This is a genomic window from Bartonella rhinolophi (genome assembly GCF_036576165.1).
In the GTDB taxonomy this organism is placed as follows: Bacteria; Pseudomonadota; Alphaproteobacteria; order Rhizobiales; family Rhizobiaceae; genus Bartonella.
Genome location: NZ_JBAFWY010000005.1, coordinates 27,501 through 112,500 on the forward strand (window position 1 = coordinate 27,501; position 85,000 = coordinate 112,500).

The following is an 85,000-nucleotide window of genomic DNA, read 5'->3' on the forward strand; positions in this document are numbered from 1 at the left end:
AAACAGTTATAAACCGTTATAAATCACAAAAAAAAACCACACACCTAAAAGCGTAAATCCTAGACATAACCTATAATAATCGCAATGTATATGGTAAATTCTTACTGTATAAACAAGAACATAAAACCCCTACCGCAAGCAGAAACCGCTCTCGTTACAACGCTATATAGAACCCTTTTTCACAAAGAGTCAACAAATTTTTACAGAAAAAATAAAAAATAATTCCAGTACCTTATTTTGCAATCTAAACGTGTGAGAATAAAAATTTCTATCAAAATAGTACAGGTCTTAAAAAACGTAATATCCTTACATGTAAAGCAAACATTCTATAATCACCATTGCACAAACATCTTGTACACTTTATGCTTTCTCATGCAATGAATAAGGAAGGTGCAAATGCCATCTAAACTTACACGTAACCAGATGCTGGTTCTGAATATTTTAAAGAGCGCACAAAAACCTTTAAGTGCTTATGCGATTCTTGATCGCTTGCGCGATGAGGGATTACGTGCGCCCTTACAAATCTATCGTGCATTAGAAAAACTTGTAGAATTAAAATGTATTCATCGCCTTGAAAGTGTAAGCGCTTTTATGGCTTGTTTACATCCTGAAAATTGTCAACACGAATTCACAATTTTTACAATTTGTGATAAATGTAGCAAAGTAAATGAAATACAAAACCAAGCTATAGTATACAACGTTAAACAAATGGTTCAAGAAGTGGATTTTCAAGCGCACAAAAGTACCATAGAAGTACGAGGAATTTGCAAAAAATGCGCAACTATATAATATTTGATGTTAAAAAATTTGCATATTAAGCATTATATGTTATCGTTCCCCTTTATTTTAAAATTTTTATTGCCTCTGCTACACATATCATTCTCTCCTGTAGTAATAGTTTGCCCATTATATACATTGAATTGAAAGTATAAAATCCATGCCAAAACCTGAAACTGTTGTTTCAAAAAACAAGCACTTTAATAAAATAAAACAGAATAAAATAATTAATGTTTTTCTTATTATTTTTGCCCTTTGTATATTGTGGTTTGGCTATAAGTGGATGACACACTGGCGATATATGATTGTAACCGATGATGCTTATGTACAGGGAGATATTGCTACTATTGCCCCTAAATTAGCTGGATATATTGAAGAAGTTTCTGTTCAAGCAAACCAAACTGTTAAAAAAGGTGATATTCTATTCCGTTTGGAAAATGGTGATTACCAAATTGCTTTAGATCAAACAAAAGCACGCCTCGATACACAGGAAAAAACTCTTGTGCGCATTCATGCACAGATTTTAGCAGCGCGCAGTGCTTTAGATGATGCTCAAGCGCAAAAAGCTGCGGCATCAGCTATAGCAACCAATGCACAGCTTACCTTACAACGGAACACAGAACTTCAAGCTGATCGTTATGTTTCCCAATCCGATGTTGATAGGGCAAAATCAGCGTATGAACAAGCTATTGCTAATGTCACGCGGTCAGATGCACAAATAGCTGCAGCACGCGCTAATATTCAAGTGCTAGAAGCGCAACTTCATGAAACAGAAAGCCAAACGAAAAGTCTTGAGCTTATGCACGATAAAGCAAAACGTGACCTTGATTCGACTACCCTACGGGCTCCTTTCGATGGAATTATCGGAAATTTAACAGCAAAGACTGGCGATTTTGTTGTTAATGGTCAGCATCTGGCAGCATTGGTTCCCATTCACGCACTTTATATTGAAGCAAATTATAAAGAAACGCAGTTGCAAAATATTTACAGTGGGCAAACAGCTTATATTTCTATTGATGCTTTCAAAAAAAATGTTGTCCAAGGCGTAGTGCTTTCTGTTTCTCCTGCAACAGGAGCTGTGTTTTCTCTCCTACCTCCACAAAACGCTACAGGAAACTTTACCAAAATTACCCAACGTGTTCCTGTGCGGATTTCTATTCCTGAAGAAACATTAAAAAGCGGGCGAATCAAAGCTGGACTAAGTGTTTCAGTAGAAATTGATACGCGTAAAAAGCCGCAATAAAAGTCTCTTATAATAAGTTTATAATAAAAATTGCGTAATCCCAATATGGAAGAAACTATGCCTGCGTCTTCTCATCCCCAAGAGCATATAGGAATACAAAAGATTGTCGTTTTTATTGCTATGGCTTTTGGTATGTTCATGGCTATTTTAGATATCCAAATCGTTTCCTCATCTTTAGCTGAAATCCAAGCTGGTTTATCAGCCAGTTCTAATGAAATTTCATGGGTTCAAACTTCTTACCTCATTGCCGAGGTTATCATGTTACCCCTTTCCGGCTTTTTGGGTCGTTTGCTTTCAACGCGAGTTTTTTTTAGCCTATCGGCTGCTGGTTTTACTATCACATCTATCCTTTGTGCAACCGCAACATCTATTGAGCAAATGATTGTGTACCGCGCACTCCAAGGGTTTATCGGTGGCGGCATTATTCCCAGTGTTTTTGTTGCCTGCTATACACTTTTTCCTCCTTCTAAACGACCAATTGTTTCACCCATCATTGGATTGATCGCAACATTGGCACCAACCATCGGTCCAACAGTGGGAGGCTATATCAGTCATGTCTTATCATGGCATTGGCTCTTTTTCATCAATGTGCCCTTTGGAGCTATTATCTCAATTATCACTTGGAAACTGATCGATTTTGATAAAGCTGATCCGTCTTTAATGGCTAAGTTTGATTGGCTTGGCCTTATCTCTATGGCAGTCTTTTTGGGGTCTTTAGAATATATTCTAGAGGAAGGTGCACGTCATGATTGGTTACAGGATAATGTAATTTTTAGTTTTTTCATTATCATGGTTCTATCTGCAAGCGTATTTTTCTGGCGTGTTTTTACTGCAAAAGAACCCATTGTTAATCTCTCTGCTTTTGTCGATAGCAATTTTTTAATCGCATCCATTTTTTCTTTCATGCTTGGAATAGGTCTTTATGGTCTTACTTACCTTTATCCTGTTTATTTAAGTCAAGTTCGCCACTATGACGCCCTCATGATTGGAGAAACGCTCTTTATTTCAGGTTTAGCCATGGCTTTTACCGCTCCCCTTGCTGGATTTCTTTCAGCAAAAATCGATGCACGTCTTATGATGGCATTAGGGCTTGCTTGCTTTGCGTGGGGAACATGGTTGGCCACCGCTATTACAGATAATTGGGATTTCTGGGAACTCTTTTGGCCCCAAATTTTTCGCGGCGTTTCTATTATGTTGTGTATGGTTCCCATCAATAATATTGCCCTCGGATCTTTACCGCCAGAACAGCTGCAAAATGCCTCTGGACTTTTTAATCTCACACGTAACCTTGGGGGTGCAGTAGGGCTTGCTATTATCAGCACTTTTATGATGCAACGAACAGATTTTCATTATGGACAAATAGCTGAAACAGTCCACTGGGGAAATAAGCAAGCAACTGAAATACTTTCAAAGCTCACCATGTATTTTAACACTATCACTTTTGACCCACATGCCCTCGCCTTATCGCAACTTTTTAACATGGTTCGCATGCAAGCAATAGTTATGACTTTTAGTGATATTTTCTTTATGATGACTGTTCTTTTTGGCATCTTAACTTGCTTATCTATTTTTCTCAAGAAAATACCACCATCCACCGATACCTCTCCCAATCACTAAGCAAAATATGATGAATTTTGGACAGAGTTCTTTTTGAATCACTTTATGCGTACCGCATCATCTATTTATTTGTTAGCTGACTCAATAAGTTATCCTCCTTTAATGTGACCAATGTCAGCATTCTTCATCACGTTCAAAATTCTAATGTTTTAAGATAAGAATTATTCTTTTCGTGTGCCTTAAATTTATTGCATTATTTAATTTTTAAGATACATAACATGATGAAATTAAACGCGAAAAAAAACTAATAAAAATCATGTGTGGTAAATTAAAGAGATTCTCAAGTTTTGCTAAATGTTGAACTGAACTTTTCTGATATCAGTGATTTTCACTGAAGGCATATTCTCGTTGATACAATATATTCAAATAACATAGATTATTAATTTTTGTAAAAGCAATTAAAAAAAATTGTAGTTACACAATAAAAAAAATCAAAATACCTTCAGTTTTTACCACTTACAAATAAAGAATTGGCGCATCTAAAACCAGCTAAAAAATTTACCTACTTCTATTTTTGAATACGTTATCAAAACCTAGTGAGTATAATTTCAAGAAAACTTAATATCACTAAAAGTTTGAGTATTCCAAAAAACTTTGTAAATGCTCAACTGTTAACAACAAAACTGCTATTTTTCATTTAAATAAATTATGCAGCATTAATTTTCATATTTATTTTTGTATCACTATTGCAATAATGATTAATAACTAAGATGATATTGAATAGAATTTTCTTTAATAAGATATTTTGAGACTAAAACAACTCTTTATAAAAATATAAAAAATTACTAAGAAAATAAATTTACAGCAAAACAGAGATCATGCTACGCAATAAAGCTATCATCACTGACAAATTAAAACCAGACAACAAATTCTTTTAAGCAACTTTATGGTGCTGGAAAGAATCCCATCTTTGTCGCTTGCCACTCGGCACCAAAATGCCATGACATGAAGAAAGATAGTGAGGAATCAATTCTAATGCCTGAAAACGGTGTTTTTCATAAGGACCAGGCATTGCTAAATTTTTTGTGAGGCTGCTTGAAAAGCCAAAACGCTGATAAAATTCAGAATCACCTACAAGAAAAATAGCGCCGTAGCCTGATTTTTTTGCTATTTCAATTGCGTGCCGCATAAGAACTGATCCTATTCCCATACCAGAGCATTCTGTGGCAACAGCCAAGGGACCCAAAAGCAGAGCATGCTGTGTTCCATTTTGTCCTTTACGAAACCGAACATGCCAAAGACGCACACTGCCTACAAGCTCTCCAAACATATTTTTGACGACAAAAGAAAGCCCGCATGCAGCCAACCTGCCACGACGCAAAGCCTCTGATGATTTACGCTTACGCCCCTTACCCAAAGTCAAATCAAGCAAACGTTCCCGAGGAAGTTTATCAGCTTCTTGTTCAGATGTGAGTGTAAAAAATTTACCATCTTTTGTTTGAAAATTAATTATATCCATCTTTGTCACACACCCCACTACACCTTTGCCGCTACAAAAGAAAAACTCAAATCACATAAGATCGCAAAGGCTCAAAGCCATTAAATGCAACAGATGCGTAAGTCACTGTATAAGCACCAGTTCCATGAATTAACAACTCATCCCCAACTGTGAGGGATAAAGGTAACAAATAAGGTGTTTTTTCATAAAGAACATCCACCGAATCGCATGTTGGACCTGCTAAAATACAAGGCTCCATTTCCTTATCGTCATGAGGTGTCTCAATAGGATAGCGAATAGCCTCATCTATGGTTTCGGTAAGGCCATTAAATTTTCCAACATCAAGATAAACCCATCGAATATTATCATTGTCCGCTTTTTTAGATATAAGAACAACTTCTGTGCGAATAACACCAGCGTTTCCAACCATCCCACGCCCTGGTTCAATGATTGTTTCAGGAAGACGATTGCCAAAATACTTTTTTAATGAATCAAAAACAGCCGTACCATAAGTCTGCTCAGTAGGAACATCTTTCAAATAACGCGTTGGAAAACCACCCCCCATATTAACCAATTTCAACGCAATTCCTTCTTGTTCCAAGCACTTAAAAACTGTTGCTGCATCCAACAAAGCACGATCCCATGCACCAAGATCTGTCTGCTGAGACCCTACATGAAAGGAAACACCATACGCTTGTAAGCCTAATTGATGTGCACGACGCAGCACATCAACTGCCATAGCAGGAACACAACCAAATTTACGTGACAATGGCCACTCTGCACCTTTTCCATCGGTAAGAACACGACAAAAAACACGAGCTTTTGGAGCAGCACGAGCAATTTTTTCCACTTCTTCAACGCAATCAACCGCATAAAGCGAAATGCCAAGTGCATGCGCACGCGCAATATCACGCTCTTTTTTTATAGTATTCCCAAAAGAGACACGCTCAGGCGTTGCACCTGCCTTTAAAGCCATTTCAATTTCTGATACAGAAGCTGCATCAAAAGAAGATCCTAAAGAAGCCAGCAAACTTAAAATCTCAGGTGCTGGATTCGCCTTCATGGCGTAGAAAATACGGGATTGCGGAAATGCTTTTTTAAAATTTAAATAATTTTTATGAACAACATCAAGGTCAACAACTAAGTACGAACCTTCAAAACGATGTGTTGCGAGAAAATCACGAATACGTTGCGTTGCCATCTGCCAATTCTCCCAAGGGAATAAGCTTCCCCATTCTGTACGTGGACAGCACAGAGCTGCCAATAGCCAAAAGACAAAACACACACAATCCATTTTTCATCCCAATATTATTAGGAAATCAGCATTGTATGCAGTGAAAAAACAGCGCGAAAACGCGCTTGTTCTACTTTGTCTGCCTTTTTGATTGGAATTGAGAAAACTACTTCCGCACTGAAGGCAATGAGGTGTGCCTCTATAGTTATCCCAGCATTTGGACAGCTGGGAGACACCAGAAAGGCCCGACCGTCGTTGCTTCAAGATGTCCTCATTCTTTCGATTGGTCGTAAGAATGACTGGAGCGGTTAGTTCCAGGTACCGTACCGGATAATCTCACCATTTGAGAACCAGCGGACACCCACAGGCACGCGCGACTTTGGGCAAGAGTACTTATAAGATCAATTCCCCCTCATTTCAATCATTTTTTTGAACTTCAGAGATTCTTTACTTTTAAAACACAACATGATGCAAAAAAGCGACACTGCTTTCAAACAGATAAGCACCCTCACCTTCTCGTGCACAAAACAAGAAACTGAGAAGTCACTCCCTAACTTTATTAAAACACTAAAGCACCTTTTCTTTTTCAACAAAAAAGAAAAATCTGTAAACTCTAAGGCGCAACACTCTTATTGCCCTTGATGAGAGTGAGCTGCACGCAATTTTAATAATTGGAATTGCCTATGGCGTTCTCGAAAGCGCTGCCTATCGCTTTCACTGCGCGTATTATAACAAGCATCACACGAAACACCTTCCTCATAATGAGGCGACAATTTACTGTCAGCATTAAGAGGACTGCGACAACCACAACATAATTCGCGTCCACACTCTTCAAGACCATGTCCAACAGAAACACGTTCATCAAAAACAAAGCATTCACCCTGCCACAGACTCTCTTCTTTTGAAACTGTTTCCAAATATTTAAGAATACCACCTTTTAAATGATAAACTTGTTCATAACCAAGTTCACGCACATAAGCCGTTGATTTTTCACACCGAATACCACCTGTGCAAAACATAGCAATTTTCTTTTTCTTTTTTAAATCAGCTTCATGTTTTGCTACCCATGCAGGAAATTCACGAAATGTTTTAATATGAGGATCAATTGCTCCTTGAAAACTTCCAATCGCATATTCATAATCATTACGTGTATCAATTAAAAGTGTCTCTTCATCTTGGATAAGAGCATTCCAATCTTCAGGTGCCACATAGGTTCCAACAATCTTTAATGGGTCAATGCCTTCGACCCCCATTGTCACAATCTCTTTTTTCAACCGCACTTTCATACGATGAAAAGGCATTTTGGACGCCCATGAATATTTAATCTCTGGCATTTGAAATGCAGGTTCAGCATTAATAAAATTTACTAATGTCTCAATCGCAGTGCAAGAACCAGCGACAGTTCCATTAATGCCTTCTTTTGCTAAAAGCAGAGTGCCTTTAATGCCCTCTGCTTGACATAAATCCAGCAAAGGCTTCTGTAATTGACGATAATGTTTTAAATCCGCGAAGCAATAAACAGCAACAACTCTAAAATTCTTTTCCATATTCCTGCCATAACGTGCGTTTCATTCAATTTCAAGACTTATTCATTTATTCTTTACAAATTGTGCTCAACCAAACTATACTGATAACATCATTTTCTTGAAGAAAGAACATTCTTTGCCTCAAAAAAGATTACCTTTTTCATTTTTCTAAAAACAAACCAGCCACATTTATTTTTTCATTGATGATCTGTAAAGTAGCGTGCATTTAGCACACGCATCTCGTCAAAAAATTAAAAATAATTGAGACCATATAGGATATCACTTTAGTGTAAATCGCAAATACCTTCAATAAAATGAAAGCAATGACCAAAGTCCCTCATCGTTGATGCAGAAACAATTTTATAATATAGGCTAATAAATTTGGCGCACAAAAGCAAAATTCATCAAAGATACTCAAGTTATCAAAAAAATTTATCAGCCATATAAACAACCGCAAAATCACCCTTTTTTTCATGCTGTAACGCCAAAGGAATAACAGCTGTGAAAAATATTTATACCTTAAATTCCTCTCTTAAAAAATCTAGTGGCATTGCTTTTATAACTTGCCTTAGTGGCTTTCCTTCTTTCAAATCCATTTCTGTCTTATGGATGGTACTCTATAAGACAACACTGCGCATTAGTTTCAACTATCCAATATATTCCATATGAGCAATTCTTGGATAATTCCTAAATAACTTATTTAAACAAGAGCTCAAGTGTCATGGGCATATGCATTACCACAACTGTTCTTTTACCCAACAAAAGCACGTTCCACAACATAAGTAGCTGGTGCATTGTTAGCACCTTCGACAAGACCAAAAGCTTCACACATCCTTGCACAATCTTTCAGCATCGCCATGGAACCACAAATCATCACCCGATCTTCATCAGAATGAATTGTCGGCAAACCAGTCATCTCAAAAAAAGTGCCATTCTCCATAACAGTAGTAATGCGCCCCATATGTTCGGAAGGCTCACGGGTGGTCATGGGGTAAAATTTCAACTGTTGTGCATATTCACCAATTAGCGGATCTTGCTGTAAAGAGGCAACAAGATCTTTTGCATAGGTAAGCTCATCTCGTTCACGAGTTGTTTGAATAAGTATCACTTCTGAAAATTTTTCATAAGTTTCAGGATCACGGATAAGACTTGCAAAGGGAGCAACACCTGTTCCCGTTGAGAGAAGATAAAGGCGTTTTCCAGGAATAAGTGCATCAAGAACCAGTGTTCCTGTAGATTTTTTACGCATTAAAACTGTATCACCAATTTTGATTTTTTGCAGATGCTCAGTTAACGGCCCTCCTGAAACTTTGATCGAGAAAAACTCAAGCTGTTCGTCCCAAAATGGGCTTGCAATAGAATAAGCACGATAAATTGGCTTTTCTGCATTCGGCAAACCGATCATGACAAATTCGCCAGAACGAAAACGAAAGCTTTCTGGACGATTCAGACGAAATTTAAACAAATGATCTGTATAATGACGAACTTCCTGAACAGTCAATGCAAACACATTTTCAGGAATTGGAAAGTTTGATACAACGTCGCTAATATTTGACTGAACTGTAGTGGCAGACGTATTCATAAACTTTTCCTTATATTTTTATCTAAACTGAAGCTCACATCTTTAAAATGATATAATACTCATAAAACTATCTGCCAATATTTCTCCTAAAATATCAACCTCTCAATTAACATTTTTGTATCAAAATTCACCATAATAGAAAAACTGAAATAAAAGGGTATCATGTAAAATAATAGAAATGATTGCCTTATTTATTAAAGGATGACCTCGTTATTCCTCAAAAATATATACCACTCTACAGTTTTTCAGAATATTCTAAAATATGCTTCTCATAATATCCGAATAAGACAGAAAATCTCCAACAAAACCCAGAAAAACTATGCACATAACACCAATCGTACCATGCATTGTTAGTAAAGATGGGGAAAACACAACATAAGCATTTTGAAAAATTAAAACATGAAACATTTAAGTATGAATAATTTGGTAGCGTTTATTTTTATAAAAAGAGGAGATGAAATTTCGTGATAAGTTTTTGATAATAGAAATGGCTTAACTTATAATATCACTAAAACGATACAAACAAAGAGTAAGGTGTCTACTGACTATATTTGAAAGCAAGTATTTTACATTAAAGAATTGCTTCCATGATGCATAATTGCGTATAAACTGCTAATAATGTTGAAAATAAAAAGCAATATTCGCATCCCTTCCGCATATCGTAGAAACGCGTAGCAATAACCAAAGGGAACTTGGTGTCTTATCGACACAGATAGGGTTTTAAAATGAACAAATCCGCTCATAATGAAACAAGTGCGTCATTTCCTTATGCAGCTGTAGCAACCATTGATGTTGGTGCTCTTGTCGCTAATTATACAACCCTCGCCCAACATGTTGCTCCCACAGAATGTTCAGCAGTTGTAAAAGCAAATGCCTATGGGCTTGGTGCTGACCAAATTGCTCCCGCACTTTATCAAGCTGGTTGCCGTACTTTTTTTGTAGCGCAAATTGCAGAAGCATTCCAATTAAAAACTATTTTACCATCAGATGCTACAATTGCTCTTCTGAACGGACTTCCTCACATGGCAGAAGAATTTGTAGCGCACTCTGGTATTGTCCCTGTTTTGAATTCTTGGAATGCAATTGAAAGTTGGCAAACTCTTTGTCAAAAAAAGGATAAAAAATTTCCCGCAATTGTTCAAATCGATACCAATATGAACCGATTAGGACTCGATAAAAAAGAATTACAACAGCTTATCAAACAACCTACCCTTTTTGAAAAAGCAGAAATAAAGTACATTATCAGTCACCTCGCTAATGCAGATAATAACACACATTCATCCAATTATGCTCAATTGGCATCTTTCAAAACCGCACTTACACAACTGCCCATCTGCAAAGCTTCATTTGCCAATTCTGGAGGCATTTTTCTTGGTTCAGATTTTTATTTTGACCTTGTTCGCCCAGGGATCGCACTTTATGGAATCAATCCCCATGGAAACCACCCAACGCTCCTTAAACCTGTTTTAAAACTTGAAGCTCAAGTCATTCAAAGTCGTGAAAGTGATGCAGGAGTCCCCGTTGGTTATGGAGGAAGTTTTATTACTCGCAGGCCAAGCACTCTTACGATCATTTCTGTTGGCTATGCCGATGGCTGGCTACGTGCTCTTTCTAATAAAGGTGCCGTTTATTTCAACGGACACAAACTCCCCATTGTTGGCAACATTTCCATGGATTCCATCATTGTTGATTCTACCGATCTTGAATGCAAAAAGCCTCAAAGAGGTGATTGGATCGAACTCATCGGAACAAATCAAACTGTCGAACAAGTGTCTGAAAATGCCAATACTATTCCTTATGAGATTCTCACTTCTCTAGGTTCTCGCTATAAACGCATTTACATTTAGAAGCACCAAAAAATGAAACGATGAAAATCATCATCTTGAAAAGTAGCATAATAAATTTTTTCGCAAAATATTTTGCGACAATCAACGGCAACTCTTGCTCATACCCCTTCTTCAATATTTTATTCATCAGTGTTTTTCATGAAAACACTTCACAGAACAATAGAAATGGAAATCATCAATTTGCTTTAAGAGTATTACCAAAAAAACAACAACCCATAGAGGGTAATATCACCAAATTTATATGAAGAAGAAAAAAAGCCCACACAAAATGTGTGAGCTTTTTTCAGTACAAATAATAAATTTTAATACGTATTTCCCAATGGCGGACAAGAACAAATAAGCATTCTATCCCCCGCAACATTATCAATACGAGAAACAGGAGGCCAATATTTATTCGCTGGATCAAGAGAGCGATTAGGAAAAGCAGCCTCTTGTCGCGAATAAGAATGCGCCCAAGCATCATCTAGAGTATCTATCAATGTATGTGGTGCATTTACCAATGGATTATCTTCTTTTGACCAAACCCCCGCACCGACTTTTTTAGCTTCTTCAGCAATCGATAGCAAAGCATCACAGAAACGATCAATCTCTGCCTTTGGCTCTGATTCAGTTGGCTCAATCATCAAAGTTCCAGGAACTGGAAACGACATCGTTGGCGCATGAAATCCATAATCAATCAAACGTTTTGCGATGTCATCAACACTAATCCCATATTGGTCTTTCAACACGCGTGTATCGACAATACATTCGTGAGCAACACGCCCATGTTTGCCCCGATAAAGAATAGAATAAGCTTGTGCAAGACGCGCCGCAATATAATTAGCATTTAAAATTGCTATTTGCGTTGCGTATTTTAAGCCATCCGCTCCCATCATCCGAATATACATCCATGTAATAACAAGAATGGATGCACTTCCATAAGGAGCTGCCGAAACCGCATGCGTCGTCCCATCTTGTGCATGACCTGGTAAAAATGGCTTGAGATGTGCTGCAACTCCAATCGGACCAACACCAGGACCACCGCCTCCATGGGGAATTGCAAATGTTTTATGCAAATTCATATGGCAAACATCTGCGCCAATATCTGCCGGACGTGCAAGCCCCACAAGTGCATTGAGGTTTGCACCATCAAAATAAACTTGTCCGCCATTTTCATGAATAATAGAGCAAATATCTTTAATACTTTCCTCATAAACACCGTGTGTTGAGGGATAGGTAATCATTAAAGCTGCCAGATGATCTTTATGCAATTGCGCTTTCATTTTGAGATCATCAATATCAACATCACCATCGCTTAAGCATTTCACCACAACGACTTTCATTCCTGCCATATGAGCTGAAGCTGGATTGGTACCGTGTGCTGACGCAGGAATAAGACAAACTGTACGTTGATGTTCCCCACGCGATTGATAATATCGGCGTATTGCCAAAAGCCCAGCATACTCGCCTTGAGCACCAGAATTTGGCTGAAAAGATACTTGCGAAAATCCTGTGATTTCACACAACCATGCATTCAACTGACTCATCATTTCTTGATAACCTACCGCATCCTCTTTAGGAACAAAGGGATGCATATGAGCAACTGTAGACCAGCTCATAGGTATTAATTCAGCTGCTGCGTTCAACTTCATCGTACAAGAACCAAGCGGAATCATTGCTCGATCCAATGCTAAATCCTTATCCGATAAACGACGCAAAAAGCGCATCATATCTGTCTCTGAATGAACCGCATGAAAAAATGGCTGCGAAAGAAAAGCAGCATCACGTTCTTTTCCCCAAAACCGTGGAGAAACCTGATCAACTAATTGTGCACCAAAAAGCTCAGCTAAAGCGCAAGCATCCTCTTTTGTTGACAATTCATCAAAATTGATCACAACCGTATCATCATCAAGAATCCGGATAAGACGCCCACCCATTTTTGCTTGAGCAGCAATCTCTTGAGCTTTTCCCTTCACAACAATGCTTACACAATCAAAGAAATATTCTCCTTCACAAGAAATCCCTGCTGCCTCTAAACCACCAACAAAGCAGCATGTTAAATGATGAACCCGTTGCGCAATTGCCCGTAAGCCTTGCGGTCCATGCCAAACAGCGTAAGCTGTTGCCATATTTGCCAGCAAAGCCTGTGCTGTACAAATATTCGACGTCGCTTTATCGCGTCGAATATGTTGTTCACGTGTTTGCAGCGCTAAACGAAAAGCAACGCGTCCCTTTGTATCCACTGATTGACCAACAATCCGCCCTGGGATTAAGCGCGTTAAAGCATCACTGACTGCAAGGTAGCCAGCATGAGGACCACCAAACCCCATTGGAACCCCATAACGCTGCATAGAGCCGACAACAATATCAGCACCCCATTGAGCAGGCGGTTCCATAAGAGTAAGCGCCAAAGGATCTGCAACAACGATTACCAGCGCTCCTTTTGCTTTTGCCTCTTTAATGACGTTTGTGTAATCGTTAAAAGTGCCTTTGGTATCTGGCCAAGATAACACAATCGCAGCTGTCTCAGAACAAATCTCACTCTTTTCATTTATCTGAATGCCCTGTGTTTGGGCACGTGTTTGCGCAACACTCAAAATTTGAGGATGCAAAAGACTTTGAAGTGAAATTTTTGTTTTTTTCTCACGCGCAAAACGCACAGCTATGGCATTAGCTTCAGCTAAAGCGGTTGCCTCATCAAGAAGTGAAGCTGCTGCAACAGGCAAACCAGTTAATTCACTAACCAATGTCTGAAAATAAAACAAAAGCTCTAAACGACCTTGGCTAATTTCTGCTTGATAAGGTGTATATGCAGTATACCAAGCTGGATTTTCAAAAAGATTCCGCAAAATAACGGGAGGCACATATGTTCCATGATACCCCTGCCCGATAAAACTTTTATACAGATGATTTTGTCCCATAATCTTGGATAGCTCTTCTAAAGCTTGTCCTTCACTGGCTGCTTTTGGCAGATTCAGTGGACGCCCTAAATGAATAGACTGAGGAACCGCTTGAGAAATTAATGTATCAATGGAATCAAGCGCTAAAACATCAAGCATGTTTTGTATTTCATCAAAGCGAATTCCAGTATGTCGAGAAAAAAAACAACGTTCCTGCATAGCACTCATCCAATCAGTGCTTTATAAGCAGTCTCATCCAGCAACCCTTCAAGCTGCGTTTCATCCTGTAATTTCATTTTCCATAACCAACCATCTTGTTCGGCTTTCTGATTTACCAGTTCAGGGGTATTTACCAATGTCTCGTTAATTTCAACCACTTCACCATCAAGAGGAGCATAAACATCTGAAGCCGCTTTAACCGATTCTACAACAGCAGCAGAATCTCCCTTGGAAAGTTGTGTTCCAGTTTGCGGCAAATCAACAAAAACTAAATCACCCAACTGCTCCTGAGCATAATGCGTGATACCAATCGTGACTACTTCCCCTTCAACGTTGAGCCATTCATGATCTTGTGTAAAATAAATTTTAGCCATAAAAATTATCCTTTAAAATAACGTTGTTCAACAAAAGGAAGTGCATGAACAGATAGCGCAATCTTTTTGCCACGTAACTGAGTAAACACTTGCGTTCCTACACTTTTCCAATCAACAGGAACATAGCCCATCGCTACAGGACCATCAAAAGATGGACCAAAACCACCTGATGTGACTATTCCAATTTGATTTCCCTCATCATCTAAAAGTACCGCACCTGCACGAATCGGTTGGCGCGTTTGCGGCTTTAAACCAACACGACAGCGAGAGGGGCCTTTTTGGAGAGCTTCAAGAAAAGCTTTCGCTCCATAAAATTGTGCTTTTTCTCGAACATTTTTGGGAACCGCCCATGTTAATGCAGCATCAATGGGTGTCATATCAGGTGTAATATCGTTACCATGCAAGCACAATCCCGCTTCTAACCGAAGACTGTCGCGCGCGGCAAGACCAATCCACGCAACACGAGAATCACTGAGCAATTTTTCTACCAATGCATGCGCTTGATCTTCTGGAAGAGCAATTTCAAAACCATCTTCTCCTGTATAACCAGAACGCGTCATAAACCAATCTTGTTGTGGCTCAAACCCTTGCATAAACAACAATTCATTACCAGACAAACCTGCATCAGCTATAACAGCTGCAGCTTCTGGACCTTGAAGAGCAAGCAACACCCTTTCAAGGGCAATCACTCGACATTCAAAGCCAATAGCACGTCTCTCAAGTTCAGCAAGATCAGCTTGTGCATTCCCAGCATTTGCTACCAACATAAAACGATATTCTGCCAAACGCGTAAGAATAAGATCATCAAGAATGCCAGCTTGCTCATTAAGTAAATAGCTATATCGTGATTGACCTATCTTAAACAATGCTGCATCAACAGGCAAAGCATAGGATAAAAATTCAGCAGCTTGTGCTCCCTCAACGGTAATAAGTTTCATATGAGAAATATCAAAAAGGCCTGCATGAGCACGCGTATGAAGATGTTCTTTCAAAACACCAAGAGGATAAGTTAGAGGCATTTGCCAACCAGCAAAAGCACCAAATTTTGCCCCAGCTTTTTCATGCATTTCGTGTAAGGGAAGTCTTTTTAAAGAAGATGTTTCAAATTGTTGTGACGTGCCCATAATATCTCCAAAGTTGCGTACACTTCCACACGGTTGTGGTTGATCTCTGCACCCCTCTGTCACAAACCTGAGAGACTCGCGAAAAGAACTTTCGCTTACACCTTCGGTGCGGGCTTTCCGACTTTCCAGATATGCCTTTCTTCTTTTACGGTCCTTAAAGCCTGAGAGATTATGGGCTGTTTTCCCCTTCGGCGGCAGGTGCGAAAGCTTGCAGTCTGCACTCTCCCGCAAAAGAATAAAAGAAGCAATAATGCTCTTTTCGACATGTTTTTGTCTATAAACTATCTTTTTTATACTGTCATCAGCAAAATGAAGAGAGCACTTTAATTTTTATACTTGCATAGATTATTTTAAAGAGCTTATAATATTATTTATGCGCATGATAAAAACTGTAGGTAGCAACGCTTCGGTAAACAAGGAATTGCAGAAGCTGCAAATAAAAACACTGTTTAAGAACAATGCAAAATTTCGCAGATTAAAAGGATCAAATAAGGAGTATCTTCTCTTTTGCATGATCCAACCGTAACTACAGAATTTGTATCTTTTAGCAGTAAATACTTAAAGGTAGGTATGGTCTTCGCGCGCAATAGGTTGGTTTTTCTTATCGCGAACAGTGTCATAAACTGTGGTTATTTATGTGCCAAACCTCATCAAATAAAGGTTACATAACACTCATGAAAGCTGGCAATATCTATTATAATTGCGAAAACGATCTACCAAAACAAATTGCTCTTTTCCCTTTAGAAGGTGCACTTTTACTTCCAGGCGGTTTTTTATCGCTCAACATTTTTGAACCAGAAGCTCTCAAACTAGTTGAAGATGTTATGGTATCTAATCGTCTATTAGGTATCATTCAACCACTTTCATCAAATACAGACTGTCTCCCCACACAACTTTATAAAACAGGCTGTATAGGCCGTATCACAAACTACAATGAAACAGGGAATGGGCGGCTTCTCATTATATTACAGGGGATTTGTCGCTTCACCTTAGAACAAGAATTGATGCAGACAAAGCCCTATCGCGTTGCTCTTATTAAATCAAATATAAACGATCTACAAGAACCAGACATTCCAGAAGGCATTAATCGAGAAAACCTGTTAAATATTGTTGAGAAATATCTTACCACACATGAAATAGAATATAATTGGAGCAGTATCATACAAACGCCTACGCCCATATTGGTTAATGCTTTCTCAACTCTGATCCCTTTTACACCAGCAGAAAAACAAGCCTTACTGGAAGCTCCAGATATTGAGGTTCGCGCCCAAACTCTTCTTGCTTTAACTGAACGCTCACTCATGAAACAAACAGGCGCATATTGCTATCTCAATTAATGGATTTTAAAATATGAAAAAAACAGTCACTGATCCTAAAATGCTCGAACTGCTCGTCTGTCCAATGACAGGGGGAACACTTTCTTTAAACCAAAAAACACAGGAGTTAATTTCACTTAAAGCAAAACTTGCTTATCCTATTCGCAATGGTGTTCCCATCATGCTTGCCTCAGAAGCACGTCCTTTGCGGCATAATGAAAAAGAAGCGTATAAAAAATAAACAATTTTCATGAGATTTTTCTTTTGTAAAAAGCTGTTATCGATGAGCTGTACGCAATAAATATTCGTTGTTCATCTCATTTTGTTAGCACTTCTCACTTTCAGAAAAGAAATGCAGAAAAGTTATAGCATTTTTGCAATTTAACTTAAAAAATTTCTTTTCCCAGCAAAAATGTCAAAATTGAAACTAGGACAAAAATATTGCAAACTTATTCCTCATACTCCCTATGTTAAATAAAAATCTCCATTTTGGTTTTTCATATAAAAACCGATATTGAAAACGCAAAACGCAATCATTGCAAAATTCAAATTTCCTAAGAAGAACAATTGACAAAAGATAAGCAGTTTACTAGATTGAAGCACTGTTAAGGAGGTATTCATACCACTTGGCATCAATATTCAAGCTTTCTCAACTCTAAAAAAATAAAAGGATGGTGCATTCAAAATGTACCTCCTTTTTGGAGATATGAGTTATAATGAATGTGCATAAAATTAAATCTATGAAAACCAACAATATAATTTAGTATTCCTTTGCAAACTCGCCCTCTCTTGAGTATAGCTTGGGGAAGACAAGAGGAGAGACAGGAGTGAAAAGGAATGAGTTTTAAAGTTGCAGTTGTCGGCGCAACTGGAAATGTTGGTCGTGAAATGCTCACAATTCTAGAAGAACGTGGTTTCCCTGCTCATGAAATCGTTCCTTTGGCATCACGGCGTTCATTAGGACAGAGTGTGTCTTATGGTGATAAAACTTTAAAAGTAAGAGCACTTGATACGTACGATTTTTCCGACACAGACCTCTGCCTTATGTCTGCGGGAGGGGACATTTCTAAACAATATGCTCCCAAGATTGGCTCTGCTGGCTGTGTAGTGATCGACAACTCGTCTACTTGGCGTTATGATACAAGTGTCCCGTTAATTGTGCCTGAAGTGAATGCTCAAGCTATTGGTGGATTTTCTAAGCGCAATATTATAGCCAACCCCAATTGTTCAACAATTCAGCTTGTCTTAGCTTTAAAACCTCTCCATGATGCAGCTAGCATTAAACGCGTTGTTGTATCCACTTATCAATCGGTTTCTGGAGCTGGAAAGCAAGGAATGGATGAATTATTTGAACAATCACGAGCAGTTTTTGTTGCCGATCCAATCGCATCGAAAAAGTTCACCAAACGTATTGCCTTTAACGTCATTCCTCATATCGACGTCTTCATGGAAGATGGTTATACAAAAGAAGAATGGAAAATGGTGGTTGAAACGAAAAAAATTCTTGATCCTAAGATCAAATTAACAGCTACTGCCGTGCGAGTGCCTGTCTTCATCGGTCATGCTGAAGCCGTTCATGTTGAGTTTGAAACACCACTAAGCGCCAATGAAGCACAAACACTTCTGCGCAACGCACCTGGCTGCCAGCTTATTGATAAACATGAAGATGGCGGCTATATCACTCCCTATGAATGCACAGGAGAAGATGATACCTTTATTAGTCGTGTTCGTGAAGATATTACCGTCGAAAATGGTCTCGCTTTCTGGATTGCTGCAGACAATTTAAGAAAGGGAGCAGCATTGAATGCAATTCAAATTGCTGAATTACTCATTGCTCATAATTTAATAACCCCAAAGTCGGCGCCTTAAACAAAAAAGCAGCGTGAAGCAACAATGTCTCCCGCTGCCGTTTTTTCCCTAGCTCAACAATAGTGTGTTCTTTATCTTGATGGAGCAGGATAAGTTATAACACGGTAACGTGTTTCATTGCGTTCAAAATTTTTAAAATTAACATTGTCAGGGAACAACGGGTTATAAGCGGTCACGTGTTCCACAGATATACCATGTGCTTTGGGTGACGGATTCAAAATTGTCCGCTCATCCCTTTTCTTTACACCTGTAGCATCAACAACCACATCTACTCTGTATTGTTGCACTTGTTTGCGCATTTTTTTAGGCATTGTGGTTGTTTTTAAAAGGGGAACGATCTGATTTACTTTTTCCTTTTGTATTTTTATCATAGCGTTTGGTTGCACGCGCATAGGTACGAAAGAAATCGTAGGAACATTGTTGACATTTAAATAACGTGCAAATGCCCAGCCATCTCTCCCATTATGATGAATTGAACACCAAGTTTTATTGGATAAACAGCCATTAATTTTTACTTTTGCTCCAGTTGGAACTGTTGCTATAGCTTTGTAAGTTGTGGCTGGACCTGTGCGTAAAACTACATGACCTGATTCTATATAGGCAACGGTTCCAGCAACCGCATGAGATGTAGACATTCCAAGTCCTGACCCGACCAAAAACAACGAAATCATTGTGGTTGATAAAAAACTCTTGTTTAACATTCTCTTTTCTTCCTCTCCATAATGTGAGGGACAAAATATTTGCCTTTGCAAAGATTTGCCGCATTGCAATAGAGTGGGAATCAATTCTTGATTTTCTTGAAGCCCCACCACATTTTGAGCACAACTCTCTTACTCTTTCCCCTACCGCTTTATCTGATGCGGTCTATTTTTCTTGATTGCAGTGTTCCCTTTATGAATTTACTGCTTTCAACAACGTAATCTGATCGTCTGTTTATTCAGACAATCATCATGTAAAGAAGTTTTGAAATTGCCATTGGTTCCCCAAAAAAATTATTGCAACACAAAAATTTATTGTCTGAATTTGGAAAAATAGTCTCTGACTGATATATTGCTGTATATAAAGAGTGCGCGCAAAATTTAAGAGAAAATAATATTTTGAGAATAAAAATGATTGAATATTTTATGAAGCTTTTATACTCTTGTACCTCTCCAAAATCGTACAGAATATATTGAATCTTCTCTTAAAAAAAATCCCTTAGAGAAAAAGACAAACACACATGACATTAAAAAAGTTATTCCAGAGTGCTACTATCGGGTTACTCCTTTCCCTTTTAGCACTTTTCTTGTCTGCTGCCCTTTCCATGGCAAAGGACAAATCAAACATCAAACTCGGTGTTATGGAAGGAGAGGAAGCTGTCATTTGGAAAGTTGCCGTTCAGCAAGCAAAAGAAAATGGTTTAAACATTGAACTTATTTATTTTTCTGATTACACCGTACCAAATGATGCCGTCCATGCAGGAGATATTGATGCAAATGCCTTTCAGCACACGCCTTATCTTAACAATCAAATTGAACAGCATGGCTACAAACTTTCAATTGCAGGGTACACATTTGTTACCCCAATGGGTATCTATTCGCACAAAATCAAAGAGATAAAAGAACTACAAAATGATGCAAATATTGGCATTCCTAATGATCCGTCCAATGGTGGAAGAGCTTTACTTCTTCTTCATTCTCTAGGTCTTATTCAATTAAAAGATCCTCATAATATTCTCGCATCTCCACTTGATATCATTGAAAATCCTAAAAATTTGAGAATTCGTGAATTAGATGCTGGCATTTTAGGGCGTGCAATTGACGATTTCGATATCGTGATTGTAAATACAAACTGGGCTTTGACAACTGGATTAGACTTACAAAAAGATGCCATTGCATGGGAAAAAGCAGAAAATAACCCTTATAATAACATTATCGTCGTACGTACTGCTGACAAAGATAAGCCATGGGTTCAAAAATTGGTTGCTGCCTACAATAGTGAACTTGTCCGTGCAAAAATAAAAGAAATTTTTGGCATAGCAGCCCAAACATCTTGGTAATTGCAAATGGAAAATCCTGCTCTTATTTCTTTAAAAAACGTTAGCTGCCGTTTTAAAAAAACAGCGGACACTCCAGCAATAAATCGTTTATCTCTCGATATTCATGCAGGTGAAATTCTTGGTGTTATTGGACGCAGTGGTGCAGGAAAATCCACACTCATGCGCTGTTTAAATGGATTAAAACGCATTAATGAAGGATCTATTTTTTTTGAAGGTATTGATATTTCAAATCTCTCAGAAACAGAATGGGCACCTTATCGTCAACGTATTGGTATGATTTTTCAACATTTTAATCTTTTGTCGTCGCAAAAGGTTATTGATAATATTGAATTGCCGTTGAAACTGGCAGGTGTCAGTAAACAACAACGTCGTAAACGTGCTTTTGAACTCATTGAATTGGTAGGACTGTGTGGCAAAGAAAACTGTTATCCTGCAGAACTTTCAGGAGGGCAAAAGCAGCGCGTTGGTATTGCGCGCGCTCTAGCAGCAGACCCTAAAATATTGTTGTCAGATGAAGCAACTTCTGCTCTTGATCCTGAAACGACACAATCTATTTTGAAGCTTCTTGCCGATATTAACAGCCGTCTCAATCTTACTATTGTGCTCATTACCCATGAAATGGAAGTTGTACGCGCCATCGCGCACCGTGTTATTGTTCTCAATCAAGGACGCATTGTCGAAGAAGGGTGTGTGAAAGATATTTTTACGTCACCGCAAGAAGAAACAACTATTTCTATGCTCAGACTTGTTACACCACAGCTTCCTGAAAAATTTGCTAAAAACCTTAAATCAACAGGGAAAGAGGCAGTCATTGAGATTAATATTGCAGGTGAAATTGCTCAGCAACCCTTTCTCAATCTTCTTGAAGATGAAATTGGTTTAAGAGCACGTATTCTGCATGGCAACATTGACACAATCCAAGGTGAAACCATTGGGCGCCTCTTTCTTGGTCTTCCCAGACAAAATGAAGAAACCTTGCAAAAAGCTGTCAAATGGTTAACCGAAAAAGGTCGGTATTGCGAGGTGTTAGGCTATGTTTAATGTTCTCTCTCATGAGCTCCCCAGTGCTATCTTTGATACATTGTTGATGACGATGAGCGCTTCTTTGATAGCACTTATTATAGGGCTTCCGCTTGGACTACTGCTCTATATAACCGCACGCGGAGGACTTTTTGCATCGCGCCTTATCAACTGCCCCTTAAGCATCATTATCGATAGTATTCGTGCCATCCCCTTTATTATTCTTGCATTCTACCTGCTGCCTCTCACCCGTATAGCCGTGGGAAGTGGGATAGGAATGCCTGCAGTGATTTTTGTTCTCACTATCTCTGCTATTCCTTTTTATGCACGAATGGCAGAACTTTCTTTTAAAACCGTTGAAAATGGTTTGATTGAAGCTGTTCGCTCCATGGGGGCGAGCCGTCTTCAAATTGTTAAGTATGTTCTTATTCCTGAAGCGCTCCCTCACCTGATCACTGGGTTCACAGTCATGGTTATTTCTCTTATCGGAGCCACTTCACTTGCTGGATATCTTGGCGGAGGTGGTTTGGGCGATATGGCAATCCGTTATGGCTATCAACGTTACAATACTTCTATCATGACAATCGTCATCATCCTTTTGATCATTCTGAATGTTATTGTACAATGGTCTTCTGATAAAATTGTGCAGAAATTTGATAAAACAAAACATTAAGACATTTTAGGAGTCTAATTTTTTTCCCCAATCATAGTAATGATAATCCAATGAGCAATAAGAGCTGGCTTTTTCAAATTTTCGATTTCTACCGTCACTTCATAATGAAAAATAACCCGACCAGAGGGACGAATCTCAGCATCCTTTAAAACAAAACGTGCACGCACCCGCGCACCTGTCTTTACAGGACTCATAAAACGCACTTTATCAAAACCATAATTAATCCCCATCGTTGTACCTTCCAACTCTGGAAGTGCCTCATAAGCCAGCGTAGACAAAAGCGATAAGGTCAAAAAACCATGAGCAATCGTGCCACCAAAAGGTGTTTCTTTTGCTTTTTCTTCATCTACATGAATCCATTGATGATCGTCTGTTGCGCACGCAAATTGATTAATCATATCTTGTGTAACAAGACGCCACTGCGACAACCCTACCTCTTTCCCAATAAAGCCCGCTATATCTTGTACCGCCATTTTTCGCTGCATAATACCATTCCTATATCATTCCTGTTTTATTTGACAAAAGCGCACTCACCCTCTTGCTTTTATAAAACCCATTGATTAGAGCATCAATAATAAAAGATTAACAATCTCATGAGCAAACATATTCTATAAATTGAGGAAAGTATCTTTTTAGCAGCGTAAAATTTTTAAATAGGAAAAAATAATGGCAAGCAATGTGAGCCTAACCGGTTTAGCGCGTGATTTGAAGCAACGTGCAGAAAACCACCAACCTATCCGCATTGGACTGGTTGGTTGTGGTGAAATGGGAACAGATTTGCTTTCAAGCGTTGCACAGATGGACGGCATAAAGATTGCAGCCGTTGCCACCCGAACACCATCACGTGTTTTTGATGCCGCAACACTAGCCTATGGAGAAGATGGGCACGCACGCGAAGTTGAAAATGCTACTGCTTTAACCCAAACTATTGAAAAAGGTTTGATTGCTGCCACAGATGATATTGACCTTGTTTTGCGCCATGAGCAAATCGATATTATCGTTGATGCAACAGGCTATCCTGAAGCTGGTGCAGAAATTGGCTTCAAAGCGCTTGAAAATAACAAACATCTTGTCATGATGAATGTTGAAACAGATGTTACCATTGGTACTTATTTAAAATATGAAGCAGAAAAACGAGGTCTCATTTATACACTTGGTGCTGGTGATGAACCCTCTTCCTGCATGGAGCTCATCGAGTTTGTTTCAGCCCTTGGGCACAAAATTGTTGCAGCTGGTAAAGGCAAAAACAATCCACTTATCTTTGATGCCACACCTGATCTTTACGAAGAAGAAGCATTACGGCGTAATATGAATGTACGCATGTTAGTTGAGTTTATTGATGGCTCCAAAACAATGGTTGAAATGGCAGCAATTGCCAATGCAACTGGGCTTCTTCCCGATTGCTCAGGAATGCATGGTCCACAAGCAGCGCTCCAAAATTTAAACAAAGTGCTTATCCCCAAACAGGATGGTGGCATTTTGAGTAAATATGGTGTTGTGGATTATTCAACAGGTCAAGGAGTTTCCCCTGGTGTATTTGTTATCGCAGAAATAGCACACCCACGTCTACGCGAGCGTATGGAAGATTTAAAAATTGGCCAAGGACCTTACTTTACTTTTCATCGCCCCTATCATTTAACAGCAATGGAAGTTCCATTAACCTGCGCACGTGTTATGCTTTATGGAAAAAAAGATATGGTACCACTTAGTCACCCCGTAGCAGAAGTCTGTGCTGTTGCTAAAAAAGATTTGCATCCAGGTGACCAATTAGACTTTATCGGTCTTTACAGTTACCGTGCTTGGATAATGAGCATTGCAGAAGCACGTGCTCATCAAGCTATTCCTTGTGGTCTTCTGGAAAAAGCAACAGTGACAGCTGAAATTAAAAAAAATGAACTTATCACAGTGCATAATACTGCTATTCGAGAAAACCAATGGATTGCACGGCTTCGGAGCAAACAAGACCTTTTGCTTAATTGCTCCACCACCCACGTATAAAAAATCCCTTTTGCATTTTTCCTGCAAAATAACCACATTTCTTGCCAAATAATCACAAGCTCTGTAAAAGAAGGCTTAAACTTTCTCTTTTGTAAAAAAAGAGCAACAAACTGAAAAGCTTAAATCGAAGAATTTTAAATTTTTAACCGATATATATCGAAAAAAAACATCTCATATTCTTTTCAACCATATAATCCTACCAGCCCCTCCTCCCCCCTCCCAAAATAATATAAACTGCTCCAAATATTGATTTTTCAAAAATAACAAAATGATGAGTAAAACACACAAATGAAATAGATAAATATTTAGCGAGCTTGAAACACAAACGACGCAACAGCTATCACAATACCAAATAAATTTCCTGTAATAAAAGCATAAAGTAATGAGACAATACTTACAAAACCACAAAATGCTGTAGACGCAGACACACCCTCAACTTTCCCAAAAGCTAATGACTCAACATCACGAATAACAGCCATATCACTCCCCTGTATAACTGTATTTTTTCCTTGTCCAACAAGAACTATCCCCTCTTGATACCAAGCACTCGCAATAGTCGCATGACTCTCTACAGTGTGAGTAAAACAAAGAATAAACGCTATAAAAAAATATGAAGACATATGAATTTTAAATAATTTCAACATAGCTTTCTTTGCTCCTCTTTTTCTTTACTGAAAAAGTAAAAGAATATTTACATTATAGAAAATTCAAAAATTATACTTAATATATAAACTACAATATGGCTCTCTATATGAGCAACATAACACATCATAATACATTATGTATTATATGTAAAGACATAAAAAAGCCATAATTCAAATTTTCAAAATCAAAAGTGATTGATCAAAAAAATGAATCACAAATGATAGAGGAATTCTTCCTCAAAACGTGTTCATACATTACCAAATTAACTAAGCTTATCTAAAGATAAAATCACTGTAACAATTGATATTGAAAGACACTTAAGCATAAATTATTAAGCCCACATTATTAAAATATTAAAATGCTACAGGATCAAACTATACTTTATCGCTCACCCAGATCACTTCATCATCACCACAAATTTTAAAAAAATGCTTCAATATGGACAAAACAATATGTTTATCAACACTTTATAAGCATACAGAAAAATAGGCATACATCAAAAAATAAATTCATAAATATCAAAAGAGAAGAACTTTTATGATACAGACTGCCATTAATGAGAAAGGCTCGTACATTCTATTGTTTTTTAGCATCCCCCCTTCATCCCCATCTCTCTTCTCACTTTGGTGGTATATATAGCCACTTAAAGGAGTAGATCTATCCGTTCTCCAATATAAACCGTATCACCCTGCAATAAACCGCTTTTATAGAATCAACCAATAAGCCTAATAGCTGTACCCTGATAACGTAAAGAACCTATCCTCTCTTATTACACATGTATGAATCATTTGAATCATTATATCGTGTAAATGAATACGTGCTTGCTTCTCTATAACATTAACGCTCTACCAAATTTTCTTTAAAATCCCACGCATTACATCAATTTTCTATCATCAACAAAAAAACTGTCTGACACATTTTGAAAGGAAGATTTTTCAACATTTTCACCTCTGAGACACAATGGTAGCTTCCCAATAAAATACCTCCCAAGGTCTTTAACAAAATAACTCTTCGAAATCTTGATGAGAAGTCAAAATTCGTGATACCCACATTCTTAATCTCAACAATCATATTTTGTTCTTTTACTTCAATAGCAACAAGATAAGCTAAAATGTTTGCAGCCCTATCTAAGCTTGAGCTCTGAATGAAAAGATAAAAATATTTATTTTAAATTCTATGTTATGGAATAGTTAATAATCCTTGCAAACAGCTTTTCAAAAATAATATTACTCATCGGACAATCTTACAAAATATACTTAATCTTCAAATATTGGAAATTTGCTATTAATCAAAAGTTTAGATAATTTTTTGCATGATATCTCTACCATTTTTAATAAATCTCTTCTTTTTGTCACACACACATTTGATATAAAACTGCTTTTATTTGCGTTTCTCTCATATATAGATTAAGATTAAAGAAAATAATTCTACCATTTTTGACGACTCTGCTGCATCTATTGACTTCTTTTTTGACAATAAATTTATGATATCCAACACACCTTTCCTCGCTCTTTTGCCCTTGGGCGCACATGAATATCACGGAAATCATCTCCCCTTTGAAACCGACTGGATCATTGCACAAGCTTTTGCAGAAGCACTCACCTTACAAATGAAAAAGCAATTTCATATCGCACTTTTACCCGTTGAAAAAATTGGCTACTCTGTAGAACATATGGATATGAGTGGCACACAAACACTCACCTTTTCTGATGCCATAGAGCGGTGGATAAACATTGGCGAGAGCTGCTATCATAAAGGGATCAAGCGTTTTCTTCTTCTCAACGCGCACGGAGGTAATTCGCCTTTAGTGAGCATTGTCATCACTGAATTACGAAGACGTTTTTCAATGCTCGCAGTGGCAACAAGCTGGAGTCGCTTTGGTTTACCGCAAGGCTTAATGAAGCCATCTCAACACCATCTTGATATCCATGGAGGATTTATCGAAACTTCTTTAATGCTTTATTTAGCACCAGAAAAAGTGCATATGGAAAATGCGGAAAATTTTCATAATAAGCAAGCTGATATGATTGACAGCTATCAATATTTACGCGCCTATGGTTCCCATGCCTTTGGGTGGAAAATGCAAGACATTAATCCGCAGGGAGCAGCAGGCAATGCAAGTAAAGCAACAGCACAAGCAGGTGAAGCAATTTTTTCTCATGTTCTTTGTGGGCTTCGTGGTTTACTTGATGATATCAATCGATTTAAAATAAGTGCATTACGATAAAAGGTGCAACCATGGAAAAGATACAAAATACGCCTCATAAATTGCCCGTTACGGTTCTTACAGGCTATCTTGGATCAGGCAAAACCACTCTTCTTAATCGCATTCTAAGTGAAAATCATGGCAAACGTTACGCAGTCATTGTCAATGAATTTGGTGAAATTGGTATTGATAATGATCTTATCGTTGAATCGGATGAAGAAATTTATGAAATGAATAATGGCTGTGTTTGCTGCACCGTGCGTGGCGACCTTATCCGCGTTTTGGAAAGCTTGATGCAACGTTCTCATCGATTTGATGCTATCATTATAGAAACAACAGGACTGGCGGACCCTGTTCCTGTTGCACAAACTTTTTTTATGGATGATGCCGTACATGAAAAAACAGCACTTGATAGTGTTATAGCAGTCGTTGACGCAAAGCATTTTCCACTCCAACTTAAAAAAAGCCGTGAAGCTGAAGAGCAAATTGCCTTCTCTGATATCGTTCTCCTCAACAAAATTGATCTTGTCAGTGAAAAAGAGCGCACACATGTTGAATCGCTTATTCTTGCGATTAATCCCCGTGCTATAATTTATGCAACAGAACGCGCGAACATCCCTCTTGATAAACTCCTCGATCGTGGTTCATTTGACCTACAACGCACTTTAGATAATGATCCCCATTTTCTTGATCCCCAGCATGCAGATCATGAATGTGGTGCCGATTGTCATCATGATCATAAACATCACCATACAGCCACCATTCATGACATTACAATAACTTCTGTGAGTTTAAAAACAGGTGCCCTTCAACCAGAAAAGTTCTTCCCGTGGATCCAACAAGTGACCCAACAACAAGGTCCTGATATTTTGCGTTTAAAGGGCATTATCGCATTCCAAGGGGATCATGATCGTTATGTCATTCAAGGTATACACATGATCCTTGAAGGACAACATCAACGCCCATGGCGTGAAAATGAAAAACGGGAAAGTCGGCTTGTATTTATTGGTCGCACCCTTGACGTTGAAAAACTTAAAACAGGTTTTGAAAATTGCGCATAAGCGAGTAACAATGCCAAGCATTACCAATTACGATCTCCAAAATTATTGCCTTTCCTGCGGTTTTATTGACAATAAACCAGCTTTCATTTCAGTGGAAGGTTTAATTGTTTTTCTCAATCCAGCCCCACAAACTATTGAAGTTCATCAAGGAATAATTTCAAGCCATTTTTCCCATGACAACACAGCGATCATCACAGGTGGCGAAGATGGAAAAGCTTGTCAAACAACATCAGATGGCCAAACAAAAGTGCTAGGGAAACAAGAGCGCAAATGGATAAGCCATGTTGCTTTTGGACCACAGAAAATTTTTGCCTTTGCCTCTTCACGCCTAGCATCAGTAAATATCGGCAAAGAACAACAAGAGCTAACACATGAACGCAGTGTAGAAGGTCTTGCTTTTTCCCCAAAAGGTTTACGTCTCGCCGTTGCCCATTACAATGGTGTTACCCTTCATTGGTTATCAACGCAAATAGCCCCAACGACATTGACATGGAAAGGCGCACATTTTGGTGTTACCTTTTCACCAGACAACCGCTATGTCATCTCTACTATGCAAGAAAACGCTCTCCATGGCTGGCGTCTTACAGATAATCAACATTTACGTATGAGTGGCTACCCAAGCAAAGTCAAAAGCTGGTCTTGGAGCCAAAAAGGAAAATGGTTAGCAACATCAGGTGCATCCGCAGCAATTGTTTGGCCTTTTCATACAAAAGATGGCCCCATGGGTAAAGCACCGCTAGAACTCGGCACACGAGCAAATGCACTTGTCAGCACAGTCTCATGCCACCCAAGCGAAGATATTGTAGCAATAGGCTTCAATGATGGAATGATCCTCTGTTCGCATTTTCGTGATGGAAAAGAAGCCCTTCTCAAAAATTGTGGGAAAAGCGCTATTTCAGCGTTAAGCTGGGATAAAACAGGACATCGTCTCGCCTTCGGTAGCGAAAATGGTGAATGCGGTATTATAAACATTAGTGCTTAAAAAAAAGCGCCAACAACAACGGTTTGCTTAATTTGAAGAAAGTAAAAATACCTCCCCTTGTGACTTAGCATAAAACCCATCCCATCTTCTAAAAAAACACTAAATCATAAACTTTCTCAAAAATAACAAGCCGCTTGCCTTCAAAAATTTCAGCAAAAACGGCTTGTCATGAATATTAATACACTCATTCCCAATGAAAAAATAATGAAACTCAAAATTGTCCCTTCTATAGCTTAATTATCACTCCAGTAATACCTGAAAAATAACTCGCAACGGTACGCCATAAACCAGACCAGAAACCAGAAAATATATTATACGAAACAGCACTTACACTTACTTTTTCAAAACCTTCTGTTTTTTCAACATTTTCACTTAAAGCGCTGCTGACTGCCATATTCATCGCCTTAATATCTTCTTGTACTGCCATAGAGACAGAAGTATTTTGCTGAAATTGTCCTCTTTCAACATTTGCATTAACATCTGCAACTTGCAAAAGAAAACTCACAATTGCTGCAGAAGCACCCAAAGACACATTTTTTTTAAACATTTTAAGCATAATATCACCTCAAATTTTCTCCCCTCCATTCAAAAATGAAGCATTAGCTCAAAAAATACTCCCCTAAACATCTGAAAAAAACGAAAACGCACTTATTAAATTACGTACGTAATCACCTGAAATATTTTGTATTTTTATTTAAGCTAACACAAAGTTACAACTAAATTTTACAACCAAAGATTGTATATTTTTTAATACATCAAAAATGTGGTATAAAATTGATAATGTAAATTGCAGAAAAAATAAATTCTAAAAAAAATCAGCTTCTGCAAGCTTTATGCTCGCAGATCAAATAATTGTCAAAGCGTAATTACGAGAACCGTTGAGAGTGAAACCCCACCCCATCTTTAAAAAACTAAAAGCACCAAATCACATCCCCTACAAAAATGGCAAGCCGTCCACCTTCAAAAACTCCAGCAAAACGGCTTGCCATGAATATTTATATGCTCATTGTCAATAACAAAATAATGAGGCTCAAAATCGCCCTTCATAAGGGTTAACTATCGTTTCAGAAGTTTCCATACGTAACTTATAGCTTCCCAAAGTAAACTAGAAAGTAAACCAGAAAAAACGCCACACACAATAGAAACAGTCAAGCTTGCCCTGTGGACATTTGTAATCACAAAACCTTCTGTTTGTTCAATATTTTCACCCAAAGCATTAGCAACTGCCATATTTATTGACTTAATACTTTCTTGCACACTCATAGAAACAAAGGAGGTCTGCTGAGAATATTCTCTTCTAAAATTTGCATTAGCACCTGCAACCTGCAAAAAAGAACAAATAACCACTACAAAAATACCTAAAGGCACGTTCTTTCTAAACATTTTAAGCATAGCCTCACCTCACTTACCTTCCCCCTCTTCAAATATGAACAGAGCTCAAAACATCCAGATAGATTTTTAAAATATGGCTTTTTTTTGTTCTGTTCATTAAATTATGTCAATTTATAGCACATTATGTATTTATGTAAAGAAAAATATAAAAATGACATAGAATCACGATTTATATTTGTGATTTTCAAAAAAATATAACTAAAAACGATAACTGAGCCCACCAGAAAAACGAACTCCTGAAAAACCTGCTTTAGTAAGATTATGCTGATAAGCCAAATCACTATGAAGTATAATGGTGGGAGACAATTGCGAATAGATCCCCCCTCCAGCTTCTAAAGAAGAACCAAAAGCTCCTAATTGAAAAGCATCTTTAAAATGCACAAATTGTTTATCACTAAAATCACGAATAAAATGAAACTTTCCATAAAAAGAAATAATACGTGCATCTTCGGTTACAGTAAGTATCTTTGTTAAACGCCCACCAACACGCATGATCCAATGATCAGGTTTACCCATTTCAACATCAAAGCCGTCAATATCATGCGCCTTATGAAATTGCAGATTTTGATAAACAATCTGAACCTGCGGATCAAAAACAACATCAGCAACTCTTGTCATAAATGCTTTACCAATAGTCAATGAAGTACTTAAGGACTTACCTCTTAATGTTGCTGTTTTCCCCCATGCAGAAGTGAAAACATCACCTCTAAACAAACCATAAGACAAAAGACCATCTATATAACAACCCGCATCATGTTCTATGCTACCATACGCTGTAACAGTCCATTTATCAAATGCACTTTTTTCACTTTGTTCAACATCCCGAGGCTGAAGAGAAAGTTTTCCATAACTCCCCATAACACCAAAAAATGTAGTACTGTACGCACTCTCGATTGTTTTCAATAAAATGCCCGTCTCTATAGCATTATAATCAAGATTACCTCCGTAACCATATTCAAGTGCGGATAAATTTGAAACATAACGGTGGTTGCTACCATAACCACGCAAAAAAAGAGCAGGATTTTCATCAATGTTCAACATTCCCCTAGAAGAAGTTCGCATAGTTTCCAATTGTTTATTTTGATTGCTAATATCCATCAAACCAGCATGGAATAAGCTATTTGGCAAAAGCAAATAAGTCGGAATTTGTGGAACAACAGCTCTCACATTTTTCTCACAACAAGGAATAATTTCGAAAACAGAAACAACCTTAGACGAAACAGAAGTAAGATTTTTCTCAGGCTCAGAAGGAGCAGTCTCGCGTATAGTTAAATCAGGAGAGTTAGGCGAAGGTGCAGAAGGAGAAAGGTCTTGCTCAGGGACACTAGGAACAGGTGGCACAACACTAGATTCAGGCTGAGGTTTCACAACAATAGGATTTTTCTCAGGCTCAGGAGGAGCAGTCTCGCGTATAGTTAAATCAGGAGAGTTAGGCGGAGGTGTGAAAGGAGAAAGGTCTTGTTCAGGGACACTCGGAACAGGTGGCACAACAGTGGATTCAGGCTGAGGTTTCACAACAATAGGATTTTTCTCAGGCTCAGGAGGAGCAGTCTCGCGTATAGTTAAATCAGGAGAGTTAGGCGGAGGTGTGAAAGGAGAAAGGCCTTGTTCAGGGACACTCGGAACAGGTGGCACAACACTAGATTCAGGCTGAGGTTTCACAACAATAAGATTTTTTTCAGGCTCAGGAGGAGTAGTCCCGCGTATAGTTAAATCAGGAAAATGAGGTTGAGGCGTAGAAAGAACAATATCTTGCTCAGGTGCAACAGGAATAGAAGGAACAGGTGGAGCGGCAGGAGAACTTTGCTCAGGCACGACAGAGACAGTAGGTGGTGTAACAGGGATAAGGGGATGCAGCGTCTCAGGATTTTGCTTAGAATCAATCTCTGTAACAGAATGAAAAACATTTTCGTTAGGAGTGTGCATAGGTATCACTGGATCAGAAACAGAAGACGAACCATGATCAGGACGAGAAATAGACTTAACATATTTACTTTCGAGACGAAAATCCCAAAACGCTCTTCCATGATTTACCAGTTTTTGACTGACATCCGCTGACCCTAAAGTGGATTGTGAACCATAAGCAACAAGATGATATTGATAAGGTGAATTTTTCGCTGCGACATAACTGCGATTGAGTCGAAAGGAGTTTTGGTTTGCTGTTCCCGAAACCTGAATAATGGAAATGCCTTCGCTATTTCCGACACCCGTTAATTCCCCTAAACTTCCTGGAACAATTTGCACATGTACTATCGTTTCTCCAGAAATATTACCATGAATCAAAACCCGGTCAGTTTTTTGATCACTAATTTTTCCCCCTTTATCCAAACATGTATTGAGATAAAGATGTGCATTGCCCTGTGCATTATAAACCGTGCCAGATCCTTTTCCAATGCGAAGTGTTTGATAATTATGAGCCGTGTTGATTGTGACCTTTTCAAAAAAAATAGAACTATTAATAAGATCTACAGATGAAATAGATGAAACTCCCATAATATGAGAATCTCGTGAATCTTTATGTCTTGGTCGAGATAAAATCCATTTTGAACCATTTCTCAGGGAAAGATCAGCAGTAGAATGTTCATCAACACGAACCCCACCTGCAAGGGTAGAAGCATCTGCTATAATCTTTACAGAAGACCCTTTCTCAGCCTTTAGCAATACATTTCCAGAAACTTTTGTATCTTTTGAAAATTGAATCAAACTATCAAACTTTGTGCTATAAATAACCGTACTTTCTGGAACTATAAAAGTCGTATTTTGCAAATGGACGGTTCCTGTTCCGTGCGCAGTTATTTTTGACCTTCCTGTATATGCTTCTTCCCAAAAAAAGCGCATGCCATAAAATGCATTACTGCGCACTTCAACACGGGAATCATTAATATCAACACGATTATTCATCCCTTCCAATAAAATACCATGAGCATTGGTAACTTTAATTGTACCCTTCTGAAAATTAATAGAACCATCACCTTGGAGCATATGAAAAGCTGTATTTTTATTATTATGGCTCTTTTTCGTCATTTGAGTGCCATTTTCGGTAATGGAAACGCCATCTAAAATAACTTTTCCCCCTCCTCCTGTTTGAACCCCAATGCCACCTATAAAATTAATTGTCCCTGCCACCATCCCAATTTTCGCATTACCATGACTAAAAAGACTAATCGCATCAGCACCCGTCTGAATTGTTGTATTAGTTAAAATAACAGCCGATTGTTTATCAGCTACACTAACACCTATGCGGACTGCATCAATCAATCCGCCTTGCATGTCAATCGTGCCATAATTAGCATCCATACCTATTAACACACCCTTCAAAGTCGAATTGACGAGAGAAACTTTTCCTCCCTCTGATATCTTTACACCATGTCTCCAAGAACCGTTTTCTGGATCATCATTTGTATCCATAGCATGCTTAACAGTTATATCATTTGCTTTAATCCATGTACCTTTTCCAACTGCTTCTACGGCTGCATCAATGCTATCATTAACAAACGGATAGATTTTATCAGCAATGTTGTGTTCTGTACCATCATTGCATCTATAAAATGAATCACTTGTTTTACATGAGAATTTGTTCTGCCCAGAAGATTGCGCATTGGCATTGTGCACAAAAAAAAGAACAACCGTTGTAAAAGTACATAAAGGTAGATGATTTTTAGATATTTTGATCATAATTCTACTACAAACTTTCTTCCCCTTCGCATTAAAAACAAAAATGCGCGCTTGGCTCTAACTGCTTAAGCTGCACGCAATATATAATTCATTTTGTGTTTTATTAATCCATTTTGTGTTTTATGTAAAGCTAAAGTAAAAAAATTACGAAAAAAGTCGCAATCCAAATTTGTAACTTTCACAAAACAAATGGTTGGAAGATGCTTAAAAAATGATAGAAAAGCTTACCGAAAAAGCGATTATTCAAGAATTAGCTTTCGTAAATTACCGGCAATGCACAAGTTGTAAAATATTGAGCATAAAGGCCTTCTTTAGTCTCTAAAAAGAGAACGAAACTAAAAGCACCATTAGAAAATATATGATACTTATTTTCAAAATAATGACAAGATAAAACGGTTTAAAAAAGCCACAAGCATAACTTGTGGCTTTAAAGAACTATTCAAAATACATAATTTGACTAGAAATGATAACGCAACCCGCCAGAAAAAGTGGTTCCAGAAAAACCAGCCTTTGTAAGCTTATGCTGATATGCTAAATCACCATGAAGTGCAAATTTTGAGGATAATCGAGCATTAACCCCTAATCCAGCTTCTACAGAAGAGCCAAAAGCACCCAACTGGAAAGCATCTTTAAAGTGAACAGACTGTTTCTTCCCGAAACTATGGGCAAAGTGTAACTTGCTATAAACAGCAACAACGCGTGCCTCTTCATCATTCACACTAAGTGTCTTAGTTAAACGCCCACCAACACGCATTACCCATTGATCCGGTTTTCCCATGTTAATGTCAAAATTATCAATATCACGTGCCTTATTAAATTGGAGATGTTGATAAACAACCTGAGCCTGCGGGTCAAAAACAAAACCTTCATCCCCTATTGCAAATGTTTGACCAGCAGTCAACGAAGCATCCCAAAAATGTCCTTTCAACGTCGCAGTCTTACCCCGTGCAAGGGTGAGAACATCACCTTTAAACAGACCATAAGATAAAAGACCATCCACATAAAAACCTGCATCATGCTGCATACTACCATATGCTGTAACTAACCATTTATCAAATGCGCTTTTTTGACTTTTCTCAACATCTAGAGGCTGTAAAGATAACCTCCCATAAGTCCCTATAACACCAAAGGACACCGTACTGTACGCGTTCTCAATTGTTTTCAATAACATACCTGCTTCTAAAGCATTATAATCAAGATCGCCTCCATAACCATACTCAAGCGCAGACAAATTTGAAGCATAACGGTGATTTCCGCCATAACCGCGTAAAAATAAAGCAGGATTTTCATCTTCTCCCAAAACTCCAGTGGAAGCAGTCCGCATAGCTTCTAACTGCTTATTTTGATTGCTAATATCCATCAAACCCGTCTGAAATAAAGCATTTGGTAAAAGCAGATAGGTCGGAACTTGCGGAACAACAGCCTTCACCTCTGGTTTTGGTTCTGGCTCTGGTCTAGGGCCTGGTTCTGGTCTGGGACCTGGCTCTGGAGCAGGAGGTTCAGGCTTAGGTCTGGGATCAACAGATTTACTTTCAAGGCGATAGTCCCAAAAACCCCCTTGGCCTTTAACTAATCTTTGATCAGAATTTGCAGCTCCTAAATGAGATGTTGGACCATAAGCATAAAGCTCATACTGATAAGGCGTACCATGCAGTGTGATATAATCACCATCTAGCAAAAAAGAATTTTCCTCTGCTTCTCCAGAAACCTGAATAATAGAAAAGCCTTTATCATTACCATTTCCCGTTTCTCCCCCAGGGCTCCCTAAAATCGCAGCGACATGAACCATCGTTTTTCCAGTAACATCACCATAAATTAAAACACGATCAGTTTGCTGCTCATCAAGCGAACCACCAGCATTCAGATATGCACTAAGATAAAAATGCGCACCATCCTGCGCCCTATAAGCCTGCCCCTCTCCCGTTCCAATGCGGAGTGTTTGATAACTATAATCCGAAGTAGATTTTAATTGTTTAAAACGAATAATACTATCATCTATAAGACTTACGAATGACGCAAAATGCTCTTTTGCAATGTTAGATTCATGCGAATCTCTCTGTTTCTTTGGTTCTAAAACCCATCCTGAACTGTTGCTCAAATAAAATTCAGCAGTAGAATCGGTATCAACATAAGAACCTCCTTCAAGGCTAGAAGCATTAGCAAAAACCGTTAAATGAGCACCTTTTTCAGCTTTTAACAATAAACTCCCTGAGCTAAGGGAGCTCTGCAATAAGCTAACAGCCCCATAAGAATCTTCAACACCATAAATCGCTACATTATTTGACACCGAAAATACCGTTCTCTGCAAATTAACAAACTGCAATTTATGTGGAAATTCTCTTCCCTCTAAAATTTCTCCAAGGTTGGAGTCTTTCCACCGCCCATCTCCCTGAAAGTATATACCATAAGATGTATCACCACTTACTTTAAAAGAAGAATCTGTAATATTGATTGTAGTTGTTGTAATATTATCATCGGTGTTCTTAGGTGGCAGAACCGAATTAGGAGTTATGAGTGTATTTTCTACCTTGATGCCATGAATATCAGTAACATCGGCAATTCCCTTAAAATCAACAGAAGCACCGTAATCTAAAAGAAAGGTTGCATGATTGCCTTCGTTATTCTTTTTTCCTGTTCCATTAATAGTAACACCATTAAGACTCACTTCTCCATTCATTATTGAATGAACTCCATGGCTCTCCTTAAAATTAATTAATCCACCCTTCATTCTAATTTTTGAATCGCCATAACTGTAAAGGCTTGCTTTCCCAGCCTTCGTATTAATTTTTGTATCGATTAAAAGAATATACGTTTCTCTCCCTAGTGCTTGAACACCATTTTCACTCTCCTCAATATTCCCATTTTTTACCCTAAGATGTCCTCGACTCGTATAAAGAGCTTGAGTGGCATTTTTTATGTTCAAACCATTAAAAACAGCCCTTCCTCCCTCTGAGACAGACACACCACGTGTAAAAAGTTTACCTGGAACCTCACTATGAATAATTATATTCTTTCCTCTTACTTTCGTTTCTTCACCCCCCGACGTTTCCATATCGTCTTCTTTTTTCTCCGCCTTTCCTTTTATCGTTATAGCAACAAGACCTGAAGAATCTTTAGAGTTGTCTTGAGTGATTTTATAAATTTTATCGTAAATTTTACTTTTTCCACAATCATTACATATATAATATGGCTTAGGCGAATCAAAATTTTTATCCCCCTCAATAAAACTATCAGTATCATAATTGATATCATTTTCGAAAACATTAGGATACTTGACCGTAATTGTATAGGGATTACCGCTAGTGTCATTATAAGTGTGAACTTCAAAGAAATTACTTTCAATGATACCATCATCATTATTTCCACTGCCAATAGATGGAATCTCGATAGTATGACTCCCCTTAGAACCATCAGAGGTTTCATAATTATAAAATAAATTCCTTCCAAAAACATTCTCATTACTATTTTCGCCATCAATAGAACTAACCTTGATGATATAAGGGACACCACTGCTGCCACCACTGTAAGTAGATCCACTTTCCCCTACGCTCGCGCTACTCCCTACTCCACTCTGTAAAAAAGTAAAAACAGCCGTCGCAAGGGTACATAAATATACATGATTTCTAAACACTTTAATCATAGCTCCATCGAAATTTCCCTTCCCCTCCGTTAAAAATAAAAGCACCAGCAAAACATCCTCATATAAAAAACAAAAAGGATGAGCTTACTGCTCCCTTGACTGGACCACGAATTATTCAAATTAAATTCAGCTGAAGTTCTCTTAGCAACACAACAACTACTTATAAGAGAATAATCATTAAACACAATCAATACGTGTATAATACATTCTGTATCTCGTGTAAAGTGAAAATAGGAACAAATAGCACAACTTAAAATTGTAATTTATCTTAGTGATTTTCAAAAGTTACTCAAAAATATGAGTAAGAAAAGATAGCCTAAACCAATAAAAAACTGACGCTAAAAAACTAAATTTTAGCAAGCATATGGCTCATAAAAATGACTGATGAAATAAGTTACCATAAAGCGAAATATTTTAAGATATGGCGCACTAACACTAAACTTCCCCCGTATTCACCCCCCCCCTTAAAAGGGAGCTGACTTATGTGTCATGTGTCAAAAAAAAATTTCAAAAAAATGTGCTGTACTACAAAAATGATACGACAATCAGGTAATTTTACTCATAAATCAAAAGAAAGCTAACATCGAGAATCTTTTTTGTTAGTATCAAAAAGGTGAGAATTTTTTATAAGATAGCACAAACTGTTATAAACAAAAAAGGCAGCACACTGTGCTGCCTTTCTTCAAAGTGCATATTTTGTATCTTATTAGAACTGATAACGCATTCCGCCAGAAAAAGTAGCTCCAGAAAAACCAGCTTTTGTAAGCTTGTGCTGATACATCAAGTCTCCATGAAGTGCAAGATTTGGAGACAATCGAGCATTAATACCTAGCCCAGCTTCTACAGAAGAACCAAAGGCACCTAACTGGAAAGCATCCTTAAAGTGAACAGACTGCTTTTTCTCAAAACTATGAGCAAGGTGAAGCTTACCATAGAAGAATACAGCACTCGCATCTCCAATTTCAAAGCCAGTAGGATTTTTAGTCAAACGCCCACCAACACGCACTACCCATTGATCAAGTTTGCCCATATTAATGTCAAAATTGTCAACATCACGCGCATCGTTAAACTGAAGATTTTGATAAACAACCTGAACTTGTGGATCAAGAACAAAACCTTCATACCCTGTCACAAATGCTTGACCTCCAGTCAATGAAACACTTAAAGGATTTCCTTTCAATGTTGCAGTCTTGCCCCGTGCAAGGGTGAGAACATCACCTTTAAACAGACCATAGGATAAAAGACCATCTACATAGAAACCTGCATCATGCTGCATACTACCATATGCTGTAACTGACCATTTATCAAATGCGCTTTCTTGACTTCTTTCAACTTCCAAAGGTTGCAGAGAAAGTTTTCCATAAGTCCCCATAACACCAAAGGATACAGTACTGTATGCATTCTCGATTGCTTGGAGCAACATGCCTGCTTCTACAGCGTTATAACTCAAATCTCCTCCATAACCATATTCAAGTTTAGATAGATCTGAAGCATAACGGTAACTACCACTATAGCCACGCAAGAATAAAGCAGGGTTTTCATGAGCTTCCAACATTCCACTAGAAGCGGTCCGCATAGCTTCTAACTGCTTATTTTGATTGCTAATATCCATCAAACCAGCATGGAATAAGCTATTTGGAGCAAGCAGATAAGTTGGAACTTGTGGAACAACCTTAAACCTTACATTACGTTCAGGATGAAGTGCAGTTTCGAACATATTATCTACAGTAGATGTAGGTAAAGTATGTGCAGAATCAGCCACATCAACAAATTGATTTTCTAAACGGAAATCCCAAAAACCTTTACCATCTTTAGCCAATTGCTCATCAAAGTACATTGTCTGTGAATGTGCAGCCGAACTGTAAGAACGAAGAGTATATTGGTAAGGTGAATTTTCTAACGCAACATAATCACCATTCAGTTTGAAAGAATCCGCCTCTGCTGTTCCATAAACTTGAATAATTGAAACACCATGAGCAGTTCTAGCACTTTCCTTGTTTTGTTCTGCACTGCCTGAAACAGCGTGTACATGCACTATAGTTTTTCCAGAAACATCACCATGAATTAAGAGGCGATCCGTTACTTGATCACTACCCAAATCTTCAGGGTTTAAACGTGCATTTAAGTGAATTGAAGCACCACCCTCTGCACTATAAACAGTGCCACTTCCATTGCCAATGCGCAGTGTTTGATATGATGGTTCTCCCTCAGACGCTGAAGACATAAATCTGATAACACTGTCTTTAAGACTGATAGATGAAATACTTGAAACAGTATCGCTGGCTTTTTTACTCTTTGTTAAACGCCATTCCGATCCATTAGATAAATCTATCTTAGCATGAGAATTGCTATCAACACGAGATCCCCCTATCAGTACAGAGTTATCAACTGAAATCGATAAGTCAGAATTATTCTCAGATCTCAACAGTAAATCACCAGAGAGTGTTGTTTTCTTCTCTAAAGAGATACGACCTTTGAAATTATCACCATAAACAGCAGTACTACCTTGAGTTTCAAAAAACGTTTCCTTCAATGAAATCGTCGTTATTTCATCTGCAAGATTTCCCTGTGGCAGTACCAAACCTCGCTTCGTCCGTACTGATTTAGTCGCACTATCACCTTGAACATCTGATACCAACACTACTTGGCTTGCTTCTTTTGACGCCGTACTTGGCTCATTAACGTCTTTTTGTACACTGCCATTTTCAACACTCAGTACCAGCGCTTCTTGACCTTTTTCTTCTGCTATCTTGTTTACTGACTGATCGACATTTTTCTGTAACGATCCATCTAAATATATACCGTAAGATTGGTCACCACTCACTTCAATAACTGAATTTTCAATAGTAGCTACATTCTGAGCCCTATCAGCACCACTATTTACAACCCATAAACCATGGCTATCGGTAAGGACAGTTCCAGAACCAAAATCAACAGAACCACCATTATTTAATAAAATGGCTGCTCCATCAACAAGTGACGAAGAGTTCGGATCTACACCTGCTCTTTTTCCAGTGATACTCACTTGTTTTAATGTAGTACGCCCTCCTGATGCCGACCTTACTGCTACCCCATTTGTAAAATCAATAAGCCCCTCATTCATCGACACGGTACTACCGTTACTACTACTCAGACCAGCAATAGCCAAAGGTCCTCTTACATTAATTTCTACACCATCTTCTAAATGAATAGACGATGCAGAATCAGCCAGAACACCTACATAAAGAGCATCAATTACCCCATCAGTCATTTTGATCGATCCACCTGACTGAGCTTCCACACCAATTGGAACGGACATAATTTTTGATTCCTTTATAATAGCCTCTCCATCTTGTTCTGCAAGAACAGCACTCACAAGCTTTTTCAAAATAATCCTGTCGCGTCTATCAGATGTAAGACCTGCACCAACGATATTCACTTTATCCATGGTAACAGTTGTCTTATTATTACCCACTTCCTCCCTATTGTCTGCATCAGCACTTGTCTGTGCCCTTCTTACACGCACAACATGCTGATTACTATCACTCATTTGAATAACTTTATCCGATATTGTGTATGACTGACCATCATGACACCAAATAGAATTTCCCTTTGAAATTGTTTCATTCGCATTAGCGTCGCATGCAGCATTATCAGGCTTTACATCAGCATCATCAATATGTGCAGATGCAAGAGACGGAACACTTAAAAAATAAACCGGATAAATAACAGGTTCGGAAGGAGCAGGTGTCGGATTATTAATAATTACATCGCTAGAAATAATATTCATAGTAACTTTAGAGCCATCACTATATCTAATGACATCTCCAGTTTGAAGATACTTAGGCTTAGAAACAAGCTTAATAACTTTAGAATCACCAGCCTCTTTATCTCCGTCTACATCCTTTTTATCTCCGTCAACAGAAGGCGCAGATGGGGAAACACGTTCAGCAATTGTTGTATCTGCTTGAGCAGCTATATCAGCTGTAGTTGCATCACTACGAGCAACATCTACAGTAACCGTATCACTCAAAGCAGGAGCAGTAGTACCAGATGGATCTACATGAGGTTCTGTAGAAGGAGTATCTCCAGCAGTTTCAGAAGTTGCAGGCTGAGTAACTTCAGAAATTACAGATACATCCGCTCCACTTCCATCTGCGGAAGGCGCAATGTCATATTCAACGTTATATGCGATTTCAGAACCCGAAGACGTAGAGCTAGGCAATGTTACAACAATTAAATCACCTCCAGTAGCTGGATCACTCCAAGCAAGACCAGAAGAAGCAAGACCAGAAGTGTCGTCATACGGAGTTTTATGCGAACTTACATTAAGTTTTGTAGAAGAAGCATCTCCAGCAGCTGCAGTTTGAGAAGTTGTAGATCTAGCAGTTTCAGAAGCTTCAGGTGCATCGGCAAGAGGAGCTACAGGCGCTGAAGGTTTCAAAACCACACTAGTACTAGGAGCAATTACAATCTCATTATTTATAGCCTCCTTCTCTAAGCGGAAATCCCAAACTCCTCCACTTGCGTCAGTTTTACCGTCAAAACGCGCCACTGCAACATTTCCATTCGCTGGAGCGTAAGCACGAAGAACATATGAATAAGGAGAATTTCCTAGCGTGATATACTCACTACCCAGTGTAAAGGAATCCTGCTGTGCTGCTCCAGAAACTTGAATAACGGAAACACTGGAAGCGCTTTGAGTATTTTGAATACCGTTTCCTTTACTTGCATTAACGCCTAACACACTTACTGTAGTTTTTCCAGAAACACCACCATCAATGAAAACTCGATCAACGACTTGCTCATCACCCACACCGCTAAGATCCTTTTGCGCTTTTAAATAAAGCACAGCACGCTGACCTGCGTCATAAACTATACCACTTGCTCCTTCATTTCCGATATAAAGCGTTTGATACTTGTATCCCTGACCTGTTTCACCAGAAAACTGAATACTACCATTCTCAATATTAACAGATGAAACACATGCATTCATATTATTCAAACATGAAACTTCTTGTTCAGTTTGTGTTAACAACCACGATGAATAGTTAGACAAATAAATTCTAGCACGAGAATTTCTGTCCGTATCAGCACCACCTACAATCGAAGAACCATCAGACCAAACCAATACATCAGATCCGTTTTTAGATTTTAACAAGAACTCACCAGAAAGCATTGCCCCTTCTAAAAAGACATGCCCTGCAAAATTATCAGCATAAACAGCTGTACCATTTGGAGTCCTAAATGTAGTCTTTTTCAACAAAACAGATCCTAACTTTTGTGCATATGCCTGAGGTTCCACAGCTCTGCGTGCTCTCAAACGATCTGCTTGAAATTCACCAAAATACATACCATAGGAACCTTGACCATTCACTATAATATCTGATTTTTCAATATTAGCCTGTTTTGGACCTTCCACGTTAATCGGATCAAGACCGTTATTAACAACACCTGCATTGCCAACTACACGCAAACCAGTGAAATCTTTAACATTAACACTCCCATTAACAAACGTAACAGAACCGCCATCCTTCAACAAGAAAGCTGAACGCATGTCACTCTGCACATCATTAGAGTAACCTGCATTAGCGATTCTAACTCTGTCTAATGTAACATTTCCTTTAGATCCTTCAGACTGAACCACTACCCCATCTACAGTAACTGATCCACCTGTCATGTTTATTGTACCGCCTTCACTCTTAAGAGCAATTGCGTCTTTATTATCTTTCCCCATTTTGATGTCTGTGCCACTTAAAATAACTGTTGAGCCCTGATCCGATTGAACTCCTACCCCTTGAGTAGAAATTTTCCCTTTTGTCATTGTTATTGTACTGCCGTTTACACTAACAAGACCAATCGCATCCTTACCATCAATCATCTTGATATCTGTGTCATTTAAAGTAACATTCGACTTCTGATCCGCCTTAATTCCTACCCCCCTTGCAGAAACGAATCCATCATTCATTGTTACAACAGAGTTGTCACTTATAAGACCAATTGAGTCTCTATTTCTCCCCATCTGAATCTTTGTTTCACTCAAAGTAAGATTTGATAGCTGACTTAACTGAATCCCTACCTTACCAGAAGAAATCGACCCACCATCCATTTCTACAGTAGATTGCATACTGATAAGACCTATTGATTCCTCATTTTTCCTCGTATCAATCTTTACATCGTTTAAAGAAATTTTTGATTTCTTGCTCGACTCAATGCCTACCTTATCTGCAAAAATAGTCCCACCATTCATTTTTATAGTAGATTCTTCACTGATAAGACCTATTGAGTCTTCATTGCTTCCCATCATAATCTCTGTATCATTTAAGGTAATAGTTGATTTCTTACTCGAATCAATGCCTATCCCCTTCGCTACAATCACCCCATCTTCCATTGTGATTGTCGAGCTCTCACTAACAAGACCCTTTGCGGTTATATTATCCCTCATTTTAATCCGCGTACCACCTAAAATAACAGTTGAATCTTGAGCACGAACCCCTACACCATTTGCAGAAATTTCTCCTCTATCTACTTTTATTATACTGCCAGTTTCACCAAGAAGACCAACTGCATCTACACTGTCCCCCCCCTCAATCACTGTGCCCTTTAAAGTGACAGCTGCGTTCTTACCCAGCGCTTTAATTCCTATTGTATTTGCAACAACTGATCCCCCTTCCATTGTTAAAGCTGACGGATTGCCATCCAGTTCCAAGACTCTAGAGGTTTCAACAATAATACCAATTGCACCTGCATTATCACCCATATCAACATCTGTTCTTGTTAAAGTAACCGTTGATCCTTGTTTTACTGCAACCCCTATATTATTTGCTAAAATCAGCCCATCTTTTACTCTTACTGTAGAATTCAAACTATTAATACCAATTGCACCTGCATTATCCCCCATTTCAATCACTACATCGTCTAAAGTAAGTTGCGACCTTTGAGCACTAATTCCCTTATCATTTGCAAGAATCAACCCACCTGTCATTGCTAAAGTAGAGCCATCACTTATGATACCAGTTGCACCTACATTATCCCCCATATCAACAACTGTATTGTTTAAAGTAACATTTGACTGTGTAATCGATTGAACCCCTGTCCCTTTCGCAAAAATCCACCCATCTGTCACTTTGATTGTACCAGAAGTAGAATAAATACCAATTAAAGGGAAATTTTCCTCCACATCAATAATCTTCCTCTGTCTATCAATAACCTCCGTCTCTATTCTAGCAACATCCTCATTAATAATATTCCTATCTTTATCAACAGCCTTCACCGTTATTGTGTCAGCATCATTCTTCTTCTTTCTTAAAGTCTTTGTTACAGTATCAATTTCCGTCTTTGTTACAGTACCAATCTTCGTCTCTGTTAAAATAACCTCTGATCCCTGACCCTGCGCCTCAACTCCCCTATCATTTGCAGAAATTGACCCACCTGTCATTGTTATTTTACCACCCGCGCTCTTAAGACCAATCGTGTCTCCAACTTTTCCTGCACTAACTGTTGTGCCAGTCAAAATAATCTCTGCCCCATTCGACGATTGAGCTCCTACCTCACCTGCAGAAACTAACCCATCTGTTATTGTTAGTCTTCCTCCCTCACTCTTAAGACCAATGGAATCTACACTATCCCCCATCGTAATCTGTGTGCCAGTTAAAGTAATCTCTGATCCCTGACCTGACAATTGAGCTCCCACTTTCTGTGCAGAAATTGACCCACCTGTCATTGTTATTGCACCGCCCTCATTCTTAAGACCAATGGAATCTGCACTGTCCCCCATCGCAATTCGTGTATCAGTTAAAGTAATCTCTGACCCCTGACCTGACAATTGAGCGCCCACTTTCTGTGCAGAAATTGACCCACCTGTCATTGTTATTGCACCGCCTTCACTCTTAAGACCAATGGCAACCGCATTTGCACTCTCACCAACCGTCACATCACCCAAAGAGATTCTCGATCCCTGACCTGATGATTGAGCGCCTATCCCATTTGCAGAAATCGACCCATATTTAACATCTATTACACCACCACTATCGCTGATAAGACCAATAGCATCTGCATTTTGCCCCATCGTAATTTGTATACCACTTAAAGTAATTTTTGATCCCTGACCTGACGATTGAGCACCTGTCTTATTTGCAGAAACTGACCCACCTGTCATTTTTATTGCACCACCATTATCACTGATAAGACCAATGGCATCTGCATTTTGCCCCATCGTAACCCGTGTAGCACTTAAAGTAATCTTTGATTCCTGACCTAACGATTGGGCACCTGCCTTATTCGCAGAAACCTCACCACCTATTACTGTTATCGCACCACCGTCCTCACTCTTAAGACCAATGGCACCTGCATTTTGCCCCATCGTAACTTGTGTACCACCTAAAATAATTTTTGATTCTTGACCTGACGATTGAGCACCTATCTCATTTGCAGAAACTGACCCACCTGTTATTGTTATTGCACCACCATTTTCACTGATAAGGCCAACAGCAGTCACATCCACCTTCATATTATTCTTTGTATCTGTTAAAGTAACAGCTGATCCCTTATCTTTCGCCTTAATACCTACCTTATTTGCAGAAATTGATCCATTTACTACATCTATTTTACCACCGCCCTCACTGATAAGACCGGCTGTATCTCCAGCTTTCACCATCTTAATCGCGGTATCTGTCAAAGTGACAACTGAATCTGAGCTTAGCGATTTAACTGCCACCTTACCTGCAACAACCTCCCCACTTTTCATTTTTATTGTACCGACCTTACTCTCAAGACCAATGGAATCCGCATGTTGACCCATTTGAATCTGCGTACCATTTAAAGTGATAGTTGCATTTGCAGCCGACGATTGAGCTCCTACTTTCTTTGCAGAAATTGACCCTCCGTTCATTGTTATTGCACCACCAGCACTCTCTAAACCAATGGCATCTGCATTTTGAACCACTTGAACTTGTATATCGGTTAACGCAATAGTTGCTCCCTCAGCTGACGTTTTAGCTCCTATCTTACCTGCAGAAATCTCTCCACCTGTCATTGTTATTGCACCGCCAGCACTCTCAAGACCAATGGAATCTGCATATTGACCCATCGTAATTTGTACGCCATCATTTAAAGCAATAGCCGCACCTGCACCCGACGTTTTAGCTCCCGCCTTCTGTGCAGCAATTAACCCTTTTGCCATTGTTATTGTGCCGCTCGTACTCTCAAGACCAATGGAATCTTGTTTATTTGTTTCAATACGCGTACCGTTTAAAGTAATAGTTGCTCCTGCAGCTGACGTTTTAGCACCTACCTTACTTGAAGATATCTTCCCTTCTTCCATTGTTATTGTACCACCCCCATTCTCAAGACCAGTGGAATCTGCATGTTGCCCCATCGTAATTTGCACGTTATCACTTAAAGTAATGGTTGCACCTGCATTCGACGTTTTAGCGCCTACCTTACCTGCAGCAATCTTTCCACCTTTTACTTCTATTGTACCGTTACCCAGACCAGCAAGACCAACAGAATTTATATGTTCCCCCATTTCAATCGGCGTATTCTTTAAAGTAACCTTTGCATTTGCATCTGCACCGGACAATGAAACCCCTACATTTTTTACAGAGATTCCCCCACCCGTCATTGTTATTGTACCGCCCTCATTCCTAAGACCATACTTACCTGCACTGCTCCCTTTTTGAATCTGTACACCTTCTAAAGTAATTTGTGTGCCAGCACTTAACGAATGAACTGCTATGTCACCTGCAGAAATGCTTCCACCTCGTACACTTATTACACCCCCTTCATCACCTAAAAGACCTGTAGAATCCCCATGTTTCCCCATTTGAATCTGTGTGTTGTTTAAATTAATGACGGCTCCTGCAGCTAACGCTTTAGCCCCCGTCTTCTTTGCAGCAATTGACCCACCCGTCATTGTTATTGTACCGACCTCACTTTCAAGACCAATACCACCTGCACTACCCTCTTTTTGAATCTCCACGTTATTTAGAGTAATAGTTGCCCCTGCAGCTGATGTTTTAGCTCCTACCTTACCTGCAGAAACTGATCCACCCGTCATTGTTATTGCACCGCCCGCACTCTCAAGACCAATAGAATCTGCGTTTTGTCCCTTTTGAATCTGTACGCTGCCGCTTAACGTAATTGCTCCGTTAGCTGACGTTTTAGCTCCTACTTTACCTGCAGAAACTGACCCACCCGTCATTGTTATTGTACCGCCCGCACTCTCAAGACCAATGGAATCTACGTGTTGTCCCATTTGAATCTGTACATTATTGCTTAACGTAATTACTCCGTTAGCTGATGTTTTAGCCCCAACTGTTTTTGCAGAAACTGACCCACCTGTCATTTCTATTGTGCCACCCCCACTCTCAAGACCAATATTACTTGCACTGTTTCCCATCTGAACCTGTGCATTAGTTAAAGTAATCTTTGCGCCTTGAGCTGATGTTTTAGCTCCCACCTTACCTGCAGAAACTAACCCACCTGTCATTGTTATTGCACCACCCCCATTCTCAAGACCAATAGAATCTTGGTATTCACCCATTGAAATCTGTACATTATCGCTTAACGCAATTACTCCGCTAGCTGATGTTTTAGCTCCAACTGTTTTTGCAATAATCGATCCACCTGACACATTTATTGTACCGCCCTCACTCTCAACACCAACATTACCTGCATTTTTTCCCTTTTGAATTTCGACGTTAGTTAAAGTAATGGTTGCGCTTTGATTCGATATTTTAGCCCCTACCCCACCTGCAATAATCGACCCACTTGTCACGTTTATCGTACCGCCCTCATTCATAACTCCAATGGCATCTACACTGTCCCCCATTTGAATCTGTGCACCAGCTAATATAATAGATCCCGCCGATGTTTTAGCTCCCGTCTTCTTCGCAGCAATTGACCCATTTGTCATTGTTATTGTACCCCCCATACCTTCAAGACCAATATCGCCTGCATTTTCTCCCTTTTGAATGTCGACGCTATTTAAAGTAATATTTCCGCCTTGAGCTGATGTTTTAGCCCCTACCCCACCTGCAATAATCGACCCACTTGTCATGCTTATCGTACCGCCCCCATTCAAAAGACCAATGGAAGCCGTACTATTCCTCATTTGAATCTGCGTACTCTTTAAAGTAATACTTGCTCCTGCAGCTGATGTTTTAGCTCCCACTCCCGCCGTTCCATTCGCAGAAACTGATCCACCAGTCACATCGATTGTACCTCCCATACTCACAAAACCAGCTGCACCTGCATTACTCCCCATATCAACTGCTGTATTTTTCAACGTAATAGTTGATGTTCCATCAGTGCCAGCACTTATAGAAAGAGCACTAATCGTCCCTTCGTTCATTTCGATTTTTCCGCCTGATGTAGCAGCAAGCCCAATTGGAAAACCATTAATGACTGATTTAGTTTCTCCTTCTTTTCCCAAAATAATATGCGTATTCCCTCCTACCAACACAGCACTGGAAGCATCTTGCGCCAAACCATTAGCTAAAAATCCCCCCCCAGAGACATCCGCAGAAAAACCTTCACCAATGATAGTCACACCATTTGCTACAATATGCGCCTTATCTCCATTCTGTGGGCGTCCAATATCATACATTTTGACAAATACCCCATCCTTACCCTTTATTGGCATACCTTGACCATTAGCACCAGCTTTATTACCAATCCCCGCACGTAAAGCACTTGTCGCACCCCCAGCCCCGTTTATCTGAAACTTATATCCATCTATAGTATGCGTAAACTTCTTATCTTGAGATTTATATTCTTTACAAATACGAGCAACTTGCTCACCTCCCCCTTGCGGAGCTGGATTTTTCGAAATGCTGCTGCATAGCCTGAAATTGCCTTCAGCTTCACTAACTTGCCCTATTCCAGCATTCACCCCTTGTAAGAAAAAGAAAACACTTGTTGTGATAGCGCACAAATGCGTATGATTCTTCAACACATTAATCATAGATCTAACTTTCCCAATAAAAAAATTGCAAAAACAATGGTTTGCAAAAACATAAATTAAGTACAAAACGAGACATAATGGGAATTCGTAACATAAGATAAACAATATTACAACATAATGTTTTTTATTAATTTATCGCATTGTGCATAAAAATGCCTAAATTAAATTATTTAACCAGATAAACTCCCTGTAATATTTCCAAGATAAAAGGATGTAGTAATATGGTCAAATATCTGAAACGGATAATTTCCGTCTTAATTGTTGCAATGAGCTTTGCAACATTTTCATGGGCAAGTGTGAGTGTTAATCCAACTATAACAGTGGAACATGCCTCAGGCACCACCACTGTTTCTACCTCTCCTCAAAAGGTTGTTGTATTTGACCTTGCATCTCTTGATAATATGAATCGTCTTGGTATCAAAACAGTTGCTGGTGTTCCTGAAGGAAAAAAGCCTGTGTATTTACAAAAATTTGATGATGCACAATATGAAAAAATTGGGACTACTTCTGAACCAGATTATGAAAAAATTGCCGCACTTCAACCCGATTTAATTATCATTTCCTCGCGAACTCAAACCAAATATAAAGATTTATCTAAAATTGCCCCAACTATTGATTTAACGGTCAGAAACCAAAATTCTCTTGAAGATATTGAACGTAATATGATTCTTCTTGGGAAAATTTTTGGCAAAGAAAAGGAAGCAGAAGAAGAGATTGCGAAACTCAAGGAAAATTTAGCAACTGTTCGTCAAAATACCCAAGGGAAAGGCACGGGTCTCATATTGATGACCTCTGGTGGAAAAATAAGTGCTTTGGGTTCTAAATCACGTTTTGATATCCTGCATTCTCAATTTGGAATTGCCCCTGCAACCGATAAATTAACTGTGCAAAAACATGGGCAACTTATTTCCCCTGAATTTATTCTCGAAACCAATCCTGATTGGTTATTGGTTATTGACCGAGATGCAGCAATTGGACGAGAAGGGCAATCTGCAGCACAACTTCTCAACAATGAGCTTGTTCAGCGGACAACAGCTGGGAAAAAAAGCCAAATCATTTATCTAGATTCTTGGAGCTGGTATCGAGCAGGTGGCGGTTTAACTGGACTTAATGAAGCAACTCAGCAAATTAATGAAGCCTTTACAAAAAGCAAATAAGCATACAAATTAACTTACTTGTCATACAGAAAATTTAAGAGTGGAGTTTTTTCATAAATAATCTCTACTCTTTTTTGTTTAAGAAACGATTTAACATGAAAAATTACTGGATAGCCATAACAGTACTCATTTTACTGTCGATTCTGAGTATTTTTGTTGGTTATTCTGACGTCACACCTTCTCATCTTTTATATGGTGATCCCCACGGGTGGCTTATTTTTTGGCAAACACGTCTTCCCCGTACCGTTGCAGTCGTTTTGGTAGGTGCAGCGCTTGCGCTCTCAGGCATGATTATGCAATTGCTTGCACGCAATCGCTTTGTTGAACCCTCAACCGCTGGAACCGTTGAATCTGCATCTCTTGGCATTCTTTTTGTCATGATTTTTCTTCCTGATATCCCTGTTTTAGGGAAAATGGTTGTCGCAACAACTTTTGCCATGATTGGTGCATTGCTTTTTATGTTTTTATTGCGCCAAATTCCGCTAAAATCCATCCTCATTGTGCCACTCACAGGAATTATGTTGGGCTATGTTATTGGCTCTTTAACCAACGCTATTGCTGATTATGAAATGCTTCTCCCTTCTCTTCAAGCTTATTTATTTGGCAGTTTTGCAATGATTCTTGATGGGAATTATGAGCTTTTATGGGTGTCTCTTCCTCTATGCATTCTTGCCTATTTCACCGCTGATCGCTTCACAGTTGCAGGTCTTGGAGAAGATTTAACCAACAATCTTGGACTAAATTATCGTACAGTCATGTTTTTTGGTCTTTTCATTGTCTCATCAATCACCGCCGCTGTAATCTGTACAGTCGGTCGAATTCCCTTCGTTGGGCTGATTATTCCAAACCTTGTTTCAAGTTTCATGGGCGATAATATGCGCCATACAGCTCCTTGGGTAGCAATCAGTGGCGCAGGACTGGTCTTGATCTGTGATCTTTTGGGGAGAATAATTCATCATTCTCTTGAAATTCCTATCAGCACCATGATGGGGATTATAGGAAGCTTTATTTTTATTATGCTTCTTTTACGCTGGAGAAAGCATCTTGGGTAAAAAGAAAGCAACAATATTCGTGCTGACAACTCTTACCGTAATGGCATGCACAGTCATCGGTCTTTATATGACATGGAATATCAATATTTATACATGGACATTCCGTCTAACAAAACTTGTTTCGCTGCTTCTTATTGCTTATGCTATTGCAGTTTCAACTGTTTTATTTCAAACAATTGTTAACAATCGCCTTCTTACTCCTTCTATTATGGGGTTTGATCAGCTTTATATTTTAATCAAAACTGTCACGCTTTATTTTCTCGGCTCTCTTGCTTTACCCTTTTTAAATGAAGAAGGACAGTTAATTCTTGAAACCTTCATTCTCGTTATCTTTGCAATATGCCTTTTTCGCTGGCTGTTTTCAGGCAATCTGAAAGGACTTCACTTAACACTCCTGATTGGTGTTATTTTTGGCGGTTTTTTCTTCAGCTTGCGCATGTTCATGCAATTACAATTGAATCCAGATCAAATGATGAATTTAACAGACATCATGTTTGCAAATTTTAATAAATTTAATACATCATTAATAAGTCTTTCTGCAATCATTGTTTTCATCGTAAGTCTGATTAGTTGGCGCTTGTATCACCTTCTTGATATTCTTGCTCTTGGACGCGAAACGGCACTCAATCTTGGAGTTGATTACCATAAAAGCGCTACAGTTATTCTTATTTTTGTCTCTATTCTTGTATCCATTTCCACCACACTTGTAGGACCTGTTACCTTTTTTGGATTGTTAGTTGCTAATCTAGCTTATGAGCTTTCTCCTAAAACAAAACATAGTGTTGTCGTGCCGATTGCAATATTATTGGCTATCATTTGTTTAGTTGGTGGACAATTTATTTTAGAACAAATCTTCAATATGACAGGACGTTTAAGTTTCATTATTGAATTTTGTGGTGGGATCTTCTTCTTAACTTTACTGATGAAGGGAAAACTAAAATGATTGAAATTAGCCACCTTTCAAAATCCTATGGAGCGAAATTAATTATTGATAATTTATGCCTTCATCTTCCCAAAGGAGGGATCATTTCTCTCATTGGTTCCAATGGTTCTGGAAAATCAACTCTTTTAATGATGATAAGACGTCTTCTGCCAAGTCATCACGGTACAATTAGTATCGACGGCTTTGACATTTATAAAATGCCCCATGATATTTTGGCTCAAAAGCTCTCACTTTTACGCCAAGATAACCCTTTATCCGTTCGTCTCACCGTGTATGATTTAGTGAGTTTTGGCCGCTATCCTTATTCTAAAGGTCGCTATAACAACGAAGATAAACAATTTATTGACAGTGCACTTCGATATTTCGGCTTACAAGACTTAAAAGACTGCTTTTTAGATGAACTATCTGGAGGACAAAGACAACGCGCTTTTATCGCAATGGTTATCTGCCAAGATCCCGATTATCTTCTGTTAGATGAACCATTAAACAATCTTGACATGAAACACTCCGTTTCCATGATGAAACAATTACGCCGCACAGCCGACGAACTTAAAAAGACCATTCTCATTGTCATGCATGATATTAATTTCGCATCATCTTATTCAAATATGATCGTTGCACTCAAAAATGGGAAAGCAGCTTATTGTGGAACACCAAAAGAAATTATGCAACCAGAAATTCTTAAAGACATTTATGATATAGACATTCAGATACAAACAATCCAAGGTGTACCAATTGCCCTTTATTATCAGTGAGTTTCTCTTAATTCCCATCATAACAAAAACTCTTTTTTGAGCTTGCGTGCACTATAAAATCTGCTAAAAATGGCAACATCTGTTTGCTGGGGAATAGTTTAATGGTAGAACAGCGGACTCTGACTCCGTTAATCTTGGTTCGAATCCAGGTTCCCCAGCCAATCTTCAATAAATACGCTATTATTTACTGACACATCAATATTGTGATTTTTAAAGTGATTTTCGGTTTCTGACTCGAATAAATTTCTACATTACTTGCAACCCCTCCCCTTTCTATTGTTATTGTAGAATGTTCACTAACAAGACCCTTTGCACTATTACCTTCTAATGATTATAGTAAGAATTTGAACGTTTTTGGCACTACTCTTTTATCGTATGGTACCCTCCAATTTTTCTGGGAGTTTTGCCTCTTTCACTGCCAACGATTTCCCATCCACCCCTCAAGATGAAAACAATGCTATATCATTCTTAATGCAACAACGCCCTCATGTGCAAAACCGTGAGTTTTACATTAACCACACGTGTCACACTCATTTCTTCAAACCAAATGTAAAAGATAAAAAATTGACCGACTTCTCATTGATAATAATGTATCAAGAGCCACAACAACCCACTCCAGCAGTCCTTTAAAATGCCTTTCATTTTGGTTTTATGAAATTTCTCGCCGAAATAAATGCGCAGTTATCTCAAAATACTGCACTTCATGGCGAGTGGAGCAAATACCCTCCCCTATTTCAATGACGCCTTAAGATTTACTTGGCGCACATCCCCCTCATTACTATCTCTAACGTGTGTACCACTATTTTAAACTGAAATATAGAACATCTTTTATGTGCGTAAAGTCGCGCCCTTCTCCCAAGAGGATATAACAAGAGGTAAAAAATGACAAAATTCGCAACTTCACGCTTTACATAAAAGACACATAATGTACAAAATAATGTTCATGTATGCGTTTATATGATATTTAATAGTTTGTCAAATGATAATGCTATCAAATAATATAAAATGATAAAAAACAATTTAAGAGATATGTGAAACCTTAATTGCTGTTTTTTACGTAATGCCGATATCGCCCGCATATTCTACTATTTATCGACGATAACTCCCCAAAATCGGTGTATCTAACATTAACCTCTCAGTGTATTGCACTGTTGTTTCTAAAGACTCTCTGAGGTATATATTTAAAGCATCAAATTCTGCAAAACACCTCGTTTTGATCTTTACAATAAATACACTATAGATTAAAAGCCGTTCCGGTTACTTGCGCCATCGGAGAGATGGAATAAGCATGGAGAACATATCAACATTAAGGGTATATCTTATGTATAAGAAAAGTTTTTTATTATGTACAGTTGCTGGAACTTTGGTTTTCTCTCATTTTAGTTTAGCTTATGCAAATACTCCCCTTGTTGAGCATGCGCAAGTTAACATTAATGCACAAGGAGAAACACATAAAACTCTCAACAATGTTAATATTCGCGATGGTTTTTTTGCAGTAATTGTAGATGGTCAACAGTCGGTACTCACAATTGAAAAGGGAAAAATCTTTTCAGGGTTTGCTGCATTTAGCGCATCAAACGGTGCATACATTGATGCTAAAAAAATGGATATAACAGCACTGCAAGTGGGTTTACAAATCGGAAGTTCTACAGTCAATCTTGAAGATTCTGTTGTAACTGTTAAAGGCGATCATAAAGGCTATGGTATCTCTCTTGTAAAAGGAACAGGAGATAAAAAAAGTGAGGCAATACTTACCAATACAAAAATTTCTATTGTAGATGGTATTGGTATTTTAGGAGAAGCAGCAGGTGGTAATGTCCAGCTGAAAAATTCAGAAATTGATGCTGATATGTTATTGAGAAATGTAAGCTCCCTCCTGTCTATCCCTTCGACTCTCGTATTAACTGCTGATCATTCAGTTTTAAAAGGTAAAGCAAAAACCTCATCAGATAAGAAAACAATTTTGACTTTGAACAATGACAGTCACTGGTTTTTAAAAATTAGTGAAGGCGAAGTAGATAATGATCTCAACATGTTCAACTATGCACTGCGCAGCATTGATAAAAGGGCACACTCTAACATTTCAGTACTTAATCTCAACGATAGTACTATCACGTTTAATGAGCCGACAGAAGGTCAATATCAAACCCTGTATATAGGGAAGCAAGAGCTAAAAGCTGGTGAGTTTATGCTCCCAGCATTACAAATGCCAGGGTTAGCAGATGAGCCTCAAGAACCTGATACACAAAATGTTTATAACGCAACTGGTAATGCAAACGTTTATTTCAATCTCAAATGGAGCGATGGTGCAGCAAAAGAAGAACAAAAAGCTGATCGACTTCTCATTCACGGTGATGTATCAGGAAATACAACAATTCATTTGAAAAGTTTTTTAAAGGGTGAAAATAAACAAGCAGAAGAAATTATTCCTGTAAATACGCGTGGTCTTTCGCTCATTCAAGTGTCTGGGGAAGCAAATGAAACCAACTTCAAGTTGGCAAATGGTTATGCCACAATGAAGGGTTCACCTTATAAATATACACTAAATGCCTTTGGACCAACATCAAGCCATGGAAAAGCAAATGTTGAGCAAAGTCTTCTGGGAGAAGATGAAAATTTTTGGGACTTCCGTTTACAAAGTGTCACTCTTGATCCTGATGCAAAAATTAAAGCTTTTGTGCCACAAGTAGCAAGCTATTTAGTGATGCCTAATGCTATGTTTTCTGCAGGACTTACTGATGTAAATAACCAAAACGCATTATTAGATGATGCGCAAACAACAGCGTCTGAAACAAGAAATAATAAAAAAAGAGGAATTTTATTTTCCTCCTATGGCAATAAAGTTACATTATCTTCCAACCGCACGCCATTACAATATGGCTACGGCGCTGATGTTTGCTATACAGCGTTACAAGCAGGTATTGTGTTGGCTGCAATGGAAGGTCAAAATATCTTTACAAATTTTGGTCTTTTGGGAACATATGGCAAACTCGCTTTTACTCCAAAGGATATGGAAGGTTCTGGAAAAAGCACGCTTGATAAATGGTCGCTCACTGCATATAGCAAAATCCAATATGATAATAACGTATATATAAATGCGCTCCTTTCTTATGGCACCTTACAAGGAAATATTACCACAGATCTTATAGGAAATACCGCAAAGGTGGATAATACAAAAATATTCGGTGTATCTGCTACCATTGGTAAAAAGTTGGCAACAGGGACTGAAGGATTGGTCTTTGAGCCACAAGCGCAACTTATTTATCAGCGTTTAATGTTTAATATTATTGATGACATTGATAATTTTGAAGTGGATATGGGTACCCCTCATCAATGGTTAGTACGTTTTGGCGGGCGTTTAACACGAACAATGATTTTTGATGAAAAGAATCGTACCGTTTCTTTCTATGGAAAATTGAACATGCTCAAAGCTTTTAGTGATAACAACACAATCAAAATTGCTGATACTCTTCGCTTAGATTCTATGGGATCTTCGATTGAAGGTGGGTTTGGTATTCGTGCACAATTTACTCATAATATCGCACTTCATGGTGATGTCAGCTATCGTCATAGGCTTCAAAAAGCTGGTGCATCTGGGATCAATTTTTCTGGCGGAATACGTTACCGTTTCTAAAAAAATCTTCATCAGTATCGTTAAAATGAAAACAAAGCAGCCCATATGGGCTGCTTTACTTTTTGTATAATTTGTATGAAATATACAATATCTTAAAAACCTTATAAAAACACGCTTTTACTCCAAAGGATTTGAAAGGTTTTGAGAAAAGCACACTTGATAAATTGATAAATAATTCGCTCACTGCATAGAACAAAATCCAATATGATAATGGATGTATATATTAAATATGCTTCTTTCTTATGGTGCTTTGGAAGGAAATATTACCATAGATCTCATCAAAAATACCGCAAAGGTAAAGAATACAAAAATATTTGGTGCATCTGCCACTATTGGGAAAAGTTTACAACAGGAACTGAAGGGCTGGGCTTTAAAGCACAAGCACAACTTATTTATCAGTATTTAATGTTTGATGTGATTGATAACATTGATAACTTTGAAATGAATATGGGGCCCCCCTCATCAATGGTTAAATATGTGTTGGGGTTGCATAGATGGCAAGCATTTAGCATGAACGATGACTTGTGATAAAAAGAAGCGTATCGTTTCTTTTTATGGAAAATTGAATATGCTCAAAGCATATTAGTAATAACAATACAAATCAAGATTGCTGATACTCTTCGCTTAAATTCTATGAGATCTTCAGTTGAAGGTGGATTTGGTATTCGTGCACAATTCACCCAGAGTATCGCACTTCATAGTAATGTCAGTATCGCTGTAAGCTTCAAAAAGCTGGCATATCTGGATCAAATTTTCTGGTGAAAACACCTATCGTTTCTAAAAAAAATCTTGACCAATATCTTTAAAATAAGAGCAAGGCAGCTATATGAAGCACTAAAATGTAATTTGCTTTGCTCTTTACATAAAACACATAATGTATTAAATTTTTTATTAGAGAGAGGGGGATAAGTGTTTAGGAATATATTTTATGAAAAAAAGCTTCTTATTATCCACCGTTTCTGGAGTTCTTTGTCTCTCCTATTCCAATCTGTCTTATGCCCTTAACGAAGCGACACCATTACCTCTAACTGCAACTTTGGTACAAAATGAAGAAGAGAAAGACTCTTTAGCACGTGTATCTGTGACTAAACCTCCAAACAATATACGATCTGCATCAGGAAGTGCAGCGACTGGAAACCTTGGAGAACATGCAATTGAAGTTACAGACTCACATAAACGTTCATTTTATATATTGGTTGAACCTGAAACCTCTTCAGCTCCAGAAGCAGAAAATACATCTTCTCTTGATACAGAATCTGCATCCACAAACTCTTCACCTATACTTACGGATTCTTCAAAACCTAAACCTAGAAGACGTCCAGTCCCCTCAGATCCCATGCCTGAAGATATGCCTGAAAAACCTGTAAATCCCGAAGGAGCTGACCAAAAAGAGGATAACCCTGTTGAGCAAGATGATCAAGATCAGAAGAATCCTCCACAAGCTGAGAGTGCACGATCTGCGATAGAATCTGTAAATGGTAGAACTGTAATTCATAATAATGTTAAAATTTACGACCGTTTTTTTGCTGTGAATGCACAGGGAGAAAATTCAACAATAAATATAATAGATGGAACTGTGGATTCAGGTTTTGTTGCATTTAGTGCAATAGATGGTGGAAATATTGATGGTACGGGTGTTACTGCATCATCTCAAGTAAGTGGCTTGCTAAGCGCAGAGGGTACTATCAACCTTAAAGATTCAACCATAACTGTTACAGGGGATCACCAAGCTCGTGGTATCGTTTTGCGAAACCGCTTTTATAATTTCAAAAACCAAAATGCACAAAATGCTGAAGATGCCCCCCCCAAAGAAACTATGACCAATAGAGTGGGACTAACCAATACAAAACTTTTTGTTGAAAATGGTGTTGGTATTTATGCAACACTGGCAGGTGGTGAAGTTAACCTCAAAGATTCACAAATCCATGCTGATATTTTATTAATAAATGAGCAATCTGAAGAAAAGCCTGCACACACCCTTACATTAATGGCAGATAATTCTCATTTAGAAGGGCGAGCAAGAACATTTGGAGATAATCAAACGATTTTTACTCTAACAAATGGTACAAAGTGGTTCTTAATGCCTAATAAAAATGCAAAAAATGATGATCATAACCTGTCTGATTATGAACAATTTGGTGCTGATGAAAGATCGTTCTCTAACGTATCAAGGCTTAGTCTTCAAGATAGCTCTGTTATATTCGAAAAGCCAATAGATGGTCGTTACCAAACCTTGTATATAGGATCTACCCCACAGCAAGAAGACGAAGATTTTAACACTATGGCAGCCTATGATGCAACGGGGCATGCAGAAATTTACCTCAATTCTCAATGGAGCGATTATGCTCCAATAAGCGAACAGCCAACTGATCGCATTATCATTGAAGGTGATGCATCTGGTCAAACCATAGTTCACGTCAATCTTCTTAGTCAGGATAAGAAAAGCGCCAACAGCGATCCTGTTTGGGAAGAGAAAATAGCTTCTACCCCTCCTGAGGCACTGGGTATTTCGCTCATTCAAGTTTCTGGAGAAGCCAATCAAGATTCTTTTCAGTTAGCAAGCCGTTATATGACAATCCGCGGTTTACCTTATAAGTACGTGCTCATGGCTTACGCACCAGGAACATCCCATGCCGATCACAATCTATTTGGTAAGCATGATCGTGATTTTTGGGACTTCCGATTACAGAATGACTACATTGATTATGATAAAAAAGTTAGAGCACTTCTCCCACAAGTAGCCAACTATTTGGTGATGCCAAATGCTTTGTTTTCTGCGGGGCTAGCTGATATTAATAATCAAACTACACTGCTAGACAATATGCGCACAACCGTATTTGAATCAAAAAATAAGGAAAAAGATGATAAAAACAAAGGAATTTTTCTGTCCCCCTATAATGAAAAAGTCACCTTATTTTCAAATCGTAGCCCATTGCAATATGGTTATGGTGCTGATGTAAATTATACTGCTTTGCAGGGTGGAATTATATTGGCTGCACTAGAAGGCAAAGATATTACCACAGATTTTGGTCTTTTGGGTACATATGGAAAGCTTTCTTTCACTCCTAAGGGTATGAAAGATTCTGAACGAACGAAGCTTGATAAATGGTTGATCACCGCATATAGCGGCATTCAACATAGAAAGGGTGTGTATGTAAATACGCTTCTTTCCTATGGATCTTTAAAAGGAGATATTACTACAGCTCTTATTGGGAAGGCTGCAAAATTGGATGGAACTGAAATATTAAGTATATCTTCTACCATAGGTCAAAAATTAGCCACTGATGTTGAAGGATTAATATTCGAGCCAGAAGCACAGTTTGTTTATCAAAATCTCATGTTCGATACCATATCAGATGCTGATGGCTTTGAAGTGGATATGGGCAATCCTCATCAATGGTTGATACGTGTTGGTGGACGTTTAACGCGGACTATGACCAGCGTTGCGGAGGATAATGCTGTTTCCGTTTACGGAAAATTGAATATTATTAAAGCTTTTGGTGATGGTAAAACAATACGCATTGGTGACACCTTTCACCTTGATTCTACCGGCTCTTCAATTGAAGGTGGCATTGGTATTAATGCATATTTTTCTCAAAATATCGCGCTTCATGGTGGTATTAGCTATCGGCAAAAACTCCAAAAGGCTGGAGTATCAGGAGCCAATTTTTCTGGTGGAGTTCGCTATCGTTTTTAAAACAAAGATGCGCACTGTTATTTTACTGAAAAGCAGCACATTGTGCTGCTTTTTGATTTTCTAAATCTCTTTATTTAGAAAAAAATGCACCATGAATAATAAAGATACTCTCAAGGAAAATGACAAATTTCTCAAATTTACAGTGAATGCTGTTATTTTAAAACAAATTTTATGACTTTGTTTACAAGAGAATCAAAAAAAACCTTGATACTAAAATTCCATGATATATTTGAACACTGCAAAGTGCCTCCTTACAGAAATAAATCTCCCCAAAGAAATCTCTATCCAACTTGTAAAGGAAGTATGAAACCGAAAGAGTGCATAATTTATTCAAAACTCTATTCAAAACAATGCTTTTGCATCACAGATTATAAATATGAGAAAAATCCTGTTTATCGTCATCAATATTAGCTATATCCGTCATCAATATTATATGTCGTACACTGATTATACCGGATTTTATTGCCACCTTTTGCGCATTTGCAAACTAACTCTAATGCACAAATATCAAAGATACTCCTCCATAAAATACAATAGCATTTTATATAAAATATTGCACAAAAATCCCTAACAAAGCAAAAAACCTTCACGCAAGCGAAATTCTTTCCATAAAGCAAAAAGCATATAAATAGCTCCAACTTACTTAGAAAAAATTTACCTTTCTTGTACGACGTGTTTTTTGCCATGTTAGGATAAAATAGGCAAAAATTGCATCTCTTAAATCTTGTGACACCAAAGATTACAACACCTCAAAGACACTCAACAAATCCATACCTCATCGCAATTATTTTCATCACTTAGAGCTTCCTACATTAACCAAAGCTGGATTATAAGCTATATCTGATTCTTTTACGCGACCAGCAACTTGCATAGCTTGCGAGAGATCGTTAACTGCATCCAAATGCGTTTGAAGCAATTCACTATTGCGATGCAATTTTTCCTGCAAATCTGACAACAAGCTTTCTATCTCATTCTCAATATCTTGATTCATATAGCGTTTCATATCACTCATAGATTTATTCAAATCGCGTAAGCCACGTGTTTTACATAAATTTATTTCTTCATAATCTGGAATACCACGACTCTCTAGCATATTGCTTTCATATTCAATCACTTGTACCAGTCCTTTAACAGCGGCTACAAATTTTGTCATTGCCCAATCACGACCAATAAAGTCATTATCAGGAACCTTTGCTTTTGATGAAATCATTTTTATTTCCCCTTCAACACAGTATTATTCAATCTTAGTTTCAAATAAGAATAACAAAGCAATTCCTTTTTGATGCGAATACACTAGATTGAGTTCATTGTGTAGATAACCACACAAACTGTAACATTATGACCCTTAAAAGTTCGAATTTTCTTTGCTTCTAATTCATGATATGAAAACATTTTTTCTTGTTTGGTCAAACAAAACATTGGCGTGACACCAATTCCATAAAACACTGCAAACCCTCAAACCAATAGGTGATAGGCAATTATAAATCCCCAATTTTTTTTGCTTTTTTTCAATAAACGCGACAACGCATTTGCTACGAACATACTCTCAACAGAAATTTGCAGCATATAAGGATTTAAAATTCGTAAGGATTTCAGCATCTTGCCCTCCATAGCCTTTAGCTTCATATGACTCTGGTACTGCACGCCATCTCGCACTCTACACGATCAACACACACACACAAACTGCGCAAGTTAACTCCTTTATACGCGCGATACCCTCCCGTTACGGCACAGTATTTTGCACAAAACACAATTTGTCAACAGAAGAACACCCTCTAAATAGATCAGCCACATAATAACATTAAAAAATATTCAATAGCGGTTTAGTATTCATAAACTTTTTTCAGCTTTTATTCATTTTTTACAACTAGTGGTTTTTAATATAGACTTAAACAATTTATAGTATATATTTTTAATCTTTCAAGAGTCCCTAAAAAAAGTAAAAATCCCATAATTTTTTAAGACAATAAACTGCCAAAACTTTACTGCATTGATATTTTTTTCATTTTGTTTGCAATATAATCTTCGAATAATATTACCAAACAATTTTTTCCATTAACGCAGCTCACCATACCCTCTGTAAAGCAAATTGTAGCAATCATTCTTGCTTCTACCACGCCATCACAGCTGAGAAATTGATCTTGCCTTTCAACATTTGAGATTGCGCTATACTGTATATTTTTTCAACAACTGCACGAAACATTGCTTTATCAAAATAGCCGCAGTTGAATTCTTATATTGTGTAAAATCAATCATAAAACTTATATGAAAAGCGTTTTTTACACATCAAAAAAAATACAACAATTCTTCATATAATAGTGAGGAGCAATTTCAGGCTTGCCGAATGCGTTACATCAGCATATATTACAGTTCGTAACATTATGTGATCCATAAAATTTCTCAAAAAAATGAAAAGAGGTTCTTATGGCTGATATAATAAAAGCTGCCATGCTTTATTCAGTGCTGATTGTCTCTGTCAATGCTGCCATTGTTTTGGCTCTTATAATAGAAGTGTGCTAAATTATTTATTGACCGTTGCATGATCTGCACAAATCTAAAGAGAGTATTGCACATCAATTTTTGATGTCACGGTGCTTTCTTATGTCCACACTTAATTTTACTTGCTTCTAATAATTGCGTGCTTTTAATAATAAAGTGCAACATTTTCGTTTGCCCTGAACATCATTGATTTTTTCAGGAAAATTTCATTTTTTGTATTCTTCTTGCAAAAAATAAATCCGTTGGAGATTCTTTTGCTTCCATATTTCACAGAAAAATTTTATTCATTTTGTCTAAAAAAGAAAAAGATACAAACCCTCTTGCTGTAAAATTTGCATATCAAATTTATTGGTACAATAGTACAATATACTCGATTAAAATCCCTCTCCCTAATCTGTAGCAACAAACTGGATACAATAAATTTTTATTTTATTATATCTCACGTTTTTTCCTCACCTTTACCACTTTCCCGAAAGCAACTCATCAGTAAACCAGATATGATATAACCAGATATAATATGATAAGCTTTTTTCTTTTTTTTAATCTGGTATTTTCCTCCAAAAGAGTCTGTATTTTATAGTTTTCATCATGATAAAAATTAACTGCACTCAAGCAACGTTTGGACTATTTTATTATATTGCGCTGTTATCGCAGCAACCAGCGCTTATAAACCCCAGCACTTATAAACCCATTGAACCACTTTAACCTAAACGATAAAAAATCGTTTTTTTTCTTTTATGCAATTTTCAAAGCTTATTTAATATCTATCAACGAAAAATTCCGCTTTTAACAGATTATATTCTGCCTCATTTTTTCAAAAACTAAACTTTCTTTAATATACCTCTCGTAGAAGCAACACAGTGTCCCCCTAAAAAAGCAAAACTCAATTGACCCAATATTCGTGAATAACAATATCTTTCTATAATTTTATATTGAATAGGTCTGTTCCTTAAGAAGACAAATAAATCAATAAAACTTATTATCGCATATCATTTTTTACATTTTTACACTTTTCCGTACTTTTGTAAAAGTAGCTCACGCACCTCATCTGCTATTTTTGTTCCGCGACTTGCGCAACTCGTTTTAATCAAACGATGTAAACTTTCTGGCACATCAATCGTAAGGCGCTTCATGCGTTCATCCATGTTCTTTTGACGGCTTTCTACCCACGCATCAGCCGTTACAGGAATTGATTTATTGGTTGGCTTTGTGCCAATTTTAATTTTTTTATTCATCATGCTAATTCCTTTATTTCAGCTGCAACAGCTTCAATTTCTGCAGCAGCAGGTCCCTGCTGATCAATTTCATAGACTGCCTTTCCTTGCGCTGCAGCTTCCGCAAAAATCACGCGCTGCGCGATGCTTGCAGAAAGAACATGCACTGGATACACTGCAAGAGCTTCACTGACATCACGTCCTATTGCTGTATTTACTATTTTACGATTAATAACAAAAACAGATTTTAGATTTTCTTTATATACGCGCGCTTCATCAACAAGCTTTACGATTCCATCTGCTGCCCAGATATCATAGGGGCTAGGCTGCACTGGGATAAGCACTAAATCTGAAGCCATCAATGCACTGCGCGCAAGATCGGTTACGCGTGGAGGACCATCGATAAAAATATGATCGTAACCATGGCCAATTTGTGCAATCTCTTTGTGAACTGTCGCGCGCGGCAAACCAACAACAGGAAACAAGGGAGCATCTTGACGCGCAGCAGCCCAATCCAATGCACTGCCTTGCGGATCTACATCAATGAGCAATACACGGACTCCCCTGCGCGCAAAACTGGCAGCAAGATTCACTCCCAATGTTGTTTTTCCTACACCGCCTTTTTGATTTAACAACCCAATTATCATGATTTCTGCCTTTCAGCTTTACCGCTTTTACGATTATACAGAAAATAAAAAACTATACAAGCATTTTACGAGATACATTTTACAAGATAAAAGCCATCGCTCTTCTCTCTTCATGATAAAAGCTGCAACATGGGCTGTATTGCCCCTTTGCACATTTAAAAAACGAGCTCTCCTTTTGACAAAAGCTGATCTCTTCCACAAAAAGAGAGAACAGCTGTTCTATTTTCTTATCAACACAACTGCCATCACGAAACTTATGTGCATTTAAACTGCATAATTCCACAGCCCTTAAACAGCACCTTCTTCAATGAAAAGCCTGTTAAACAAGCTACAATTCCACTTTTAAAGAAATTTTTTAAAATCGAGAAACTTCTCTTGTTTCCGCATCTTTTGCCAACAAAATCAGTCCTTTTGTAAAAGCTTTTCCACAAAGCACCATCGCCCCTGATGATAATTGCCTCGCTCAAATTGCTCCACTCATCTCAAATCTTAAATGATGCCACCATAACAAAAATGAGAAACATTCTTGTAAATGAGAACAATGAACATGCCGTAGCAGATTGCATTTTTTTCTCACCATATCCTCTTCTCAGCAAATGAAACATTTCTGTTAAAATGCTACCCAGAAAATTGCGCCTTTATAATATCCCCTTGATATATAAATTAAGAGAACATAAGAGGGAAAATTATACTTTATATTGGGGATAAACAAAGATGAATTTGCAACAAATCGAACCTGATATTTTTATCAGTGCCCAAATCAGCGTTGAACATGTCAAAACATTAGCAAAAGCAGGTTTTAAAACAATTATTTGCAACCGTCCCGATCAAGAAGATCCCCATCAACCTGATTTTTCTAGCATTAAAGCAACAGCAAACAAATATGGTATAGAAGCCTATTACATCCCTATTACACCTTCTGCTATAGAAAAGTCGGATGTTGAAACCATGCAAAAAGTTTTAAAAACAGCACCCATCCCTCTCCTTGCTTATTGTCATTACGGAACACGTTCGATGCATCTTTATCGTTTGGCGTGTCTTTAATCACCTCTCCTCACAGATAAAAACTGACAAAAAGCACAAGCGGAAAGCTTCTGAGTATATTTTTTCATCATTGAGTGTGCCTTTCATACTTTATCTTAATGGATCAGAAAGAAACAAGCGATAAACTTCTCAACTGCAACAAAAGCCATAGGTCTCATAAGGTAATGAAAAAAGCAGAGGTAAAGAGAATGATGAAATCAGACTTTCAAACATTCGATTCCCCTACTCATCAACGAAAACTCCATGTGCTCCATGATATTTTGGAGTATATTTTCATAATCATGGTCAGTCTTAGCGCTATTTTTGCCACTCTGATATCTTTTTCGGATCATATTAAGGCGTATTTTTAAAAGTAAGCAGTGCATCCAGCTGCGACAATGGTTGTGCTGCTATCAAAATTTCTCTTGCTGCTTTTTCATCGCGTTGCATTTGTGCAATCAAAGGCTCAAGTCCACTAAATTTTTCTTGCCCTCGTAAAAATTGTAAGAAAGAAACGGTACAGCTTTCACCATAAAGATCTCCGTTAAAATCAAATAAATAGGTCTCCAGAAGAGGTGCCCCCCCTTCTACAATTGTTGGACGACATCCAAAACTTGCAACCCCATCATGCAAAACACCATTGGCACGCCGTAACCGCACCGCATAAACACCATGTGCCAAACTGGTTTGAGGAGATAATATCTGATTAGCAGTCGGAAAACCTAAACGGCGCCCAAGTTTTTCACCTTGTATAATATTTGAACGCACCCGATAATAATACCCTAACAAATGTGCTGCTTCTTTGATCTGACCTTTTGAGAGTAGCTGACGAATAAAGCTAGAGGAAATCATCTGCTGTTGTGGATTTTGTGAACTGGATAAACAAGGGACTTGAACAACCTCAAATCCACATTCTTTTCCCCTTTGAAACAGAAAATGTGAATTTCCACTTTTTTGATGCCCAAATTGAAAATTTTCGCCTACAACGACAACGGAAACATCAAACGCTTGTTTTAAAATTACATCGACAAATTTATTTGCTGAAAGAGCAGAAAAATGTGCATCAAAAGGCTGCTCAACGACACCATCAAAACCAAGTGCTTCAAAAATTTCAGCCTTTTCTGCAGCCTCTGTCAAGCGATCAACAGGAGCAGAATGTTGAAAAAAACTTCTTGGATGCGGTTCAAATGTTAAAACAAGAGCTGGTTTATTTTTTAGACGCGCCAAATCAAGCGCTCTTTTAAGCACCGCCTGATGACCGCAATGAACACCATCAAAATTTCCAACTGCCAACACCGACCCCTGCCAAGCCAGAGGAAGCATATCGGCTCCCTGAAAACGCAAAAAACGAGACATTACTGCAGTGCCCACATTACCGCTTTTGGCTTATAGCCATGATGTTCACAAAATGAATGCAAAGCTTCTTTATCCACCACACCATCTTTTGTATAATCATGACGATTAACACCACTCATGATATAAAGCACATCGAGACCAAAGTGAATTGCACCTTTAACATCTGTTAAAAAACCATCGCCAATAGCCAAAATTTGACTTTTTTTCACTGCCCCACGGATTTCTTGAAGTTTTTGATAAGCACATTCATAAATAGGTGCATGAGGTTTCCCTGCAATACGCACCTCACCTCCCAATTGTTGGTAAAGGCGTGCTAAAGTACCAGCGCACAAAAATTCTTGATTTCCGTAATGTACAACGACATCAGGGTTGGCACAAATAAACGGCAAATTTCGTGCCCGCATGCGATGAAACATGTCTTCATAGGCTTGTGGTGTTTCACGAAGATTTTCAAGAAAGCCACTACAAACCACTACAGATGCTTCTTGTTCTTCCACCAATTCACAATCTAATCCTTCAAACAAAGTTAAATCACGTGGCTGACCAATGAAAAAAACTTTAGATGGCGCAGCACGAATGAGATCACGCGTCACATCACCTGAAGTAATGATTGCATCATAATAATCGCTATGAATATTCATGCTTTCTAATTGCGCAATCACATCGCCACGCGGCTGAGGTGAATTGGTCAAGAAAATGACATTTTTCCCCACTTGTCGAATTTTTTGTAACACTTTTAGCGCTGGTTCAAATATGTGCACACCATTATGCACAACGCCCCACACATCACAAAAAACAGCATCATAGTTTGCTATAAAATTATCAACGTGGGTAAGTTCGTTCATATTGCACCTATTTATATATTTGCCATTTGTTACACTCTTTTTATTTTTATTTTAAAACTACTTATCGGAAGATAACACTTCTGTCACCTTCTTTCTCAAGGTTGTATTTTTTCTCTCCTTCAACTTATGCAAAATTTATCATCTATGATGAAATCTACAACATATTCTCTACTGTTTTACGAAAAGTTCATTTCACGAAAGCCGTGGAGCTTTCACAAAAACCTTCCACAAACTGATATGGTTAAAACTTTACAACTTCTTTACCTTGATCAAAGAACCTCTTCCTCAAATAATATGCATGGCTTTAGATTCTTAAAAAGAGAATAAAATAAAATGCGCAAATAGCATCCTGCCAACAAAACAGGTGCCTGAACATTTCCCAATTATTGATGACCTCTTTTTTTAAATGCATATAAAAATACATGCTACACATTTTTTGTTTTTAAAAACAAAAAATACCGCCATAATCTGCTTTACTAAAATTCAAAGACATAACATCCTTTAAAAGACACAGAAAAAAACTTTACGCAAACCCATGAAAAAATCTAAAATTAAGATAATAAGTTGATTTTTAAGTATAAATTACTATTATAAATCTTAAACAATTTTTCAAAATACTGTAGATTTTTTTATATTTTATTATAAATTGGCAAAAATTCTTCTCTCACAAATCAAGAAAGAGGAATTGGCATATATGTAAAACAGTTTTGAAAAGATGAAACACACGATACATAAATCGTTTGGATGCAAAAAGAGAAGCAACATAAAGAGTTAAGAACAATAAATGTAGATATTATTCCAAGCAAGAGTCCCCAAAATACAAAAAACTTGTGCGCATAATATCTAACAAAAATGAAACTACTCACCAATGATATAGATCATCACCAACAAATTCATTCTCTGTAGTTTTTTTTATTTTTTACACCACATTATACTACCAAATTTTAAGTAAAAGAGTCTTTAATTATTTTATGTAAACAATAAAAATTTGTAACGTAGCAAAACAAAAAGAAATCAACTGCTCTCAATGCACCCTTGTTGACAGAAAGATAAACACCATCGTAAAACAATTTCAAAATATATATTGTATCGACATGCTGATCAAATTTTCACGATCTCAAATTATTTTACTCGCCTTTTCATCACCTCTTCTTCATAATGAACCCGATGTATTTTTATGACCCTGATTAAAAAATTTGCAACCGTTGCCTCTGGAACTTTAATGAGCCGCATTTTCGGCTTTGTGCGCGAAATGCTGATGGCAGCGGCTCTTGGTACAGGTCCTGTTTCCGACGCATTTAATGCTGCTTTTCGTTTTCCCAACACATTTCGCCGTTTTTTTGCTGAAGGTGCCTTTAACGCAGCTTTTGTTCCTCTTTTTTCAAAAAAGATTACCGAAGATGGGAAAGAAACCGCATGCCAATTTGCAGAAGAGGTCTTTGGTGTACTTTTTTCATTGCTTTTGCTCTTAACCATTGCCATGGAACTTAGCATGCCTTTTTTGGTACGAACCCTTATTGCTCCAGGGTTTGCGGAAGATGCAACAAAATTTAACGCCACGATTCATTTTACCGCAATCATGTTTCCTTATTTAACATGCATGTCTTTAGCAGCTATGATGGGAGGAATGCTTAATGCTCTACGACGCTATTTTGTCGCAGCCATTGCTCCTCTTTTTTTGAATATTATTTTGATTGGTGTCCTCGCCTATGCTTGGATCTATCAACTTGACGCTTGGTACATTGGCTTAAACCTTTCTTGGGGTGTCATGGCAGCAGGATTTCTTCAGCTTATCTTGATTGCAATTGCTTTGCGTCACAACGGAATGAAGATTTCTTTTCGCCGCCCTCATTTTAGCCCCAATGTTCGCAAACTTTTAATTTTAGCATTTCCTGCTGCCATTACAGGAGGAATTACGCAAATCAATTTATTAATCAATACCAACATTGCTTCTAGCCAATCGGGAGCTGTATCTTCTTTAGTTTATGCTGATCGCCTTTATCAATTACCATTGGGAGTGGTGGCAATTGCCGTAGCGACTGTTCTTTTGCCAGAATTAACAAGAGCTATACGCAGCAAAAAGCATAAAGAGACCCATGATTTGCAAAACCGCGCCATTGAATTAACTCTTTTGTTAACATTGCCTGCATCTGTCGCTTTTTTACTGCTTTCCAACCCAATCGTCAGTTTGCTTTTTGAGCGTGGGCAATTTACAAGCCAATCAACATACCATGTTGCACAGCTCCTTGAGCTTTATGGATTAGGACTCCCAGCATTTGTCTTGATAAAAGTTTTTATTCCTAATTTTTTTGCCCGTGAAGATACGAAAACACCCATGATTTTTACAGGCATTTGCGTTTTTATCAATGTCAGCCTTGCTTTAACGTTATTCCCCATTTTGTCAGCACGCGGTATTGTTATTGCTGAAATTACCTCTGGGTGGGTTAATACACTGTTGCTTTGTTGTGTTCTCATCAAGCGCGGTTATTGGAAATATGATGCACAACTGATAAAACGAATAATACATCTGATTATTGCCACTTTTTTCAATATGATCATACTCTATTATATGCTTGATTTTTTGTCTTTTCCTTTATCTTTACAAGCGTCATTTTTTTTGCGTGCAGGAACTTTAGCAGGAATAATGATTGTCATCATATTGGTATATTTTATCGCATATTTTTTATTCGACATCCGTTCTTTTTTTCTTGCTCTCAAAAATTTCAGACAACGTCTGTGATATTTTATTCTTGCTTTCAGCAAAATGCTTTGCCACAACGCATAAAATAAATGACTTCATGAAGAAAGAACGATCCCATGAGTACCTTCATACCGCTGATCTTTTCTGGTGTACAACCAAGTGGAAATTTGCATCTTGGCAATTATCTTGGAGCTATCAAACACTGGGTTGAACTACAAGCATCCTATAACTGCTTGTATTGCGTTGTCGATATGCATGCACTCACAGTCAATCCAGATCCACAAACTTTAAGTGAATCAACCAGAGCTGTTACAGCAGCTTTTTTAGCTGCTGGCATTGACCCTAAGAAACAAATCGTTTTCAATCAATCACGGGTTTTTCAACATGCTGAATTAGCATGGATTTTAAACTGTATTGCCCGTATTGGCTGGCTTCAACGCATGACGCAGTTTAAAGATAAAGCAGGAAAAAATCGTGAACAAGCATCCCTTGGACTTTTTGCTTATCCAAGCTTGATGGCTGCTGATATTTTGCTCTACCGTGCAACACATGTTCCCGTGGGTGAAGATCAAAAGCAGCATGTTGAACTGACGCGTGATATTGCGCAAAAATTCAACAGCGATTATGCTCACCGTATTGAAGATTTAAATTTTAGTATTCCTATAGAAATAGGAGAGGAAAAAAAACAAGGATTTTTTCCCATACCAGAAGCACTGATTGGAGAAACTGCCATGCGCGTTATGTCTTTGCGCGATGGAACAAAAAAGATGTCAAAATCAGATCCTTCAGATTTTTCGCGTATTAATTTGACGGATGATGCTGATCTTATCGCAAAAAAAATACGCAAAGCAAAAACGGACTCTGCCCCTCTTCCCAACACACTTGCTGACTTGAAAGAGCGACCAGAAGTTGATAATTTGCTTGGCATTTATGCAGCTCTTGCAGCAATAAGTAAAGAAAAGGCTCTTTTAGAATTTTCTGGACAACAATTTTCCCTTTTTAAAACAGCTTTAGCTGATCTTGCTGTTCATAAGCTTGCACCACTAACAAAAGAATTCCGTCGTCTGCATCAAGAAAGTGGTTATATTGACTCTGTGTTGCGTGATGGTGCAGAACGCGCCAGTGCATTGGCAGAAAAAAATATGAAAAAAATTCGCGAAATTGTTGGATTTTTGCATAATACATGAAATAATGAAATCTTAACCGTCAAAAGTTAAAAAACTGCCTGTAAAAAATAGGGAAAATGCATGGTTTCTCAGCACAAAAGCCCGAAAAAAGATCACAAGCGAAAAATTTTAGTCATTATCGATGAAACACCAGAATGTCGACGTGCTGTTGCTTTTGCTGCACAACATGCTCAAAATACCCAAAGAACTTTGGTATTGCTCTCTGTCATTGATAGTTCAGAGTTTCAACATTTTTTAGGTGTAAATGACGTTATGCGCACGGAATTAACACAAAACGCCTATACAGTACTGAAACAAATCGCTGATGATGTACATACCTCTCACGCTCTTGACGCAGAAATGATTGTACGTGAAGGCAAGAAAGTTGATGAAATTTTAAAACTGATCGATCAAGATAAAGAGATTGCTCTTATTGTTTTAGCTGCAAGTGAACATACCGAAGGACCAGGGCCGCTTGTTCAATTAATCGCTTATCGAGGAGCCGCTTTTTCAATCCCTGTGACCGTCATTCCCAGCAATCTTGCAGATGAAGATATTGAATCTGTTGCCTAAAACCTCAATTACCTACCTAAGCTTTAACAGCAAAAGGAGAATATATGTTTATTCAGACTGAAGCCACACCAAATCCTGCAACACTTAAATTTTTGCCAGGACGCGTGGTTCTTCCCGAGGGTGTATTAGAATTTCGTTCTCATGAAGAAAGCGTTAACAGTTCACCTTTAGCGGCTAAACTCTTTAATATTCCCAATATCAGTGGTGTTTTTTTAGGCTACGACTTCATTACTGTAACCAAAAAAGATGGTGAGTGGCAGCATCTCAAGCCAGCCATTTTGGGTACAATTATGGAGCATTTTTTGTCTGGTGATCCAGTAATCACTACCAACGCGACAACACAAGCACAAACCCACGCACTCAATGAAGAATTTTATGCCGAAAAAGATGCTGATATTGTCTCAACAATTAAAGAACTCCTTGAAACGCGTGTTCGTCCAGCTGTTGCAAATGATGGTGGAGATATTACTTTCCGCGGCTTCGAAAATGGTATTGTTTACCTTAACATGCGAGGAGCTTGCGCTGGTTGTCCCTCCTCAACCGCAACGCTTAAACACGGCATTGAAAATCTTTTACGGCATTTTATCCCAGAAGTTCTAGGTGTTGAAGCTATGCCACAATAAATACAAGGTGAGGTTGTACAAAAAATCGCTCTCTTATCACTCTCTCCCCCAAGTGAATATTCTTCATTTTTGTACCATCCTTTAAGACAGATACAAAGTACCTTCTAACTTTACAGATTTTTCATCACCATAACGCCCTCTTCACTTATTAATGACCATCATAAAGGGTGTCGAAGTCATGACGCAGTAATAAAAAAGAGGAAATTTTTAAATATACCAATAAAGGAAAATGTCACATGCACATAATATAAGCGCACCGACACCATGGAGTGTTGCCACTTAAAAGACATGGCTTACTTCTAACATACCACATTGCCCCAAAACAAATCTCCAAATACCTCCTTTGAGAATATTGAAAATCCCTTGTGGAAACGCACTTCAACCCTTGTAAATCAATTTTTGTAAATATGCGCTTTGCATAGCAAAAAGCGCTTCACAGACTGTAACGAATTAAACTTTTTTAACAAATTGCGATTTTAAGCCAATTTGACCAATTCCAGAAATCTTGCAGTCAATATTATGATCGCCATCCACTAAGCGAATATTTTTTACCTTAGTACCACTCTTGAGAACAGATGCAGCACCCTTTACTTTAAGGTCTTTGACCACCATAACGCTATCCCCATTTGCCAAGACATGACCATTAGCATCATAAACAATATGAGTAAGAGAAGAATCTTCACTCTCTTGTGACCATTCATGTGCACATTCAGGACACACAAAATGATCACCATCTTCATAGGTATAAAGACCACTACAATGAGGACATTTAGGATATTGGCTCATATATTCCCTCTTTTGCGCAAGAAAAATCATTCATATGCGAGGGTCATAGAGCAAGAAGTGCTCCTTGTCCATTGCTAAAGCAAAATACTTCCAAAGCACAACATTCTTTAAGGAAAGATGTTCCTCACAAAAATATTTACTAAGCACAAGCTGAGCGCAAAAAAAAAGACACGTCCATAAAGAGCAAAATCTGCTGTACAATCATAGCACATCAATATATCTGCATTATTTTCAAGCACTTTGCCAAAAGTTATCAGTTATTTCTTCACCTGCATTGGGTAGCAAGCTGGCAGAGCTTGTGTGAGCTGGCAATGCCTATATGAGATAAAAAAATCATAGAAATTTTTTCTACTCTTTCTCTTATAGAAGATATGCATTATGCATAAAGAGAAATTATCCGCATGAAAAAAAGATTGTACAAAAAAACGGGTTGCATAAACCCGTTTTTTTTTATCATTGTATAATTTTATCTTTGTACGAAAGGGCTTTAAAAATCCATTCCGCCCATTCCGCCCATTCCACCACCAGGCATTGGAGGCACTGGAGCATCTTTCTTTGGAACTTCAGCAACCATTGCTTCTGTTGTAATGAGAAGGCTCGCAATTGACGCAGCATTCTGAAGAGCAGAACGCACAACTTTTACTGGATCAACAATTCCCAGAGCAATCAAATCACCAAATTGACCTGTTGCAGTGTTGTAACCAAATGTGTCTGAATTATTTTCAAGCACTTTTCCAACAATAATTGCTGCTTCTTCACCTGCATTGGTAGCAATTTGACGTGCTGGTGCCTGTAATGCACGGCGCACAATATTGATACCAGCTTCTTGATCAGGATTGCTTCCTTTAACAGTCAACGCATTTGCAGCACGCAATAACGCTGTTCCACCACCAGCAACAATACCTTCTTCCACAGCAGCACGTGTTGCATTCAAGGCATCATCAACACGATCTTTCTTTTCTTTCACTTCAACTTCTGTTGCACCGCCAACACGGATAACAGCAACACCACCAGCAAGTTTTGCAAGTCTTTCTTGCAGTTTTTCACGATCATAGTCAGAAGTTGTTTCTTCGATCTGCACCTTAATCTGATTAACGCGTGCATCGATTTCAGCTTTTTTCCCTGCACCATCAATAATCGTGGTGTTTTCTTTAGAAATATTCACTTTCTTTGCACGACCAAGCATATCCAAAGTGACATTTTCTAATTTAATACCAACATCTTCAGAAATAACCTGACCAGATGTCAAGATTGCAATATCTTCGAGCATTGCTTTACGGCGATCACCAAATCCTGGAGCTTTCACAGCAGCAATTTTCAAACCACCGCGTAGCTTGTTGACAACCAGCGTTGCCAAAGCTTCACCTTCAACATCCTCAGCAATAATGAGAAGTGGTTTGCCAGACTGAACAACAGCTTCAAGCACTGGTAAAAGAGATTGTAAATTAGACAATTTCTTTTCGTGAATAAGGATGTAAGGATCATCGAGATCTGCCACCATTTTGTCAGCATTTGTGACAAAATAAGGGGAAAGATATCCACGGTCGAATTGCATTCCTTCCACAACTTCCAATTCGGTTTCAGCAGTTTTTGCTTCTTCCACGGTAATGACACCTTCATTGCCAACTTTTTCCATGGCATTAGCAATCATTTTACCGATTTCTGCAGCACCATTAGCAGAAATTGTTCCCACTTGTGCGATTTCTTCTGAAGTTTGGATTTTCTTTGCTTTTTTGAAAAGATTTGCCACCACTTCATCAACAGCAGCATCGATCCCACGTTTCAGATCCATTGGGTTCATGCCAGCAGCAACGGCTTTTACCCCTTCTTGTACAATAGCTTGTCCCAAAACAGTTGCAGTTGTTGTTCCATCACCAGCAATGTCATTGGTTTTAGAAGCCACTTCACGCAACATTTGCGCACCCATATTTTCGAACTTATCTTCCAGTTCGATTTCTTTTGCAACAGATACACCATCTTTTGTGATGCGAGGTGCACCAAATGATTTATCAATCACCACATTGCGACCTTTAGGGCCGAGCGTTACCTTAACAGCATTAGCAAGGATATCAACACCACGCACCAAACGCTCACGTGCTTCACGGCCAAATTTGACTTCTTTAGCAGCCATTTAATTTCTCCTTGGAGTTTTTGTCTAAAAATATTACAAGATGAAAAAATTGAGAGGCTCAATTACCCCAAAATTCCCATAATGTCAGATTCTTTCATGATTAAGAGATCTTCACCATTAATCTTTACTTCGGTTCCAGACCATTTTCCAAACAAAATACGATCCCCCGCTTTCACTTCTAAAGGCACACGCTTCCCATTATCATCAAGAGCGCCATTGCCAACAGCAATAACTTCCCCTTCTTGAGGTTTTTCTTTTGCTGTATCGGGGATGATAATCCCGCCAGCAGTCTTGCTTTCAGATTCAACTCGACGGACAACGACACGATCGTGAAGTGGACGGAATTGTATGTTAGCCATATTCTAAATCCTTAAACTTAATTAGAATTGCATTAATCTTAAGTCATTGTTAGCGCTCTCTAGGAATGAGTGCTAACAATGGTAAAAATATAAAATCCCTCCTTCACAATGTCAACAATTCTCATAAAATTTATCTTAAAGAAGCTCCAAAGCCTTGCCTCTATTTTCTATTTTGCGTTATCTATCCTTTTATGAACCTGTGAACATAAAAGGATTTTATCATGGTTGAAACACGTCAGGAAACAGATAGCTTTGGAACGATTTCGGTACGCCAAGATCGTTATTGGGGGGCGCAAACTGAACGTTCTCTCCATAATTTTAATATCGGTATAGAAAAACAGCCTCTCACCGTTATCTATGCCTTAAGCCTTATCAAAAAAGCCGCAGCCCTTGTAAATATGGAAAAAGGCAAACTTCCGCAAAACATAGGGAAAGCGATTGTTACTGCCGCAGACGAAGTCCTTGCAGGCACATTTGACACGCATTTTCCACTTTCTGTCTGGCAAACAGGTTCTGGCACACAAAGCAATATGAACGTAAATGAAGTCATTGCCAACCATGCAAGCATGCTCTTGGGAGGGAAACTTGGCAGCAAAGCACCCGTTCACCCCAATGACCACGTCAATATGAGCCAATCATCAAACGATTCTTTTCCCACAGCGCTCCACATTGCAACTACACTACAAACACGCCAACACTTATTTCCCATCCTTGATGCCCTTATTACCACTTTAGAAAAAAAAGAAGAAGAATTTGCCGACATCATTAAAATTGGGCGCACCCACACGCAAGATGCAACACCCCTAACGTTGGGGCAAGAATTTTCAGGCTACCGAGCTGCACTAAAAGCCAACCGCGAGCGCATTGAAACAGCTCTTGACGATGTCCAGATGCTTGCCCAAGGGGGCACTGCTGTTGGAACGGGGCTTAATGCACCACAGGGGTTTGACGTTGCATTTGCTAAAAACATCAGCACTCTTACAGGAATAACCTTTAAAACTGCTCATAACAAATTTGAAGCACTTGCACATCATGGAGCACTTGCACATTTCCATGGAAGCTTAAATGCACTTGCAGCTGATCTTTTCAAAATTGCCAATGACATTCGATTTTTAGGCTCAGGTCCACGCTCAGGCTTGGGAGAACTCGAGCTCCCAGAAAATGAACCAGGGTCTTCTATTATGCCAGGGAAAGTCAATCCTACCCAATGTGAAGCAATGACTATGGTTGCATGTCAAGTTTTCGGTAATCATACCAGCATCACATTTGCCGCAAGTCAGGGACATTTTGAACTCAATGTTTATAAGCCTGTGATTGGCTATAATGTTTTACAATCGATTACCCTTCTTGGAGATTGCATGCGTTCTTTTGATACGCATTGCGTTCAAGGACTCCGTGCCAATCGCGTCCATATCCACTCTCTCATGGAACGTTCTCTCATGTTAGTCACAGCTCTTGCACCAAAAATTGGTTATGAAAAGGCTGCTGAAATTGCCAAAGCAGCGCATAAAAATGATACCACTTTGCGTGCTGAAGCTATCAAAGCTGGTGTTTCTGGAGAAGATTATGACCAATTGGTTGATCCCAAAAAGATGATCCACCCACAATAAATCACTTAAATACAGATCATCTCTATGATAGAATCATTTGGGTCGGGAACGACCCAAATGGAAGTTGTTGTTTTAGCAATTTAAAGTACCGTCTGCTGCAGTGAAACATTTTCTCATATTCATAAACAACTTCTGCGCCAGAAATTGCTCATGAACAAATTAATTATAAACAAGCAGTTGGAGTTGTAAAAGCAACAAAAATGATATGCACTTCACGTATTAAAGCTTATGCTTTTGCACTTTATGAGAAGATTTTATGGGTTAGAGATCATCGCTGTTACTGAGCGCTATCATGATTGTTTCGTCAGTCGTTAAAGCTAGATTTTTTAGAGATGATTACGAGCAGCCAATTGATTTTTCAAACATGATTCACCACTCACGACTAGGTCACTTAATACAGATTTCTATGTAATAATATTGGGTCGCTTGCAACCTAAGTGGTGATGTATATTTAACAATTGCAGTGCCGCTTGTTGTAAAGGTTGAAACACTTCTTGCGGCTCTTTTGTATGTTTGCGTGAATCGCTTTCATACTGTTCAAAATAAAGCCGCAAGGTAGCGCCCACCGTTCCTGTCCCAGACAAGCGCACCACTAACCGTGCTCCATTATCAAAAAAAATGCGTATTCCTTGTCGTGTGCTAACACTTTGATCAACAGGATCACAATAGACAAAATCATCTGCTTTTTCGACTGTTAATCCAGCAACTTTTGTTCCTGCCTGTGGTAAATGCGTACGCAACTGATCCAAGATTGCATATGCTTTTTGTATCTCCACTTCTTCATAATCATGACGTAAAGTGTAAAAACGTCCATAAGTGCACCAGTGTTGCTGAACAATTTGTGCTACAGACTTTCCCGTCACAGCTAAAAGATTTAACCAAAATAACACAGCCCACAAACCGTCCTTTTCACGGATGTGATGCGATCCTGTTCCAAAGCTTTCTTCACCACAAAAAGTCACCTTTTCATCATCCAAAAGCGACCCAAAAAACTTCCAGCCCGTTGGCGTTTCAAAACAATTCAATCCTTTTTTTTGAGCAACAAGATCCACTGCACGCCCCGTTGGCATAGAGCGAGCAACCCCCCTAACCCCTTGCCGATAACCTCTAATAAGATGTGCATGTGCAACCATAATAGCCAAAGAATCGGAAGGCGTAACAAATTGTTTCCGACCGATAATGAGATTACGATCTCCATCGCCATCTGACGCAGCTCCAAGATCTGGTGCATAATCAGACATCAACACATCATAGAGATCCTTAGCATGAATCAAATTTGGATCTGGATGCCTCCCTCCAAAATCTGGCAAAGGAGTACCATTCACCACCGTCCCCTGACAAAATCCTAAGCATTTTTCAAAAATTTCTCGTGCGTAAGGCCCCGTCACCGCATGCATCGCATCAAATCGCAAAGTTAATCCTTCTGCAACTGCCTCAGCAATGCGATCAAAATCAAAAATTTTTTGCATCAAAGCAACATAATCTTCTACAGGATCAATAATATCGACCTGCATAGTCCCTATAAAGGTCGTACCTTCCACCTCTAAATCAACGTCTGGAGCTTCAACAATTTTATAAGAAGAAAGACGTTTTGATGTCGCAAAAATAACTTCACACAGAGCATCAGGAGCAGGTCCACCATTAGAGATATTGTATTTTATACCACAATCCCCATCTGCACCTGCAGGATTGTGACTTGCCGAAAGAATAATACCACCCTGTGCATGATATTTGCGAATAAGATGTGAAACAGCAGGTGTAGATAAAATGCCTCCTCTTCCAACTTTTACACAAGCGATACCATGAGCGGCTGCCATTTTTAATACAATTTGAATAAGCGTGCGATTAAAATAGCGTCCATCTCCTCCAAGAATGAACAATTTTCCCTCAACATTCCCAATGCTATTAAAAAGAGATTGAATAAAATTTTCAACATAATGGGGCTGTTGAAAAACAGACACTCTTTTGCGCAAACCAGATGTTCCCAGTTTTTGATCATCAAAAGCCGTGGTCAAAACTGTGTTTATTATGATCATGAAAGTGCCTTCATATCCTTTTGTTTGATTTTAAGGTGAACATCCCCCAAAGTCGACCATGATTCTACTTGACGGAAGAATGAAATATTTGCAAACTCATTGCAATAATATACACTTGTTTGAAATGCGTTCTTCAACGCGCTTTTAAACATACCTCTCATAAAAGATATAGGAGCATAATTATGATGAGCAAAAAAGTTCCCAGCGTAACCTTCCACACACGCGTGCGTGATGAATCAATTGGTGGGAATAACCCTTATCGGTGGCAAGATGTGAACAGTGATACTTATTTTAAAGGAAAACGGGTTATTCTCTTTTCTCTTCCAGGAGCTTTTACGCCTACTTGCTCAACCTTTCAGCTCCCTGATTTTGAAAAGCTTTATGATGAGTTTAAAAAAGAGGGCATTGATGAAATTTACTGCCTTTCTGTTAATGATACTTTTGTCATGAATGCTTGGGGAAAAACACAAGACATTAAAAATGTGAAATTAATCCCCGATGGCTCGGGCGAATTCACACGCAAAATGGGAATGTTGGTTGCCAAAGACAATCTTGGTTTTGGAATGCGTTCATGGCGCTATGCTGCTGTTATTAACGATGGAGTTATTGAGCAATGGTTTGAAGAAGAAGGTTTCTCAGACAATTGCACGACAGACCCTTATGAAGTTTCCTCACCGCAAAGTATTTTAAAAGCACTAAAAAGTTAATTCCAAGTCAAAATCACTTAACAAAAAATGACACAAGCTTCTTTTTTCAAAGGAGTTTGTGTTATTTAATTTTCATTTATTTTGAGACAACAGTTTTGATATTTAAAGCATCAAAATTTTATAATTTTTGGGTTGCTAAAATAGTCTGTACTGCTTTGACCAATTGATCTTCATCAACCATGATTTGCGCTGGTCGACTTTCGCGCCATGTTTGATTATCCTTAATTTCATGCGACAGCCGCGCACCTTCGACCAAATCTTTGATTTGTATTTTCCCATCTTTTCGTTCTTGTGACCCTTGGATCACCACACAAGGGGCATGACGCCGATCTGCATATTTCATCTGCGCTTTGATCCCCGCTCCTCCCAAATAAAGCTCAGAACGAATTCCCGCATTGCGCAACTGCATTACCATTTTTTGATATCGCGCAACTGCCTCTGGCTCTTTATCCATCATCAAAACCACAACTGGTCCCGCAGTTTCCTCCACAGGCAACTTGCCAAGGTTTTGCAAAGCCGATATCAAGCGTGATACGCCTATTGAAAAACCTGTTGCTGGAACATTTTCACCACGAAAGCGCGCAACCAACCCATCATAGCGCCCTCCACCACCAACAGATCCAAAAACAACTTTTTTCCCATCATCATTGAGAACATCGAAAAGCAACGCTGCCTCAAAAACAGGTCCTGTATAATAGTCCAGTCCACGTATCACCGATGGATCAATCTTGATGCGATCGTGATAACCATTTTCTGTAAAAATAGCCTGCATTATTTCAAGTTCGCGAACCCCTTCAAGCCCCTGAGCATGATTGCCAACCACTTTTTTAAGGGTATCAATCGCTTCATCTGCTGTTTCAGCTTCAACAGCAGTCAAAGCGAGAATACAATCAATCTCTTTCTCCTTCAGCTCGGCTCCCTTGGTGAAATCACCACTTTCATCTAGACGTCCCTTACCTAAAAGCAAACGCACCCCTTCAGAACCAAATTTATCTAGTTTATCAATCGCCCTGAGAACAGTTAAACGTTTTTCACCCTGTTCACTTTCTCTCAAGCCAATTTGCTCCAAAACAGCATCCAAAATTTTTCGATTATTTAAACGAATAACATAATCATGACGTGCAATCCCTAGTTTTTCTAAACTATCGGCTGCCATCATGCAGATTTCAGCATCAGCGGCTACTGCTGGTGTTCCAACAATATCAGCATCAAACTGCATAAATTGCCGAAACCTCCCTGGTCCAGGTTTTTCATTACGAAAAACAAAACCAAGACGATAACTTCGATAAGGTTTTGGCAAAATTTCAAAATTCTCTGCGAAATAACGTGCAAGCGGCGCGGTAAGATCATAACGCAAAGACATCCATTGCTCATCATCATCTTGTAAAGAAAACACTCCTGCATTTGGACGATCTGCGTCAGGTAAAAACTTCCCAAGAACATCCGTATATTCAAAAATTGGTGTTTCCAGCGCTTCAAAACCGTAAAGCTCATAAACTTCACGAATCTGAGCAATCATTGTTTCAGTTGCATACAACTGTGCGTTCATACGATCAACAAAACCACGTGGTAAACGGGCTTTGATTTTTTCTTGTTTTGATGACATGTTTTTCTCTAGCAACAATATGTATCTACGAATAACTCGTGTCTATCTTATAGAAAAGCACACTGCAATGACTTTCTAGACTTAACGTTACGCAATAAACACCAGCTTTTGCTTTACAAATTTATCCCAGAAGCTTTTTTACAAGACTTTCAGGAGAATAATCCGCATCTCTTTTTGATGTTTTCTACTCACTTTGGAACATAATTATTCAACGAGCATTTTAACTTGTAGAATTATTACAAGGAGACCATCCCATGGAAACCCGCATTCCCAGAGATCCATTATTTGATAGCCCTTATTTAGAAGATACGATTGTAGCAACAGATTATCCCTTTTTTTTCCCGTCTATTTCATGGTCAGCAATATTTGCAGGTTTAGTGACCGCACTTGCGACATCGATCTGCTTATCTTTTTTTGTAGCCGCATTAGGATTAGGACAAATTGACCCTTATTCTTCCTCTCCATTTGGAGGAAGTTTTTTATCTGTTGGCATAGGCTCGCTTATTGTTATGCTTTTCAGCCTTGCAAGTGGTAGTTTTATTGCTGGACGTTTTGCGCAAATATCAGGCGCTTTACATGGATTTTTAACATGGGCGTTGTTAACGCTTCTTATGACGATCCAAGCCACTCTTTTGGTTTCAAGTGTAGCCAGCCTAAGCGCTCAAGCTGCCTTAGAGAACAATTCTGGGGCACCACAATCCACTCTCCCCTTAGGGACCAGTCACCCCCCTGTGTTGACAAAATTAAATATTGAAGAGTTTGAACATTTGTTGCAAGATCCAAACAACAATGGACATTTCTTTGATCAATTACGCAGCGATTTGCGCACTCTTCTGAACAAAAGCGACATTTCTGCACTCAATTCTGACCGCTTGCAGGAATTTTATAAGGCAGCCGTGCACGAGATCAATTCTACGATAACCGCTTACAAGAAAGATCCTACACACTATCACACATACCTAAAAAATCTCAGTGATCGCCTTTCTAATCGCGCACAAACCATGATAGCAAATATCAACCAAAAGGAAGTCATCAACAGTCTTATACACAATGGCATGACACCTTCTGAAGCTCAAACGACAGCCAACCATGCGCTCCATGTTTACCAAACAGCAGAAGAAAAAACCGAGCAAGCAATCAAAGCTCTTGAAGAACAAGCACATAAACTGTTCACACAGCTCGACAATGCCTCAACAAAAGATGCACGAGACACAGCCAACAAAGCTGCAAAGGCAGCCTCTAGCATTGGCTGGTGGGGATTTCTGGGTGGTCTTATTGGTGCCATTATTTCCAGTATTTTCGGATATTATGGTTACAGAAGTCGTAAAGACTCTTTCATGCTTTAAAAACTTTTCCTTCATCAAGCATGCAACCAATAAAAAGCTGCACGGGTTTGTGCAGCTTTTTTATCCCTCCCTTATATGTTTTATTCCTGCTTTATATGTAAGAGAGCAAATATCACTTTAAATTGAATACTAGAGGGCATCACACATCATACCACTCAGTAATGCAGTCATTGCATAAGATTTGAAACCCCACTTGGAAAGCATTTACGTTTTTG

55 protein-coding genes, 1 tRNA gene and 1 riboswitch are annotated in these 85,000 nt (G+C 38.4%); of the genes, 30 read left to right on the forward strand and 26 right to left on the reverse strand.

Annotated elements, in window-relative coordinates:
• Positions 1-396: 396 nt before the first annotated feature.
• The 3 genes from V5N67_RS04335 to V5N67_RS04345 all read left to right on the forward strand — a co-directional run bounded on the left by V5N67_RS04335 (position 397) and on the right by V5N67_RS04345 (position 3,637).
• A complete protein-coding gene (locus tag V5N67_RS04335; RefSeq protein ID WP_332060678.1) occupies positions 397-789 on the forward strand; it encodes a Fur family transcriptional regulator in 393 nt (130 codons plus the stop codon).
• 148 nt (positions 790-937) lie between these two features.
• Complete coding sequence (locus V5N67_RS04340; RefSeq protein ID WP_332060679.1) at positions 938-2,020, forward strand: HlyD family secretion protein; 1,083 nt, start codon at positions 938-940, stop codon at positions 2,018-2,020.
• Positions 2,021-2,077: 57 nt separating this feature from the next.
• Complete coding sequence (locus V5N67_RS04345; RefSeq protein ID WP_332060680.1) at positions 2,078-3,637, forward strand: DHA2 family efflux MFS transporter permease subunit; 1,560 nt, start codon at positions 2,078-2,080, stop codon at positions 3,635-3,637.
• Between the two features lie 874 nt (positions 3,638-4,511).
• Here the strand turns inward: V5N67_RS04345 and V5N67_RS04350 are convergent.
• From V5N67_RS04350 to V5N67_RS04365, 4 genes are all read right to left on the reverse strand, one after another.
• Complete coding sequence (locus V5N67_RS04350) at positions 4,512-5,096, reverse strand: GNAT family N-acetyltransferase (RefSeq protein ID WP_332060681.1); 585 nt, start codon at positions 5,094-5,096, stop codon at positions 4,512-4,514.
• Positions 5,097-5,142: 46 nt separating this feature from the next.
• Positions 5,143-6,276 (reverse strand): type III PLP-dependent enzyme, encoded by a 1,134-nt coding sequence (locus V5N67_RS04355; protein WP_332060730.1) that lies wholly within the window; start codon positions 6,274-6,276, stop codon positions 5,143-5,145.
• Between the two features lie 662 nt (positions 6,277-6,938).
• On the reverse strand, positions 6,939-7,856 hold the full coding sequence (gene trhO, locus V5N67_RS04360; protein WP_332060682.1) for an oxygen-dependent tRNA uridine(34) hydroxylase TrhO: 918 nt from the start codon (positions 7,854-7,856) through the stop codon (positions 6,939-6,941).
• A gap of 730 nt (positions 7,857-8,586) precedes the next feature.
• Positions 8,587-9,417: a ferredoxin--NADP reductase gene (locus tag V5N67_RS04365; protein WP_332060683.1), complete on the reverse strand. Its 831-nt coding sequence runs from the start codon at positions 9,415-9,417 to the stop codon at positions 8,587-8,589.
• A 725-nt stretch (positions 9,418-10,142) separates the two neighbouring features.
• On the opposite strand from V5N67_RS04365, the gene alr reads away from it, so the two are divergent.
• A complete protein-coding gene (gene alr, locus V5N67_RS04370) occupies positions 10,143-11,264 on the forward strand; it encodes an alanine racemase (RefSeq protein ID WP_332060684.1) in 1,122 nt (373 codons plus the stop codon).
• A 302-nt stretch (positions 11,265-11,566) separates the two neighbouring features.
• Here alr and gcvP read toward each other — a convergent pair whose 3' ends face one another.
• Genes gcvP through gcvT form a run of 3 tightly spaced genes read right to left on the reverse strand, consistent with a single transcriptional unit; the run spans position 11,567 to position 15,860 of the window.
• Complete coding sequence (gene gcvP / locus V5N67_RS04375) at positions 11,567-14,362, reverse strand: aminomethyl-transferring glycine dehydrogenase (protein WP_332060731.1); 2,796 nt, start codon at positions 14,360-14,362, stop codon at positions 11,567-11,569.
• A gap of 5 nt (positions 14,363-14,367) precedes the next feature.
• Entirely contained in the window at positions 14,368-14,736 is a 369-nt protein-coding gene (gene gcvH / locus V5N67_RS04380) for a glycine cleavage system protein GcvH (protein WP_332060685.1), read from the reverse strand.
• A gap of 5 nt (positions 14,737-14,741) precedes the next feature.
• The gene (gcvT, locus tag V5N67_RS04385) at positions 14,742-15,860 is read right to left on the reverse strand and encodes a glycine cleavage system aminomethyltransferase GcvT (RefSeq protein ID WP_332060686.1); all 1,119 of its coding nucleotides are present in this window, start codon (positions 15,858-15,860) and stop codon (positions 14,742-14,744) included.
• A 138-nt stretch (positions 15,861-15,998) separates the two neighbouring features.
• A riboswitch (glycine riboswitch) is annotated at positions 15,999-16,098 on the reverse strand.
• Positions 16,099-16,534: 436 nt separating this feature from the next.
• On the opposite strand from gcvT, the gene V5N67_RS04390 reads away from it, so the two are divergent.
• The 3 genes from V5N67_RS04390 (at position 16,535) to V5N67_RS04400 (ending at position 19,045) form a co-directional block, all read left to right on the forward strand.
• Positions 16,535-17,197 (forward strand): LON peptidase substrate-binding domain-containing protein, encoded by a 663-nt coding sequence (locus tag V5N67_RS04390; RefSeq protein WP_332060687.1) that lies wholly within the window; start codon positions 16,535-16,537, stop codon positions 17,195-17,197.
• A gap of 13 nt (positions 17,198-17,210) precedes the next feature.
• Positions 17,211-17,417: a Trm112 family protein gene (locus tag V5N67_RS04395; protein WP_332060688.1), complete on the forward strand. Its 207-nt coding sequence runs from the start codon at positions 17,211-17,213 to the stop codon at positions 17,415-17,417.
• 596 nt (positions 17,418-18,013) lie between these two features.
• Positions 18,014-19,045: an aspartate-semialdehyde dehydrogenase gene (locus V5N67_RS04400; RefSeq protein WP_332060689.1), complete on the forward strand. Its 1,032-nt coding sequence runs from the start codon at positions 18,014-18,016 to the stop codon at positions 19,043-19,045.
• 71 nt (positions 19,046-19,116) lie between these two features.
• On the opposite strand, the gene V5N67_RS04405 is transcribed toward V5N67_RS04400, so the two are convergent.
• Positions 19,117-19,746, reverse strand: a complete 630-nt coding sequence (locus V5N67_RS04405) for an SH3 domain-containing protein (RefSeq protein ID WP_332060690.1) — start codon at positions 19,744-19,746, stop codon at positions 19,117-19,119.
• A gap of 518 nt (positions 19,747-20,264) precedes the next feature.
• Here V5N67_RS04405 and V5N67_RS04410 point away from each other — a divergent pair.
• From V5N67_RS04410 to V5N67_RS04420, 3 genes are read left to right on the forward strand one after another with little or no spacing between them, the layout of a single operon-like run.
• The gene (locus V5N67_RS04410; RefSeq protein WP_332060691.1) at positions 20,265-21,083 is read left to right on the forward strand and encodes a MetQ/NlpA family ABC transporter substrate-binding protein; all 819 of its coding nucleotides are present in this window, start codon (positions 20,265-20,267) and stop codon (positions 21,081-21,083) included.
• Between the two features lie 6 nt (positions 21,084-21,089).
• Positions 21,090-22,124 (forward strand): methionine ABC transporter ATP-binding protein, encoded by a 1,035-nt coding sequence (locus tag V5N67_RS04415; protein ID WP_332060692.1) that lies wholly within the window; start codon positions 21,090-21,092, stop codon positions 22,122-22,124.
• The gene (locus V5N67_RS04420; RefSeq protein WP_332060693.1) at positions 22,117-22,776 is read left to right on the forward strand and encodes a methionine ABC transporter permease; all 660 of its coding nucleotides are present in this window, start codon (positions 22,117-22,119) and stop codon (positions 22,774-22,776) included. Before V5N67_RS04415 ends, V5N67_RS04420 begins: the two co-directional genes overlap by 8 nt.
• Before the next feature lie 14 nt (positions 22,777-22,790).
• Here the strand turns inward: V5N67_RS04420 and V5N67_RS04425 are convergent, their stop codons facing one another.
• Positions 22,791-23,261 carry a MaoC family dehydratase gene (locus tag V5N67_RS04425; RefSeq protein WP_332060694.1) on the reverse strand — a complete coding sequence of 157 codons (471 nt, stop codon included), beginning with the start codon at positions 23,259-23,261 and terminating at the stop codon, positions 22,791-22,793.
• A gap of 181 nt (positions 23,262-23,442) precedes the next feature.
• On the opposite strand from V5N67_RS04425, the gene V5N67_RS04430 reads away from it, so the two are divergent.
• Positions 23,443-24,774: an NAD(P)H-dependent oxidoreductase gene (locus V5N67_RS04430; protein ID WP_332060695.1), complete on the forward strand. Its 1,332-nt coding sequence runs from the start codon at positions 23,443-23,445 to the stop codon at positions 24,772-24,774.
• A 305-nt stretch (positions 24,775-25,079) separates the two neighbouring features.
• Here the strand turns inward: V5N67_RS04430 and V5N67_RS04435 are convergent, their stop codons facing one another.
• Entirely contained in the window at positions 25,080-25,418 is a 339-nt protein-coding gene (locus tag V5N67_RS04435; RefSeq protein ID WP_332060696.1) for a hypothetical protein, read from the reverse strand.
• 1,484 nt (positions 25,419-26,902) lie between these two features.
• Between V5N67_RS04435 and V5N67_RS04440 the strand changes: the two genes are divergently transcribed.
• The 3 genes from V5N67_RS04440 to V5N67_RS04450 are packed head-to-tail and all read left to right on the forward strand — an operon-like array spanning position 26,903 to position 29,668.
• Positions 26,903-27,646 (forward strand): creatininase family protein, encoded by a 744-nt coding sequence (locus V5N67_RS04440; protein ID WP_332060697.1) that lies wholly within the window; start codon positions 26,903-26,905, stop codon positions 27,644-27,646.
• Between the two features lie 11 nt (positions 27,647-27,657).
• Positions 27,658-28,686, forward strand: a complete 1,029-nt coding sequence (locus V5N67_RS04445) for a CobW family GTP-binding protein (RefSeq protein WP_332060698.1) — start codon at positions 27,658-27,660, stop codon at positions 28,684-28,686.
• 10 nt (positions 28,687-28,696) lie between these two features.
• Positions 28,697-29,668, forward strand: coding sequence for a WD40 repeat domain-containing protein (locus V5N67_RS04450; RefSeq protein WP_332060732.1), 972 nt, complete (start codon positions 28,697-28,699; stop codon positions 29,666-29,668).
• Positions 29,669-29,894: 226 nt separating this feature from the next.
• On the opposite strand, the gene V5N67_RS04455 is transcribed toward V5N67_RS04450, so the two are convergent.
• From V5N67_RS04455 to V5N67_RS04475, 5 genes are all read right to left on the reverse strand, one after another.
• Entirely contained in the window at positions 29,895-30,224 is a 330-nt protein-coding gene (locus tag V5N67_RS04455; protein WP_332060699.1) for a hypothetical protein, read from the reverse strand.
• A gap of 500 nt (positions 30,225-30,724) precedes the next feature.
• Entirely contained in the window at positions 30,725-31,060 is a 336-nt protein-coding gene (locus V5N67_RS04460) for a hypothetical protein (protein WP_332060700.1), read from the reverse strand.
• A 198-nt stretch (positions 31,061-31,258) separates the two neighbouring features.
• Positions 31,259-34,735 carry an autotransporter outer membrane beta-barrel domain-containing protein gene (locus V5N67_RS04465; protein ID WP_332060701.1) on the reverse strand — a complete coding sequence of 1,159 codons (3,477 nt, stop codon included), beginning with the start codon at positions 34,733-34,735 and terminating at the stop codon, positions 31,259-31,261.
• A 457-nt stretch (positions 34,736-35,192) separates the two neighbouring features.
• Complete coding sequence (locus V5N67_RS04470; protein ID WP_442879244.1) at positions 35,193-38,375, reverse strand: autotransporter outer membrane beta-barrel domain-containing protein; 3,183 nt, start codon at positions 38,373-38,375, stop codon at positions 35,193-35,195.
• A gap of 706 nt (positions 38,376-39,081) precedes the next feature.
• Positions 39,082-50,319 carry an autotransporter outer membrane beta-barrel domain-containing protein gene (locus V5N67_RS04475; RefSeq protein ID WP_332060703.1) on the reverse strand — a complete coding sequence of 3,746 codons (11,238 nt, stop codon included), beginning with the start codon at positions 50,317-50,319 and terminating at the stop codon, positions 39,082-39,084.
• A gap of 221 nt (positions 50,320-50,540) precedes the next feature.
• On the opposite strand from V5N67_RS04475, the gene V5N67_RS04480 reads away from it, so the two are divergent.
• From V5N67_RS04480 to V5N67_RS04515, 8 genes are all read left to right on the forward strand, one after another.
• Positions 50,541-51,476 carry a siderophore ABC transporter substrate-binding protein gene (locus tag V5N67_RS04480; RefSeq protein ID WP_332060704.1) on the forward strand — a complete coding sequence of 312 codons (936 nt, stop codon included), beginning with the start codon at positions 50,541-50,543 and terminating at the stop codon, positions 51,474-51,476.
• A 95-nt stretch (positions 51,477-51,571) separates the two neighbouring features.
• Positions 51,572-52,528 (forward strand): ABC transporter permease, encoded by a 957-nt coding sequence (locus tag V5N67_RS04485; RefSeq protein WP_332060705.1) that lies wholly within the window; start codon positions 51,572-51,574, stop codon positions 52,526-52,528.
• Complete coding sequence (locus V5N67_RS04490; RefSeq protein ID WP_332060706.1) at positions 52,521-53,471, forward strand: iron chelate uptake ABC transporter family permease subunit; 951 nt, start codon at positions 52,521-52,523, stop codon at positions 53,469-53,471. The genes V5N67_RS04485 and V5N67_RS04490 overlap by 8 nt, the downstream gene beginning before the upstream one ends.
• Positions 53,468-54,226, forward strand: coding sequence for an iron ABC transporter ATP-binding protein (locus tag V5N67_RS04495; protein ID WP_332060707.1), 759 nt, complete (start codon positions 53,468-53,470; stop codon positions 54,224-54,226). Before V5N67_RS04490 ends, V5N67_RS04495 begins: the two co-directional genes overlap by 4 nt.
• 87 nt (positions 54,227-54,313) lie before the next feature.
• Positions 54,314-54,387, forward strand: a tRNA-Gln gene (locus V5N67_RS04500).
• A gap of 1,160 nt (positions 54,388-55,547) precedes the next feature.
• Positions 55,548-57,860, forward strand: coding sequence for an autotransporter outer membrane beta-barrel domain-containing protein (locus tag V5N67_RS04505; protein ID WP_332060708.1), 2,313 nt, complete (start codon positions 55,548-55,550; stop codon positions 57,858-57,860).
• A gap of 204 nt (positions 57,861-58,064) precedes the next feature.
• Positions 58,065-58,388 (forward strand): hypothetical protein, encoded by a 324-nt coding sequence (locus tag V5N67_RS04510; protein ID WP_332060709.1) that lies wholly within the window; start codon positions 58,065-58,067, stop codon positions 58,386-58,388.
• A gap of 400 nt (positions 58,389-58,788) precedes the next feature.
• A complete protein-coding gene (locus V5N67_RS04515) occupies positions 58,789-61,557 on the forward strand; it encodes an autotransporter outer membrane beta-barrel domain-containing protein (protein WP_332060710.1) in 2,769 nt (922 codons plus the stop codon).
• 793 nt (positions 61,558-62,350) lie between these two features.
• On the opposite strand, the gene V5N67_RS04520 is transcribed toward V5N67_RS04515, so the two are convergent.
• The 4 genes from V5N67_RS04520 to parA all read right to left on the reverse strand — a co-directional run bounded on the left by V5N67_RS04520 (position 62,351) and on the right by parA (position 65,917).
• Positions 62,351-62,767, reverse strand: coding sequence for a flagellar protein FlgN (locus V5N67_RS04520; RefSeq protein ID WP_332060711.1), 417 nt, complete (start codon positions 62,765-62,767; stop codon positions 62,351-62,353).
• Positions 62,768-63,012: 245 nt separating this feature from the next.
• A complete protein-coding gene (locus V5N67_RS04525) occupies positions 63,013-63,156 on the reverse strand; it encodes a hypothetical protein (RefSeq protein ID WP_332060712.1) in 144 nt (47 codons plus the stop codon).
• 1,904 nt (positions 63,157-65,060) lie between these two features.
• Complete coding sequence (locus V5N67_RS04530) at positions 65,061-65,291, reverse strand: hypothetical protein (protein WP_332060733.1); 231 nt, start codon at positions 65,289-65,291, stop codon at positions 65,061-65,063.
• The gene (parA, locus tag V5N67_RS04535; RefSeq protein WP_332060713.1) at positions 65,291-65,917 is read right to left on the reverse strand and encodes a ParA family partition ATPase; all 627 of its coding nucleotides are present in this window, start codon (positions 65,915-65,917) and stop codon (positions 65,291-65,293) included. Before parA ends, V5N67_RS04530 begins: the two co-directional genes overlap by 1 nt.
• A gap of 714 nt (positions 65,918-66,631) precedes the next feature.
• On the opposite strand from parA, the gene V5N67_RS04540 reads away from it, so the two are divergent.
• A complete protein-coding gene (locus V5N67_RS04540) occupies positions 66,632-66,961 on the forward strand; it encodes a protein tyrosine phosphatase family protein (RefSeq protein WP_332060714.1) in 330 nt (109 codons plus the stop codon).
• Positions 66,962-67,294: 333 nt separating this feature from the next.
• Here the strand turns inward: V5N67_RS04540 and V5N67_RS04545 are convergent, their stop codons facing one another.
• A complete protein-coding gene (locus tag V5N67_RS04545; protein WP_332060715.1) occupies positions 67,295-68,296 on the reverse strand; it encodes a bifunctional riboflavin kinase/FAD synthetase in 1,002 nt (333 codons plus the stop codon).
• Positions 68,296-69,141 carry a TIGR01459 family HAD-type hydrolase gene (locus tag V5N67_RS04550; RefSeq protein WP_332060716.1) on the reverse strand — a complete coding sequence of 282 codons (846 nt, stop codon included), beginning with the start codon at positions 69,139-69,141 and terminating at the stop codon, positions 68,296-68,298. Before V5N67_RS04550 ends, V5N67_RS04545 begins: the two co-directional genes overlap by 1 nt.
• Before the next feature lie 1,177 nt (positions 69,142-70,318).
• On the opposite strand from V5N67_RS04550, the gene murJ reads away from it, so the two are divergent.
• From murJ to V5N67_RS04570, 4 genes are all read left to right on the forward strand, one after another.
• Positions 70,319-71,881, forward strand: coding sequence for a murein biosynthesis integral membrane protein MurJ (gene murJ / locus V5N67_RS04555; protein WP_332060717.1), 1,563 nt, complete (start codon positions 70,319-70,321; stop codon positions 71,879-71,881).
• A gap of 77 nt (positions 71,882-71,958) precedes the next feature.
• Positions 71,959-73,029 (forward strand): tryptophan--tRNA ligase, encoded by a 1,071-nt coding sequence (gene trpS, locus V5N67_RS04560; protein ID WP_332060718.1) that lies wholly within the window; start codon positions 71,959-71,961, stop codon positions 73,027-73,029.
• A gap of 60 nt (positions 73,030-73,089) precedes the next feature.
• Positions 73,090-73,581, forward strand: a complete 492-nt coding sequence (locus V5N67_RS04565; RefSeq protein ID WP_332060719.1) for a universal stress protein — start codon at positions 73,090-73,092, stop codon at positions 73,579-73,581.
• A 44-nt stretch (positions 73,582-73,625) separates the two neighbouring features.
• Positions 73,626-74,204: a NifU family protein gene (locus V5N67_RS04570; RefSeq protein WP_332060720.1), complete on the forward strand. Its 579-nt coding sequence runs from the start codon at positions 73,626-73,628 to the stop codon at positions 74,202-74,204.
• A 450-nt stretch (positions 74,205-74,654) separates the two neighbouring features.
• Here V5N67_RS04570 and V5N67_RS04575 read toward each other — a convergent pair whose 3' ends face one another.
• The 3 genes from V5N67_RS04575 to groES form a co-directional block, all read right to left on the reverse strand.
• Complete coding sequence (locus V5N67_RS04575) at positions 74,655-74,990, reverse strand: zinc ribbon domain-containing protein YjdM (protein WP_332060721.1); 336 nt, start codon at positions 74,988-74,990, stop codon at positions 74,655-74,657.
• A gap of 487 nt (positions 74,991-75,477) precedes the next feature.
• The gene (groL, locus tag V5N67_RS04580; protein ID WP_332060722.1) at positions 75,478-77,121 is read right to left on the reverse strand and encodes a chaperonin GroEL; all 1,644 of its coding nucleotides are present in this window, start codon (positions 77,119-77,121) and stop codon (positions 75,478-75,480) included.
• Positions 77,122-77,183: 62 nt separating this feature from the next.
• Positions 77,184-77,480 carry a co-chaperone GroES gene (gene groES, locus V5N67_RS04585; RefSeq protein WP_332060723.1) on the reverse strand — a complete coding sequence of 99 codons (297 nt, stop codon included), beginning with the start codon at positions 77,478-77,480 and terminating at the stop codon, positions 77,184-77,186.
• A gap of 221 nt (positions 77,481-77,701) precedes the next feature.
• Between groES and fumC the strand changes: the two genes are divergently transcribed.
• Positions 77,702-79,090 (forward strand): class II fumarate hydratase, encoded by a 1,389-nt coding sequence (fumC, locus tag V5N67_RS04590; RefSeq protein ID WP_332060724.1) that lies wholly within the window; start codon positions 77,702-77,704, stop codon positions 79,088-79,090.
• Between the two features lie 404 nt (positions 79,091-79,494).
• On the opposite strand, the gene V5N67_RS04595 is transcribed toward fumC, so the two are convergent.
• Positions 79,495-81,123 carry an alpha-D-glucose phosphate-specific phosphoglucomutase gene (locus tag V5N67_RS04595; RefSeq protein WP_332060734.1) on the reverse strand — a complete coding sequence of 543 codons (1,629 nt, stop codon included), beginning with the start codon at positions 81,121-81,123 and terminating at the stop codon, positions 79,495-79,497.
• Between the two features lie 185 nt (positions 81,124-81,308).
• On the opposite strand from V5N67_RS04595, the gene V5N67_RS04600 reads away from it, so the two are divergent.
• Entirely contained in the window at positions 81,309-81,833 is a 525-nt protein-coding gene (locus V5N67_RS04600) for a peroxiredoxin (protein ID WP_332060725.1), read from the forward strand.
• A gap of 118 nt (positions 81,834-81,951) precedes the next feature.
• Here V5N67_RS04600 and hisS read toward each other — a convergent pair whose 3' ends face one another.
• Positions 81,952-83,439 carry a histidine--tRNA ligase gene (gene hisS, locus V5N67_RS04605; protein WP_332060726.1) on the reverse strand — a complete coding sequence of 496 codons (1,488 nt, stop codon included), beginning with the start codon at positions 83,437-83,439 and terminating at the stop codon, positions 81,952-81,954.
• Positions 83,440-83,693: 254 nt separating this feature from the next.
• Here hisS and V5N67_RS04610 point away from each other — a divergent pair, with 254 nt between their 5' ends.
• On the forward strand, positions 83,694-84,785 hold the full coding sequence (locus V5N67_RS04610) for a TIGR04086 family membrane protein (protein ID WP_332060727.1): 1,092 nt from the start codon (positions 83,694-83,696) through the stop codon (positions 84,783-84,785).
• The last annotated feature ends 215 nt before the right edge of the window (positions 84,786-85,000 follow it).

Coding starts and splice junctions, on each gene's coding strand:
- V5N67_RS04345 (WP_332060680.1), top strand. CDS start 2,078: ATGCCTGCGTCTTCTCATCCCCAAGAGCATATAGGAATACAAAAGATT.
- V5N67_RS04455 (WP_332060699.1), bottom strand. CDS start 30,224: ATGCTTAAAATGTTTAAAAAAAATGTGTCTTTGGGTGCTTCTGCAGCA.
- V5N67_RS04445 (WP_332060698.1), top strand. CDS start 27,658: ATGGAAAAGATACAAAATACGCCTCATAAATTGCCCGTTACGGTTCTT.
- V5N67_RS04610 (WP_332060727.1), top strand. CDS start 83,694: ATGGAAACCCGCATTCCCAGAGATCCATTATTTGATAGCCCTTATTTA.
- V5N67_RS04395 (WP_332060688.1), top strand. CDS start 17,211: ATGAAAAAAACAGTCACTGATCCTAAAATGCTCGAACTGCTCGTCTGT.
- V5N67_RS04415 (WP_332060692.1), top strand. CDS start 21,090: ATGGAAAATCCTGCTCTTATTTCTTTAAAAAACGTTAGCTGCCGTTTT.
- V5N67_RS04510 (WP_332060709.1), top strand. CDS start 58,065: ATGATAATGGATGTATATATTAAATATGCTTCTTTCTTATGGTGCTTT.
- V5N67_RS04410 (WP_332060691.1), top strand. CDS start 20,265: ATGACATTAAAAAAGTTATTCCAGAGTGCTACTATCGGGTTACTCCTT.
- hisS (WP_332060726.1), bottom strand. CDS start 83,439: ATGTCATCAAAACAAGAAAAAATCAAAGCCCGTTTACCACGTGGTTTT.
- V5N67_RS04495 (WP_332060707.1), top strand. CDS start 53,468: ATGATTGAAATTAGCCACCTTTCAAAATCCTATGGAGCGAAATTAATT.
- V5N67_RS04545 (WP_332060715.1), bottom strand. CDS start 68,296: ATGTCTCGTTTTTTGCGTTTTCAGGGAGCCGATATGCTTCCTCTGGCT.
- V5N67_RS04515 (WP_332060710.1), top strand. CDS start 58,789: ATGAAAAAAAGCTTCTTATTATCCACCGTTTCTGGAGTTCTTTGTCTC.
- V5N67_RS04475 (WP_332060703.1), bottom strand. CDS start 50,319: ATGATTAATGTGTTGAAGAATCATACGCATTTGTGCGCTATCACAACA.
- V5N67_RS04485 (WP_332060705.1), top strand. CDS start 51,572: ATGAAAAATTACTGGATAGCCATAACAGTACTCATTTTACTGTCGATT.
- murJ (WP_332060717.1), top strand. CDS start 70,319: ATGACCCTGATTAAAAAATTTGCAACCGTTGCCTCTGGAACTTTAATG.
- V5N67_RS04355 (WP_332060730.1), bottom strand. CDS start 6,276: ATGGCAACGCAACGTATTCGTGATTTTCTCGCAACACATCGTTTTGAA.
- V5N67_RS04405 (WP_332060690.1), bottom strand. CDS start 19,746: ATGTTAAACAAGAGTTTTTTATCAACCACAATGATTTCGTTGTTTTTG.
- V5N67_RS04420 (WP_332060693.1), top strand. CDS start 22,117: ATGTTTAATGTTCTCTCTCATGAGCTCCCCAGTGCTATCTTTGATACA.
- V5N67_RS04505 (WP_332060708.1), top strand. CDS start 55,548: ATGTATAAGAAAAGTTTTTTATTATGTACAGTTGCTGGAACTTTGGTT.
- fumC (WP_332060724.1), top strand. CDS start 77,702: ATGGTTGAAACACGTCAGGAAACAGATAGCTTTGGAACGATTTCGGTA.
- V5N67_RS04470 (WP_442879244.1), bottom strand. CDS start 38,375: ATGATTAAAGTGTTTAGAAATCATGTATATTTATGTACCCTTGCGACG.
- V5N67_RS04400 (WP_332060689.1), top strand. CDS start 18,014: ATGAGTTTTAAAGTTGCAGTTGTCGGCGCAACTGGAAATGTTGGTCGT.
- V5N67_RS04465 (WP_332060701.1), bottom strand. CDS start 34,735: ATGATCAAAATATCTAAAAATCATCTACCTTTATGTACTTTTACAACG.
- V5N67_RS04600 (WP_332060725.1), top strand. CDS start 81,309: ATGATGAGCAAAAAAGTTCCCAGCGTAACCTTCCACACACGCGTGCGT.
- V5N67_RS04365 (WP_332060683.1), bottom strand. CDS start 9,417: ATGAATACGTCTGCCACTACAGTTCAGTCAAATATTAGCGACGTTGTA.
- V5N67_RS04390 (WP_332060687.1), top strand. CDS start 16,535: ATGAAAGCTGGCAATATCTATTATAATTGCGAAAACGATCTACCAAAA.
- groES (WP_332060723.1), bottom strand. CDS start 77,480: ATGGCTAACATACAATTCCGTCCACTTCACGATCGTGTCGTTGTCCGT.
- V5N67_RS04525 (WP_332060712.1), bottom strand. CDS start 63,156: ATGCTGAAATCCTTACGAATTTTAAATCCTTATATGCTGCAAATTTCT.
- gcvP (WP_332060731.1), bottom strand. CDS start 14,362: ATGCAGGAACGTTGTTTTTTTTCTCGACATACTGGAATTCGCTTTGAT.
- gcvH (WP_332060685.1), bottom strand. CDS start 14,736: ATGGCTAAAATTTATTTTACACAAGATCATGAATGGCTCAACGTTGAA.
- parA (WP_332060713.1), bottom strand. CDS start 65,917: ATGATAATTGGGTTGTTAAATCAAAAAGGCGGTGTAGGAAAAACAACA.
- alr (WP_332060684.1), top strand. CDS start 10,143: ATGAACAAATCCGCTCATAATGAAACAAGTGCGTCATTTCCTTATGCA.
- V5N67_RS04575 (WP_332060721.1), bottom strand. CDS start 74,990: ATGAGCCAATATCCTAAATGTCCTCATTGTAGTGGTCTTTATACCTAT.
- V5N67_RS04480 (WP_332060704.1), top strand. CDS start 50,541: ATGGTCAAATATCTGAAACGGATAATTTCCGTCTTAATTGTTGCAATG.
- trhO (WP_332060682.1), bottom strand. CDS start 7,856: ATGGAAAAGAATTTTAGAGTTGTTGCTGTTTATTGCTTCGCGGATTTA.
- V5N67_RS04565 (WP_332060719.1), top strand. CDS start 73,090: ATGGTTTCTCAGCACAAAAGCCCGAAAAAAGATCACAAGCGAAAAATT.
- V5N67_RS04460 (WP_332060700.1), bottom strand. CDS start 31,060: ATGCTTAAAATGTTTAGAAAGAACGTGCCTTTAGGTATTTTTGTAGTG.
- V5N67_RS04440 (WP_332060697.1), top strand. CDS start 26,903: ATGATATCCAACACACCTTTCCTCGCTCTTTTGCCCTTGGGCGCACAT.
- V5N67_RS04430 (WP_332060695.1), top strand. CDS start 23,443: ATGGCAAGCAATGTGAGCCTAACCGGTTTAGCGCGTGATTTGAAGCAA.
- V5N67_RS04520 (WP_332060711.1), bottom strand. CDS start 62,767: ATGATTTCATCAAAAGCAAAGGTTCCTGATAATGACTTTATTGGTCGT.
- V5N67_RS04335 (WP_332060678.1), top strand. CDS start 397: ATGCCATCTAAACTTACACGTAACCAGATGCTGGTTCTGAATATTTTA.
- V5N67_RS04550 (WP_332060716.1), bottom strand. CDS start 69,141: ATGAACGAACTTACCCACGTTGATAATTTTATAGCAAACTATGATGCT.
- V5N67_RS04540 (WP_332060714.1), top strand. CDS start 66,632: ATGAATTTGCAACAAATCGAACCTGATATTTTTATCAGTGCCCAAATC.
- V5N67_RS04570 (WP_332060720.1), top strand. CDS start 73,626: ATGTTTATTCAGACTGAAGCCACACCAAATCCTGCAACACTTAAATTT.
- V5N67_RS04450 (WP_332060732.1), top strand. CDS start 28,697: ATGCCAAGCATTACCAATTACGATCTCCAAAATTATTGCCTTTCCTGC.
- V5N67_RS04530 (WP_332060733.1), bottom strand. CDS start 65,291: ATGAATAAAAAAATTAAAATTGGCACAAAGCCAACCAATAAATCAATT.
- V5N67_RS04350 (WP_332060681.1), bottom strand. CDS start 5,096: ATGGATATAATTAATTTTCAAACAAAAGATGGTAAATTTTTTACACTC.
- V5N67_RS04425 (WP_332060694.1), bottom strand. CDS start 23,261: ATGCAGCGAAAAATGGCGGTACAAGATATAGCGGGCTTTATTGGGAAA.
- trpS (WP_332060718.1), top strand. CDS start 71,959: ATGAGTACCTTCATACCGCTGATCTTTTCTGGTGTACAACCAAGTGGA.
- gcvT (WP_332060686.1), bottom strand. CDS start 15,860: ATGGGCACGTCACAACAATTTGAAACATCTTCTTTAAAAAGACTTCCC.
- V5N67_RS04435 (WP_332060696.1), bottom strand. CDS start 25,418: ATGTTGAAATTATTTAAAATTCATATGTCTTCATATTTTTTTATAGCG.
- groL (WP_332060722.1), bottom strand. CDS start 77,121: ATGGCTGCTAAAGAAGTCAAATTTGGCCGTGAAGCACGTGAGCGTTTG.
- V5N67_RS04340 (WP_332060679.1), top strand. CDS start 938: ATGCCAAAACCTGAAACTGTTGTTTCAAAAAACAAGCACTTTAATAAA.